This window comes from Allobosea spartocytisi, from assembly GCF_014764685.1.
Classification (GTDB): domain Bacteria; phylum Pseudomonadota; class Alphaproteobacteria; order Rhizobiales; family Beijerinckiaceae; genus Allobosea; species Allobosea spartocytisi.
Genome location: NZ_JACXWY010000002.1, coordinates 1 through 115,343, shown reverse-complemented (window position 1 = coordinate 115,343; position 115,343 = coordinate 1). Strand labels below are relative to the sequence as shown.

At 66.0% G+C, this 115,343-nt stretch carries 99 protein-coding genes, 3 tRNA genes and 3 pseudogenes; 54 read left to right on the top strand and 51 right to left on the bottom strand.

The genetic code is table 11. The annotated features are described in order from the left end of the window. Positions 1-35: 35 nt before the first annotated feature. From IED13_RS03385 to ku (IED13_RS03375), 3 genes are read left to right on the top strand one after another with little or no spacing between them, the layout of a single operon-like run. Positions 36-893, top strand: a complete 858-nt coding sequence (locus tag IED13_RS03385; RefSeq protein WP_191123381.1) for an SDR family oxidoreductase — start codon at positions 36-38, stop codon at positions 891-893. Between the two features lie 28 nt (positions 894-921). Further along, positions 922-3,543 carry a DNA ligase D gene (gene ligD / locus IED13_RS03380; RefSeq protein ID WP_191123380.1) on the top strand — a complete coding sequence of 874 codons (2,622 nt, stop codon included), beginning with the start codon at positions 922-924 and terminating at the stop codon, positions 3,541-3,543. Positions 3,544-3,601: 58 nt separating this feature from the next. Continuing rightward, positions 3,602-4,387: a non-homologous end joining protein Ku gene (ku, locus tag IED13_RS03375; RefSeq protein WP_191123379.1), complete on the top strand. Its 786-nt coding sequence runs from the start codon at positions 3,602-3,604 to the stop codon at positions 4,385-4,387. On the opposite strand, the gene ku (IED13_RS03370) is transcribed toward ku (IED13_RS03375), so the two are convergent. Then, positions 4,388-5,233: a non-homologous end joining protein Ku gene (gene ku / locus IED13_RS03370; protein WP_191123378.1), complete on the bottom strand. Its 846-nt coding sequence runs from the start codon at positions 5,231-5,233 to the stop codon at positions 4,388-4,390. Between the two features lie 284 nt (positions 5,234-5,517). Between ku (IED13_RS03370) and IED13_RS03365 the strand changes: the two genes are divergently transcribed. Next, a complete protein-coding gene (locus IED13_RS03365; RefSeq protein WP_112761810.1) occupies positions 5,518-6,738 on the top strand; it encodes an efflux RND transporter periplasmic adaptor subunit in 1,221 nt (406 codons plus the stop codon). Positions 6,739-6,740: 2 nt separating this feature from the next. Further along, the gene (locus tag IED13_RS03360) at positions 6,741-9,878 is read left to right on the top strand and encodes an efflux RND transporter permease subunit (RefSeq protein WP_113255065.1); all 3,138 of its coding nucleotides are present in this window, start codon (positions 6,741-6,743) and stop codon (positions 9,876-9,878) included. A gap of 190 nt (positions 9,879-10,068) precedes the next feature. Here IED13_RS03360 and IED13_RS03355 read toward each other — a convergent pair whose 3' ends face one another. The 5 genes from IED13_RS03355 to IED13_RS03335 form a co-directional block, all read right to left on the bottom strand. Then, on the bottom strand, positions 10,069-10,890 hold the full coding sequence (locus IED13_RS03355) for an ATP-binding cassette domain-containing protein (RefSeq protein ID WP_191123377.1): 822 nt from the start codon (positions 10,888-10,890) through the stop codon (positions 10,069-10,071). A 138-nt stretch (positions 10,891-11,028) separates the two neighbouring features. Continuing rightward, a complete protein-coding gene (locus tag IED13_RS03350) occupies positions 11,029-12,108 on the bottom strand; it encodes a siderophore-interacting protein (protein ID WP_191123376.1) in 1,080 nt (359 codons plus the stop codon). After that, a complete protein-coding gene (gene fhuB / locus IED13_RS03345; protein WP_191123375.1) occupies positions 12,101-14,086 on the bottom strand; it encodes a Fe(3+)-hydroxamate ABC transporter permease FhuB in 1,986 nt (661 codons plus the stop codon). The genes IED13_RS03350 and fhuB overlap by 8 nt, the downstream gene beginning before the upstream one ends. Next, positions 14,079-14,954: an ABC transporter substrate-binding protein gene (locus tag IED13_RS03340; RefSeq protein ID WP_191123374.1), complete on the bottom strand. Its 876-nt coding sequence runs from the start codon at positions 14,952-14,954 to the stop codon at positions 14,079-14,081. Before IED13_RS03340 ends, fhuB begins: the two co-directional genes overlap by 8 nt. A gap of 192 nt (positions 14,955-15,146) precedes the next feature. Then, positions 15,147-17,363 (bottom strand): TonB-dependent siderophore receptor, encoded by a 2,217-nt coding sequence (locus IED13_RS03335; RefSeq protein ID WP_191123588.1) that lies wholly within the window; start codon positions 17,361-17,363, stop codon positions 15,147-15,149. A 237-nt stretch (positions 17,364-17,600) separates the two neighbouring features. Here IED13_RS03335 and IED13_RS03330 point away from each other — a divergent pair, with 237 nt between their 5' ends. The 11 genes and pseudogenes from IED13_RS03330 to IED13_RS03280 all read left to right on the top strand — a co-directional run bounded on the left by IED13_RS03330 (position 17,601) and on the right by IED13_RS03280 (position 29,535). Continuing rightward, positions 17,601-18,539 carry a helix-turn-helix domain-containing protein gene (locus IED13_RS03330; protein WP_191123373.1) on the top strand — a complete coding sequence of 313 codons (939 nt, stop codon included), beginning with the start codon at positions 17,601-17,603 and terminating at the stop codon, positions 18,537-18,539. 180 nt (positions 18,540-18,719) lie between these two features. Beyond that, positions 18,720-21,803, top strand: a complete 3,084-nt coding sequence (gene fdnG, locus IED13_RS03325; protein WP_112762331.1) for a formate dehydrogenase-N subunit alpha — start codon at positions 18,720-18,722, stop codon at positions 21,801-21,803. Positions 21,804-21,816: 13 nt separating this feature from the next. Then, complete coding sequence (gene fdxH, locus IED13_RS03320; RefSeq protein WP_038368440.1) at positions 21,817-22,734, top strand: formate dehydrogenase subunit beta; 918 nt, start codon at positions 21,817-21,819, stop codon at positions 22,732-22,734. Continuing rightward, positions 22,718-23,413 carry a formate dehydrogenase subunit gamma gene (locus IED13_RS03315; RefSeq protein WP_191123372.1) on the top strand — a complete coding sequence of 232 codons (696 nt, stop codon included), beginning with the start codon at positions 22,718-22,720 and terminating at the stop codon, positions 23,411-23,413. The genes fdxH and IED13_RS03315 overlap by 17 nt, the downstream gene beginning before the upstream one ends. A gap of 70 nt (positions 23,414-23,483) precedes the next feature. Further along, on the top strand, positions 23,484-24,404 hold the full coding sequence (gene fdhE, locus IED13_RS03310; protein WP_112761801.1) for a formate dehydrogenase accessory protein FdhE: 921 nt from the start codon (positions 23,484-23,486) through the stop codon (positions 24,402-24,404). Between the two features lie 28 nt (positions 24,405-24,432). Further along, positions 24,433-25,839, top strand: a complete 1,407-nt coding sequence (selA, locus tag IED13_RS03305) for an L-seryl-tRNA(Sec) selenium transferase (RefSeq protein ID WP_191123371.1) — start codon at positions 24,433-24,435, stop codon at positions 25,837-25,839. Further along, complete coding sequence (locus IED13_RS03300) at positions 25,826-26,572, top strand: tetratricopeptide repeat protein (protein ID WP_191123370.1); 747 nt, start codon at positions 25,826-25,828, stop codon at positions 26,570-26,572. Before selA ends, IED13_RS03300 begins: the two co-directional genes overlap by 14 nt. Then, positions 26,569-28,383 (top strand): annotated as a pseudogene (gene selB / locus IED13_RS03295) (selenocysteine-specific translation elongation factor); the annotation flags it as partial. The gene IED13_RS03300 and the pseudogene selB, both read left to right, overlap by 4 nt. A 108-nt stretch (positions 28,384-28,491) precedes the next feature. Continuing rightward, positions 28,492-28,587: transfer RNA gene (locus IED13_RS03290), tRNA-Sec, on the top strand. Positions 28,588-28,700: 113 nt separating this feature from the next. Continuing rightward, positions 28,701-29,168: a hypothetical protein gene (locus IED13_RS03285; RefSeq protein WP_191123369.1), complete on the top strand. Its 468-nt coding sequence runs from the start codon at positions 28,701-28,703 to the stop codon at positions 29,166-29,168. After that, on the top strand, positions 29,155-29,535 hold the full coding sequence (locus tag IED13_RS03280) for a hypothetical protein (RefSeq protein WP_038368454.1): 381 nt from the start codon (positions 29,155-29,157) through the stop codon (positions 29,533-29,535). Before IED13_RS03285 ends, IED13_RS03280 begins: the two co-directional genes overlap by 14 nt. A gap of 6 nt (positions 29,536-29,541) precedes the next feature. Here the strand turns inward: IED13_RS03280 and selD are convergent, their stop codons facing one another. The 3 genes from selD to IED13_RS03265 are packed head-to-tail and all read right to left on the bottom strand — an operon-like array spanning position 29,542 to position 32,443. After that, positions 29,542-30,618: a selenide, water dikinase SelD gene (gene selD, locus IED13_RS03275; protein WP_191123368.1), complete on the bottom strand. Its 1,077-nt coding sequence runs from the start codon at positions 30,616-30,618 to the stop codon at positions 29,542-29,544. A 50-nt stretch (positions 30,619-30,668) separates the two neighbouring features. After that, the gene (locus IED13_RS03270) at positions 30,669-31,766 is read right to left on the bottom strand and encodes a transglutaminase-like domain-containing protein (RefSeq protein WP_191123367.1); all 1,098 of its coding nucleotides are present in this window, start codon (positions 31,764-31,766) and stop codon (positions 30,669-30,671) included. After that, a complete protein-coding gene (locus IED13_RS03265) occupies positions 31,763-32,443 on the bottom strand; it encodes a TlpA disulfide reductase family protein (protein WP_248312438.1) in 681 nt (226 codons plus the stop codon). Before IED13_RS03265 ends, IED13_RS03270 begins: the two co-directional genes overlap by 4 nt. 125 nt (positions 32,444-32,568) lie before the next feature. Here IED13_RS03265 and IED13_RS03260 point away from each other — a divergent pair, with 125 nt between their 5' ends. The 3 genes from IED13_RS03260 to IED13_RS03250 all read left to right on the top strand — a co-directional run bounded on the left by IED13_RS03260 (position 32,569) and on the right by IED13_RS03250 (position 33,603). After that, entirely contained in the window at positions 32,569-32,763 is a 195-nt protein-coding gene (locus tag IED13_RS03260) for a hypothetical protein (protein WP_191123366.1), read from the top strand. 143 nt (positions 32,764-32,906) lie between these two features. Beyond that, positions 32,907-33,224 (top strand): hypothetical protein, encoded by a 318-nt coding sequence (locus IED13_RS03255; protein ID WP_191123365.1) that lies wholly within the window; start codon positions 32,907-32,909, stop codon positions 33,222-33,224. Positions 33,225-33,527: 303 nt separating this feature from the next. Next, positions 33,528-33,603 (top strand) — tRNA-Phe (locus tag IED13_RS03250). Positions 33,604-33,846: 243 nt separating this feature from the next. Here the strand turns inward: IED13_RS03250 and IED13_RS03245 are convergent. Further along, positions 33,847-33,920: transfer RNA gene (locus tag IED13_RS03245), tRNA-Gln, on the bottom strand. 242 nt (positions 33,921-34,162) lie between these two features. Further along, positions 34,163-35,536 (bottom strand): homogentisate 1,2-dioxygenase, encoded by a 1,374-nt coding sequence (gene hmgA / locus IED13_RS03240; protein ID WP_191123364.1) that lies wholly within the window; start codon positions 35,534-35,536, stop codon positions 34,163-34,165. 157 nt (positions 35,537-35,693) lie between these two features. On the opposite strand from hmgA, the gene IED13_RS03235 reads away from it, so the two are divergent. Beyond that, positions 35,694-36,149, top strand: coding sequence for a MarR family winged helix-turn-helix transcriptional regulator (locus IED13_RS03235; RefSeq protein WP_191123363.1), 456 nt, complete (start codon positions 35,694-35,696; stop codon positions 36,147-36,149). Positions 36,150-36,348: 199 nt separating this feature from the next. Here the strand turns inward: IED13_RS03235 and glpK are convergent, their stop codons facing one another. Continuing rightward, complete coding sequence (gene glpK, locus IED13_RS03230; protein ID WP_038368467.1) at positions 36,349-37,851, bottom strand: glycerol kinase GlpK; 1,503 nt, start codon at positions 37,849-37,851, stop codon at positions 36,349-36,351. On the opposite strand from glpK, the gene IED13_RS28645 reads away from it, so the two are divergent. From IED13_RS28645 to IED13_RS03215, 4 genes are all read left to right on the top strand, one after another. Further along, on the top strand, positions 37,850-38,086 hold the full coding sequence (locus IED13_RS28645) for a hypothetical protein (RefSeq protein WP_133561409.1): 237 nt from the start codon (positions 37,850-37,852) through the stop codon (positions 38,084-38,086). The two genes, glpK and IED13_RS28645, sit on opposite strands and share 2 nt — an antisense overlap. A gap of 86 nt (positions 38,087-38,172) precedes the next feature. Further along, positions 38,173-39,291, top strand: a complete 1,119-nt coding sequence (locus tag IED13_RS03225) for a Ppx/GppA phosphatase family protein (protein WP_248312437.1) — start codon at positions 38,173-38,175, stop codon at positions 39,289-39,291. Between the two features lie 12 nt (positions 39,292-39,303). Then, on the top strand, positions 39,304-40,041 hold the full coding sequence (locus tag IED13_RS03220; RefSeq protein WP_038368472.1) for an RlmE family RNA methyltransferase: 738 nt from the start codon (positions 39,304-39,306) through the stop codon (positions 40,039-40,041). Between the two features lie 272 nt (positions 40,042-40,313). Beyond that, the gene (locus IED13_RS03215) at positions 40,314-40,784 is read left to right on the top strand and encodes a hypothetical protein (RefSeq protein WP_191123361.1); all 471 of its coding nucleotides are present in this window, start codon (positions 40,314-40,316) and stop codon (positions 40,782-40,784) included. 78 nt (positions 40,785-40,862) lie between these two features. Here IED13_RS03215 and IED13_RS03210 read toward each other — a convergent pair whose 3' ends face one another. Next, a complete protein-coding gene (locus tag IED13_RS03210; protein WP_112761785.1) occupies positions 40,863-42,302 on the bottom strand; it encodes a DHA2 family efflux MFS transporter permease subunit in 1,440 nt (479 codons plus the stop codon). A 273-nt stretch (positions 42,303-42,575) separates the two neighbouring features. Here IED13_RS03210 and IED13_RS03205 point away from each other — a divergent pair, with 273 nt between their 5' ends. The 8 genes from IED13_RS03205 to IED13_RS03170 all read left to right on the top strand — a co-directional run bounded on the left by IED13_RS03205 (position 42,576) and on the right by IED13_RS03170 (position 52,411). Next, on the top strand, positions 42,576-42,902 hold the full coding sequence (locus tag IED13_RS03205) for a hypothetical protein (RefSeq protein ID WP_038368481.1): 327 nt from the start codon (positions 42,576-42,578) through the stop codon (positions 42,900-42,902). Between the two features lie 185 nt (positions 42,903-43,087). Then, positions 43,088-44,581: an IMP dehydrogenase gene (guaB, locus tag IED13_RS03200; protein ID WP_191123360.1), complete on the top strand. Its 1,494-nt coding sequence runs from the start codon at positions 43,088-43,090 to the stop codon at positions 44,579-44,581. Positions 44,582-44,651: 70 nt separating this feature from the next. Beyond that, complete coding sequence (locus tag IED13_RS03195) at positions 44,652-45,062, top strand: MAPEG family protein (RefSeq protein ID WP_191123359.1); 411 nt, start codon at positions 44,652-44,654, stop codon at positions 45,060-45,062. Between the two features lie 153 nt (positions 45,063-45,215). Beyond that, complete coding sequence (locus tag IED13_RS03190; RefSeq protein ID WP_191123358.1) at positions 45,216-46,301, top strand: DUF2865 domain-containing protein; 1,086 nt, start codon at positions 45,216-45,218, stop codon at positions 46,299-46,301. Between the two features lie 222 nt (positions 46,302-46,523). After that, entirely contained in the window at positions 46,524-47,534 is a 1,011-nt protein-coding gene (locus tag IED13_RS03185; RefSeq protein WP_191123357.1) for an extracellular solute-binding protein, read from the top strand. Beyond that, a complete protein-coding gene (locus tag IED13_RS03180) occupies positions 47,531-49,216 on the top strand; it encodes an ABC transporter permease (RefSeq protein ID WP_248312436.1) in 1,686 nt (561 codons plus the stop codon). The genes IED13_RS03185 and IED13_RS03180 overlap by 4 nt, the downstream gene beginning before the upstream one ends. Before the next feature lie 95 nt (positions 49,217-49,311). Beyond that, positions 49,312-51,075 carry an AsmA family protein gene (locus IED13_RS03175; RefSeq protein WP_191123356.1) on the top strand — a complete coding sequence of 588 codons (1,764 nt, stop codon included), beginning with the start codon at positions 49,312-49,314 and terminating at the stop codon, positions 51,073-51,075. A 157-nt stretch (positions 51,076-51,232) separates the two neighbouring features. Further along, positions 51,233-52,411, top strand: a complete 1,179-nt coding sequence (locus IED13_RS03170) for an E22 family MetX-like putative esterase (RefSeq protein ID WP_191123355.1) — start codon at positions 51,233-51,235, stop codon at positions 52,409-52,411. 130 nt (positions 52,412-52,541) lie between these two features. Here IED13_RS03170 and IED13_RS03165 read toward each other — a convergent pair whose 3' ends face one another. The 6 genes from IED13_RS03165 to IED13_RS03140 all read right to left on the bottom strand — a co-directional run bounded on the left by IED13_RS03165 (position 52,542) and on the right by IED13_RS03140 (position 57,080). After that, on the bottom strand, positions 52,542-53,699 hold the full coding sequence (locus tag IED13_RS03165; protein ID WP_191123354.1) for an amidohydrolase: 1,158 nt from the start codon (positions 53,697-53,699) through the stop codon (positions 52,542-52,544). 116 nt (positions 53,700-53,815) lie between these two features. Further along, positions 53,816-54,439: an ATP-dependent Clp protease proteolytic subunit gene (locus IED13_RS03160; protein ID WP_112761779.1), complete on the bottom strand. Its 624-nt coding sequence runs from the start codon at positions 54,437-54,439 to the stop codon at positions 53,816-53,818. Positions 54,440-54,484: 45 nt separating this feature from the next. Next, positions 54,485-54,841 carry an SRPBCC family protein gene (locus IED13_RS03155; protein WP_191123353.1) on the bottom strand — a complete coding sequence of 119 codons (357 nt, stop codon included), beginning with the start codon at positions 54,839-54,841 and terminating at the stop codon, positions 54,485-54,487. Further along, entirely contained in the window at positions 54,838-55,152 is a 315-nt protein-coding gene (locus IED13_RS03150; protein WP_038368499.1) for an ArsR/SmtB family transcription factor, read from the bottom strand. Before IED13_RS03150 ends, IED13_RS03155 begins: the two co-directional genes overlap by 4 nt. A gap of 492 nt (positions 55,153-55,644) precedes the next feature. Next, positions 55,645-56,427 (bottom strand): GNAT family N-acetyltransferase, encoded by a 783-nt coding sequence (locus IED13_RS03145; protein WP_191123352.1) that lies wholly within the window; start codon positions 56,425-56,427, stop codon positions 55,645-55,647. Between the two features lie 23 nt (positions 56,428-56,450). Beyond that, positions 56,451-57,080, bottom strand: a complete 630-nt coding sequence (locus IED13_RS03140; RefSeq protein WP_038368502.1) for a MarC family protein — start codon at positions 57,078-57,080, stop codon at positions 56,451-56,453. Positions 57,081-57,291: 211 nt separating this feature from the next. Here IED13_RS03140 and gyrA point away from each other — a divergent pair, with 211 nt between their 5' ends. After that, positions 57,292-60,099, top strand: coding sequence for a DNA gyrase subunit A (gyrA, locus tag IED13_RS03135; protein ID WP_260368316.1), 2,808 nt, complete (start codon positions 57,292-57,294; stop codon positions 60,097-60,099). Between the two features lie 251 nt (positions 60,100-60,350). Then, on the top strand, positions 60,351-61,028 hold the full coding sequence (gene aat / locus IED13_RS03130) for a leucyl/phenylalanyl-tRNA--protein transferase (protein WP_051988531.1): 678 nt from the start codon (positions 60,351-60,353) through the stop codon (positions 61,026-61,028). Here aat and IED13_RS03125 read toward each other — a convergent pair whose 3' ends face one another. The 4 genes from IED13_RS03125 to IED13_RS03110 all read right to left on the bottom strand — a co-directional run bounded on the left by IED13_RS03125 (position 61,029) and on the right by IED13_RS03110 (position 63,777). Beyond that, positions 61,029-61,601: an FUSC family protein gene (locus IED13_RS03125; protein WP_038368508.1), complete on the bottom strand. Its 573-nt coding sequence runs from the start codon at positions 61,599-61,601 to the stop codon at positions 61,029-61,031. It abuts the gene before it with no gap. Positions 61,602-61,604: 3 nt separating this feature from the next. Continuing rightward, positions 61,605-62,213: a DUF2155 domain-containing protein gene (locus tag IED13_RS03120; RefSeq protein WP_081925681.1), complete on the bottom strand. Its 609-nt coding sequence runs from the start codon at positions 62,211-62,213 to the stop codon at positions 61,605-61,607. 219 nt (positions 62,214-62,432) lie between these two features. Beyond that, positions 62,433-62,843: an NADH:ubiquinone oxidoreductase subunit NDUFA12 gene (locus tag IED13_RS03115; protein WP_112761776.1), complete on the bottom strand. Its 411-nt coding sequence runs from the start codon at positions 62,841-62,843 to the stop codon at positions 62,433-62,435. A gap of 211 nt (positions 62,844-63,054) precedes the next feature. Next, complete coding sequence (locus IED13_RS03110; RefSeq protein WP_191123351.1) at positions 63,055-63,777, bottom strand: NIPSNAP family protein; 723 nt, start codon at positions 63,775-63,777, stop codon at positions 63,055-63,057. A 694-nt stretch (positions 63,778-64,471) separates the two neighbouring features. On the opposite strand from IED13_RS03110, the gene IED13_RS03105 reads away from it, so the two are divergent. Further along, complete coding sequence (locus IED13_RS03105; protein WP_191123350.1) at positions 64,472-68,206, top strand: vitamin B12-dependent ribonucleotide reductase; 3,735 nt, start codon at positions 64,472-64,474, stop codon at positions 68,204-68,206. A 666-nt stretch (positions 68,207-68,872) separates the two neighbouring features. Here IED13_RS03105 and IED13_RS03100 read toward each other — a convergent pair. The 9 genes and pseudogenes from IED13_RS03100 to IED13_RS03060 form a co-directional block, all read right to left on the bottom strand. Further along, positions 68,873-69,661, bottom strand: coding sequence for an anti-sigma factor family protein (locus tag IED13_RS03100; RefSeq protein ID WP_248312435.1), 789 nt, complete (start codon positions 69,659-69,661; stop codon positions 68,873-68,875). Between the two features lie 8 nt (positions 69,662-69,669). After that, positions 69,670-70,230 carry a sigma-70 family RNA polymerase sigma factor gene (locus IED13_RS03095; RefSeq protein WP_318652213.1) on the bottom strand — a complete coding sequence of 187 codons (561 nt, stop codon included), beginning with the start codon at positions 70,228-70,230 and terminating at the stop codon, positions 69,670-69,672. An 8-nt stretch (positions 70,231-70,238) separates the two neighbouring features. Then, complete coding sequence (locus tag IED13_RS03090) at positions 70,239-70,583, bottom strand: cupredoxin domain-containing protein (RefSeq protein WP_404801878.1); 345 nt, start codon at positions 70,581-70,583, stop codon at positions 70,239-70,241. Between the two features lie 29 nt (positions 70,584-70,612). Next, a complete protein-coding gene (locus IED13_RS03085) occupies positions 70,613-71,560 on the bottom strand; it encodes a metallophosphoesterase family protein (protein WP_191123348.1) in 948 nt (315 codons plus the stop codon). A gap of 367 nt (positions 71,561-71,927) precedes the next feature. Beyond that, positions 71,928-73,475: a SpoVR family protein gene (locus IED13_RS03080; protein ID WP_191123347.1), complete on the bottom strand. Its 1,548-nt coding sequence runs from the start codon at positions 73,473-73,475 to the stop codon at positions 71,928-71,930. After that, positions 73,472-74,746 (bottom strand): YeaH/YhbH family protein, encoded by a 1,275-nt coding sequence (locus tag IED13_RS03075; RefSeq protein ID WP_191123346.1) that lies wholly within the window; start codon positions 74,744-74,746, stop codon positions 73,472-73,474. The genes IED13_RS03080 and IED13_RS03075 overlap by 4 nt, the downstream gene beginning before the upstream one ends. Before the next feature lie 19 nt (positions 74,747-74,765). Beyond that, positions 74,766-76,709: a PrkA family serine protein kinase gene (locus IED13_RS03070; protein ID WP_038368617.1), complete on the bottom strand. Its 1,944-nt coding sequence runs from the start codon at positions 76,707-76,709 to the stop codon at positions 74,766-74,768. A gap of 607 nt (positions 76,710-77,316) precedes the next feature. Beyond that, positions 77,317-77,811 (bottom strand): EamA family transporter, encoded by a 495-nt coding sequence (locus IED13_RS03065; protein ID WP_191123345.1) that lies wholly within the window; start codon positions 77,809-77,811, stop codon positions 77,317-77,319. 284 nt (positions 77,812-78,095) lie between these two features. Continuing rightward, positions 78,096-78,293, bottom strand: a pseudogene (locus tag IED13_RS03060) (AtzE family amidohydrolase); the annotation flags it as partial. A 131-nt stretch (positions 78,294-78,424) separates the two neighbouring features. Here IED13_RS03060 and IED13_RS03055 point away from each other — a divergent pair. Next, positions 78,425-78,928 carry a YciE/YciF ferroxidase family protein gene (locus IED13_RS03055; RefSeq protein WP_133561464.1) on the top strand — a complete coding sequence of 168 codons (504 nt, stop codon included), beginning with the start codon at positions 78,425-78,427 and terminating at the stop codon, positions 78,926-78,928. Positions 78,929-79,116: 188 nt separating this feature from the next. Here IED13_RS03055 and IED13_RS03050 read toward each other — a convergent pair whose 3' ends face one another. Beyond that, positions 79,117-79,305 carry a hypothetical protein gene (locus IED13_RS03050; protein ID WP_191123344.1) on the bottom strand — a complete coding sequence of 63 codons (189 nt, stop codon included), beginning with the start codon at positions 79,303-79,305 and terminating at the stop codon, positions 79,117-79,119. A gap of 247 nt (positions 79,306-79,552) precedes the next feature. Here IED13_RS03050 and IED13_RS03045 point away from each other — a divergent pair, with 247 nt between their 5' ends. After that, positions 79,553-80,422 (top strand): hypothetical protein, encoded by an 870-nt coding sequence (locus IED13_RS03045; RefSeq protein WP_133561468.1) that lies wholly within the window; start codon positions 79,553-79,555, stop codon positions 80,420-80,422. 12 nt (positions 80,423-80,434) lie between these two features. Here IED13_RS03045 and IED13_RS03040 read toward each other — a convergent pair whose 3' ends face one another. Next, positions 80,435-80,686 (bottom strand): hypothetical protein, encoded by a 252-nt coding sequence (locus IED13_RS03040; protein WP_191123343.1) that lies wholly within the window; start codon positions 80,684-80,686, stop codon positions 80,435-80,437. Positions 80,687-80,732: 46 nt separating this feature from the next. Between IED13_RS03040 and IED13_RS03035 the strand changes: the two are divergent. Further along, positions 80,733-81,305, top strand: a pseudogene (locus IED13_RS03035) (UdgX family uracil-DNA binding protein); the annotation flags it as partial. On the opposite strand, the gene IED13_RS03030 reads toward IED13_RS03035, so the two are convergent. Continuing rightward, positions 81,278-81,994, bottom strand: coding sequence for a Crp/Fnr family transcriptional regulator (locus tag IED13_RS03030; RefSeq protein WP_191123341.1), 717 nt, complete (start codon positions 81,992-81,994; stop codon positions 81,278-81,280). The pseudogene IED13_RS03035 and the gene IED13_RS03030 overlap by 28 nt on opposite strands. An 87-nt stretch (positions 81,995-82,081) precedes the next feature. Further along, a complete protein-coding gene (locus tag IED13_RS03025; RefSeq protein ID WP_162720168.1) occupies positions 82,082-82,249 on the bottom strand; it encodes a hypothetical protein in 168 nt (55 codons plus the stop codon). A gap of 112 nt (positions 82,250-82,361) precedes the next feature. Here IED13_RS03025 and IED13_RS03020 point away from each other — a divergent pair, with 112 nt between their 5' ends. From IED13_RS03020 to IED13_RS03010, 3 genes are all read left to right on the top strand, one after another. Then, entirely contained in the window at positions 82,362-83,282 is a 921-nt protein-coding gene (locus IED13_RS03020; protein ID WP_191123583.1) for a DUF72 domain-containing protein, read from the top strand. A gap of 295 nt (positions 83,283-83,577) precedes the next feature. Continuing rightward, the gene (locus tag IED13_RS03015; RefSeq protein WP_142023489.1) at positions 83,578-83,880 is read left to right on the top strand and encodes a DUF1236 domain-containing protein; all 303 of its coding nucleotides are present in this window, start codon (positions 83,578-83,580) and stop codon (positions 83,878-83,880) included. Positions 83,881-84,015: 135 nt separating this feature from the next. Beyond that, positions 84,016-84,624, top strand: coding sequence for a cysteine hydrolase family protein (locus tag IED13_RS03010; RefSeq protein ID WP_191123340.1), 609 nt, complete (start codon positions 84,016-84,018; stop codon positions 84,622-84,624). Positions 84,625-84,823: 199 nt separating this feature from the next. Here IED13_RS03010 and IED13_RS03005 read toward each other — a convergent pair whose 3' ends face one another. Next, on the bottom strand, positions 84,824-86,641 hold the full coding sequence (locus tag IED13_RS03005) for an ABC transporter ATP-binding protein/permease (RefSeq protein WP_133561478.1): 1,818 nt from the start codon (positions 86,639-86,641) through the stop codon (positions 84,824-84,826). A 278-nt stretch (positions 86,642-86,919) separates the two neighbouring features. Further along, entirely contained in the window at positions 86,920-87,219 is a 300-nt protein-coding gene (locus IED13_RS03000) for a hypothetical protein (protein ID WP_133561480.1), read from the bottom strand. Between the two features lie 231 nt (positions 87,220-87,450). Between IED13_RS03000 and IED13_RS02995 the strand changes: the two genes are divergently transcribed. Then, complete coding sequence (locus IED13_RS02995; RefSeq protein WP_038362140.1) at positions 87,451-87,717, top strand: hypothetical protein; 267 nt, start codon at positions 87,451-87,453, stop codon at positions 87,715-87,717. A 639-nt stretch (positions 87,718-88,356) separates the two neighbouring features. On the opposite strand, the gene IED13_RS02990 is transcribed toward IED13_RS02995, so the two are convergent. Then, complete coding sequence (locus IED13_RS02990; protein ID WP_191123339.1) at positions 88,357-88,833, bottom strand: hypothetical protein; 477 nt, start codon at positions 88,831-88,833, stop codon at positions 88,357-88,359. A 656-nt stretch (positions 88,834-89,489) separates the two neighbouring features. Here IED13_RS02990 and IED13_RS02985 point away from each other — a divergent pair. From IED13_RS02985 to IED13_RS02970, 4 genes are all read left to right on the top strand, one after another. After that, positions 89,490-90,485 (top strand): PAS domain S-box protein, encoded by a 996-nt coding sequence (locus tag IED13_RS02985; RefSeq protein ID WP_191123338.1) that lies wholly within the window; start codon positions 89,490-89,492, stop codon positions 90,483-90,485. Positions 90,486-90,680: 195 nt separating this feature from the next. Next, complete coding sequence (locus IED13_RS02980; protein WP_038362138.1) at positions 90,681-91,559, top strand: LysR substrate-binding domain-containing protein; 879 nt, start codon at positions 90,681-90,683, stop codon at positions 91,557-91,559. A 93-nt stretch (positions 91,560-91,652) separates the two neighbouring features. Continuing rightward, a complete protein-coding gene (locus tag IED13_RS02975) occupies positions 91,653-92,837 on the top strand; it encodes a trans-sulfuration enzyme family protein (RefSeq protein ID WP_191123337.1) in 1,185 nt (394 codons plus the stop codon). 116 nt (positions 92,838-92,953) lie between these two features. Then, positions 92,954-93,976, top strand: a complete 1,023-nt coding sequence (locus IED13_RS02970; protein ID WP_113252411.1) for an amino acid ABC transporter substrate-binding protein — start codon at positions 92,954-92,956, stop codon at positions 93,974-93,976. Positions 93,977-93,985: 9 nt separating this feature from the next. On the opposite strand, the gene IED13_RS02965 is transcribed toward IED13_RS02970, so the two are convergent. The 9 genes from IED13_RS02965 to IED13_RS02925 all read right to left on the bottom strand — a co-directional run bounded on the left by IED13_RS02965 (position 93,986) and on the right by IED13_RS02925 (position 103,905). Next, on the bottom strand, positions 93,986-94,231 hold the full coding sequence (locus IED13_RS02965) for an ATP-binding cassette domain-containing protein (protein WP_191123336.1): 246 nt from the start codon (positions 94,229-94,231) through the stop codon (positions 93,986-93,988). Positions 94,232-94,479: 248 nt separating this feature from the next. Further along, complete coding sequence (locus tag IED13_RS02960) at positions 94,480-95,034, bottom strand: carboxymuconolactone decarboxylase family protein (RefSeq protein WP_191123335.1); 555 nt, start codon at positions 95,032-95,034, stop codon at positions 94,480-94,482. A 17-nt stretch (positions 95,035-95,051) separates the two neighbouring features. Continuing rightward, entirely contained in the window at positions 95,052-95,915 is an 864-nt protein-coding gene (locus IED13_RS02955) for a carbon-nitrogen hydrolase family protein (RefSeq protein ID WP_191123334.1), read from the bottom strand. Further along, positions 95,912-97,585 (bottom strand): ABC transporter ATP-binding protein, encoded by a 1,674-nt coding sequence (locus IED13_RS02950; RefSeq protein WP_191123333.1) that lies wholly within the window; start codon positions 97,583-97,585, stop codon positions 95,912-95,914. Before IED13_RS02950 ends, IED13_RS02955 begins: the two co-directional genes overlap by 4 nt. Further along, positions 97,582-98,454 carry an ABC transporter permease gene (locus IED13_RS02945; protein ID WP_038362130.1) on the bottom strand — a complete coding sequence of 291 codons (873 nt, stop codon included), beginning with the start codon at positions 98,452-98,454 and terminating at the stop codon, positions 97,582-97,584. Before IED13_RS02945 ends, IED13_RS02950 begins: the two co-directional genes overlap by 4 nt. Continuing rightward, a complete protein-coding gene (locus IED13_RS02940) occupies positions 98,451-99,395 on the bottom strand; it encodes an ABC transporter permease (RefSeq protein WP_191123332.1) in 945 nt (314 codons plus the stop codon). The genes IED13_RS02945 and IED13_RS02940 overlap by 4 nt, the downstream gene beginning before the upstream one ends. Before the next feature lie 83 nt (positions 99,396-99,478). After that, positions 99,479-101,059, bottom strand: a complete 1,581-nt coding sequence (locus tag IED13_RS02935; RefSeq protein WP_191123331.1) for an ABC transporter substrate-binding protein — start codon at positions 101,057-101,059, stop codon at positions 99,479-99,481. A 42-nt stretch (positions 101,060-101,101) separates the two neighbouring features. Further along, complete coding sequence (locus IED13_RS02930; protein WP_191123330.1) at positions 101,102-102,571, bottom strand: M81 family metallopeptidase; 1,470 nt, start codon at positions 102,569-102,571, stop codon at positions 101,102-101,104. A gap of 8 nt (positions 102,572-102,579) precedes the next feature. Beyond that, positions 102,580-103,905: an aspartate aminotransferase family protein gene (locus IED13_RS02925; protein WP_038362630.1), complete on the bottom strand. Its 1,326-nt coding sequence runs from the start codon at positions 103,903-103,905 to the stop codon at positions 102,580-102,582. A gap of 239 nt (positions 103,906-104,144) precedes the next feature. Between IED13_RS02925 and IED13_RS02920 the strand changes: the two genes are divergently transcribed. Next, entirely contained in the window at positions 104,145-105,035 is an 891-nt protein-coding gene (locus IED13_RS02920) for a MurR/RpiR family transcriptional regulator (protein WP_191123329.1), read from the top strand. 414 nt (positions 105,036-105,449) lie between these two features. On the opposite strand, the gene IED13_RS02915 is transcribed toward IED13_RS02920, so the two are convergent. Next, positions 105,450-106,490, bottom strand: coding sequence for a glycosyltransferase family 2 protein (locus IED13_RS02915; protein ID WP_191123328.1), 1,041 nt, complete (start codon positions 106,488-106,490; stop codon positions 105,450-105,452). 148 nt (positions 106,491-106,638) lie between these two features. Here IED13_RS02915 and IED13_RS02910 point away from each other — a divergent pair, with 148 nt between their 5' ends. Further along, complete coding sequence (locus IED13_RS02910; RefSeq protein WP_248312434.1) at positions 106,639-107,808, top strand: glycosyltransferase; 1,170 nt, start codon at positions 106,639-106,641, stop codon at positions 107,806-107,808. Positions 107,809-107,918: 110 nt separating this feature from the next. Here the strand turns inward: IED13_RS02910 and IED13_RS02905 are convergent, their stop codons facing one another. Further along, positions 107,919-108,683 carry a hypothetical protein gene (locus IED13_RS02905; RefSeq protein ID WP_191123326.1) on the bottom strand — a complete coding sequence of 255 codons (765 nt, stop codon included), beginning with the start codon at positions 108,681-108,683 and terminating at the stop codon, positions 107,919-107,921. A gap of 131 nt (positions 108,684-108,814) precedes the next feature. Next, on the bottom strand, positions 108,815-109,042 hold the full coding sequence (locus IED13_RS02900; RefSeq protein WP_038362113.1) for a hypothetical protein: 228 nt from the start codon (positions 109,040-109,042) through the stop codon (positions 108,815-108,817). 251 nt (positions 109,043-109,293) lie between these two features. Here IED13_RS02900 and IED13_RS02895 point away from each other — a divergent pair, with 251 nt between their 5' ends. The 6 genes from IED13_RS02895 to IED13_RS02870 form a co-directional block, all read left to right on the top strand. Continuing rightward, positions 109,294-110,571: a polysaccharide biosynthesis/export family protein gene (locus IED13_RS02895; RefSeq protein ID WP_191123325.1), complete on the top strand. Its 1,278-nt coding sequence runs from the start codon at positions 109,294-109,296 to the stop codon at positions 110,569-110,571. Between the two features lie 70 nt (positions 110,572-110,641). Then, positions 110,642-111,274, top strand: a complete 633-nt coding sequence (locus IED13_RS02890) for a LuxR C-terminal-related transcriptional regulator (RefSeq protein ID WP_191123324.1) — start codon at positions 110,642-110,644, stop codon at positions 111,272-111,274. Positions 111,275-111,559: 285 nt separating this feature from the next. Continuing rightward, a complete protein-coding gene (locus IED13_RS02885; protein WP_142020519.1) occupies positions 111,560-112,252 on the top strand; it encodes a sugar transferase in 693 nt (230 codons plus the stop codon). 71 nt (positions 112,253-112,323) lie between these two features. After that, positions 112,324-113,481, top strand: coding sequence for a glycosyltransferase (locus IED13_RS02880; RefSeq protein WP_051987807.1), 1,158 nt, complete (start codon positions 112,324-112,326; stop codon positions 113,479-113,481). A gap of 37 nt (positions 113,482-113,518) precedes the next feature. Next, on the top strand, positions 113,519-114,211 hold the full coding sequence (locus IED13_RS02875; protein WP_191123323.1) for a class I SAM-dependent methyltransferase: 693 nt from the start codon (positions 113,519-113,521) through the stop codon (positions 114,209-114,211). 64 nt (positions 114,212-114,275) lie between these two features. Then, a partial coding sequence (locus IED13_RS02870) for a hypothetical protein (protein ID WP_191123322.1) occupies positions 114,276-115,343 on the top strand: 1,068 nt, incomplete at its 3' end.

Here is a 115,343-nt window from a genome sequence, read left to right as displayed (position 1 = left end):
AGCCGAGCCGGGCTCCGCCAAGCAGGAGAGCCGTGATGACCGTCCGTTTCGAACCGCCCTTTCCAGAGCAGAAGCAACCGACGCCGGGCAGAACCGACGCGATGACGCCGCGGCCCGACCATGGCGAAACGAGCTATGTCGGCTCGGGGCGTCTCAAGGGCAAGCGGGCCATCATCACCGGCGGCGACAGCGGCATCGGCCGGGCCGTCGCCATCGCCTTCGCGCGGGAAGGAGCCGATCTCCTGATCTCCTATCTCAGCGAGGACGACGATGCGGCCGAGACCGCCCGCTGGATCGAGGAGGCCGGGCAGAAGGCGGTGCTGATGCCCGGAGATATCCAGCACCCCGCCCATTGCCGGGCCATCGTCGAGCGGGCGGCAGATGAGCTCGGCGGGCTCGACATCCTCGTCAACAACGCCGCGCATCAGGCGAGCTTCGATGCGATCGAGGAGATTTCCGACGAGGAATGGCAGCTCACCTTCGCCGTGAACATCCACGCGATGTTCTACCTGACCAAGGCCGCCGTGCCTCACATGAGGCCGGGCTCCTCGATCATCAACACGGCCTCGGTGAATGCGGACAAGCCGAATCCGAGCCTGCTCGCCTATGCGGCGACCAAGGGCGCCATCCAGAATTTCACCGGAGGCCTGGCGCAAATGCTCGCAGGGAAGGGCATCCGCGCCAATGCGGTGGCGCCGGGGCCGATCTGGACGCCGCTCATCCCCTCGACGCTGCCGGCGGAGAGCGTGAGCCAATTCGGCAAGCAGGTGCCGATGCAGCGCCCCGGCCAGCCGGCCGAACTCGCGACGGCCTATGTCATGCTGGCCGATCCGCTCTCCAGCTACGTATCGGGCGCGACCATCGCCGTGACCGGCGGCCACCCGATCATCTGAGGCACATCCGAAAGACGAGGGCGAAGCCTTGGCCGGAAAGCTGCAAGCCTATCGCGCCAAGCGCGATTTCCGGAAGACGAAGGAGCCGAGCGATGCGAGCGCGGTGGCTCCCTCCAACCGCCTGCGCTTCGTCATCCAGAAGCACGACGCGACGCGGCTTCATTACGATCTCCGGCTGGAGCTGGACGGGGTGTTCAAGTCCTGGGCGGTGACCCGGGGCCCGTCGCTCGACCCCGCCGACAAGCGCCTCGCCGTCGAGGTCGAGGATCACCCGCTCGCCTATGGCGATTTCGAGGGGACGATCCCGAAAGGGCAATATGGCGGCGGCACGGTCCAGCTCTGGGATCGCGGCTACTGGGAGCCGGAAGGCAAGCTGAGTCCGCAGCGCCAGCTCGAAAAGGGCGATCTCAAATTCACGCTCGACGGCAAGCGGCTGAAGGGCAGCTTCGTTCTGGTGCGGATGAAGCATGACCGCGATGGCGGCAAGCGTACCAACTGGTTGCTGATCAAGCACCGCGACGCACACGCGGTCGACTCCGGCGGCGACGCCGTCCTGAAGGCCGAGACCTCGGTGGCCTCGGGCCGGACGATGGATGCCATCGCGGCCGGGCGTGGACGCTCGCCCAAACCTTTCCTGCTGGCCGAACAGGCCATCGATGCGGGCGCCGTCTGGGACAGCACCGAGGGATCGGCGGCGGATGCGCGCGCGGGCAAGCCGGCACGGACCGAGCCGGCCAGCCGAACTCCAAAAGCGGGGTGCACCGCTCCGGCCGCCCTGCCCGATTTCGTTCCGCCGCAGCTCTGCCAGAGCGTCGAGCGGCCGCCGGCGGGGAGCGGCTGGATCCATGAGATCAAGTTCGACGGCTATCGCATCCAGGCGCGCGTCACCGGGGGCAAGGCCACGCTGAAGACGCGCAAGGGCCTCGACTGGACGAAGAAGTTCGGCGCCGTGGCCAAGGCCTTCAAGGACCTGCCGGATTGCATCATCGATGGCGAGGTCGTCGCGCTCGATGACCATGGCGCGCCTGATTTCGCGGCGCTCCAAGCCGCACTCTCCGAAGAGAAGACCGAGAATCTCGTTTTCTTCGCCTTTGACCTGCTCTTTCTGGATGGCGAGGATTGGCGCGAGCAGCCGCTTCTCGCCCGCAAGGAGAGGCTGGAGGCGCTGCTGCGCGACGCGGCCGACGGCGTCACCCTGCGCTATGTCGAGCATTTCGAGACCGGTGGCGACGCCGTCCTGAAATCCGCCTGCCGCCTTTCGCTCGAAGGCATCGTCTCGAAGCGGGGCGACGCGCCTTATGTCTCCGGCCGTAGCGACAGCTGGGCCAAGGCGAAATGCCGGGCCGGCCACGAGGTCGTCATCGGCGGCTGGGCGACGACGGCAGGCCAGTTCCGCTCGCTGCTCGTCGGCATCCATCGCGGTCCGCATTTCATCTATATCGGCCGGGTTGGCACCGGCTATGGCGCGGCCAAGGTCGACGCGCTGCTGCCGCGGCTGAAGGAGCACGCAGCCAAGGCCTCGCCCTTCACCGGCAAGGGCGCACCGCGACGAGCTCCGGGCGTGCATTGGGTCGAGCCGGTCCTCGTCGCCGAGATCGAATTCGCGGGCTGGACCGGCGACGGCATGGTCCGGCAGGCCGCCTTCAAGGGGCTGCGCGAGGACAAGCCGGCAGCGGAGGTCGAGACCGAATTGCCGGCGCCACCCACGGAAACCGCGCCGCCGAAGCCCGTATCGAGACGCGGCGGGCGGGTCGATATTCTCGGCGTGCCGCTGTCCAAGCCCGACAAGCCGCTCTGGCCGGATGCCGAGGACGGCAGGCCCGTCACGAAGCTCGACCTCGCCCGTTATTTCGAGGCTGTCGGCGCCTGGCTGCTGCCGCATATCCAGGGCCGGCCGTGCTCGCTGCTCAGAGCACCTGACGGGATCGAGGGCGAGGTCTTCTTCCAGCGCCATGCGGGGCTCGGCACATCGAACCTGTTCGAGCTGGTGAAGATCTTCGGCGACAAGAAATCCTATCTCCAGATCGACCGGATCGAGGCCCTGATCGCGACCGCCCAGATCGGCGGAATCGAACTGCATCCGTGGAACTGCCGGCCCGGCGAGCCGGAGGTGCCGGGGCGGCTGGTCTTCGATCTCGACCCGGGGCCGGGCGTATCCTTCGATGCGGTGATCGCGGCGGCCAGGACCATGAAGGAACGGCTCGAAGCGCTCGGCCTCGTCAGCTTCTGCAAGACCACCGGCGGCAAGGGCCTCCATGTCGTGACACCGCTGGCGAAGCCCGGCCGCGGCGGCCTGGACTGGCCGGCCGCCAAGGACTTCGCCCGCCGCCTCTGCGCGGCGATCGCTGCCGATGAGCCCGAGCGCTATGTCGTCAACATGGCCAAGCGCCTGCGCAAGGAGCGGATCTTCCTCGATTATCTCCGCAACGATCGCATGGCGACGGCGGTGGCGCCGCTCTCGCCGCGCGCAAGGCCCGGCGCCCATGTCTCGATGCCGCTGACCTGGACGCAAGTGAAGGCGGGGCTCGACCCCGCCCGCTACACGATCCGCACGGTTCCGAAGCTCCTGACCACGAGCAAGGCCTGGGACGATTACGACGAATCCGAGCGGCCTCTCGCCGAGGCGATCAGGAAGCTCGGTCGCTCCTGATGCCGGGCGGAACGGATCGGGAGACGATGCGTTTCGCGTCGGACTGGAGTGAGCAAACATGGCCCAGCGGACATTCTGGAAAGGCTATCTCAAGCTCTCGCTCGTGACCTGTCCGGTCGCGATGATGCCGGCGCATTCGGAGAGCGAGAAGGTCCGCTTTCACACGCTCAACCGCAAGACCGGGCATCGCATCCAGAGCCGCTTCGTCGACGCCGTCACCGGCAAGCCGGTCGCCGAGGACGACGAGGTCAAGGGCTATCCCAAGGGCGATGACGACTATGTCATGCTGGAGGATGACGAGCTCGACGCCGTCGCGCTGGAGAGCACGCGCACCATCGATATCGAGGTTTTCGCGCCGCGCTCTTCCGTCGGCTGGATCTGGTACGACACGCCGCATTACCTCGTGCCCGACGGCAAGATCGGCGACGAGGCCTTCTCTGTCATCCGCGAGGCGATGAAGTCGACGAAGACCGTCGGCATCTCCCGCGTCGTGCTCTATCGGCGCGAGCGGGCCGTGCTGCTGGAGCCGCGCGACAAAGGCATCGTGCTGTGGACGCTGCGCTATGGCGACGAGGTCCGCGACGAGAAGGACTATTTCGCCGATGTGAAGACAGCCAAGCCCGAGCCCGACATGCGCGCGCTCATGGAAAAGCTGATCACGTCTCGCACCAGGGACTGGTCGCCCGATCTGGTGCAGGATCCTGTCCAGGACGAATTGTTGAGCATCATCAAGGCCAAGCAGAAGGGCCGCAGGCCGGCCCGGAAAGCCACGCCGGTGGCCAGCGAGGGCAACGTCGTCAGCATCATGGATGCGCTCAAGCGCAGCCTCGAACCACGGAAGTGATCAGCTCGCCTTGCGCCGCGGCTCGGCCTTGGCGGGTTTGCGTTTCGCGGTCGATTTGACGCCGGATGTCTGGCCGGCCTTGGCGCTCTGCCGGAGGGCGTCGAGCAGATTGACGACCTTCGCCGGCTCGGGGCGCTTCGCCGGCTTGATTGTCCGCCCCTCGATCTTCGCCTTGACCAGCTCGGCCAGCGCGCTTTCGTAGCGATCGTCGAAGGCCTTGGGGTCGAAGCGACCTGCCTTGGTGCGGATGATGTGCTCGGCGAGCTCCAGCATCTCGCCCTCGATCTTCAGCTTCGGAATGTCGTCGAAGGCGCTCTGCGCCGGCCGGACCTCATAGTCGAAATGAAGGGTCGTCGCGACCATGCCGGCCTCATGCGGGCGGATGAGAATCGATCGCATGCGCCGGAAGATCACGGTGCGCGCCAGGGCGGCCGCATCCCGGCGCGCCATGGCGTCGCGGATCAGGCCGAAGGCTTCGGCGGCGACCGGCGTGCTCGGCGTCACGTAATAGGGCCGATCGAGGTACAAATCGTCGATCTCGCCGCAAGGCAGGAAGGTCGCGACGTCGAGAACCTTGTCGCTGTCGGGAATGGCCTCGGCGATCTCCTCCGGCTCCAGGACGATGTAGTCGCCGTCGCCGCGGTCATAGCCCTTGACCTGGTCTTCCTTCTCGACCGGCTTTCCCGTGACCTCGTCGACGAACTGGCGGTGGACCCTGTTCCCGGTCTTGCGGTTCAACATATGGAAGGAGATGCGCTCACTGGTCGAGGCCGCCGTGTAGAGCGCCACCGGGCAGGTGATTTCGGCGACTTTGAAGACACCCTTCCAGATTGCGCGCGGCGCCATGTCTCCAGCCTCGACATCAGAGCAATGATTGCGAGGAAGGAACGGCCCAGTCCGGGCGATGGTTCCGATGCCGGAACGAGTCGATCCATCACGATCGGCTTGCCTCGGGGCCCTTGCGCCAGCGGCACCGTGCGCGTTCTGTCGCGCTCCAGGCTCGCTTTGCATGGGGTGCTCGCCTCTCCGCAAGGTGCGGGTCGTATCGTCTCACCCGTATTCCGCCGTATTGACGCGATAGGCGCAATCGGGAATTGAACGTTATCGACCGCCTGCAAGAAGGACTGTCCATGTCGGCCCAGCGCGCCCGCTCCCCGTCGCGTTTCGCCCTGCCCGGTCTTCTGCTGTGCGCCACGGCCCTGGCCGGCTGCAATCAGGAAAAGGCGGCGGCGCCTCCGGTGCAGCCTCAGGTCCAGGTCAGCGTCGTCGTGCTGCATCCGCAGCCGGTCGCGATCACCGCGGAACTGCCCGGACGCGTCTCGGCCAATCTCGTCGCCGAGGTCAGGCCGCAGGTCAACGGCATCATCAAATCGCGCCTCTTCAAGGAGGGTAGCGAGGTCAAGACCGGGGACGTCCTCTACGAGATCGACCCTGCGCCCTACCAGGCCACCCTCGACAGCGCGGTCGCGGCCCAGCAGAAGGCGGAGGCGGCCGTCGCCAACGCCCAGATCCGGGCCAACCGCTATCAGGAGCTGTTCCAGCGCAACGCCGGCAGCCGCCAGGACATGGACGACGCCAACGCCACGCTGGCGCAGGCCCAGGCCGATGTCGCCTCCGCCAAGGCGAATGTGGAGACCGCCCGGATCAATCTCGCCTACACGAAGGTCACGGCGCCGATCGACGGACGCATCGACAAGTCGGCGCTGACGCCCGGCGCGCTCGTCACCGCAAACCAGGCCACCGCATTGACGACGATCCGGAAGCTCGAGCCGATCAATGTCGACGTCACGCAGTCGAGCACCAACCTGCTGCGCTTCCGCGACGACATCGCTTCGGGGAAGCTGCGCTTCACGGGCCTCAACGTGGCGGTGAAGCTGAAGCTCGATACCGGCACCGAATACAACCAGTCCGGCAAGCTCGAATTCGCCGAGGCCAATATCGACCCGACGACCGGGACGTTCTCGGTGCGCGCCGAGTTCCCCAATCCCGACCGCATCCTGCTGCCGGGCATGTTCGTGCGGGCCGTGATCCAGGAAGGCGTCGCCGAGAACAGCTTCCTGCTGCCGCAGCGCGGCGTGGGCCGCAACACCAAGGGCGAGGCGACGGGCAAGTTCGTCGGGCCGGACGGCAAGGTCGAGGAGCGCGTGCTGGCCACCCGCCGCAACATCGGCAACAACTGGCTGGTGGACAGCGGCGTCAAGGACGGCGAGCAGCTCATCGTCGAGGGCGGCCAGCTCGTCCGGTCCGGCCAGACCGTGACCGTCAGCGAGGTCTCCATCGACGAAGCGACGGGTGAGCTCAAATCGGCCAACCGGCGGGCGGAAGCCAGCCCCAGCACGGTCAAGAACTGACCATGTCGCGCTTCTTCATCGAGAGGCCGATCTTCGCCTGGGTCGTCGCCATCGTGATCATGCTGGCGGGCGTGCTCGCCCTGCGGACCCTGCCGGTCTCGCAATATCCGCAGATCGCGCCGACGACCGTGCAGATCAGTGCCAATTATCCGGGCGCCGACGCCCAGACCGTCGAGAACTCGGTGACCAAGGTCATCGAGCAAGGCATGACCGGCGTCGACAACCTGCAATACATGACGGCGACCTCGACCTCGACCGGCAACGCCACGATCACGCTGACCTTCACGAACGCGGCCGATCCGGACGTGGCGCAGATGCAGGTGCAGAACAAGCTCGCGCTCGTGACGCGCCAGTTGCCCCAGGTCGTGCAGAGCACCGGCGTCACCGTCGCCAAGGCCGCGACCGGCTTCCTCATGGTCGCAGCCTTCGTCTCCAGCGACGGGCGGCTCTCGACCACGGACCTCGCCGACTATGTCGACTCGACGCTCAACGACACGCTGAAGCGCGTCGAAGGCGTCGGCACGACCCAGCTCTTCGGCGCCGGCTACGCGATGCGCATCTGGCTCGACCCCGACAAGCTGCAGAAATACGCGCTGATGCCGGGCGACGTGATCAACGCGATCCAGGCCCAGAACGTGCAGATCTCGGCCGGCCAGCTCGGCGGGCTGCCGCAGGTCAAGGGCCAGCAGCTCAACGCGACCGTGACCGCGCTCAGCCGCCTGCAGACGCCGCAGCAGTTCGAGAACATCATCCTCAAGAGCGGCACCTCGGGCTCGATCGTCCGGATCAACGATGTCGCGCGCGTCGAGCTCGGCGCCAAGAGCTACGACACGGTCAGCTTCTACAACGGCAAGCCGACGACCGGCCTCGCGATCAGCCTCGCCACCGGCGCGAACGCGCTCGACACGGCGGCCAAGGTCAAGGCCACCATCGAGCGGCTGGCGCCGACGCTGCCGGAGGGGGTCGAGGTCGTCTATCCCTACGACACCACGCCCTTCGTCCAGCTCTCCATCGAGAAGGTGGTGCACACGCTGTTCGAGGCGATCCTGCTCGTCTTCGTGGTGATGTTCGTCTTCCTTCAGAGCCTGCGCGCGACGGTGATCCCGATGCTCGCCGTGCCGGTCGTCCTGCTCGGCACCTTCGGCGTGCTCGCCGTCGCCGGCTATTCGGTGAACACCCTCACCATGTTCGCCATGGTGCTGGCGATCGGCCTGCTCGTCGACGACGCGATCGTCGTGGTCGAGAATGTCGAGCGCGTGATGCACGAGGAAAAACTCGGCCCCAAGGAAGCGACGATCCGCTCGATGGGCGAGATCACCGGCGCGCTCGTCGGCATCGCCACGGTGCTCTCGGCGGTGTTCGTGCCGATGGCCTTCTTCGGCGGGTCGGTCGGCGTGATCTACCGGCAGTTCTCGGTGACGATCGTCACCGCCATGATCCTGTCGGTCCTCGTCGCCATGATCCTGACGCCGGCGCTCTGCGCCACGCTCCTCAAGGCGCCCGGCGAGCACAGCAAGACATGGGCTCCCTTCGCCTGGTTCAACCGCAATTTCGACCGCACCACCAATGGCTACCGCAACGGTGTCGGCGGGATGATCAAGCGACCGATGCGCTTCCTGCTCGTCTTCCTGCTGATCGGCGGCGGCATGGGCTATCTGTTCGCGCGGCTGCCCAGTTCCTTCCTGCCCGATGAAGACCAGGGCGTGCTGTTCACGCTCGTGCAGCTTCCGGTCGGAGCGACACAGGACCGGACGCTCAAGGTGCTCGACGAGGTGCGCGAGCACTACCTGACCAAGGAGAAGGATCTGGTCGAGGGCGTCCTGACGGTCGGCGGCTTCAGCTTCAGCGGCCAGGGGCAGAATGTCGGCCTCGCCTTCGTGCGGCTCAAGCCCTTCGAGCAGCGGCCCGGCAAGCAGGCGACGGCGCAGGCCATCGCCGGGCGCGCGATGGGCGCGTTCCGCACGCTGAAGGACGGCTTCGCCTTCGCGCTGGCACCGCCCGCCCTGCAGGGCTTCGGCAACACGTCGGGCTTCGATTTCTACCTGCAGGACGTCGCCGGCGCCGGCCATGAGCGGCTGATGCAGGTCCGCAACCAGCTCCTCGGCCTCGCCGGGCAGAGCAAGCTGCTCACCGGCACCCGGCCGAACGGGCAGGAGGACCAGCCGCAATACTCCGTCACCATCGACCAGGAGAAGGCGAGCGCGCTGACCCTGTCGCTCGCGGACGTCAACACGACGCTCTCGGCCGCCTGGGGTTCGGCCTATGTCAACGACTTCATCGATCGCGGCCGCGTGAAATCGGTCTATGTCCAGTCGGATGCGCCCTTCCGCATGCAGCCTCTGGATGTCGGGCGCTGGTATGTCCGCAACCAGGAGGGAGGCATGGTGCCGTTCTCGGCCTTCGCCTCCGGCCAGTGGAGCTATGGCTCGCCACGCCTCGAACGCTATAACGGCGCCTCGGCGGTCGAGATCCAGGGGGCGGCCGCGGCCGGCGTCAGCTCGGGCGCGGCGATGGACGAGATCGACCGGATCGCGAGCCAGCTTCCGACCGGCTTCGGGCATGAATGGACGGGGTTGTCCTATCAGGAGCGGCTGTCGGGCAGCCAGGCCGTCGCGCTCTACGCGCTGTCGATGCTCGTCGTCTTCCTGTGCCTGGCCGCGCTCTATGAGAGCTGGTCGATCCCCTTCGCGGTGATGCTGTGCGTGCCGATCGGCATCTTCGGCGCGCTCGCGGCGGCGACGCTGTTCGGCCAGAGCAACGACGTCTACTTCAAGGTCGGCCTGCTCACCACGATCGGGCTGGCGGCGAAGAACGCCATCCTGATCGTCGAGTTCGCGATCGAGCAGGAGGCGTCCGGCAAGGGGCTGATCGAGGCGACGCTCGAAGCGGCACGCCAGCGCCTGCGCCCGATCCTGATGACCTCCTTCGCCTTCATCCTCGGCGTGCTGCCGCTCGCGGTTGCGACCGGCGCCGGCTCCGGCAGCCAGAACGCGATCGGCATCGGCGTGATGGGCGGCATGATCGCGGCCACCGCCATCGGCGTCTTCTTCGTGCCGTTGCTCTATGTCGCCGTGGTCCGCCTCGTCCGGCGGATGCGCGGTCAGGGCAAGGATACCAAGGAAGCCGAGACGGCGGCCTGAGGCTCTGCCCTTGGCCGAAACCACTCCGTCATTCCGGGCGCCGCTCTCGCGGCTTGTCTGGAATGACAGCGTGCATCCTGCTCTCACTTTTTGATGAGAGACGGATTCAGATTTCAGACGGAAACACTTGTGATTCCATCTGAAATCGTCCTGCACTCACTTACGCCAGCTCGCGCCGCCGACAGCGCTCTCAGGGCGCGAAGGCGAGCGGGCGACCCGTCTGCGGATGCTGCAGCACCGTCATCCGCACGCCGTAGATCGCCTCGAGCTCGGCGGGACGCATGATCGCGTCGGGCGCTCCGCGCGCGATCATGCGCCCCGAATGCAGGGCGACGATCTCGTCGCAATAGTTCGCCGCCATGTTGACGTCGTGCAGCACGACGACCACGCCGATATTGCGCTCCTGCGAGAGGCGCCGCACCAGCGCGAGCACCTCGATCTGATGCGCGACATCGAGCGCCGAGATCGGCTCGTCGAGCAGGAGATATTCCGCATCCTGCGCCACCAGCATGGCGAGCCAGACGCGCTGGCGCTCGCCGCCCGACAAGGTGTCGACGAGCCGGTCGGCGAAACGCGCGACATCGGTCAGCGCCATCGCCTCCCTGACCTTCTCGCGGTCCCGCTCACCGAACCGGCCGAGCGCGCCGTGCCAGGGATAGCGGCCGAGCGCGACGAGCTCCTTTACCAGCATGCCGGAGGCCGGCGGCGTCTGCTGCGGCAGATAGGCGACCTTGCGGGCGAAGGCGCGGTCACCCCAATCCGGCAGCGCCCTGCCCTCGAAGCGGATGGTTCCGCCGGACACCGGCTGCTGGCGGGCCAGAAGCTTGAGCAGGGTCGATTTGCCCGAGCCGTTATGGCCGATGAGCCCGACGACGCGGTGGCCGGGCAAGGTCAGGCTCAGCGGCTCCAGCAGCACGCGGCCGGGGATCGCGAAGCTCACCGCGTCCAGCGCAAAGAGCGGCTGCGGCACGGCCGGCTGGAGCGCGGCGGAAGGAGAGGCTGTCTCGAGCATGTGCGTCATCGTTCCTTCTGGAGCATCGGCCCGAAAACTGGCATGCGGTTTCCGGAAAAATCCGATGCAAAAACAAAGATCTACGGCATCGGGCTGAATACGATATTCGGTCCGATGCCGTAGGCGGTCGAACCCGGTTCAGTCGCGCTCGCGCTCGACCGCGGCGTGGCCCCGGCGCCAATACGCCGCAACGAGGTGGCGATCCCTGGCCATGCCGCGCTCCTTGCGCAGATAGGTCCTGATCGCACGGGCGGAGGCCTGCTCGCTGCCGATCAGGGCATAATGCGCCCCGCCTTGCGGCCATTCCACCGCCCGGATGGCCCGTTCGAGCAGATCGGTCGAACCCGCTTCGGCGCCGTTGCGATGCAGCCAGCGCAGATCGAGCGTGGCGGCGGAAGCGATCGGTTGCTCCTCCCGCGCATCGGCGACCTCGATACGCAAGATCGCCTTCGCACCAGCCGGCAGGCTTTCCGCGAAACGCGCGATCACCGGAAGCGCAGTTTCGTCGCCGCCGAGCAGGTAGCAATCGGCCGGGACGATCTCGCCGCCGCCCGGCCCCATCAGGCCGACGGTGTCGCCCGGCCCGGCCGTACGCGCCCAGACGGAGCCGGGCGTGTCCTCATGCAGCACGACATCGATATCGACCTCGCCGCGGGCATGGTCGAGGCTGCGGATGGTGTAGACGCGCGTCGTCAGCTCGTCCTCGCCCTTCGGCCAGAGCACGCGGCCATCGGGCGCCAGCGACGGCCAGACGGGCGCCCTGCCCTGCGGCGGGATCAGCACCCGGACATGCAGGCCACCCGTCTCGAGCTGGCCGACATCCGCGACCGCAAGCGTGACGCGCCGCATGCGTGGGGTGACCGGGCGGCTCGCACGCACGGTCGCCTGATGGAAATACGGAATCGCGGTGAGGTCGCAGCCATCGCCGCTCCAGAGGAAAGCGGGTGCCGACCCTTCAGTGCATTCGGCGATGTGTTCGGCCAGCAAGGAGCGGGCGATGAACAGGTAATTCAGCTGATCCGACGCGGCATGCAGGTGCAGCGCCTGCGCCCCGGCCTCCATCTCGACGGCGCCCATCCGGCTCTCGAAGCGGCCGCGGGGTCCGTCCCGCGTCACGGTTCCGCGCTCCGTGAGACGCTCGCAGAGATGATCCAGCAGCGCGTGCGGATCGGGCAGCGCGATCGAGGTCGATGCGGTGAAAAGGATCGTCTCAGTCATGGCTTTCCGCTCCGCGGCTCAAGAGCCAGATCAGGTAGGGGCCGCCGATCAGGGCGGCGAAGAGCCCGACCGGGATCTGGTAGGGGTAGATGACGACGCGCGAGAGCCAGTCGGCCAGCACCATGACGCCTGCGCCCAGCGCCATCGCCGCGGCAAGCTGATGACGGCCCTGGGCGAAGCCGGAGAGCCGCGCCAGATGCGGAGCGACGAGGCCGATCAGGCTCAAGGGCCCGATCAGCAGCGAGGCGATGCCGGTAAGCGAGGCGGCGAAGGTCGCCAGCACCAGCCTTCCAACGCGGCGCGGCAGGCCGACCGCAAGGCTCACCCCCTCCCCCAGCGGCAGGATGTCGAGCCAGCGCGAGAACAGGAACAGCGGCAGGCAGAGGGCGGCGCAGCTCGCGACCGCGATCCAGGCCTCGGCGGCGCCGACCCGGTTGGTCGAGCCGGACATCCAGACCAGCAGCAGGTAGCCGCGCCTATCGCCCTGGGCGAGCACCGTCGAGACGACCGCCATCGACAGCGCTCCGAGTGCGACGCCGGCCAGCAGCAGGCGCGACGGCCCCGTCCCGGCCCGGCCGGCGATCAGCAGCATGGCGAGGAGCACGGCGAGCGAGCCGCCGCCGGCTCCGAGCGCCATCGTCCATGGCGTGACGGTGCTGCTCAGAAACAGCACCAGCGCCAGACCGACGCCGCCGCCCGCGCTGACGCCGAGCACATCCGGCCCGGCGAGCGGATTGGCGGTGAGGCGCTGCATCAGCGTGCCGGCCGCCGCCAGCATCGCGCCGGCGAAACCCGCGGCGACGATACGCGGGCCCCTGAAGGGCAAAAGATCGGTGAAGAGCGTGCCGGTCGCGAGGCTCCAGCCATTCGGACCGCGCCCGAGCACGAGCGCGCCGAGGGTAACGATGGCCGCCACGGCCATGAGGGTGGACACGGCCAGCACGGGCCGGCGGACGCGGCTCGACTCGCGCCAGCCGGATGTCATCTGCGGCGGCACGGTCGGCGGGATGCGCCCGAGCATCCAGAGCAGCAGCGGGCCACCGAGCAGCGCTGTCGCCGCGCCGGTCGGGGCGAGATCGGCCGTAGCCGAACCGAGGATCTGCACGGCGCTGTCGGTGAAGGAGACCAGGACGGCGCCGGCCAATGGCGCCGCGATCAGGCGATCGCGCAGGCGCCGCGCCCCGAGCGCCCGCGCCAGGATCGGAGCGGCGAGCCCGACGAAACCGATGATGCCGATTTGCGCGACCACCGTCGCCCCGAGCCAGACCGCGACGACGAGGACGGCCAGCCGCGCCGCCAGCAGCGCGACGCCGAGACTGCGGGCGCTGGCGTCGTCGAGCGCGAGCAGGGTCAGGGGCCGCAGCAGGGCGAAGGAAGCGGCAAAGCCGAGGAGGAGACGCGGAGCCAGCGCGAGCGGGACGTCCCAGCTCTGCTGGTTGAGCGAGCCCGCGCCCCAGATGAAGAGGGAGAAGAGATAATCGCCCTTGGCCAGCACCACGGCCGCGCCCAGCGCCGCCGCCACCAGCGAAACCACCATGCCGGAGAGGATGACGGTGACCGGGTCGAGCTTGCGCCGCCAGCTCAGCGCCAGCACGAGCGCCACGGCCGCCGCCCCGCCCGCGAAGGCCGTCGCCTCGCGCGAGAAGGCGATCAGCGCCGGCGCGAAGGCCGTGGCCATGGTGAGCGCGAGCTGGGCGCCCGCGGCGAGGCCGAGCGTCGAGGGATCGGCGATGGGGTTGCGCAGCACCTGCTGCAGGAGCAGGCCGGCAAGGCCCAGCGCCGCGCCGCAAAGCAGCGCCGTGACGAAGCGCGGCAGCAAGCTGTGCCAGAGCAGGATCTGCTCCAGCGGCGCGACGATGGCCGGATCGCCCGGCAGCGGCGCGTGGGTGGCGAGCACGGCGGCGAAGGGCAGCGCGACGAGCGCGAGCGCCGCCAGCGCGGCCGCGAAGGGCCGATGCAGGAAGAGCGGCCTAATCACGCTTCGCCGCTCCCGCCCGTTCGAGGGCCGCCGTCAGCAGGCGGGCGAAGCGACGCGCCGCCGGCAGGCCGCCATAGGGGTCGATCGAGCCCAGCGTCAGGACGCGGCCGGCCCGGACATTCGGCAAGGCGTTCCAGAAGGCGCTGCGTCCGAGCAGGCGCGAGGCATCGGCCGGCACGGGCGGGATCATCACGATCCAGGCCTCGGGCACTCGCGCCAGTTCCTCCAGCCCTACCGGCGCCATGGCGGAATAATTGGTCGGCTCGGTCCAGGCATTGGCGATGCCGATCCGGGCCAGCACCGCGCCGAACATGCTGTCGGCGCCAAAGACGCGGAAATGGCGGGCATCGCCGAGATTGATCGGGATGACCGGCAGGGCGTCGAGAGCCTGGAGCCGCTGCCGGCAGGCATCGAGCTCGGCCTGGGTCTCGGCGATATAGCGCCCGGCCCGTTCGGCGATGCCGAGACGGGCACCGATCGCACGCGTCATCGCCTCCGCCGCCGGGAATGGATCGACGCCCGGCGCATAGAGCGTGAAGCTCTCCACCGGCGCGATCAGGCGCAGGCGCGGCACTGAGGATTCATAGAAATGCGAGATGTAGATCAGCTCCGGCCGGGCGAGCTGCAGCACCTCGTAATTGACCGTGCCGCGCAGGCCGAGATCGGCAACGCTCTCCGGCACCGGCGGCTCGACCGCGACCTCGCGGAACTGGACAAGCTCGGTCGCAGCCACCGGCGGGCGGCCGAGCGCCAGCAACGTCTCCAGCACCGCCCAGTCGATCGTCGCGACACGCAGCGGCGCCTGCCCCCGCCCTGGCGATGCCAGGCCGAGCAGCGCGGGCAGAGCAAGCATCGCGCGCCGGGTCATGCCGGCGGCTCGAATGGCCTGTTCGCTGGATAGGGTCGGCGGCAAGACGATACGTGGTCCAGTGTTCGGGAACGGCGAAGAGGCCGCGGCTTTTGCCCCGGCCTCGCATCATGCGGTATTTGGTTCATTGCATCGGCTTTTTCCGAAAACCGCATTCCGCTTTTTCGGGCCGATGCTCTCGCCGCGCGCGACCTACCATTTGTAGCTGGCCGAGACCGTGACGGTGCGGGCATCGCCATAGCCGCAGCCGGAATAGCCCTGGCAGCTCTTCACATAGACCTTGTCGAGGAGATTGGTGACGTTCACCGCGAAGGACCAGTCGTCGATCTTGTAGCGGATCGCGGCATCGACCAGCGTCACGGCCGGCACCTTCAGCGTGTTCTCGTTGTCGGCCCAGGACTTGCCGACATAGCGCAGGCCGGCGCCGAGGCCGAGGCCTCTCAGCGGCCCCTCGGTGACGGTGTAGTCGAGCCAGCCCGAGGCGGTCACCTCCGGCACGATGAAGGGCGTCTTGCCGATATAGGCAGCGCGGGTGTCCTTCGTCGTCTTGAGGTCGAAGGCGGTGAAGCTCGCCAGCACCTTCCAGTTCTCGTCGAGATTGGCCTTGGCCTCGAGCTCGAAGCCGGTCGAGGTGACCTCGCCGAGCTGGGTCGAGGCGAAGGGGTTGAGCGCCGTCGGCGACGGGGTGACGACGTTCTGCTTCACCAGCCGGAAGACCGAGGCCGTGATCAGCGCGTCCATGAAGCCCGGCTTGTACTTCACGCCGGCCTCGTATTGATGGCCCTTCTCCGGCTGGAACGGCGTCGCCGGGCCGCCCGTCAGGTTGGGCACGGCATCGAAGACCGGGTTGAAGAAGGTCGCGGCACTGACATAGGGCGTCACGCCATTGGCGAACTCATAGGCCAGGCCGGCGCGGCCGGAGAAGGCCGCCTCGTTCTTGCTGTAGCTCGGCGAGAACAGCAGGCCGGGCGCGCTGACGGATTTCTTCTTGGTGTAGTCGTAGCGGCCGTTCAGCGTGACGAGCCAGCCATCGCCGAAGCGGAGCTGGTCCTGGAGGTAGAGCCCGAACTGGTGGTGGTCCAGCTCCTGGTTCAGATAGACCGAGGGCATGCCCTGCGGCGCGCCGTAGACCGGGTTGGTCACGCTGATCGGCGTCGCGCCGCCCGATGCCTGCGTCTGGTCGATGTTGAAGTATTTGTAGTCGGCGCCGAGCAGCAGCGAATGCTCGACCGGCCCGGTGCGGAAGCTCCGCTCCAGCCGGTTGTCGAGCAGGAAAGTGTTGACCTGCGTGCGTTCCTGGAAGCCGATGCGGTAGAGCTGGTAATCGGGCGCCAGCGGCTGGAAGCCGTTCCCGAACGGCGCGTCCGGCCCGGAATAACCGTAGCCATAGGGGCCGAGCTGCGAGCCGCGCATATGGCCGTAGCGGGCGTTCTGGCTGAAGGTCCAGCCATTGTCGAACTCATGCTTGAACTCCCAGCCCAGCATGGTCTGGACGCGCTTCTGGCTGTCGATATCCGGCTCGCCGAGGAAGGCCTTGCGCGGAATGCGGCCGAAGGGCGCGTTCACCACCGTGCCGACATAGGGCAGGAAGCCGCCGCCGACATGGATCTGGTCGAGCGCCGAATAATAGCCATAGGCCGTGAAGCTGGTCGCCCCGTTCGGCTTGTAGGTGATCTGCGGCAGGATGAAGCCACGGAAATCCTTGGCGACGTCGGTGTACTGGTCGCCGCCGGAGATGCGGCCCGTGAGGCGCGTGCTCCAGATCCCCTGCTTGTCGCTGACCCCAATGTCGATGTTGGTGTAGGCGTTGCCGAAATTGTTGATGCCGGTCTCGACCAGGCCGAAATTCCTGCCGTTCGGGCGCTTGCTGATCATGTTAACGATGCCGCCGGGATTGCCGCCGCCGTAGAGGACAGAGGCCGGTCCCTTCAGCACCTCCACCCGCTCGAGCATGAACGGGTCGATCTGGAAGCCGCCGAAGCCGAAGGCATAGTTCGACAGCCCGTCGAGATACATGCCGGTCTGCGTCGCCTGGAAACCGCGGATGAAGACCCAGTCGGTATCCGGGTCCGGGCCGAAGGGCTGGGCCGTGACGCCGGCGGTGTAGCGCAGGGCTTCGTCGACCTTCTGGACGTTGCGGTCCTCGAGCTCCCGCCGGCCAATCACCGAGACGGCCTGGGGGATCGCCGTGATCGGCGTATTGGTCTTCGAGCCCGTCCCCGTGCGCTGCGGCACATAGCCGTTGACCGGGCCGGTCGCGGTCTCGGCCTGGCCTTCGACCGTGATCGTGTCGAGCTGCACCGTTGCCGGCTGAGTCTGGGCCTGCCGATCTTGCCGGGCCTGGGCGAAGGCCGGGCCAGCGATCGCTAGAAGCGAAGTGGCCGATCCAAGAATAAATCTAATCTTCATACGATCAGTATAGCGCATAATTCGCTTCTACCAGAATGAGTGATGTCGCGTTCGAATATTCGATATTTAGAATAATTCAAAACGACACTTATCTCGGGACAATTTTCCCTAACACTCACACCAGCAGCCGGATTGATCGTTTCTGCTATGCATTGAACGTTTTTGTTCTGTCCCGTATCATGCGGCCACGGTGTTGCATTCTCGCCACCTTTCCATCGCCACCGACGGAAGAAGTCGATGTCGCTCCAGCCGAGCATGAATTCCGTCCGGGAAGGCATCAGCGTCATCGGCACGCTGAAATGGCGCGCCTTCAACGGCGTGATCGCCGATCTCTGGCAGGCGCGCTGCGAGAAGGGCGCGCGCGGCGAATATGTCTCGCAGCATCCGCGGCTGTTCATCGTGCTCGAGACGGAGGGCGGATCGTTCGAGACGCGGCTCTCGCCCGGCGGGCCCGGCATTGCGAGTGCACCCGGGGGATCATCGATCAGCTACATGCCGGCCGGGATGCCGGTCTGGACGCGCATCGACGAGCGGCTGCGGCTGAAGCATCTCGACCTGCATTTCGACGCGCAGGAGATCGCGGAACGGCTCGCCGAGCCGCTCGACCGGGCCATCCTCGCGCAACCCCGCATCATGTTCAGCGACGAGCGCATCATGGCGCTGGCGCGGATGATCGCAGCCGAATGCGCGGAGCCGGAGCGGCGGCACGACCTCTATGGCGACGGGCTCGTGCTCGCCCTGCTGATCGATCTCTTCCAGGTCCGGCGCCGCGAGCCGCGCCGGCGCTCGTCGCTGACCGGCGAGCAATTGCGGCGCATCACCGATTTCATCGCCGATCATTGCGGCGACAACATCCGCCTGCAGGAGCTGGCTGCGCTGGTCGATCTCTCGCAGTCGCATTTCAGCCATGCCTTCAAGGCGGCGACCGGCCTGCCGCCGCATCAATGGCAATTGCAGGCGCGCGTGCGGAAGGGCCAGGAGATGCTGGCTGCCGGCGACCGCACCCTGACGGAGATCGCGGCCGAGATCGGCTTTTCCGATCAGGCGCATTTCACCCGCGTCTTCCGCCGCATCGCCGGCGAGACGCCCGCCGCCTGGCAGCGGGCGCGGCGCAGCAGCGCGACCATCCCATCGAGCGGAGCGATGCAGCCGGCCAAACGCAGGGAATCGGCATAACGCGCCCGTCGCGACGGGCCTTCACCGCGAGCGCGAACCGCGGGCTTCGCCGGCAACGGACTACGACAAAAGTCTAGCCATGCGACGCAATGCCCAAGCAAGAGGCAGCTTGACGCCCCCTGGCCAGAGTTTCACTATTCCAAATTGAACGATACGTGATTGTTCGCCTGGGAGGTTGAGATGCTGCATGAGCTCTCGCGCCGCCAGTTCATGAAAGCCGCAGGGGCGGGGATCGGCGGATCTGCCGTCGCCGCGCTCGGATTCGGCGGGGCTGAGGAAGCCCTCGCCCAGGCCGTGCGACCTTTCAAGCTGACGGGCACGACGGAAACCCGAAACACCTGTCCGTACTGCTCCGTCGCCTGCGGCGTCATCATGTACGGCCTCGGCGACGGGTCCAAGAACGCCCATCCCGCGATCATCCATATCGAGGGCGACCCCGACCATCCGACCAATCGCGGCACGCTCTGCCCGAAGGGTTCCGCCCTTCTCGACTTCGTCCATTCCGAGACGCGCACCAAGGTCCCGCAATATCGCGGGCCCGGCGAGCGCGAATTCCGGCAGATCAGCTGGGGCGAGGCGCTCGACCGCATCGCGCGACTGATGAAGGACGATCGCGACAAGAACTTCATCAAGACCAACCAGGACGGCGTCACGGTCAATCGCTGGCTGACGACGGGCTTCCTCGCGGCATCGGCGACCACCAACGAAACGGCGTTCCTGACCTACAAGGTCGTCCGAAGTCTCGGGATATTGGCGTTCGACAACCAGGCGCGCGTTTGACACGGACCGACGGTGGCCAGTCTGGCCCCAACATTCGGTCGCGGTGCGATGACCAACTCCTGGACGGACATCAAGAACACCGACCTCATCGTCGTCATGGGCGGCAACGCCGCCGAAGCGCACCCTTGCGGCTTCAAATGGGTCACTGAGGCGAAGGCCCAGCGCGGCGCCAAGCTGATCGTCGTCGATCCGCGCTTCACGCGCACGGCCTCGGTCGCGGATTTCTACGCGCCGATCCGGCAAGGCACCGACATCGCTTTCCTGCTCGGGGTGATCAAGTACTGCATCGATAACGACAAGATCCAACACGACTATGTGCGCGCCTTCACCAACGCGCCCTATATCGTGAAGGAGGGCTTCGGCTATCAGGACGGTTTGTTCACCGGCTACGACGAGGCCAAGCGCGACTATGACCGCTCGAGCTGGGAATACGAGCTCGGGCCGGACGGCTATGTCCAGATCGACGAGACGCTGCAGCATCCGCGCTGCGTCTACCAGCTCCTGAAGAAGCATATCGCGGTCTACACGCCGGAGATGGTCGAGCGCATCTGCGGCACGCCAAAGGACAAGTACCTCACGATCTGCAAGATGATCGCGGAGACCTCGGCGCGCGACAAGGTCATGACCTCGATGTACGCGCTCGGCTGGACGCAGCACTCCAAGGGCTCGCAGAACATCCGCTCCATGGCGATGCTGCAGCTCATGCTCGGCAATATCGGTATGCGCGGCGGTGGCATGAATGCGCTGCGCGGGCACTCCAACATCCAGGGGCTCACCGACATCGGCCTGATGTCGAACCTGATCCCGGGCTATCTGACGCTCGGGACCGACAAGGAGGTCGATTTTTCGACCTATATGTCGACGCGCGGCTTCAAGCCGCTCAGGCCCAACCAGATGAGCTACTGGCAGAACTACAAGAAGTTCATGGTGAGCTTCCTGAAGTCGATGTGGGGCCCGGCGGCGACGGCGGAGAACGACTTCGCCTATCAGTGGCTGCCGAAGCTCGACGTGCCCGGCTACGACGTGCTGCGCACCTTCGAGCTGATGAGCCAGGGCAAGGTCAACGGCTATTTCTGCCAGGGCTTCAACCCGCTGCTCTCCTTCCCCAACCGGGGCAAGGTCACGGCCTCGCTGTCGAAGCTGAAATTCCTCGTGGTGATGGACCCGCTGCAGACCGAGACGGCACGGTTCTGGAAGGACGAGGGCGTCCATAACGACGTCAAGCCCGAGGACATCAAGACCGAGGTCTTCGAGCTGCCGACGAGCTGCTTCGCCGAGGACGAGGGTTCACTGGTCAATTCCGGCCGCTGGCTGCAATGGCACTGGCCGGGGGCCGAGCCTCCGGGCGAGGCCAAGCACGACAACTGGATCATGGCGCAGCTCCATATGCGCCTGCGCGCGCTCTACCAGAAGGAGGGCGGGGCCTTCCCGGACCCGATCGTCAATCTCCACTGGCCCTATCGCGACCCGGGCGAGCCCGAGCCGGACGAGATGGCCAAGGAGATGAACGGCTATGTCGTCTCGACGGTGACCGACCCGGTCGATCCGAGCAAGGTCATCCTGGAGAAGGGCAAGCAGATCGACACCTTCGGGCAATTGCGCGACGACGGCTCGACCGCCTGCGGCTGCTGGATCTATTCCGGCTGCTGGACCGAGAAGGGCAACATGATGGCCCGCCGGGACACCAGCGACCCCGGCAATACCGGCGCCTATTCGAACTGGGCCTTCTCCTGGCCGGCGAACCGCCGGATTCTCTACAACCGCGCCTCGGCCGATCTCGACGGCAAGGCCTGGGATCCGAAGCGCAAGCTGATCGAGTGGAACGGCACGGCCTGGGCGGGCTTCGACGTGCCGGATATCGCGCCCGGCGCCAAGCCGCAGGATGTCGGCCCCTTCATCATGAATCCGGAGGGAACCGCACGGCTCTTCGCCCGGGCGATGATGAAGGACGGCCCCTTCCCGGCCCATTACGAGCCCTTCGAGAGCCCGGTCGCCAACGTGCTCGCCCCGAAGATCCGCGGCAACCCGGCCGCGCGCATCTTCAAGGACGATCTCGCGGCGCTCGGAACCTCGGACAAGTTCCCCTATGCCGCGACCTCCTACCGCCTGACCGAGCATTTCCACTTCTGGACCAAGCATGTCTGGGTCAATGCGGTGCTGCAGCCGGAGTTCTTCGTCGAGATCAGCGAGCAGCTCGCCGCGGAGAAGAACATCCAGAAGGGCGGCTGGGTGAAGGTCTCGTCCAACCGCGGCTCGGTCTATGCCAAGGCGATGGTGACCAAGCGCATCAAGCCGCTGATCTGCGACGGCAAGACCGTCCATATCGTCGGCATCCCGCTCCATTGGGGCTTCACCGGTGCGGCGCGCAAGGGCTTCGGCCCGAACAGCCTCACCCCGTTCGTCGGCGACGCCAATATCGAGACGCCCGAGTTCAAGGCGTTCCTCGTGAATGTCGAGCCGTCCAACGGGCCGGCGACGAGCTAGGGAGGCGAAGACCATGGGATTGCAGAGCCAGGACTTCGCCCGCATCTCGGCGACCAATATGCGGCCGCCGGATGTCCGCCACGATTTCGAGGTGGCGAAGCTCATCGACGTCTCGAAATGCATCGGCTGCAAGGCATGCCAGTCGGCCTGCCTGGAATGGAACAATCTGCGCGAGGAGGTCGGCTTCAACACCGGCTCCTATGACAATCCGCACGATCTGACGCCGAACAGCTGGACGCTGATGCGGTTCACCGAATGGGAGAACCCGCAGAGCGGCAATCTCGAATGGCTGATCCGCAAGGATGGCTGCATGCATTGCGCCGATCCGGGCTGCCTCAAGGCCTGCCCCTCGCCCGGCGCGATCGTGCAGTACAACAACGGCATCGTCGATTTCGTCTCGGAGAACTGCATCGGCTGCGGCTATTGCGTGAAGGGCTGCCCCTTCAACATCCCGCGCATCAGCCAGACCGATCACAAGGCCTATAAGTGCACGCTCTGCTCGGATCGGGTCTCGGTCGGCCAGGCGCCGGCCTGCGCCAAGGCCTGCCCGACGGGGGCGATCACCTTCGGCACCAAGCAGGCGCAGCTCACCTTCGCGCAGACGCGTGTGGCGGATCTCAAGTCGCGCGGCTTCCAGAATGCCGGCATCTACGACCCGCCGGGCGTCGGCGGCACGCATGTGATGTATGTGCTCCACCATGCCGACCAGCCGCAGCTCTATGCCGGGCTGCCGAACAATCCGCGGATCAGCCAGGTCGTCGAATTATGGAAGGGGCTGACCAAATATGCCGGCATGGCGGCGATCGGCTTCGCCGCCGCCTTCGCCTTCGTCCATGGCATCGTGGCCCGGCGCAACGATGTCAGCCGCGCCGAGGACCGCGAGGCCGAGCATGTGATCGACGAGGAGGCAGCCCGTGGTCGTCAGGCGTGAAGAGGAGCGCACGACCGTCGACCGTTATCCCGGCCGCGTGCGCGTCAATCACTGGGTCACCGCGATCTCGCTGATCCTGCTCGCTCTCAGCGGGGCGGCGCTGTTCCACCCCTCGCTGTTCTTCCTGTCGGGCCTGTTCGGCGGCGGCGCGAACACCCGCGCCCTGCATCCCTGGATCGGCGTCGTGCTGCTGGCGAGCTTCGCCATCCTCTTCGTCCAGATGGTCAGATACAATTTCTGGCAGAAGGTCGACACACAATGGATGCGCCATATCGGCGAGGTGATGTCCGGCCATGAGGAGAACCTGCCCGAGATCGGCAAGTACAACGGCGCCCAGAAGATCGTCTTCTGGCTGATGACGCTGCTGATCCTCGTCCTGTTCGGCACGGGGATCATGATCTGGTACGAATATTTCGGCGCGAGCTTCACCATCGAGCAGCAGCGCTTCGGCCATATCCTGCATGCGCTGGCGGCGATCGCGATGCTGCTGGTCGTCATCGTCCATATCTATGCCGGCTTCTATGTGCGCGGCACGATGAACGCGATGACGGAGGGTAAGGTGACGGGCGGCTGGGCTTTCCGCCACCATCGGCTCTGGCTGCGCCAGGAGGCGCGCGAGGGCGTGATCGACGAACGCCAGACACCACCGCGCCGCCACACTGTCGGCCCGGCCGAGTAGCAATATCCTTGCATGCGGGGCGGCCGGGCCGCTCCGCCTCCCGTGACCCGTGCGGTTCGAGAGGACCAGAATGAGTGATGCTCCGGGCTTCGCGCCCTTCGAGGAAGTCGGCATCGCCGAGCGCGACAAGCCGCCCTTCATCCGCCTGCCCTTGCCGGAGACGCTGTTCGGGCTGCGCGCCATGCGCTTCGCAGCGCTCGCGCCCGGCCACCAGCTCGAGCCCTATCTGAGCTTCCTGGCCGCGCTGTCGAAGGCGCAGGACGAGCTCGCGCGCACCTTGCCGCCCCCTGCCCTGCCCGCCTTGGGCGAGCTTCGGATGCGGGCCGCCAATGCCATGCCGCTCCTGCCCCGCGAAGATCTTGCCGACGATCCGGCCGCCTCGGCCGCGCTCGACGGGCTGGCGAAGCTGCTGGCAGGCGTCGCCATGCCGGACCTTGCCCGCGCGGCCCTCGAACGGGCCATGGCGGTCGATGACGAAGGCCGCCGCGCGATGTTCGCCGCGGTGCTGGCCGATGCGATCCCGGTCGAGGCGGTAGCCGAGCACATCTTCGCCGCCGCGGCCTTGCAGGTCGTCGCGGCCCGCTGCGTGGCGCAGCTCGACCCGCTCCTGCCGCAGCCGGTCGCGGATGGCGTCTGCCCTTGTTGCGGCGGGCCGCCGGTAACGAGTTCGATCGTCGCCGACGTCAATGTCGAGGGTGTGCGCTATGTCCAGTGCTCGCTCTGCGCGGCGCAATGGAACCACGTCCGGGTGAAGTGCGTCACTTGCGGCTCGACCAAGGGCATCGCCTATCAGGCGATCGAGGGCATCGCCGACACGATCAAGGCCGAGACCTGCGACGAATGCCGGACCTATGTGAAGATCCTGAACCGCCGCAAGGATACGGAGCTGGAACCCGTCGCCGACGATATCGCGAGCCTCGGCCTCGATCTGCTGGTGACGGAGGCCGGCTGGAAACGGGCGGGGGTGAACCCGTTCCTGCTCGGCTATTGACGATCATGCGTCTCCCGGAGGGAGCCTGATGAACAGACCCGAACGCTTCCGCCCGCCATCGGTCGACGAGATCCTGCGCAGCGGCGAAGGCGCCCTCGCCATCACCCGCCATGGCCGCAGCGAGACGACGCAAGCAGTGCGGCAGGTGCTGGAGCGGATGCGGCAGAGCGAGACCTCTCACGCCGCCTCGGCCCATGCCATCGCGCGCATGGCGCTCGATGTGCTGGAGGAGCGCGGGCGGCCGTCGCAGCGCCCGGTGATCAACCTCACCGGCACGGTGCTGCACACCAATCTCGGCCGCGCCCTGCTGGCCGAGGAGGCGGTTCAAGCCGTCGTCACCGCGATGCGCGCACCGACCAATCTCGAATATGAGATCGAGGCCGGGCAGCGCGGCGAGCGCGACGCGCATGTGCGCGGCCTGATCCGGGAATTGACCGGCGCCGAGGATGCGGTGCTGGTCAACAACAATGCCTCGGCGGTTCTGCTCGTGCTCAACACCCTCGCCCGGGATCGCGAGGCCATCGTCTCGCGCGGCGAACTGATCGAGATCGGCGGCGCCTTCCGCATGCCGGATATCATGGGCCGCGCCGGCGCGATCCTGCGCGAGGTCGGCACCACCAATCGCACGCATCTCAAGGACTATGCCGAGGCCATCGGCCCTGAGACCGGATTGCTGCTGAAGGTCCACACCTCGAACTATGTCGTGCAGGGCTTCACGGCGGAGGTCGAGCCGGCAGAGCTGGCGAAGCTCGCCCGCACGCACGACCTGCCTTTCGTCGACGATCTCGGCTCGGGCACGCTGATCGACCTCGCCCGCTGGGGGCTGCGGCACGAAAAGACCGTGCAGGACGCGCTGAAGGGCGGCGCCGATCTCGTCACCTTCTCCGGCGACAAGCTGCTCGGGGGCCCGCAGGCCGGCATCGTCGCCGGGCGGAAGGATCTGATCGCCAGGCTCGCCAAGAATCCGCTGAAGCGCGCGCTCCGGCTCGACAAGCTCCGCCTCGCGGCGCTGGAGGCGACGCTCCGGCTCTATCGCGATCCCGACCGGCTGGCCGAGCGCCTGCCGACGCTGCGCCTGTTCACACGCAAGGCCGCGGAGTTGCGCGCGCTGGCCGAGCGGTTGCAGCCGCAAATGGCGGCCGCGCTCGGTGCCGGCTGGACCGTCGAGACGATCGACTGCGCCAGCCAGATCGGCTCCGGCGCGTTGCCGCTGGAGACGCTGCCGAGCGCGGGGCTGGCGATCGCGCCGGCCGGCAAGGCCAGCGGCGGCGCCGTCGAGGCCTTGGCCGCCGCCTTCCGGGCCGTACCGGTGCCGGTGATCGGGCGCATCGCACAAGGCGCGCTCGTCCTCGACCTGCGTTGCCTCGAAGACGAGGCGCTCTTCGCCGCGCAGCTCGCGAGGCTGAAGCCCGGAGGCGGCGATGGGCTGGCTTGACCGGCTGCGCCGCAAGGACAACTCCGGCGCAGAGGATGTGGCTGCCGTCATGACGCGCGCCACTGATGCCGTCGAGCGCGGCGACCATCGCGCCGCGCTGGCGCTCTGGGGGCCGCTCGCCCATGCCGGCATCGCGCGGGCCCAGAACAATATCGGCGCCTGTTTCGCCGAAGGGCTCGGGGTGGAGCGCGATCTCACGCTTGCCCTGCGCTGGCTGACGCTGGCCGCGAATAGCGGTGATCCGGTCGGGCAGCGCAATCTCGCAGCGCTCCATTTCAGGGGCGACGGCGTCGCGCAGAGCGATGACGAGGCGATGCGGCTCTACCGGCTGGCGGCAGAACAGGACGATGCCCCGGCGCAGGACATGCTGTCCTGGATGCTGCTCGAAAGCGGCCTGCCCGAGGCGCGGGCGGAAGCCCTGCGCTGGGCGAAAGCCGCCGCCGAGGCCGGCATCGCGACCAGCATGACCCGGCTCGGCATGATGTTCCATGACGCTCTTGGCGTGGAGCGCGATCCCGCCGTGGCGGCCGAATGGTGGCAGCGCGGCATGGCGGCCGACGATCCCGATTCCGAGGCCATGCTCGGCGCCGCGACCCTGCTCGGCCAGGGCGTGGCTCAGGATTCCGCGCGCGCGCTTTCCCTGCTGCTCTCGGCCGAGGCCAAGGGCAGCCGTCTCGCCGCGCCCTTCATCAAGGCCGCGCGCGCCGCCTCCCCGATCGAGGCCGCGCCATGATCATCGGCACGGCCGGCCATATCGACCATGGCAAGACCTCGCTGGTGAAGCGCCTCACCGGCGTCGATACCGACCGGCTGAAGGAGGAGAAGGCGCGCGGCATCTCGATCGCGCTCGGCTTCGCCTATTGGCCGCAGGCCGATGGCTCCGTGATCGGCTTCATCGACGTTCCCGGCCATGAGAAGCTGGTCCATACGATGCTGGCCGGCGCTTCCGGCATCGACCTCATCCTGCTCGTCGTCGCGGCCGATGACGGGGTGATGCCGCAGACGCGCGAGCATGTCGCCATCGCCCGCCTGCTCGGCATCCGCGACGCCGTGGTCGCGCTCACCAAGACCGATCTCGTCGGTGCGGAGCGGATCGCCACCGTGCGCAACGAGGTCGCCAACCTGCTCGCGGACACGCCCTTCGCCGACGCACCGATGCTGCCGGTCTCGACCGTGATCGGCGACGGGCTCCCGGAATTGAGCGAATTGCTCGCGGCCAAGGCGCGTCAGGCGCAAGGCAGGCGGGGTGACGGCGCTTTCCGCCTCGCTGTCGATCGCTGCTTCACCTTGCAGGGCACCGGCACGGTGGTGACAGGCACGGTGCTGTCGGGCTCCGTCCACGTCGGCGACAGCGTCATCGTCTCGCCGGCCGGCCTGCCGGCGCGCATCCGCTCGATCCATGCCCAGAACCGTCCGGCCGAGACCGGCCATGCCGGCGACCGCTGCGCGCTCAACCTTGCCGGACCCGGCATCGCGAAGGAGGCGATCCGGCATGGCGACATGGTGCTGGTGCCGACCCTGCACGCACCGGCAAGCCGGATCGACGCCGAGATCACGCTGCTCGCCTCCGAAACCAGGCCCCTCGCCATGTGGCAGCCGGTGCGGCTCCATCACGCCGCGGCGGAAGTCGGCGCCCGCATCGTGCTGCTGGGCGAGGAGATCGCGCCGGGCGCGACCGCCCCGGTCCAGCTCGTTCTCGACAGCCCGCTTGCCGCGGCTGCGCTTGACCGCTTCGTGCTGCGCGACATCTCGGCCTCGCGCAGCATCGGCGGCGGCCGCTTCCTCGACCTGCGCGCTCCGGAGCGCAGGCGCCGCAGCCCGGAGCGGCTGGCGCAGCTTGCCGCCCTCGGCCTCGCCGATCCGGCCGAGGCTTTGCGTGCGCTGCTGGGGGTCGCGCCCTACCATGTCGAGATCGACAGCTTCGTCCGCGACCGCGCGCTGGGCGCTGACGCCGCGGAGCAACTGACCGCACGGCTCCACCTCGTCAGGATCGGCGCCCTTGCGATGCTGCCCGAGCATTGGCAGGCGCTGGCTAAAGCCGTGGCCGACACGCTCGACGCCTATCACGCTGAACATCCCGACCTGCCCGGCATGGGGCTGGAGCGTTTGCGGCTCGCTGTGGCGCCGCGCCAGCCGGCGCCCTTGTTCCGCCAGGCGCTGGCGCGGCTCACGGAGGACGGCGTGGTCGCCGCCTCCGGCTCCTGGATCAGGCGGCCCGGTCATGAAGTCCGGCTCTCGCCGGAGGACGAGACCCTGTGGGGCCGCATCGCACCGCTGATCGGCGGCGATGAGCGCTTCCGCCCGCCGCGCGTGCGCGACATCGGCCAGATGCTCGGCCGTCGCGAGGAGGAAATCCGTCGGCTGTTCCGGCTGATCGGACGGCGCGGCGACGTGCACGAAATCGCGCTCGATCACTTTTTCCTGCGCCAGACGGTGGTCGAGATGGTCGGCATCGCGAGCGCGCTTGCCGCACAACATCCGGCCGGCTTCAACGCCGCGCAATTCCGCGACAGGCTCGACAACGGCCGAAAGGTCGCTATCCAGATTCTCGAATTCTTCGACCGCCACGGCGTCACCATCCGCCGCGGCGATCTCCGGCGCATCAACCGGCAGCGGCTCGACCTGTTCGGGCCGCTGCCGGTGGCACCCGATGGAGGAGAAACGTCCCCGGTGGGGCGTCCGGACTTCAAATCCGGGAGGGGCCGTCAGACGGTCTCTGGTGGGTTCGACTCCCATTCTCTTCCGCCAGTTTCTACGGCATCGAACTGAGCTTCTGATTCAAACCGATGCCGCAATGATTTGTTTTTATTAGATTTTCTGAGTATCGAACGTCATTGTCCGGGCAAAGCTCGAGAGGCCGCATGACCGACAGCGAAGCCCCCGCCCTCGATCTGATCGCCGGCTTCGAGCACGCCGCCGAAGCCGCTGGGGAGGCCGAGGACGCCTATCGCAAGGAGGCGGCGGCACGGATCGCCGCGCTCGCTCTCGAACGCGCCACGGCCTTCCGGCGGCTCAATCTCGTGCGCGGTGCCGTCAGGGCCATCAGCGAAGCCGACGAGCCCGAGAAAGCCGTTGCACGCGCCCGCTTCGTCATCGCGCAAACGCTCGGCTGGGAGGAGATCGGGCCCCGGCAGGAGCTCGTCCTCGATCGATTGACGCCCTTCCTCGAGGCGCTACGGACCGAATTGTCGACGGAAGCCGCCTCCACCACCGAAAGCGCCGCGGAGGCGCTGCGCGGCTTCGAGGATTGGTATCGCGCCGAGATCGGCAGCGACTTCTACGCGCTGTTCGAGCGCTACATGCCGGAGACGCCGCGTGTCGACTTCTAGAGGGCTCGGCACCGATTTCGATCGCTGGCTCGGCAAGCTCTTCCGCAAGGGCCCGTTCACGGCGCTGATCGTGCTGGTCAGGATCGCCCCGCCGAAGGTGGAGCCGCTGCGCTCGACCTTCGTCCATGTCGTCGGCGACGAGATCGACTGGGGCGACATCGTGCTGATGCTGCGCGGCGCGGGCACGAGCTGGGACGGCGCCGCCTTCTTCCCCACCCGCGACGCGGATGGCGGACTCGTGCCCGACGAAACCGCCCGCGCCCGGCTGCGGGAGCTGGAAGGCGCGCTCAGGGAGAACCGGCTGGTGCTGAACGAAGGCGCCTTCTTCGACGTCTGGGGCCGTAACCTCAAGGTCGAGGCGGCGTGAGGCCCGTCAAACCACCACGACGCGACCCGCTCCTGCCTCCACGGCGCCGATGATCCGCGCGGCCGGGCACCCCGCCGCCTTGATCTGCGCGAGCACATCTCCTGCCCGTTCCGCCTTGCAGGAGACCAGCAACCCGCCGGAGGTCTGCGGATCGGTGAGCAGGTGCCGGCGCCACTCCGGCAACCCGGCCGGCAGAACGACGCCCTCGCCATAGCTCGCCCAGTTGCGATGCGAGGCTCCGGTCACCCGGCCTGCCTGCACCAGCCTTTCCGCCTGCGACAGCAACGGCAGATCGGCAAGGCGAAGCTTCAGCGTCGCGCCAGAGCCGCGCGCCATCTCCAGCCCATGGCCGAGGATGCCGAAGCCGGTGACGTCGGTGATGGCGTGCACGTCCTCGTCCTTCGCCAATTCGGCGCCGACGCGGTTGAGCAGCGTCACCGAGGCAATCATCTCGTCATAGGCGGCCGGCGAAAGCTCGCCCTTCTTGAAGGCGGCCGAATAGATGCCGACGCCGAGCGCCTTGGTCAGGATCAGTGCGTCGCCCGGCCGCGCGCCGCTGTTGCGCCGCAGGGTCTTCGGATTGAGCAGGCCGATGACGGCAAGCCCATAGATCGGCTCGGGCGCGTCGATGGAATGGCCGCCGGCGACGGGAATGCCGGCCTCCGCACAGATCGAGGCGCCGCCCTTCAGGATCTCGCGGGTCATCTCCACCGGCAGCTTGTCGAGCGGCATGCCGAGGATGGCGAGCGCCATGATCGGCTTGCCCCCCATGGCGTAGACGTCGGAGATCGCGTTGGTCGCGGCGATGCGGCCGAAATCACGGGGATCATCGACCATCGGCATGAAGAAATCGGTCGTGGCGACGACGCAGGTCTCATCGTCGATCTGCCAGACGGCGGCGTCGTCGCCGGTTTCGGTTCCCACCAGCAATTGTTTGTACGGCCCCGCCGCCGGGTGCTCGGCCAGCAATTGCTGGAGCACCGAAGGGGCAAGCTTGCAGCCGCAGCCGCCGCCATGGGCGAGGCTGGTCAGGCGCGGAGCGGCCGCCCGCGCCGGGGCCTCGCGCTCGATTGTCTCGCTCATCGTCTCATCTCCGGAAAGCGGCGGCCGGGCTCCCTGCCCGGCCATCTGGATCAGGCCGTGATCTCGGCAGACCTGATCATGTATCGGAACGTGTCCGGGTCGAGGCAGTCGAGCAGCGCGCCGGCGACCTCGGCCTGCGGATACATCAGGAAGCCGACCTTGTGCCGCGAGCCCGACAATTCGAGGTCATGCGCCATGTTGTAGCCGAGCCAGTTGCCTTCCCAGGCGCCGAACAGCGTCTCGCGCGCTGCGACCACCTTGGGGTTGTCGATGGCGTTGTTGCCGGGCGGCTCCTCCAGCACGACCTTGCGGACATCGGCAGGGTCGGTCGCGACCCAGCCATGGCCTTCGAGCCAGACCTCCGCGCGGCAATGCTGCGACTTGGTGATCGTCGCCGAGCCGGCGCCGAGGCTGGCATAGCCGAATTGCGAGGGCGCCACGCGGATGCCGTAGATGTCGCGGGCGGGAATGCCGATGGAGCGCACCAGCGCGACATAGAGGGCATTGAGATCGGCGCATTTGCCGCCGAGATTGCCGGTGCGCAGCATCGAGGCGACATCGCCCGTGCCGCAGCCCCGCGTCTTCGCATCGCGGAAGGTGTTGGCCACCACCCATTCATAGATGGCGCGAGCCTTCTCGACGTCGCCGGTCTTGCCGGCGGCCGCCTTCTCGGCGGTCTCCCGGACGATGCCATCGGTCGGCATCAACTCGGTCGCCTCGAGATAGAGCTTGCGCTCGGCCTCACTGAGGGCGGGCTTGCCGCCCGCCGCGAAATCCTCCGCCCGATCGCGCAACGAAAAGCGGCTGCGGAGCTCGACCGAAGGCGCGGCCTCACCCTCCTTGAAGACGACATGCAGCATCTGCGCGCCGTATTTCGGATCCCGCACCACCTCCACTGAGGCGGCATTGGTCGTCCAGTCGCTCTTGCCGGGCCTGATCCATTCCGGCTGATCCACGGAAGGCAGCGGAATCCAGGCCTGCGCCTTACCCTGCCCGGCCAGGTCAAGCCGCGTCACCACTTCGAAATCCCGCCATTTGCCGGGCCTCGGCGCGAAGGCCGGAGCCTGCGCGAAAGCCTGATGCGGCATCAGCAGGGCCGCGCCGGCAGCGGCGGCCCCTGTCTTGAGCATGTCGCGGCGATTGATCATCGGATGGCTCCTCCCTCGTTTTTATCAGCGATTGTCCTGGACAGGTCTTGCTTGGGTCTTTCTTCCTCGGGGCGTTCTTCCGAAGGGTTCTCTCCACCCGGTTTCGCGACGGCGGCGAGGGCGCGCAGAACGGCCGGGCTCGTCCAGTCGAGCGGCTCCTCCGTCTTGAACGCCGGGCGCAGTTGCCCGTCGAGCACGAAGCTCGTCGGCAGGCCGAGCACCTGCCAGCGCTTCATCGCCGCACGGTCCTCGTCGAGCAGCACCGGGAAATCGACGGGACGCGCCTTGAAGAAGCTGCGCAGCCGCGCCGGAACCTCGCCGACATTGACCGCGAGGATCGCGACGGCCGGGTCGCGACGCTGCGCCAGCGCGTTCAGCGAGGCCATCTCCTCGATGCAGGGGCCGCACCAGGTCGCGAAGAAGTGGACGATGACGGGCTCGCCGCGCATATCGGCAAGATCGAGCGCTGCCGCATCGAGGCGCGTGAGCGCCAGCTCCGGCGGAGCGGGGCTGGACCAGGGCTGGAGGTCACCGGCCTTGCCAGCGCCGGGCAGGAGAGCGAGGACCAGCCCGACCGCCAGCGCCCGAAGACGACGCTTCGGCCCCCGAACCGATCCTGATGCGCCCCGAAACTCGGGAGCAACCATGGCGAGCACGTCCGCATCCTTTCCCGCCATCCTCCTGCCGTCAATGCGCGTTTTTGTGAGCAACACGCAGCCGGCCAGGAAAGCCGGCGATGAAAGATCAGCCGCATCAGCAGCCGACCCTTGCCGAAAGCGCCCGTCGGCGTCAGCATCGCGGCATGAAGCTGCTGCTCGTCCTGGGGATCGCCATCAGCTGCGGCCTGGCGATCTGGATGGCGCTGGATGGCAATGCCGTCATGGCCTTGCCGCTGGTCGTGGTCGTCGCGGCTTTGGTCAGGACCTTGGTGCGTTCTCTCAGTGGCCGGCAATTCCGGCCTGTCGATACACCGATCGAGCAGGATATGGAGGAGTGAGAACCGCCACCTTCCGCTGAGACATGCAGCACTCCGTCACGTAGACGCCTGCGTAACCACGATGCGATGACCATGCTGCCTTCGATCCTGTTCGGAGATAGTCTTTCTCAGATCGGAGACCTCGCCTCGCTCCCGAGAAGAACATGGTTGAATCGGTAGAATTCCGGCCTTTCGACGACATCGAAACGCTGCGAAGCGACGTCCTGAAGGCCGGCGTGCTGAACGCCAAGGCGCTGCAGGCAAGCGCCGAGAACCATGTCGCGAATCTCGGCTGCGTCCTGCCGCCCTCGCCGGAGCTCGACGAGGCCTCGTTTCAGACGCTCACCAGCATCATCGCCTTCGCGCGGTCGCTCTATGGCCAGGCCCCGATCGCCGAATTGGAAGCGGCCCGGCGGCAGGCCCTGGCAAGCATCGACCGGCTGGCGCAGCTCCTCGCCCGGGCGAGGCCGGAGCACGCCTGACCCGATCAGGTCGAATCAGCCGGATCGCACCTGCCTCTCCAGCATCGGCCCGACAGCGGAATCCCCTCTTCGAAACCCTCCGATGCGATGCGACATCCATCGATCACCATCGTCGCGTCCGGCAGGACGGTGGCGATCGAGCGATGGCAGCGGCGCCAAAGGCCCTTAAACTCGCCTCTTGGCGGTCTATCGCGGAGCTTGGCAAGGCGAGTTGTAGAAAGCCGGCTGAAGTGACTGGACAGGCTTGGCGCCAGCCTCTATATCGCCCCGACCAACACGGAAGGCGCCGCGCGCCACCGGGGCGCCCAGGTAGCTCAGTTGGTAGAGCATGCGACTGAAAATCGCAGTGTCGGTGGTTCGATTCCGCCCCTGGGCACCATTCTTCCGCTAAGCGGTCGATCAGCCAGAGAAATCAGCAAGATCAAAGGCCTGAAGATTACCGTACGATGCGACGGGTAATCCGAATGGTCTTTCGATGACGCGTCCGTTCAAGCATCCCAAGACAGGCGCTCATCGGTTTCCTTCCGGACGGATGGATACCAAAACGCGCCACTGCGAGGCTAAGGGAGCGACCTCTACTCTCTGTCGATGATTGAGCTTGTTTTGCGGCGCCACCAAGGAGTGGCTGGGGGACTAGGATTCGAACCTAGACAACCAGAGTCAGAGTCTGGGGTCCTACCGTTAGACGATCCCCCAACGGCGCGGCCTGTGCGTTCGCGTTGGTGAGCGGCGGTCTAATCAATGCTTCTCGCCTTGGCAAGAGCAGAAATGCGCAAGAGCGGTGGAAGCTCTCATGATGTGATGACGCCGCGATGTCGCGGCGCCATCGTCCAGCTCCCCCTTGCGCGCTCGGACGCAACGCCCTCGCCACGCCCGCCGCCCGCATATCGCGCGAGCCCCCCTTGAACCCGCAAGCAGCAGGAACTGGCCGCGAGAGATCAGGGCCTGGTCGGATCGAAGTGCTTCGTCAGCTTGTGGCCATAGCCGCCATAGTCGCTCTGCAGCGCCTCCGTCCGCGCGGCGAAGGCCGTGACGGCTTGAGGAAAGCGCGTCTCGAACATGAAGGCGAGCGTGCCCTCGAGCTTGTGCGGCTTCAGCTCGACAGTGGAGGCCCGCTCGAAAGCGTCGACATCGGGGCCGTGCGGCAGCATCGAATTATGCAGCGAGATGCCGCCAGGCACGAAGCCGCCACCCGTCTTGGCGTCGTAGACGCCATAGACCAGCCCCATGAACTCGCTCATCACGTTCATGTGGTACCACGGGGGACGGAAGGTGTTCTCCGCCACCAGCCAGCGATCGGAGAAGACGACGAAATCGACATTGGCGGTGCCGGGCGTCTCCGAAGGCGAGGTCAGCACCGTGAAGATCGAGGGGTCGGCGTGGTCGTAGAGGACCGGGCCGACCGGCGAGAAGCGCCTGAGGTCGTATTTGTAGGGCGCGTAATTGCCGTGCCAGGCGACGACGTCGAGCGGCGAATGCGCGATATCGGCGACCCAGAGGTTGCCGCCCCATTTCACATACATCTTCGAGGGCGCGTCGCGGTCCTCATAGGCCGCGACGGGGGTGAGGAAATCGCGGGGATTGGCGAGGCAGTTCGCGCCGATCGGCCCGCGCTCCGGCAAGGTGAAGGCGCCGCCATAGTTCTCGCAGATATAGCCGCGGGCCGGGCCGTCGCGGAGCTCGACGCGGATCTTCACGCCGCGCGGGATCACCGCGATCTCGCCCGGCTCGATGTCGATGATCCCGAACTCGGTCCAGAGCCTGAGGCTGCCCTGCTGCGGCACGAACAGCATCTCGCCATCGGCATTGTAGAAATACGCGTCCACCATCGAGCGCGTGATCAGATAGACATGCGCGCCCATGCCGCCCAGGCTGCCGGCATCGCCGGCCGTGGTCATGCTGCGGATGCCCTCGATGAAGGAGAGAGGCTCCGCCGGAATCGGGAGCGGGCTCCAGCGCAGCGGCGCGATCGGCATGTCGACCTCGCGGGCCGGCGCCGTGCGCCAGAACCCGGCATCGACCTTCCGGAACGTATTCCAATGCGCCACGGTCGGCCGAATGCGGTAGAGCCAGGAGCGCTCATTGGTGGTGCGCGGCGCGGTGAAGGGCGAGCCGGAGAGCTGCTCGGCATAGAGGCCATAGGCGCATTTCTGCGGCGAATTGCGCCCGAGCGGCAGCGCGCCGGGCAGCGCCTCGGTCTCGAAGCCGTTGCCGAAGCCGGACATGTAACCGGCCGCGATCGCGCTCCGGAGCTTGCCGTCATTCGTCTTGCCGTCGTCTGTCTTGGCGCCGCCCGGTTTCTGAACGTTCATGATCTGGAGCCTTTCCGCGGCCGCGCCCGGCCCGCGCCGGCCGCACACCAAACTGCCCTGCCCCCGCAAGCCGGCCGAAACGCGCGGCGCGCCAGGGGACGCGGACGCGCCACAGGATAGTTGCTTTGGTAACTGTCCATTTTGTAACTAACAAGGCATGGCCACTCTCGCCCTCGAAAGCTTCCTGCCCTATCGGCTCAACCGGCTCGCTTCGGTGGTTTCGCTGAAATTCCGTGCGGTCTACGGCCCGCATCACGATCTGACCGTGCCGGAATGGCGCGTGCTGGCGACGCTCGCGCAATTCGGGACGATGACCGCGAAGGCCATCGGCGCCCATTCGGCCATGCACAAGACCAAGGTCAGCCGGGCCGTGCGGGCGCTGGAGGAGCGGCGCTGGCTGGTGCGTAGCCGGAGCGAACTCGACCGGCGGGAAGAGGGCCTCACGCTCACGGCCGCGGGCCTGCGCAGCTATGCCGAGATCGTGCCGCGCGCACTCGCCTTCGAAGCTGTTCTTCTGGCCGAGCTCGGCCCGCATGCCGCGCCCCTGCTCGCGGCTCTCGAACGGATGGAGGCCGGTCTCGTCGATGACACGCCACGTCCCGAGCGACGGTGACAGCGGCGCGCTTGCCTTCCGAAGCCCCATGGAAGGCTCTTCGAGAGCTTGCTGCATTTCCACGGAAACGCAGGTCATCCCGGACGCGGCGAAGCGAAGATCCGGGGTTCATGCCTGAGCCTGCATCGGAAGCGCTCTGGCATGGATCCCGGGTCAGGCCCGGGATGACCGAGGTGGAGCCGTGCGAAATCGGCAGGCTCTATGCGTCGCTCAGCGTCCGCCGCACGGCGTCGCGCCAGCCGGCGACCTTGCGCGTGCGCTGGCTTGCCGCCATCGCCGGCAGGAAGCGCCGCTCCAGCCGCCAGAGATCGGCGAAGCGATCTGGCTCGGGCAGCAGCCCGGCATCGAGCCCGGCGAGATAGGCCGCGCCCAGCGCCGTCGTCTCCAGCACGGTCGGACGGTCGACGGGCAGGTCGAGAATGTCGGCGAGACGCTGCATCGTCCAGTCGGAGGCGACCATGCCGCCATCGACGCGCAGGACCGAGCGGCCGCCCTGCCCGGCTTCGGGCCAGTCGGCATGCATGGCCTCGATCAGGTCGAGCGTCTGGTAGCAGACGCTTTCCAGCGTGGCGCGGGCGAATTCGCGCGGGCCCGTGCCGCGCGTCAGCCCGAACAGGGCGCCGCGCGCATTGGCATCCCAATGCGGGGCGCCGAGCCCGACGAAGGCCGGCACGAGATAGACGTCCTGCGCCGGATCGGCCGCTTCCGCGAGCGGGCCGGTATCGCTCGCCTTCTCGATGATGCCGAGACCGTCGCGCAGCCATTGCACCGCGGCGCCCGCGATGAAGATCGAGCCTTCCAGCGCGTAGGAGCGCTTGCCGCCAAGCTGATAAGCGATGGTGCCGAGCAGCCGGTTCCTGGAGCGGACCGGCGTGTCGCCGGTGTTGAGCAGCGCGAAGCAGCCCGTGCCGTAGGTCGACTTGACCATGCCCGGATCGAAGCAGGCCTGCCCGATCGTCGCGGCCTGCTGGTCGCCGGCGATGCCGCGCACCGCAATCGGGCCGCCGAACAGCTCCGGCGCGGTGTCGCCGAAATGGGCTGCGCAATCGCGGACCTCCGGCAGGATCGCCTCGGGAATGTCGAGCAGCGCGAGTAGGTCCTTGTCCCAGACGCCACGGCCGATATCGAACAGCATGGTGCGCGCCGCATTGGTCGCGTCGGTCGCATGCACCGCACCGCCCGTCAGCCGCCAGAGCAGGAAGGAATCGACGGTGCCGAAGGCGAGCTCGCCCGCTTCCGCACGGCGGCGGGCACCGGGAACATTATCGAGCAGCCAGGCGATCTTGGTGCCGGAGAAATAGGGGTCGATGCGCAGGCCGGTGCGGCTGGCGACGAGCTCCTCATGGCCGGCAGCGACGAGCTGCGCGCAGGCCTCGGCGGTGCGCCTGTCCTGCCAGACGATGGCGCGGTGGATCGCCCTGCCCGTCTGGCGGTCCCAGATCAGCGTGGTCTCGCGCTGGTTGGTGATGCCGATTCCGGCGATATCCCGCGCGCCGAGCCCCGCCTTGGCGAGAGCCTCGCGCGCCGTCTCAAGCACGGTGTCCCAGATATCCTCCGGCTCGTGCTCGACCCAGCCCGAGGCGGGAAAATGCTGCGGGAACTCCCTTTGGGCACTGGCCACCGGAGCGAGCGAAGCATCGAACAGGATCGCCCGCGAAGAGGTCGTACCCTGGTCGATCGCGAGGAGATGTCTGGCGGCCATGCTCTGCTTCCTGCCCTGTCCCATGAGCATCGGACCGAAAAGCGAAATCCCCTTTCCGGAAGAAGCCGATGCGATAACCCATCCCGCGCTCTGCGGCGCAGCGGGCGGAGACTTGCCGAAGCCGCGGCTTCCGCGCAAGGGCATGGTCCGGATTTCGGTTCCCGGCCTGCCGCGCGAGGGCCTGTTTGCCTGTCCCCATGGCAAGGTTCTGCTTGGCACGCGGCTTGCGCTGTAGTTAGCTTGCTGACGAAGCAAATGGCTGCGCCTTGCGCGGCCCCTGCCGGATCGCTTCATGCGGGTGCGGCAGGTCGGGGGATTGGAATGGCGGCGGTCGAGGACCGGCAGCAGGGAGGCGTCGCATCCGCGGCGCCGCCACATCGACATGACGCCGATCCGCTCAGGGCCGGCGGCGCCGCCGTTGGTGCCACGGCCCGTTCCCATAACGGACATCGGCTCTTCCCCGCGCCCGCGACCTATGCGGCCCTCGATCTCGGCACGAACAATTGCCGGCTGCTGATCGCCCGCCCGGCCCAGCACGGTTTCCGGGTCGTCGATGCCTTCTCGCGGATCGTGCGCCTGGGCGAAGGGCTGGCGGCGAGCAGCCGCCTCGGCGATGCCGCCATGGACCGGGCCGTCGAGGCGCTGAAGATCTGCCGGGGCAAGATGGCGAATCGCGGCGTCACCCGCGCCCGGCTCGTCACCACGGAAGCCTGCCGCGCCGCCACGAACGGGCTCGACTTCGTCCGACGCGTCGCGGCCGAGGCCGAATTGGCGCTGGAGATCATCGACCAGCGTACCGAGGCCTCCCTGGCCGTCTCGGGCTGCGCCGCGCTGGCGGACCCGGCGGCCGAAGGGGTCATCGTCTTCGACATCGGCGGCGGCTCCACAGAGATCGTCTGGCTCGGCAATCGCAGCGAGGCGCGCGACCCCGCCGCCCGGATCCGCGAATGGGCCTCGCTGCCGATCGGCGTCGTCACGGTGGCGGAACGCTATGGCGGCGTCGAGGTCAGCCGCGAGCTGTTCGAGCGCATGGTCGATGATTGCGCGCAGGCGCTCGAGCCCTTCGTGAAGCGGGCCGCGCCCGCCCGTCAGGCGCGCGCCTTCCATCTGCTCGGCACCTCCGGCACGGTCACCACCGTCGCCGGCATCCATCTCGGCCTGCTCCGATACGACCGCCGCGAGGTCGACGGGCTGTGGATGCGCCAGGACGATATCCTCGCGGTCATCGACCGGCTGATCGCGATGGACTATGCCGCACGAGCAGCGAATGCCTGCATCGGCCGCGAGCGCGCCGATCTCGTGCTGGCCGGCTGCGCGATCTTCGAGGCGATCCGCCGCGCCTTTCCGAGCGAGCGGGTCCGGATCGCCGATCGCGGCCTGCGCGAAGGCATCCTGCTGCGGATGATGCATGAGGATCGCGCCTGGTGGCGGCGCAGATAGGCTTGGACGGCGATGAGCAGCGGAAAATCGGGAGGCGGCGCCGGTGGCAAGGCGTCGGCAGGCGCGCGCGACATGCGCGTCAAGGTCAAGAAGGCCGGCAAGCTCAAGCATTCCTCGCAGCTCTGGCTCGAGCGCCAGCTCAACGACCCCTATGTGAAGCGGGCGAGAGAGCTGGGCTATCGCTCACGCGCGGCCTTCAAGCTCGAGGAGATGGACGACCGCTACAAATTCCTCAAGACAGGCCAGCGCCTGGTCGATCTCGGCTGCGCGCCGGGCGGCTGGTGCCAGATCGCGGCCAAGCGCATCGGGCTGGAACAGGGCAAGGGCTATATCGTCGGCATCGACCTGCTGCCGGTCGACCCGATCCCGGCCGTCGACCTGATCCAGATGGATTTCATGGCCGAGGAGGCCCCGGCCCTGCTGACCGAACGGCTCGGCGGCCGGGCCGACGGCGTGATGTCGGACATGGCAGCCAACACCACCGGCCACAAGAAGACCGACCACCTCAAGATCATCGCGCTGGCCGAGGCTGCGCTCGAATTCGCGCATGACGTGCTGGCACCGGGCGGCTTCTTCCTCGCCAAGCTGTTCCAGGGTGGCGACAGCGCCGAACTGCTCGCGGGCCTGAAGCGCGACTTCACGCTCGTGCGCAACGTCAAGCCGGCGGCCAGCCGCGCCGATTCCTCGGAGCTCTACGTGCTGGCGACGGGGTACAGGCGCAAGCCGGATGCGGCCGAGACGGCCGTTTGAGAATCGGCAGAGATGTCCCTGGCCGCAACCCAGCATCGCCGCATCCGAGCGCCGAGATCTCCGAGATGACCAAGACGCGTCTGGTTTCGATTCTTTCAACCCTTGCCGTTCTCGTCCTCGGATCCTTGCCTGCACAGGCCTCCGACCGGACACCCGAGCAAGTGGCGGAGCTCTATTACCGCGCCTGGCTCAACTACGACCGCGCCGCTGCCGTTCAGCTCAACACGGCGCTGCGCCCGGAAACCGGCGGACGGGATCTCGTCGATCTCGGGATGATCGCCGATCCCGTCGCATGGCAACTCAGGCGAATCGCAAGCTTGAGCGCTCGGGGAGACCCGTCGGCCCCCGAGATCAGACGGCTGATGGCGAAATTCATCATCGCCGGAAGCAAACGCGTTCGCTGCCGGGCCCTCGGTCACGAAATCAGCGCCCAGCCGACGGGCGAGCGCTTTCGCGCGACCATCAAGCTTGAATGCGCCGTGCCGGATGCCGTGGCGGGTTTGCGCCAGACGAAGGAGCACGAGCAAGGGCGGTCGAATATGGTCAATCCCTCCCCGCGCCTGCTGAAGGGCGTCATAGAGGCCTTCGAGAGAGCTCCGCTGACACGCCGGGTTTCGACGGAGATGGATGTGACCGCGGGGTCGGCGAAACAACGCTGGATGCCGGATACGAGCCGCAGCGGCATGGATCAGGTGACCGGCGCCATCGCGCGCCAGATCGGGGAAGCCGGCCTCGGCCCGTAGACCGCACGTCCCGAGCCGGCCTCGCGCCCGCCCCCCCAAGACGGGATATGATCGCGGCTTTGCCGAGATCGCAGCCGCTCAATCCAGCGGCTTCTGCTCGGCGATCGCCTCGGCCGTCAGCTTGCGCTTGCTGACCGGCGCGTGGCCGGAGACCTCGGCGCCGGCATCGGGCGCGAGCTGCGCCATCCAGAGCGCCGAGGAGGCCGAAATCAGCCCGACGATGACGAAGGCTGGCCAGAAGTCGCCGGCCGCGAGCGCCTTGCCGCCGTTGAAGGCGTTGGCCGCCTCCAGCGCGAAAGCGCCGATCGTCACGCCCATGCTGAGCGACAATTGCTGCGCGACGCTGGACAGGCTGGTCGCGCTCGACATCTCGCGGTTGGAGACGTCGGAATAGCTCAGCGCGTTGATGCCGGTGAACTGCAGCGAGCGGAAGCAGCCGCCGATCAGCAGGACCGACAGCATGATCGCGTGCGGCGTCGTCGGGGTGAAGAGGCCGGAGGCCGCGAGGAAGGCGGAGCCGACGAGCGCGTTGAAGATCAGCACGCGCCGGAAGCCGTATTGCGCCAGGATGGTCCGCGCCAGCGTCTTCATGATCATCGCGCCGGCGGCCGAGGCGAAGGTGATCAGGCCCGATTGCAACGGATCGAGCCCGAATCCGAGCTGCAGCATCAGCGGCAGCAGGAAGGGGATTGCGCCGATGCCGGTGCGGAAGATCGAGCCACCGACGACGCCGATGCGGAAGGTCGGGATGCGGAAGAGCGCGAGATCGAGGACCGGATAAGGCACGCGGCGCGCATGGAACCAGTAGGCGACGAGCGCCGCCGCCCCGCCCAGCACGCAGCCATAGGAGATATATTCCGGCACCATGTGCCGACCGCCGGTCGCCAGCCCGAGCATCAGCGCGGCGAAGCCGAAAGCCGAGAGGACGAAGCCGCGCACATCGAGCGGCGCCACGTCCTCCTCCCGGATGTCCTCGAAGAAGATGCTCGACAGCACGATGCCGATGAGGCCGATCGGGATGTTGATGAAGAAGATCCAGCGCCAATCGAAATAGGTGGTGATGAAGCCGCCGAGCGGCGGGCCGACCACGGGCCCGACCAGCGCCGGGACGGTGAGATAGGCGAGCGCGCTGACCATCTCGGCCTTGCTGACGCTGCGCAGGATGACGAGGCGCCCGACCGGCACCATCATCGCCCCGCCCATGCCCTGGATGAAGCGCGCGCCGACGAAGGCGGCGAGCGAATTCGACACCGCGCAGAGCACCGAGCCGAGCATGAAGATGCAGAGCGCCGCGCGGAACACGCTGCGGGCGCCGAACTTGTCCGCCATCCAGCCGGAGATCGGGATGAAGACCGCGAGACTGACGAGATAGGAGGTCAGCGCCAGCTTCAGCGCGATCGGATCCTCCCCCAGCGACTTCGCGATCATCGGCAGCGAGGTGGCGATGACGGTGGAGTCGGTGTTCTCCATGAACAGGGCGCAGGCGACGATCAGGGGAAGCAGTTTGGCGCGTTGCAAGGTCCGAACCTCCGCGCCGGCACGAAACCGGCGCGCTTGAAATCATAAGCTCGGCTATTAACGCGACAATTCGCCCGTGACGAGGTCGAAATCACGGTTTTGGTCGCCCCTTGCGCGCCTCCGCTATGCCCTGAGATTATAACCCGGCACCGAACACAATGCCGCCATGCGTTTTTCGCCCTGCAACAAGACCCGGCACCGCCCCACCTCAAGATTCGTTCGGCTAAGCCGAACCGTCGCGAGGGGCGCGCGTCGCTGACCTTGGAGGCTGACATGTTCGATATTTCAAGAATTTCCCCCGTTCTCCGTCGTAACCGCTCGAGCCTGCGCCTTGCGGCTCTCGGCGCGCTGGCAGGCCTGGCCTATGGCATGGCGGTGCCCGCGCCCGCTTCCGCAGCCCCCTCGGACTGGCGCGGCGGCTGCCAGGACAAGGCTGCGCCGCAGGGCTATGGCGAGATGATCCGGTATAACAACTGCGTGAGGCAGAGGGACTGCCAGCAACTCGCCAATGCGACGGGCACCACGGTCTTCGCGGCCGGTTGTTTCTGGGTCTCGCCCGAGGCGCCGGTGGCGTCCGATTTCCGCCGGCCGGCACGCTGAATCCGGCCCCGGCAAACGGCAAAGCGGCACGGCCATGCGCCGGGGCCGCTTCTGCACTGCAAAATAAATTGGCACGCGCTCTAGCGGACCAGCCGGACGCGTGCTAACGGGCCTCGTCAACTCGGCCATGGGCGCATCTGCCCGGCCCCTTAGAAAAGCCGGCTCGGCCGGCGTCGGAGTTGACGATGACGCTTTCCCTCGACGGTCTGATTCGTGACGGCCTCACCTTCGACGACGTGCTCCTGGAGCCGGGTCCGTCGGAGGTCATGCCGGCCGATGTCGACATCCGCACGCAGCTCACCCGCTCGATCTCGCTGAACCTGCCGATCATCGCCTCGGCGATGGACACGGTCACCGAGGCCCGCATGGCGATCGCCATGGCGCAGGCCGGCGGGCTTGGCGTCATCCATCGCAATCTCGAGGCCGATCAGCAGGCCGCGCAGGTCCGCCTCGTCAAGAAGTTCGAATCGGGCATGATCGCGAACCCGATCACGATCCATCCCGACGAGACGCTGGCCGATGCGCTGTCACTGATGAAGCAGAACGGCATCTCCGGCATCCCGGTCGTCGAGCGCGGGCCGCAAGGCCACAAGGGCAAGCTCGTCGGCATCCTGACCAACCGCGACGTCCGCTTCGCCGCCAACCCGGACCAGCCGGTTTCCGAGCTGATGACCAAGGAGCGGCTCATCACCGTCCGCGAAGGCGTGAACCAGGAAGAGGCGCGCCGCCTGCTCCACCAGTTCCGCATCGAGAAGCTGCTCGTCGTCGACGATCACTTTCGCTGCATCGGCCTGATCACCGTCAAGGACATGGAGAAGCAGGTCGCCCATCCCCACGCCGCGAAGGATTCGCAGGGCCGCCTGCTCGTCGCCGCCGCGACCACGACCGGCGAGCAGGGCTTCGAGCGCTCGGAGATGCTGATCGACGCCGGCGTCGACCTCATCGTCGTCGACACCGCCCACGGCCATTCGGCCAAGGTGCTCGACGCGGTCAGCCGCGTGAAGAAGCTCTCCAACGCCGTGCAGGTCATCGCCGGCAACGTCGCCACCGCCGGCGGCGCCCAGGCGCTGATCGACGCCGGCGCCGACGCGATCAAGGTCGGCATCGGGCCGGGCTCGATCTGCACCACCCGCATCGTCGCGGGCGTCGGCGTGCCCCAGCTCACCGCGATCATGGACGCGGCCTCGGCAGGCGCGAAGGCCGGCGTTCCGATCATCGCCGATGGCGGCATCAAATATTCGGGCGACCTCGCCAAGGCGCTCGCGGCCGGCGCCTCCTGCGCCATGGTCGGCTCGCTGCTCGCCGGCACCGACGAGACGCCGGGCGACACCTTCCTCTACCAGGGCCGCTCCTACAAATCCTATCGCGGCATGGGCTCGGTCGGCGCCATGGCGCGCGGCTCGGCGGATCGCTACTTCCAGCAGGACATCAAGGATTCGCTGAAGCTGGTGCCCGAGGGCATCGAGGGCCAGGTCGCCTATAAGGGCCCGGTCTCGGGCGTTCTGCATCAGCTCGCCGGGGGCCTGCGCGCCGCGATGGGCTATGTCGGCGGCAAGGATCTGTCGGATTACCAGGCCAAGGCGCGCTTCATCCGCATCACCAGCGCCGGCCTGCGCGAGAGCCATGTCCACGACGTGACGATCGTGCGCGAGAGCCCGAACTACCCGACCCGCTCTTGAGCCTTTCGCGCCTTCGTGCAGTCTGGCTCGCCCGGACGAGCCGGACTGCGACGAAGGCGGAGAGCAACACATGGCCCTGAAGCTGGTCTACCCGGCGCTCGCGATGATCTTCTGGATCTTCGTGGTCGGCGTCATCCTGTGCGTTCGCCGCAAGAACGCCTTCACCTCGGGCGAGGTGCGGCCCGACGAGGTCTCGGTTTCGACCGAGCGCTACCCCGTCCCGGCCCGCCTCGCCTCGGCAAACTTCTCGAACCAGTTCGAGCTGCCGGTCGTCTTCTTCGCGCTGATCATGCTGGCGATTCAGGTCGCGGCGACGAGCTATGTCATGGCGGCGCTGGCCTGGCTGTTCGTCGCCTCCCGCGTCGTCCACACCCTCATCCATATCGGCCCGAACCAGCTGCCGCTGCGCGGCGCGGTCTATGGCGTGGGCGCCATCGCGCTGCTGTGCATGTGGGCCGGCGTGCTGGTGGCGGTGCTCTGAGAGGCGGCGCCCGGCCGTGCTGTCGCGGCCGATCCGTTAAGCATTCCCGCCATTTACCATGAATTCTTCAGACGGCGACGTTGAGTCTTAACAAAAGGTAAACTACACAAATCGCGCGGCGGACGGTGAAACAAGCGTGGTTTGGAGTGGCGCATGTTGCGTGTCCGTGATGGGTTCGAGCAGGCTTCCGCCTGCGGCGGGCAAGCTGTTGTCGCGGCATTCCGCCAGTCGCATCCCGCCGCCCCCCTGCCCGCGCGCAAGCCGTCGCGGAGCCGGCGTCTCATCGCGATGACCGCCGCCGGCCTCGCGCTCGGCGCCGGCGGCGCGATCCTGACGGCGTCCCTGGTCCAGGCCGAGGACGATGCCGGCATCCGCTCTTTCTTCATCGAGGAAGCCGCCCGCAAGGCCCAGCGCCAGGCCGATGCCTCGCCGCAGGCGAACGCCTATGCGCCGACCGGCAATGGCTGGCGCCTGCCCCTGTTCCGGAGTGGCGCGGATGGACGGCTCGCGCAGCCCGTGCTCGACCTCAATCCGTTTCGCCGCAATGCCCGCAAGGTCGCGCAGCGGCCGAACAAACCCGCCCCCAAAATCACCCGGACCGACACGCTGTCGGCCACGGCGAGGACCGCCCAGACGATCTGCGTCCGGCTTTGCGACGGCTTCCACGCGCCGATCGGCCATCTGCGCGCCTCCTCCGACCTGAAGGCGCATCAGGCTCTCTGCGAGGCGATGAACCCCGGCCTGCCGGTCAAGGTCTTCACCGTCGCTGCCGGGGCCGCCTCCATCGACAATGCCGTCGCGGCCGATGGTCAGCGCTACGGCGCCCTGCCGACTGCCTACAGGCACGAGACATCCGCCAACCCCGCCTGCCGCCCCGCGATCGTGCAGGCTGGCGAGCAGCGCGTCTCGCTGCTGCGCGATATCACCTTGCGGCCCGGCGACAGTGTCGTGCTGGACGGCAAGGTCTCGACCTTCACGGGCGGATCGAGCTGGCCCTATAGCCGCCGCGACTTCCGCGATTTCCGCTCGGCGTCGGAGCTCACCAAGGCCCAGCGCCGCCAGATCGACGAGCAGGTCGGCATCTCGCGGATGGAGGCGGAGGCGCGCACCCTGCGCCGGCAGATGCGGGTTCGCGAAGCCAGCCTCGAGGGCGACACGGTGATGAGCGACGCCGTCCTGCGCGGATCGCTCGATTCCGGCACGCGCGGCGCGGTGCGGATCATTCCAAGTTCACGATAACGGCAGCGCGGCCCATTCGACGAAAGCCGTACGACTAGCAGCGCCGGAAATTCGCGAAGCTTTTCCGTGTGATGCTCGCCTTCTTAGAACCAGTCAAAATAAGAACCACTCTAGAAACCGTATAAGACATTGATTTTAAAAGGCTATCCTGTTGACGGAGACGTCGCGGGGCCTTTATCCCTCGCCCAACGCATCGACTTGCCCAACCGAGGGAACACAAGAATGATCGGAAAGAAGCATCTTGGCCTGCTGGCCCTGTCGTCCTGCCTGCTCGGGGCGCCGGCCTTCGCCCAGAGCGTCAATCTCTACACGACGCGCGAGCCCGCCCTCCTCAACCCGGTGCTGGAAGCCTTCACCGCCGACACCGGCATCAAGGTCAATGCGGTCTTCCTGAAGGACGGCTTGCAGGAGCGCATCCGCGCCGAGGGCGCCAACAGCCCGGCCGATCTGATGCTCCTCGTCGATGTCGGCGAGATCAACGCCGCCGTCGAGGCCGGCATCACCCAGCCGCTCAAGTCGGCCACCATCGACAAGGTCGTGCCGGCGCAGCTTCGCCCCGACGACAACTGGGTCACACTGACCAAGCGCGCGCGCATCGTCGTGGCCTCGAAGGAGCGCGTGGCGCAGGACGCCATCACCTATGAGGAGCTGGCGGATCCGAAGTGGAAGGGCAAGTTCTGCATCCGCGCCGGCCAGCACCCTTACAACAACGCCTTCTTCGCCGCCTATGTCGCCCATAACGGCCCGGACAAGGCCGAGGGCTATCTGAAGGCCCTGCGCGCCAACGCGGCCCGCAAGCCCGGCGGCGGCGACCGCGACGTCGCCCGCGACATCCAGTCCGGCCTCTGCGACGTGGCCATCATCAACACCTACTATATCGGCCTGATGAGCCAGGCGAAGAACGAGCAGAAGGGCTGGTTCGACGCGATCAAGCCGCTCAAGACCACCTTCGCCAATGGCGGCACGCATGTGAACGTCTCGGCCGTCGCGCTGGCGAAGAACGCGCCGAACAAGGACAACGCCGTGAAGCTCGTCGACTACATGCTCGGCGAGAAGGCCCAGGCCCTCTATGCCAACGGCAATTTCGAGTTCCCGGTCAACGCCGCCGTCACCGACAGTGCCGCCGTGAAGCTGCTCGGCCCGGTCACGCCGGACAAGTTGCCGCTCTCGGAGGTCGCCAAGCAGCGCAAATCCGCGGCCGATCTCGTCGACAAGGTCGGTTTCGACAGTTGAGCCCGGGCACGACGCTCGCGCTTTCGCGACGGCCGCCATTCGCTTGGCGGCCGTCGACGCGTTTTGCCTTCGTCTCGCTTCTCGGCGCGGCGCTCGTGCTGATGCCGCTGGCGGCGCTGGTCGCGACCGCCCTGTCCTCGCGCGAGGCGGCGGAGATCTGGCCGCATCTCGCCGCCAATGTGCTGCCGGCCGCGCTCGGCCAGACCGCGCTGCTGCTCGCCGGCGTCGGGATCCTGTGCGCCGTGATCGGCACGGGCACCGCCTGGCTGGTGACCCAGTACGAGTTCCCCGGCCGGCGCTCGCTCGAATGGCTGCTCGCCTTGCCGCTGGCGCTGCCGACCTACATCACCGCCTATATCTACGTCGAATTCCTCGGCTTCAACGGCCCGCTGCAGGCCGCGCTGCGCGCCCTGACGGGCTGGCGCTCGCTGCGCGACTACTGGTTTCCGGACCCGCGCAACCTGGCCGGCGCGGTCGTCATCATGGCGCTCGTGCTCTACCCTTATGTCTATCTGAGCACCCGCGCGCTCTTCGGCATCCAGGGCGCCTCCATCGTCGAGGCGGCCCGCACGCTCGGCGCCGGCCGGGCCCGGCTGTTCTGGCGCATCGGCCTGCCGCTTGCGCGGCCGGCGCTGGCGGCCGGGCTCACCCTCGTCCTGCTCGAGACGCTGAACGACATCGGCGCGACCGAATATCTCGGCGTCCGCTCGCTGACGCTCTCGATCTACACGACCTGGCTCAATCGCGGCTCGCTGGCGGGCGCCGCCCAGATCGCCTGCGTCATGCTGCTCGTCGTCTTCGCCCTGATCGCCGTCGAGGCGAAACTGCGCGGCCAGCGTCGCTTCGCCCTTTCCGCGCGCCAGCCGCGCGCGCTTGCCCGCAAGCGGCTGCATGGCCGCGACGCCCTGTTCGCCGTGCTGGCCTGCGCGCTGCCGGTGCTGTTCGGCGCGGCGCTGCCGATCGGATATCTGCTGGTCGAGGTGCTGCAGCGTGACCTGTCGAGCCAGCTCGACATCGGCCTCCTGCGCCTGCTCGGCAACGCGCTGCTGCTTGCGGGCACCGCGGCGCTGCTGGTCGTCGGGCTCGGGATCGGGATCGTCACGGCGGGGCGGCGTGGCCGCGAAGCCTGGCTGAAGCCGCTCGCGCGCCTTGCCGCCCTCGGCTACGCGGTTCCGGGCACGGTGCTGGCGCTCGGCCTGCTGGTGCCGCTCGCCGGCTTCGACAATGCCGTCGCCAACGCGTCGCGGCAGTTTCTCGGGCTGAATCCCGGGCTGATCCTGATCGGCTCGGGCGCGGCGCTCGTCATCGCCTATGTCGTGCGCTTCCTCGCCATCGGCATCTCCGGCGTGGAGAGCGGGCTCGCCCGCGTCTCGCCGCGCATCGACGATGCGGCGCGCGGACTCGGTGCCGGCGGCGCGGAAATCCTGCAGCGCCTGCACTGGCCCCTCGCCCGCCCCGCCATTGCCGCGGCCGCCCTGCTCGTCTTCGTCGACGGGCTCAAGGAACTCCCCGCGACGCTGCTGCTGCGGCCGCTCAACCTCGACACGCTGGCGACGGTCGTCTATGGGCACGCCTCCCGCGGCGTCTTCGAGGAAGGCGCGCTCGCGGCTTTGCTCATCATCCTCGCCGGCCTCTATCCCGCCATGATTCTGGCGAGAACCGGTGCAAGTCAAAGGGGATAGCCGGTTCTGCCGGCTCGACAAGCGGCATGGATCGGCCTAAACCCTGTGCCGCCAGGGGGCTGGCTGACTTTCGGCCCGTACCGATTCGGAAGTCCATGACCAGACGCGCCGCGTTTCTCGCCTTCAGCCTCGTTGTCGCGATCGGCCTGCTCGGAGTGCAGTCCTGGAACCTCGCGCTCGGCCGGGTCGAGCGGCGCGCCATCGTGGCGATCGAGGAGCGGACCGGCTTCGTCGTCAGGTCGCTCGAGCGCGCCGAGATCGCCTTCCTGCCGCTGCCGCGCATCAGCCTGTCCAAAGTGGTCTTCTCACAGCGTGATGGCACCGTCGCCGGCGAGGCCCTCCGGGTCAGGGGCTATCTGCGCCTGCTGCCGCTGCTCACGGGCCGGCTCAGCTTCGACCGCGTCGATCTCCTCGCGCCGCAGATCGACGTCGCCGTCTCGGCCGAGAGCGACGGGCTGACCGACTGGCTGGCCCCGCCTTTGGCCGAGCTGGAGAAGCTGCGGAGCCAGGGCCGCATCGTCATCCGCTCCGGCTCCGTGTTCCTGCGCAGCGGCACCGCGATCCAGAGCATCGTGCGCGACGTCAACCTGGTCATCGACGAGCGCGAGCAGAACGAGCCCTTCAGCCTCGCCGGCTCGTTCAAATGGCGGGGGGTGCCGACCGATGTCAGCCTTCTCTGGCCGGTCGTCGGCGGCAGCGCCAAGGCCGCCCTCTCCGCCGCCTCGCCCCTGCTGAAGCTGCGCTTCGAGGGCACGCGCTCCGGCCCCGGCGAGCCGGTCGTGACGGGCATGCTCGCCCTCTCCACGCCTTCCGTCCCCGGCCTGCTCGACTGGTTCGGCGAGAAGTCGCGGCTGTCGGCCGCGCTCGGCGCCCTGACGCTCAATGCCGACCTTCAATTGAAACCGCGGGAAGCCTCGTTCAACAATGCCGTGGCAAGCCTCGACGGCGACCGCCTCGACGGCGTCGTGAAGCTGACGGATGTCGACGGCCGCTTCGCGCTGTCGGGCACGCTGGCCGGCGCCAGCCTCGACCTCGGGCGTCTGATCGACCGGCTGCCGCTGCCTGCGATCGATGCCCGCGACACCAGCCCGTTCAATCTCGACGGCTGGACGGGGCGCGATATCGACCTGCGGATCTCGGTCGATGCCGCCCGGCTGAACGGCGCCCGCCTTGCCGATGTCGCGACCTATGTCCTGGTCAAGAAGGGCCGCTTCGAGACCGGCCTCCTGCGCGCCTCGGCCTATGGCGGCACGGTCAAGGGCCGCCTTCTCGCGGTGAGCGCACCGACCGGCGTGGATGTGAAGGTCCAGGCGGGGGTCGACAAGGTCGATTTCGGCCGCGCCGCGGCGGATGTGCCCCGGCTGGCGCGGCTCACCGGCACCGGCGGCTTCCAGCTCGCTCTGGACGGCGCAGGCCGGACCTTCGACGAGTTGCTCGGCGCGATGACCGGGCGCGCCGGCATCAACCTGAAGCAGGGCGAGATCGGCGGCGTCGCCCTCTCCGAGCTCCTGCGCCGGGCGGAGCGAAACCCGTCGCTTCTCCTGCGCGACTGGCGCCAGGGCAAGACGCCTTTCGACACGCTGGCCGCCAATGCCGGCATCGCCAACGGGCTGCTCGTGCTGACCGATGCGCAGGTGAGCGGATCGAATTATCGGCTCAATCTCTCCGGCAATGCCTCGCTGCGCTCGCGCCTGCTCGACATGCGCGCCTCGCTCGCCTCCCTCAACGGCTCGCTCAGGCTGCCGCTCCTCCTCACCGGCCCCATCGACGCCCCCGACCTCGATCTGGAGAGCGAGGCCTTCCTCAGCCCGACCGGCAGCACCGGCACCGCGGCGGTTCCGGCCTTGCTCGGGCGCTGATCGTTTCGGGGCCTCGCGCCATTCCGCCTCGCGTCGCATCGTCTTCACGCGAACAGGTATCCGCTTCGCCCGAAAAGGCTCTCACTTTCCCCTCCCGCGAAAATCCGGTCTGATGCCGCGTGGCCTCACGAAGGCCGCGGGAGGTGGAGGGAACGACATGCGGATAGGGATCACGGGCGCGCTTGCGCTCGCAGCGATGATGGTGACGGGAATGGCCGGGGCGCAGGAGACGATCGTCGAGAAGAAGGTCTTCGAGCTGCCGAGCTTCACGACCCAATCGGGACGCACGCTGAAGCAGGTCCGCGTCGGCTGGGAGAGCTACGGCACGCTCAATGCCGACAAATCCAACGCCGTGCTGATCTGCCACTTCTTCTCCGGCAATTCGCACGCCGCCGGCAAATACGACGCCGCGGACGCCGCGCCGGGCTATTGGGACGCGATCATCGGCCCCGGCAAGGCGATCGACACCAACACATATTTCGTCATCGCCTCCGACACGCTGGTCAACCTCAACACCGGCGACCCGAAGACGACGACCACCGGCCCGGCCTCCATCGATCCGGATACCGGCAAGCCTTACGGCCTCGATTTCCCGATCGTCGGCGTCCGCGACTTCGTCGAGGTCCAGAAAGCGCTGGTCGAAAGCCTCGGCATCAAGAAGCTCGCGCTGGTCGCCGGCCCCTCGATGGGGTCGCTCCAGACCTTCGAATGGGCGGCGAGCCATCCCGAGATGGTCGCCAAGGCGATGCCGGTGATCGGCGCGGCCGAGGCCGACGCGATACTGATCGGCTGGCTCGACGTCTGGGCGGCGCCGATCCTGGCCGATGCCAACTGGAACAATGGCGATTATTACGGCAAGGCCCCGCCGCTCGCCGGGCTCGCCAAGGCGCTGACGGCGGTGACGCTCCATGCCAACCATCAGGACTGGGCCAACGCCACCTTCGGCCGCCGCCCGGCCAAGGAAAGCGAGAATCCGGGCAAGACCCTCACCGACAAGTTCCAGGTCCAGAGCGTGCTCGACAATGCCGGCATGGCCCGCGCCAAGCTCTCCGACGCCAACCACTTCCTCTATCTGGTCAAGGCGAACCAGCTCTTCACCACCGGCGGCACTTCGCTGGCCGACGGCATGGCCAAGATCAGGGCGCCGATGCTCTACATCACCCAGCCGAAGGACCTCGTCTTCACGCCGGATGCGGTGGAGCGCACCCTGAAGGCCGCGAAGGATGCCGGGCGCGACATCACCCATGTCACCATCGACGGCGTTCGCGGCCATCTCGACGGCGTCATCTCGATGAAGCAGGCGGAGGGCGCGATCCGGGCCTTCCTGGAGAAGTAGGTTCGCTTGACGCGAAACACGTCATTCCGGGCTTGACCCGGAATCCATCGGAGAGCGCTCAAGCCCCATGATGGATTCCGGATCGGCGCCGCCAAGGCGGCTTGTCCGGAATGACCACTCGCCTCCGGGCTCAGGCGGCCGGCAAACGCTTGCGCGCGATCCCGGCGTGGAAGCGCGCGCCATGGAGCAATCCCGCATCGTCGAAATCGTAATGCGGGTTGTGAAGCGGCGCGCTGTCGCCATTGCCGAGGAAGACGAAGCAGCCCGGCACATGGTCGAGAAAGCGGGCGAAATCCTCCGATCCGGTGAAGGGCTCGGACACGACCGAGGCATTCTCCGTGCCGAGCAGGCTCCTCGCCACGCCGAGGGCTTCCTCCGTCAGCGCCGGATCGTTCAGGAGCGGCACGAATTCGCGCGTATAGGTCACCGCGTGCTCGACATTGTAGGCCCGCGAAATCCCGTCCGCGATCACGCGCATCTGCGCCTCGATATCGGCGCTGACGGCGGGGCTGAAGCTGCGGGCATCGCCGAGGATGCGCGCTTCCCCCGGCAAGGCGTTGCGCGTTCCGTCGGTGATCAGCTCCGTCACCGAGACCACGGCGATATCCGTCGGGCTCAGGCGTCGCGAAACGATGGTCTGCAGGCTCGTGACGAGGGCGCAGGCGGCGACGAGCGTCTCATTGCCGGCATGGGGACGCGCGGCGTGGCCGCCGACGCCGCGCAGGACGATCTCGAAATTATCCTCCGCCGACATGATCGCGCCGGGGCGGGTCTGGAAGCGGCCGATGCCCAGGCCCGGCGCATTGTGCAGCCCGTAGATCTCGGTGAAGGGAAAGCGCTTCATCACGCCGTCATCGAGCATGGCCAGCGCTCCGCGCCCCCATTCCTCGGCCGGCTGGAAGATGAAGCGCACCGTGCCGTCGAAGCCGCCTTCCGCCGCCAGCAGCTTCGCGGCGCCGAGCAGCATCGCGGTATGGCCGTCATGGCCGCAGGCATGCATGACGCCGGGATTGCGCGAGCGATACGGCGCCTCGCTCTGCTCGGGGATGCGCAAGGCGTCCATATCGGCCCGGAGCGCGATCGCCCGGTTGCCGCTGCCGCGCTTCAGGGTTCCGACGACCCCCGTGCCGCCGACGCCGGCAACGACCTCGTCGAGGCCGAACTCGCGCAGTTTGGCGGCGACGAAGGCACCGGTGCGCTGCTCCTCGAAACCGAATTCCGGGTGAGCGTGCAGGTCGCGCCGCCAGGCGGTCATCTCCTGCACCAGATGGTCGAGATCGATCGTCACGGCTTGTCCCTCGCTCCAGGCGGTGCGCTTCGGTCGCGCGCCGGGACGATAGCCCAGCGCCCGCGAGAGAGGCGCTGCAATTGCCCCTTCGATCTGCAAGGTTTTTTCTCGGCCGGTTATGGTTGCATGGTCGCGTCCGGCCGCTCATCCATCCGGTGGACGATCCGGTCGATCAGCCCCCATTCCAGCCCCTCCTCGGCGGTCATGAAGCGGTCGCGGTCGAGCGTGCGCTCCACCTCCTCGTAGCTGCGCCCGCAATGCTCGGCATAGAGGCGCGTGAGGCGGCGCTTGGTCTGCTGGATCTCCTCGGCATGGATCAGGAAATCCGAGGCCTGCCCCTGGAAGCCGCCGAGCGGCTGGTGGACATGCAGGCTGGCATTGGGCAAGGCGGCGCGCTCGCCGGGCTCGCCGGCCATCAGCAGGAAGGAGCCCATCGAGCGGGCCGTGCCCATGCACAGCGTATGCACGGGCGCGCGGATGTAGCGCATCGTATCGTACATCGCGAAGCCGCTGGTGACGACGCCGCCCGGCGAGTTGATGTAGAGATGGATCGGCCGCTTCGGATTTTCCGCCTCCAGGAACAGGAGTTGCGCACAGACCAGCGCGCTCATGGCATCGTTGACCTCGCCGTTGACGAAGACGATCCGCTCGCGCAGCAGCCTTGAATAGATGTCGAAAGAGCGCTCCCCGCGGCTCGATTGCTCGACGACCATAGGGACGAGTTGCATCGCTTCGCGCATCGGCGAACTCCAAAGGCTCGAAGTTGGATCGGAGGGTGGCGGGCGTCAGGCCGCGTGCAGCATCGGCGGCGCGTTGCCGTTGGCCGCCCGCGGGATCTGGCAGGTGCCGCGCTCCGCAAGCTCGTGAATCACATGCAGGCGGGTTCCGCCGGCCGCGTCGAAGGCGACCCGGAACGTGACGACGCTTTCCAGAAAGGGCGGCTCGTCCTCGCGCATGCGATAGGAGATCGCCTCCCCCGGCGCGAGCACGGTCGGCTGCGGATCGGCCAGCGCCGCGCCCGGAAGCCAGGCTTCCCGGAGGGCCGGGATGCTGATCGCACGCCAGACCTTTTCCGGCGGCTCGTCGAGCCGATATTCCAGGACGAGAGCGCCGGAGGGCTCTTCCAGATCACCTGCGCTCATTGGTCCATCTCCTTGAGCAAGCCCTTGAGAGCCTCGATGCGCTGCGGCCAGTAGGCGCGATACTTCGCCAGCCATTGCGCGATCAGCGCAAGACCCTCGGGATCGACCTCGTAGTTGACGAAGCGGCCCTGCCGCTCCTCGCGAACGAGGCCGGCCCCCCGCAGGACCGAAAGATGCTGCGACATCGCCGGCTGGCTGATGGCGATGCCCTCGCGCAAGGCGCTGGCGTTCATGCCGCCCGCCGCCAGCTTCTCGAAGATCGCCCGCCGCGTCGGGTCGGCCAGCGCCTTGAAGATCTCGTTCTCGATCATGCCATCACATAAGCACGTACTTATATGATTCGCAACGGGTCATGGAGAACGCCCGCGCCGAAAGCCCCGTCCAGGCTCGGCCTGCGGGGTTTTCCGTCTGGCTCCCGAGGGGATGCGCGGGGTCCGGGCGGCGCGCGGCTTTGACCGCGTGCCGAATGTCGATGTCGAATGTCGAAGTCGATGCGGCGCCTGCCGGCTCCGCCCGAACCCCGCGCGCGGTTCTCTTTGGTTTTCCCCGCCTCAAGCGCTCACCGGGCCTGCCTGTTCGGCCCGGCGGCGAGGGGAACCTCCGGGCCCGGCCATCCGCATGATGGCGCAAGCCCGAACACCGCATCCCACCCGGCCGCACGATGCCTCGCGACAGCCCCCTTGGTCGGGCGGGATGGCTGGGAGGATAGGCGTGCGGCGGGTGGCGGGGATAAGTCCGGGCGGCCTAAGGGTGGCGGGTGCTTGGCTATGGGTCGGAAGCATACGAGGCGCGCCGACAAATACCTATTGCTGAGATGGATCGTAGAGGTGGTGCTCAAGCGTAAGGATATGCTTGAGGCCTGTTTTTCGGGCCACTGAGAGCGACGCATGGTTGTCGGCATTGACTTGGTATCGCGCGATCAGCCCTCGTTCGCTCAGCACCGCCAGCGCGGTGCGCACAACCCGCCCAGCGAAACCACGGCCGCGAAATGGTTCCGGAGTCACGACGCCTCCAACCTCCCAAACACGGCCATAGCTTTCAAAGGCTATGCATACGGAGGCCAGCTTGCCGGCGACGTCGGCGCTGCAGACAAATGCCTTGCCGGAGCGGAGCAACGGCAGCAGCCAGTCGCGGGAATGTCCTTGGGTTTCCAGCAATCCGATCGCCGTATCACCCGGATCATTGCCGATTTGGACAGTCTCGTCGCGCCCGAACTTCGAACCTGCGGTGTAGGAATGGAAGACGGCCTTGAGTTCGATGAGAAATCGCGACGCGACCGTCTCACGGTCAGCGGCGCTCATGAGCTTAAAGACTATTCCGCGATCCCGTGACATGAAGCCGATCACCCGAGCGGTCATTGCAGGGTCGTTGCTACTCAGCAGCGCAACACTGGTTGCAGCGGGATATGTCTCCCGATCGTAGGTGCTCGCCTGTGCATCCAGGACGACGAGATGGGCCGCTGCTCCAGTGTGATCCGCGGCCCGATATCCGGTGACGTGATCAGGGAAAGCCGCGAGGTGTTTCAGCAGGACGACGTTGCGCAACGGCTCTCGTGAGAGATCATCGATCAACTCAGTCAGAGCCAAAGTGCCTTCCATATCCGCCGCCCCTACCCCGCCATCGCCGCCTTCACGCCGTCGATCACGAACTGCACGGCCAGCGCCGCCAGGATCACGCCAAGCAGGCGCGTCAGCACGACATTGCCGGTGATGCCGAGCAGCTTCGAGATCGAACTGGCCGCGAGGAACACCGCCAGGCAGCACAGGATCACCAGCCCGCAGATCACCGCCAGGGTAATCAGCAGCACCGCGTCGCCATGAGCCCGGCCCGCCAGCAGGATCGTTGCGGTCAGCGCGCCCGGCCCGGCCATCAGCGGGATCGCCAGCGGGAAGGCCGCGACGTTGCGGATATGGTCCTTGGTGATCGCCGTATCGGCCGTCTGCTGCTTGCGCTCGGTGCGGCGCTCGAACACCATCTCGAAGGCGATCCAGAACAGCAGCAAACCGCCGGCGATGCGGAAGGCCGGCAGCGACACGCCGAGCGCCTTGAGCACGACGTCCCCCGCCACTCCGAAGAAGCCGATGATGCAGAAGGCGATGATCGAGGCGCGCACCGCCACCTGGCGCCGCTCCGCCGCCGACATGCCGCGCGTCAGCGACAGGAAGATCGGGGCGAGACCCGGCGGATCGAGCGTCACCAGCATGGTGACGAGCGCGGCGGTAGCGAATTCGGTGAACATGGCGGCGACTTGACCACGAGTTTCGGCCCGCGTCATCCGTGAACAAAGGCGGGATTGTGGCGGGGCGCGCCGGACGCCCGAAAAACAAGCCATAACAATATGAAATCATTCATGAAATTTTTGCTTGGACAGCGTCGGCTTTTGCTGGCGCCAAGGCGCGGAATCGGGTAGCCAGAAGCCTGAAAACGACTGGAAATCGGGATATTCCCTCTTGAGCGACGACAACGACGACAAGCGCGACGACGCCCCGGGTTTCGGCGGCGACATCAAGCCGATCGCGATCACCGACGAGATGAAAAAGAGCTATCTCGATTACGCCATGAGCGTGATCGTGAGCCGCGCTCTGCCCGATGTCCGCGACGGCCTGAAGCCTGTTCATCGCCGCATCCTGTTCTCGATGCACGAGAACAAGAACCTGCCGGACCGCCCCTACACCAAATGCGCCCGCATCGTCGGCGACACGATGGGTAAATACCATCCGCACGGCAACCTCGCGGTCTATGACGCGCTGGTGCGCATGGCGCAGGACTTCTCGCTGCGCCTGCCGCTGATCGACGGCCAGGGCAATTTCGGCTCGATGGACGGCGACAGCCCGGCCGCCGACCGTTACACCGAGGCGCGCCTCGACAAGGCGGCGATGCCGCTGCTGGAAGACCTCGACCTCGACACCGTCAGCTTCCAGCCGAACTATGACGGCAAGGAACATGAGCCGACCGTCCTGCCGGCGCGCTATCCCAACCTGCTCGTCAACGGTGCCGGCGGCATCGCGGTCGGCATGGCGACCAACATCCCGCCGCATAACCTCGGCGAGGTCATCGACGCCTGCGTCGCCTATATCAACGACCCCGAGATCTCGATCGACGACCTGATCGAGATCGTTCCCGGCCCGGACTTCCCGACCGGCGCCTCGATCATGGGCCGCAGCGGCATCCATTCCGCCTACCACACCGGGCGCGGCTCGATCGTGATGCGCTCGAAGACGCATATCGAGGAGCTGCGCAAGGAGCGCGAGGCGATCATCGTCACCGAGATTCCCTATCAGGTGAACAAGGCGACGATGGTCGAGAAGATCGCCGATCTCGTGCGCGAGAAGCGCATCGAGGGCATCTCGGACCTGCGCGACGAGTCGAGCCGCGAGGGCGTGCGCGTCGTCATCGAGGTCAAGCGCGACGCGGTCGCCGACGTGGTGCTGAACCAGCTCTACCGCTTCACCCCGCTGCAGACCTCCTTCGGCGCCAATATGGTGGCGCTGAACGGTGGCCGCCCCGAGGTGCTCAACCTCAAGGACTTCATCTCGGCCTTCGTCGAGTTCCGCGAGGAGGTCGTCTCCCGGCGCACGCGCTATTTGCTCAACAAGGCCCGCGAGCGTGCCCATGTGCTCTGCGGCCTCGCCACCGCCGTCGCGAACATCGACGAGGTCATCCGCCTGATCCGCACCGCGCCGACCCCGGCCGCAGCGCATGAATCGCTGATGGCGCGCGACTGGCCGGCCGAAGACATCGCGCCGCTGATCGCGCTGGTCGACGATCCCCGCCACCCGATGAACCCGGATGGCACCTATCGCCTCTCCGACGCGCAGGCCAAGGCGATCCTCGAATTGCGCCTCGCACGCCTGACCGCCCTGGGTCGTGACGAGATCGGCGACGAGCTGGAAAAGCTCGCCAAGGAGATCGCGGATTATCTCGACATCCTGCGCTCGCGCGCCCGCATCCAGGAGATCGTCAAGACCGAGCTCGCCGAGGTGAGGGCCGCCTTCGCCACGCCGCGGCGCACCACCATCGAGGATTGGGGCTCCGACCTCGACGACGAGGACCTGATCGCCCGCGAGGACATGGTCGTCACCGTCTCGCATGGCGGCTACATCAAGCGCGTGCCGCTCTCGACCTACCGGGCGCAGCGGCGCGGCGGCAAGGGCCGCTCCGGCATGGCGACCAAGGACGAGGATTTCGTCGCGCGGCTGTTCGTCGCCAACACCCATACGCCGGTGCTGTTCTTCTCCTCCGAAGGCCAGGTCTACAAGGAGAAGGTCTGGCGGCTGCCGCTCTCGGCGCCGAACGCCCGCGGCAAGGCGCTGGTCAACATGCTGCCGATCGAGGCCGGCGAGCGCATCACCACGATCATGCCGCTCCCGGAGGACGAGGCGAGCTGGGAGACGCTCGATGTGATGTTCGCCACCGCCTCGGGCGGGGTGCGCCGCAACAAGCTCTCCGACTTCGTCAACGTCAATCGCGCCGGCAAGATCGCGATGAAGCTCGACGAGGGCGACCACATCGTCGACGTGCAGATCTGCACCGAGAATGACGACGTGCTGCTGACCACGGCCAACGGCCAGTGCATCCGCTTCGCGGTGCCGGAGGTGCGCGTCTTCAAGGGTCGCGACTCGACCGGCGTGCGCGGCATCAACCTGGCCAAGGACGACGAGGTCATCTCGCTGGCGATCCTGCGCCATCTCGACGCCACCCCGGACGAGCGCGCCGCCTATCTCAAGCGCGCCGCAGCCAACCGCCGTGCTCTCAACGGCGAGGCCGACGAGGCGACGGAGGCCGTTCCTGTAGCCGAGGCCGATGCCGAGGAGAGCGCCTCGGGCGATATCGAGCTCGGGCAGGAGAAATACGCCGCCATGGGCGCGGCCGAGCAGTTCATCCTGACGATCTCGGAGAGGGGCTACGGCAAGCGCACCTCCTCCTTCGAGTACCGGGTGACCGGGCGCGGCGGCAAGGGCATCGTCGCCATGGTCGTCAACGACCGCAACGGCAAGCTCGTCGCCTCCTTCCCGGCGGTGGACTCAGACCAGCTCATGCTCGTCACCGATGGCGGCCAGCTCATCCGCGTGCCGGTCGATGCCGGCCCGGACAACCGCATCCGCATCGCCGGCCGTTCGACGCAGGGCGTGACCGTGTTCAACACCGCCAAGGACGAGAAGGTCGTCTCGGTCGAGTGCATCAACGACGATGGCGAGAGCGAAGGCGACGAGGAAACCGGCGACGAAATGCCGGGTGCGGAGCCGACGGAAGGCTGAGAGATCAGCCTTCTATGGAAACATCTGCAAGTGCTGTCTGATGTTTCCATCTCTCGCGCATGTTATCCTGGGCGACCGAAGGGAGACCCGGGATCCATGCCCGAACGTTCTTCGGCACCGCTCCGGCATGGATCCCGGGTCGGCGCGGCTGCGCCGCTTGTCCGGGATGACGCGCCCCCGCCGGCAGCTCCATACCGAGCAGAGCCGCGAACGCGTTTGACTCGCCGAGCGCCCCGCGCTCCCATCCCTGGATGAAAGCCCGTTCCGTCCCCGTGCGCACGCCCGCCATCACGCCGGACATCATGCTGCGCGCCTATGCGGCCGGCATCTTCCCGATGGCCGAGACCGCCGACGATCCAGGCCTGTTCTGGGTCGAGCCGGAATGGCGTGGCGTCATCCCGCTCGACGGCTTCCACCTCTCCGCGCGGCTTGCGCGCACAGTGCGCTCCGACCGCTTCGAGATCCGTGTCGACAGCGATTTCGCGGCGGTGATCGCCGCCTGCGCCGAGGCATTGCCGGACCGGCCGGAGACCTGGATCAACGGGCGCATCCGCGAGATCTTCGGCGCGCTCTTCGCTCTCGGCCATGCCCACACGGTCGAGTGCTGGCGCGAGGGCCGGCTCGTCGGCGGGCTTTACGGGCTGTCGATCGGTGCCGCCTTCTTCGGCGAGAGCATGTTCCACCGCGAGACCGACGCCTCCAAGGTGGCGCTCGTCCATCTCGTCGCGCGGCTGCGCCATGGCGGCTACCGCTTGCTCGACACCCAGTTCCAGACCGGCCATCTCGCCCAGTTCGGCACCATCGAGATTCCGCGCGATGCCTATCGCCTGAGGCTCGAAGAGGCCCTGCAGCAGCGCGGCAACTGGTTCGCCTGGCCGGCTGCGGCGCAGATCAGGGGAGCGGACGCGCTGGCCGTGCTGCGCGGCTGATCAGTCCGGCCGGCGCGGATCGAGCCGCTCCGCCAGCCAGACGATGACGATGGCGACGCTGACGCCCCAGCCGACCTCGAAGACGCGCGACAGCATCATCACCTGCGCGGTCGTGCCGGGATGCGGAACCAGCAGGATGATGGTGGCCGTGATGCCGGCGAGGCGTGCCGCCGTCGCGACATTGAGCAGCCAAGCCGCCAGCACCGAAAGCCCCGCCGCAATGGCATAGCTGACGATGTGCTGCCCGGTCGTCAGGACCACCGCGACGCCGATCACGCCACCGATGGCCGCGCCGACGAACTGGTCGCGGGCTGTCGTGCGCGTCGCGCCAAACTCGGTCTGGACGACAGCCATGGCGGTGATCGCGGCCCAGAAGCCTTCGCGCAGCCCCAGCGCCTGCGTCGGCAGATAGGCCGCGAGCGCCGCGACCGTCGACATCAGCGCGTGCTCGAGACCGTCCGCGAGGCGCCGCCTGACCGGGAGGCGCTTGCGCAGCTCGGCCAGATATCCGCGCAGGCGCCGGATGCGCCTGCTCTCGCGCCCCGCTCCCTTGTCGGCAGGCGCGGGCTCCACGCCTCAGCCGCCGCCGGTGGGATCGCGGCCGGGGACGGGATTGGTCGGGAAGAAGCGCTGGCTCGGCCGCTGCGGCTGCACGGGCACGCCGCGCGGCGGCTCGACATCGATGCGGCCGCCGCCCGGCGGCGGCTGGTTGACGTCGCGCGGCGGGGTCGTGCGCGGCTTGCGCTGGTCGTCCGTCGGCGGAGGCGGCTCGGGCTCCTTCGGATCGACGATCACCTCGGTCCCGCCTTTGCAGTCCGTCAGCCACACGTCGTAGATCGCGTGCTCGACGCCGTGCAGGCCGGGGCTGTCGGCGAACATCCAGCCGGAGAAGATGCGGCGATATTCGTTGTTGAAGGTGACTTCATCGACCTCGACGAAGGCATCGGTGCGCGGCGCCTCGGTCGGCGGGCGCGTCCAGCAGACGCGCGGCGTGATCTGGAGGGCGCCGAACTGCACCGTCTCGTTGATCGAGACCTCGAAGGAGATGATGCGGCCGGTGATCTTGTCGAGGCCGGCGAAAATCGCCGTCGGGTTCTTGATGCGGTCGGCCAGCGCCGGGCCGGCGGCAACCGTCATCGTCAGAGCGCTCGCGGCGAGACCAGCCAGAATCGGGAAACGGGACAAGGACGGCATGCTGGCGCGAATCTCTCCGGCATCGCGGACATGGCGCGACGAGGCGCAGTAACACGGCGAAGGCAGCGGAAAAAGGGCGTTGCATCGGAAACCGCGCCGCCGCCCCACGCCGCCGCGCAGAAGAACCATCATGCGCGCCGGGAAGGAAGCATGCGCCCATCAAAAAGGCCGCCCCGGCAGGAGCGGCCCGATAGCGGGAGCCTCAGCGCCTCAGCGACCCGGCGTCCAGGCCTCGTAATCCCCGGTCGCGGCCGGGCGCTCGCCCTCGGCCAGCGTCGAGCCCTGGGGCCGATAGGCCAGCGCCGTGCCGGTCCAGTTCTGCTGATGCGGCTCTTGCCACTCGCGCGGCTGGTAGCTCTCCTCGGAGGGAGCGACATCGACCGTGTGATGCAGCCAGCCATTCCAGCCGGCGGGGATGTTCGACGCCTCGATCGGGCCGTTATAGACCACCCAGCGGCGCTGGAAGCCGAGCGCCTTGTCCTTCACCCCACCCTTGGTGCGGTAATAGACATTGCCGAATTCGTCCTCGCCCACCCTCTCGCCGAAGCGCCAGGTGTGGAAGCGCGTGCCGATCGTCTGGCCGTTCCACCAGGTGAAGATCTGCAGCAGCCAGTTCTTCATCGTCCTCAGTCCATGCACTCGCGCGCTCGCAAATGCGTGCGCGTCTGTCGCGGACTTATGGCGGCAGCGCCCGCCCCTGTCCAGTCCGCAGCGACGTGGCCGCCCCGCGTGACAGCATCGAACCGAATATCGTATTCAGCCCGATGCCGCAGAGCCTTGTTTTCGCATCGGCTTTTCCCGAAAACCGCATGCCACTTTTCGGGCCGATGCTCTAGCGAAGGCGCGAGCGGCTCGTCGGCTGCAATGCCGCAATCTCGACGGAGGATGCAGCGGAGGAGGCATCCGGCCCTGCCAGCACGGCAGAGACGGCCGCCCCCTGGCCCTGCGGCAGGCGAGCGACAGTCACCACCACATTCGCCTCCGTCCGCACCGGCAATCGCGAAAACCCGTTCGGGCTGTGGTCGCTGACCAGGCTCGCCAGGACCGTCGCACCGGCAGCGCCGGCCGCGCCCGCGATGCGCGCCGCCTCCTGCCGCAATCCATCCTCGGCGAAATCTGCCGGAAAATGATGTGTCGCGACGATGATCGGACCGCCCGCATCGGCAAAGGCGCCCACTGGCCGCTCCGGCCGATGGGCGAAGGCGCGCCCTGCCCCCGCCGGCTTCAGCATCAGCACATCGTCGGAATCGATCATGGTGGCATTGGCGGCGGGCCCATGCGCGGCCCAGACCGGGCCGCCATAGAAGCGCGGCAGCGCCGTCGTCCGTGCCGCCTGATCGGCGAAGCCGCGGAGCCAGACGAAATGCTCCGGCTGCGCCGGATCGCGGAATTGGCCGACGACGCTCATGCCGACCGCCTCCTGCGTCTCGACGAATTCGGCATCGAAGAGCGCGATCAGCGTCTCGCGCTGGCCCAGCTTCAGCGTGTAGCGCCTAAGCTCGAAAACGGTGTCGACGGCAGAATCGGCGCCAGCGTTCGGGATCGGTCGGTTCATTGAAGGCCAGCCTGGGAAGACAGTGGTGGGCGCAATCTGTGCAAGCCGGCACCTGATTCTGTCAGCAGCCCTCGAAACCACCTTGCCGGATTTTCGCCTTGATTCGACTCAGTCAGCGCCACAATCGGGCAGCCGAAATGCCCCGACTTCAAGCACTTGCGACGGTCCACGCAACCGGCATCTGCAAGACCGCTCGGACGAACGCGCATTTACGCCTCGTCAACCATGAATAGCGGGGATTTTAGGGACTGCGCTTCATGCGGCGCTGTGGCAATCTTGCCGCGCGGCGGTGATTCTTCCCGCCATTTCCAAGGCTTAGCCAGCGCCTTGAAACTTATCCCCACAACTCACACATTCATACCAGATGTCGTGTCCACAAGGATCGACCCGCACTATTCCTTGACGAGAGGGGTGTGACGGGACTAGATTTTGACTATCGCATGACGGCTGGCGGCGACGCCTCTGGAAACGGCGAGACCATAGTTTCCCAGAGTTGTCCGGGCCTGCCGCCGCATCCGCGAGAGATCGTGGAAGCGAACGGATATGCGCGGACGGCTCTGGCCGCGACCGGGCCCACAGGCGGGACGACACCGCCAGGACCCACGGGGCATCAAACCGAGTTGGCCGACATCAGGAGCCGGTGATCAACCGGCCGCGCGGGCATCCACCCGCGGCAGATCAAGGGACGAAGATCATGCGCATCGAGCGCCGCTATACCACCGCCGGACAGTCGCCCTATGCCGCGATCCCGTTCCGATCGGCCGTCAGCGAGATCAAGAACCCGGACGGCTCCGTCGTCTTCCGGCTGGAAGGCATCGAGGTCCCCGAGACCTGGTCGCAAGTGGCGAGCGACGTGCTCGCGCAGAAATATTTCCGCAAGGCCGGCGTGCCGGCGCGCCTGAAGAAGTTCGAGGAGAACGACGTTCCCTCCTTCCTCTGGCGCTCAGTCGCCGACGAGGCCGCTCTCGCCGAATTGCCCGAGGGCGAGCGTTACGGCTCCGAAATCTCCTCCAAGCAGGTCTTCGACCGTCTCGCCGGCTGCTGGACCTATTGGGGCTGGAAGGGCGGCTATTTCTCCTCCGAGGAGGATGCCGCGGCCTTCCATGACGAGCTGCGCTTCATGCTCGCGACCCAGCGCGTCGCGCCGAACTCGCCGCAATGGTTCAACACCGGCCTGCATTGGGCCTATGGCATCGACGGCCCCAGCCAGGGCCATTTCTACGTCGACTTCAAGACCGGCAAGCTGGTGAAGTCGAAGTCGAGCTACGAGCATCCGCAGCCGCATGCCTGCTTCATCCAGGGCGTGCAGGACGACCTCGTCAACGAGGGCGGCATCATGGATCTCTGGGTCCGTGAAGCCCGCCTGTTCAAATACGGCTCCGGCACCGGCTCGAACTTCTCGATGCTGCGCGGCGAAGGCGAGAAGCTCGCCGGCGGCGGCAAGTCCTCCGGCCTGATGTCCTTCCTCAAGATCGGCGACCGCGCCGCCGGCGCGATCAAGTCGGGCGGCACCACCCGCCGCGCCGCCAAGATGGTCGTGGTCGATGCCGACCATCCGGATATCGAGGCCTATATCGACTGGAAGGTGAAGGAGGAGCAGAAGGTCGCCGCCCTCGTCACCGGCTCCAAGACCGTCAAGAAGCATATGAAGGCCGTGCTCAAGGCCTGCGTGAACTGCGAAGGCGACGGCGACAGCTGCTTCGATCCCGAGCAGAACCCGGCCCTGAAGCGCGAGATCAAGCTCGCCCGCAAGGCGCTGGTGCCGGACAACTACATCAAGCGCGTCATCCAGTTCGCCAAGCAGGGCTACAAGGACATCTCCTTCGACACCTATGACACCGATTGGGATTCCGACGCCTATCTCACCGTCTCCGGCCAGAACTCGAACAACTCGGTCTCGCTGACCGACGACTTCCTGCGCGCCGTCGAGAACGACAATGACTGGAACCTGACCGCCCGTACCACCGGCAAGGTCCACAAGACGCTGAAGGCGCGCGACCTCTGGGAGAAGATCGGCTACGCCGCCTGGGCCTCGGCCGATCCCGGCCTGCACTTCAACTCGACGATGAACGACTGGCACACCTGCCCGGCTTCCGGCCGGATCCGGGCGTCCAATCCGTGCTCCGAGTACATGTTCCTCGACGACACCGCCTGCAACCTGGCCTCGGCCAACCTGCTGCAGTTCTACGATACGCAAACCAAGGCCTTCGACGTCGCGGCCTATGAGCATCTCTGCCGGCTCTGGACCGTCGTGCTCGAAATCTCGGTGACGATGGCGCAGTTCCCGAGCCGCGAGATCGCCGAGCTCTCCTACGAGTACCGCACGCTCGGCCTCGGCTACGCCAATATCGGCGGCCTGCTGATGACCATGGGCCTCGGCTACGACTCGGACGAGGGCCGCGCTCTCGCCGGTGCGCTCACCGCGATCATGACCGGCGTCGCCTATGCGACCTCGGCCGAGATGGCGGGCGAGCTCGGCCCCTTCCCCGGCTACAAGAAGAACGCCAGCCACATGCTGCGCGTCATCCGCAACCACCGCACGGCGGCCCACGGCCTGGCCGACGGCTATGAGGGCCTGAGCGTCACTCCCGTCCCGCTCGACCACGCGACCCTCGCCCGTCTCGGCGGCTCGGCCGTCACCATGGCGGAGCGCTCGCGCATCGTCTGGGACGAAGCGCTGGAGCAGGGCAAGCGCTACGGCTACCGCAACGCCCAGGCGACCGTGATCGCGCCGACCGGCACGATCGGCCTCGTCATGGATTGCGACACCACTGGCATCGAGCCCGACTTCGCCCTGGTGAAGTTCAAGAAGCTCGCCGGCGGCGGCTACTTCAAGATCATCAACCGCGCCGTTCCGGATGCACTGCGCGCGCTCGGCTACCGCGAGGCCGATATCGCCGAGATCGAGGCCTATGCTGTCGGCCACGGCTCGATGAAGCAGGCGCCGGGCGTCAACCCCTCGACGCTGCGCAGCAAGGGCTTCACCGACGAGAAGATCGAGGCGGTCGAGAAGGGCTTGAAGAGCGCCTTCGACATCAAGTTCGTCTTCAACAAGTGGACGCTGGGCGAGGATTTCCTCACCGGCACGCTCAAGGTCCCGGCCGAGAAGCTGAACGACATGTCGTTCGAGCTCCTGCCCTTCCTCGGCTTCACCAAGGCCGAGATCGAGGCCGCCAACGTCCATGTCTGCGGCGCGATGACCCTGGAAGGCGCCCCGCATCTCAAGACCGAGCACTACAACGTCTTCGATTGCGCCAACCCCTGCGGGCGCATCGGCAAGCGCTATCTCTCGGTCGAGAGCCATATCCGCATGATGGCGGCGGCCCAGCCCTTCATCTCGGGCGCGATCTCCAAGACCATCAACATGCCGAACGAGGCCACGGTCGAGGACTGCAAGAGCGCCTATATGCTCTCGTGGAAGCTGGCGCTGAAGGCGAACGCCCTCTACCGCGACGGTTCCAAGCTCTCGCAGCCGCTGAACTCGGCGCTGATCTCGGACGATGACGACGAGGCCGATGACGCCGTCGAGACGCTGGTCGCGGCGCCGATGGCGGCGCGCGCCACCCAGATCTCGGAGAAGATCGTCGAGCGCATCGTCGAGCGGATCGAGCGCAAGCGCGAGCGCGAGAAGCTGCCCGACCGCCGCACCGGCTACATCCAGAAGGCCACCGTCGGCGGCCACAAGGTCTATGTCCATACCGGCGAGTATTCGGACGGGCGCCTCGGCGAGATCTTCATCGACATGCACAAGGAGGGCGCGGCCTTCCGGGCGATGATGAACAACTTCGCCATCGCGGTCTCGCTCGGCCTGCAATACGGCGTGCCGCTGGAGGAGTATGTCGAGGCCTTCACCTTCACCCGCTTCGAGCCCTCGGGCTTCGTCGCCGGCAACCAGTCGATCAAGAACGCGACCTCGATCCTCGACTATGTCTTCCGGGAGCTCGCGATCTCCTATCTCGGCCGCAACGACCTCGCCCATGTCGACCCGAGCGAGATCGGCCATGACGTGATGGGCGGCGGCGTCGGCCAGGACAAGGCGCCGGACGCGGCTCCGATCACCTCGACCCCCCTCGCCTCGACCGGCTTCCGCCGCGGCAAGCCGATGAACCTGCTCGCCATCCAGGGCGGCGGCCAGGGAAGCCATGCTGCGAACGACGCGGTCGCCCGCTCGGTTGCCTCCACGACCGGCCTCGCCACCGCCGGCGCCACGGCTCTGAAGGAGGAGCCGGAAACCTATGGCGAGGCGGAAATGGCCAAGCTCGGCTTCGCCGCTCCGGCAGCCCAGCCGACGGCCTCCGAGCGGCGCGCCGAAGCGATCATGAAGGGTTATGTCGGCGACTCGTGCGGCGAATGCGGCAACTTCACCCTGGTCCGCAACGGCACCTGCCTGAAGTGCAACACGTGCGGGAGCACGACCGGCTGTAGCTAGTTACTCCGTGTATTGATTGTGAAGAGAGAGGCATAACCTTGCCTCGATTTTAGAAAAAGTTCCGCAATCAGATTTGCGCCGCCCGGCCATCAAGCCGGGCGGCGCTTTGCTTTTCAGCCGATCAGAATGGGCACTCGGCGTCGCTGGCTTCCAACGGCCGGAACGCGGCGCGCCGGCCGGCCGGCATCCGTCAGGCCTGAGCTAAATGTGAGGTCGAAGACGACGAGCTTCATCACTGACTCTTCGAAGAAGCTAAGGCTGAGTTAGCCCGATCCGAACGCAGGGGGGATCGTTCGTGACTTTCGATGACATCGCAATCGCCGAAGCATACCGTTCTCATGTCGATACACAGGCACGAGAGGCCAAAATGTCTGCTTCCGGCGCTCCACGAAGGCCGACAGCCGGATAGCCGGAACTGGCCCTTACCGGACTCTGCCAACGTCAGGTTTCGGGCGTTCTAGCTCAGAGACCGGGCCGCGCTGTCGGATATGAATCGGTGGTGACGTTATTCATCGCCGTCTCGACACAAGTCATATGAATCCCAAGGTTTGAGAGCAGGCCGCTAGTTGGGACTGAGAGTCGCAGCGCGACATAATTTGGGGGAAGATTCAGTAATCGCCGCGCCGATTTCCGCCCGCCTCTGGCGACAATCCTCAGGGTCGGAAGTCAGCCCGCCGCGGCAGCTTCCCGGAAGCGGTTGACGAAATCTTCAAGAGTGGCGCGATCCGTGTCCGAGATCGCCCAATAAGTGAATGCCCCGTCGGCCCAGCGGATCAGGGAAAAGCCGCCGGCGGCCCGCTCGGCCCCAGCCGGTATGGAGGCGGTTCTGCCGTCCTGTGGTGCGGCCACGAGGGTGATCAGATGCTCACGGTGCTTATAGACGAGAGCCGGAACCGGCTTGTCCGTGATCACCTCGACACGGCCGCCCAGGAGCGAAAAGCCATCCTTTGCGAGGTCGGGCGCCGCGGGCGACAGGCCGATGCGGGCGTCGAGCCAAGGCTTGACCGTATGTCGGTCCGACGAGGCGACATCCACCGGGCTTGCGGCCAGCAGGCTGCGGCGATGGCTGCTGGCGACGGCGGCAGCGAAGCTGTCCGGCGCGTTGCGTGTCATCGCCCATTGGGTCAGCCCGCTCGTCAGAACAGCGGTGACGAGGATCGAGGCCGCCATGGCGCGCCAGCCAAGCCAAGCGGAGTGGGCAGATGCTGGCCGTGCCGCCGCTTGGGGGGCAACGCCCAGCGCAGCGATGCGGGCCTGGAACGCATCGCTGACGCCGGGGCGAGGCAGGTTGCGAACGGCAGTTTGCAGGGCGGCAATGCGAGCGTGCTCGGCCGCGAGCGCCGGATCATCCACCAGTCGTCGCTCCAGAGCCAAGGTCGTGGCGGCGTCGAGCTCGCCATCGACCAGGGCATGAAGCAGCAACTGAAGGTCCGCAGGATCCGACGGCAATTCCATATTTTTTCTCATCGGCTCCCCCCGAGCTGCGCCGCGAGCAGTGCGCGCGCCCGCGACAGCCGCGACATCACGGTGCCCAGCGGCACATGGAGCATCGCCGCGATCTCCCGGTAGCCGAGGCCGTTGACGTCCCGCAGCACGAGAACCTCGCGAAACGGGTGCGGCAGCAGCGTGATCGCAGTTTCAAACGCGGCCGCGTCCGCCTTGGCGATCAAGGCCGCCTCCGGCGTGCCGGCATCCGTGTCGGCGTTGGCGGCCAATGCGTCGAGATCGGCGAGGTCGCCGACGGCGACGATGCGGCGCGGGTGATTTCGCGCGAGCCAGGCATAGGAGGCATTGCGCACGATCGTCAGCAGCCAGGCACGCGCATTACCGCCCGCATAGGTCGCCAGTCCCTTATAGGCCTTCAGGCAAGCCTCCTGAACCACGTCCTCAGCGTCATCGGCATTGCCGGTCAACCAGCGGGCAAGCGCCAGCGCATCGGAGAGATGGGGAAGAACCACCTCGCTGAAGCGTTCCGCCGAGGTCTTGCCGGTCAACACCGCGACATCATCCGCTTCTCCGGGCACAACGCATCTCACGGAGTGACGGTGATGGTACCTTGCATATGCGGATGAAGCGCGCAGAAATACGGAAAATCACCCGGTTTCGTGAAGGTAAAGACGTAGGAATCCCCGGTGTCGAGCGCCTTGGACCGGAACGAGCCGTCATTCGCCACGACGACATGGGGAATGTCGTCGTCGTTCTGGAAGGTCACAGTCGCCCCGGCCTTCACCGTGAGCACCTTAGGGGCAAAGGTGAAGTTGTCGATCTTGACGCGCGCGGCATCCGCGGCCCGCAGAGGGGCCTGCGCCATAACGACGATGCCGAGACAGACAAGGGCTAGGGCAAGCGGTCGGGGGCTGACGTTTATGCGGATCATGGGAGGCATCCTTCTATGCGCCGCGCGGTTCAGGGGCCTGAGAGGGTGCTGTCGATGATCGCGAGCTCCTCCTTACCTCGCTTCACCGCGACCTGGGTGATGCCGAGAAGAGAGCGCAGCTGGCCAGCCGGCACGGTCATCGGTCCCGGTGATGGCGCGGTGCCGGGTGCAGGCTGCGGGAAAGCGGTCGAAAGGGCCGTGTGGAAAGTAACGTTGCCCTCCACCTTCTGCATGATCTGGTGAATGTGGCCGTTGAGCACGGTGACCGAGCCGAAGCGCTTGAGCAGAGCCAACGCCTGCGCCGCATCGTCGGTGCCCCAGCCCCATTCCGGGTAGACCGCCCAGAGCGGGATATGGGCGAAGACGACGATCGGCGTCGAGGCGCCGACGGCTTTGAGGTCGTCGGCCAGCCAAGCGAGCTGGTCTGCCCCGAGATTGCCGAGGCCCCCGGCCTTGAGATTGACGACATTGACCAAGCCGATGAAATGCACGCCGTTCTGGTCGAAGGAATACCAGCCCGCGCCCTTGGTACCCGCGCCGTAGCGATCGAGATAGGCGCGCCCGTTGTTCTCGTCGATGATATCGTGCTCTCCGGGCACATAGTGCACGTCGTATCCGGCGCCGCCGATGATCTGCCCGGCTGTGTCGAACTGCGCAGCCGTAGACAGATGGGTGATGTCGCCGGTGTGGATCATGAAGGAGGGCTTTTCGGGCAAGGCTCGAACCTTGCCGACGGCTTCCTTCAACGTGTCGATGGCGTGCGGGTTGGCTGCCTTGTCGAAACCGATATGGCTGTCCGAGATCTGCAGGAACGTGAACCCCGTCGCCGCCTCGGCTGCGCTGGCCTCGCCGAGCAGACCGAGCGACACGGGCACGCCGCCCGAAACCTTCCAGAGGACGCCGGTACCCGCCCAGATCATGCACTCGAGGGCGTGCCGGCGGCCGATACGCTCGTCATCGTTACCGTGCTGGGTCATGTCGATCTCCTGCGTCGCCGCCAGTGGCAGATGCTGAGGAGATCGGCAGAGCGGCGGGTTTATTCCCGTCCGTGCCGCATCACATGTTCACAGGGGCGTGATGAGGTCAGCTTGCTCTCGGTCGTGTCGTTGCGGCGTTCCGGAGGTCCGTTCCTGGGCACAGCGCCGGTTTCCGCGTTTGAAAACAATGAACTTGGCGCTGGGCTGAATGATCGAGCCTCAGAGCCAGAGCTGCCTCTCGAAGAAATTCTTCTGGCATTTGCGCGCTGCCGCGGTTGGCCCCGGCCGCCTGCGTCTGCATTGACATAGTCCGCGCGAGCATCGACATTAGACTTCTGGTCTCTCAAGAATTCGGCATGCGAATTCGTCAAGCTGCACGGACCATCGCGCGCGGGCTGGCCACATGCTCTTTGAGCACCGTTTCCAAGGAATCGACCTCCTGAAGCCGCACATCGTAGCTCCACAGATCCGCGATAGACTGTAGCACCTGCGCAGCGGCCTTGTCCTGGAGCAGGCAGCCGTTCACGACGCTGTGGCGCAGGAGCAGGCGCCGATCGCCGGCGAGGTCGACATCGACGATCTCAATATTGGGATCGGTCCAGCTGACATCGTATTCGCGGGCGAGCTGGCGCCGAATGCGGCGATAGCCGCGCTCGTCATGGATCGCCGAGATCACCACGCCCTCGGTTTGAGCCGGGTCGTCGCAGAGGCTGAACACCCGCATCTGCCGCATTAAATGCGGGCTGAGGAACTGGCTGATGAAGCTCTCGTCGCGGTAATTTGCCCAGACGTCGCGCAGGACGGCCATCGCGTCGCCGTTCCCGGCAATCTCCGGAAACCACTCGCGATCCTCCTGCTCGGGCGCGGTGACGATCCTCTCGATGTCCTGCATCATCGCGAAGCCGAGCGCGTAGGGGTTGAAGCCCGGGAATCTCGGATCGTCATAGGCCGGCTGGAACACGACGTTGGAATGCGACCTGAGGAACTCGAGGAAGTTCCCGTCGCTGATTGCCCCGAGCTCATGGAGCCGCGTCATGATGCGGTAGTGGACATAGGTCGCGGTGCCCTCGTTCATCACCTTGGTTTGGCGCTGAGGGTGAAAATACTGCGCGATTTGGCGAACGATCCGCAGGATTTCGCGCTGCCAAGCATGCAGCCGCGGAGCCGATTTTTCTAGGAAGTACAGAAGGTTATCCTGCGGCAGGCCGAGCGCGGTGCGCCGTCGCTCGAGACTGATATTGGAGATGCTCTTGCTCGGGCCCGCCGGCACGGTACGCCAGAGGTCGTTGAAGATCTGCTCCTCATGGGCGCGGCGGTCCCGCTCGCGCTGTTCCTCTTGGCGCAGGTCGAGCTTGCTCTTGCCGGGATGGCGGTGGACGCCGTGGGACATCAGGGCATGGGCCGCGTCCAGCGTCCGCTCGACGGCGACCTGACCGTAGCGCTCCTCGCAACGCGCGATATAGCCTTTGGCGAAGTCGAGATAGTCGAGAATGCCCTCGGCATCGGTCCAGGTCTTGAACAGGTAGTTGTTCTTGAAGAAGTGGTTATGGCCGAAGGCGGCATGCGCGATGACGAGCGTCTGCATCGTCGCCGTGTTCTCCTCCATCAGGTAGGAGACGCAGGGCGAACTGTTGATAACGATCTCGTAGGCGAGATCCCTCAGTCCCTTGCGGTACAACGCCTCGTGATGGGCGAAATGTTTGCCGAACGACCAGTGCTTGTAGAACAGCGGCATGCCGGTCGACGAATAGGCGTCGAGCATCTGCTCGGCCGTAATCACCTCGATCTGGTTGGGGTAGACGTCGAGGCCGAGCTCGCCGAGCGCGATCTGCTCGCAGGCGTCGTGGATGCGCTGCAGCGTGGCGAAGTTCCAGTCCGCCCCGTCGAAGAGCCGCTCCATCGGGGCAACGCTCATGACGCGACCCTTTCGCGTCCCTGACCGCGTTGAAAGAGCTCGCGAAAGACCGGGAAGATCTCGCCGCGATGGCCGACCCTGCGGATCGAGAGCGGCGCGCCCTCCGTGCGCAGCTTGTCGTAGAGCTTCCACAACGCAGATTGGGACGAAGACCCGCGATCGGCGTCGCCGACCTCCAGATAGGCGAAATACTGGCTGACCGGCAGGATCGCCTCCGTCAGCAAGCGCTCGGTGGCCGCCTCGTCTGAATAGGAATTGTCGCCGTCCGAGGCCTGGGCGGCGTAGATGTTCCAGTCCTCCGGCGAATAGCGCTTCGCGATGACCGAGCGCATCGCCTCGAGCGCGCTCGAGACCAGCGTCCCGCCCGTCGCGGGGCTGTGGAAGAAGGTCTCCTCATCCACCTCCTCGGCCCGGTCCGTGTGACGGATGAAGACAAGGTCGACATGGCGGTAGCGCTGCGACAGGAAGATGTAGAGCAGCATGTAGAACCGCTTGGCGAGGTCCTTCATGTGCTCCGTCATGGAGCTGGACACATCCATCAGGCAAAACATCACGGCCTGCGCGACCGGCTTCGGCTCGTTCTCGTAGCGGCGGTAGCGGACATCGACGGGGTCGATATAGGGAATGCGCCGCACCTTGGCTTCGAGCGCCTTGACCTTGTCTTCGAGCACCAGGCGCAACCCGTCCTCTTCACAGGCGGCGATCTCCGCCTCCAGCCGCGCGATCGCCTCGGGGTTCGGGCGGCGAAGCGCCATCCGGCGCATCATCGCAAGCCGCGTCGTGCGGTTGACCGCGATATTGGCCGGCGAGCCCGAGACCGAGTAGCCGGCGCGAACGGGGCTTTCATGCTCGGTCTCGGTGAGCCGCCGCTTGGCGAGATCGGGCAGCTCCAGGTCGTCGAGGAAGACGTTGAGAAACTCCTCGCGGGTCAGGACGAAGCGGAAGGCGTCCTCGCCTGTTCCCTCGCCGGCCTTGTCGGGCTTGCCGCTGCCGCCTCCTCCCGAGCGCGGCAGCACATCGCCTTCGATGAAGGTCTTGTTGCCGGGCAGCACACGGTCATGCGTGCCCCCGCTCCCCCGACGAAGGCTTGGCTCCTCCATCCCGTCCAGCGGGATGCTGACTTCTCCGCCGTCCAGCACGTCCCGGATATTGCGGCTCTGCAGCGACTGCTTCACCGCCTGTTGTACGACGCCCTTGGCCCGGCGCAGAAAACGCTGACGATTCTCGAGAGCCTTGCCGCGTGGGTTCAGGCGTCGGTCGACAATGTTCATGATGGCTCCCGCGCCTGGCTCAGCCAGCCTGCTTCACGCGCATGTACCATTCGATCAAACGCCGGACCTGGCGTTCGGTATAACCACGCTCCACCATGCGCGAGACGAACTCGCCATGTTTCTTCTCGCTCTCGCCGTCCTTCTTCGAGCCGAAGGAGATGACTGGCAGCAGGTCCTCGACCTGTGAGAACATCCGCTTCTCGATGACTTCGCGGATCTTCTCATAGCCGGTCCAGGATGGATTCTTGCCGCCATTGCTCGCCCGCGAGCGCAGGCAGAACTTGACGATCTCGTTGCGGAAATCCTTCGGATTGGCGATTCCCGCCGGCTTCTCGATCTTGGTCAGCTCCTGGTTGAGGAGTTCGCGGTCGAGCAACTGGCCGGTGTCGGAATCCTTGAAGTCGACATCCTCGATCCAGGCGTCGGCATAGTCGACATAGCGGTCGAACAGGTTCTGCCCGTAATCCGCATAGGATTCGAGATAGGCTTTCTGAACCTCGTGCCCGATGAACTCCGCATAGCGCGGAGCAAGCTCGGCCTTGATGAATTCGAGATAGCGCTTCTCGGTCTCGTCGGGCAGCTGCTCGCGGCGGATGGCCTGTTCCAGCACATACATCAGATGCACCGGGTCGGCGCCGAGCTCGATCGTGTCGTGGTTGAAGGTTGCCGCCAGGACCTTGAAGGCAAAGCGCGTCGAGATGCCGTCCATGCCTTCGTCCATGCCGGCGGCGTCACGATATTCCTGGACGCTGCGGGCTTTCGGGTCGGTCTCCCGCAGGCTCTCGCCGTCATAGGCGCGCATCTTGGCGAACAAGGTCGAGTTCTCGTGGTTGCGCAGCCGCGAGAGAACCGAGAACCGCGCGAGCATCGACAGAGTTCCTGGCGCGCAAGGCGCTTTGCTGAGCGCCGAGCCCTCGATCAGCTTCTCATAGATCTTCTGCTCTTCGGTTGGCCGCAGACAGTAGGGCACCTTGATGACGCAGATTCGGTCGATGAAGGCCTCGTTGTTCTTGTTGCTCTTGAAGCTCTGCCACTCCGCCTCGTTGGAGTGCGCGAGGATGACGCCGGAGAAGGGAATGGCGCCGATGTTCTCGGTGCCGATGTAGTTGCCCTCCTGCGTCGCCGTCAGCAGCGGATGCAGCATCTTGATCGGCGCCTTGAACATCTCGACGAATTCGAGGACGCCCTGATTGGCGCGGTTGAGGCCGCCCGAATAGCTGTAGGCGTCGGGGTCGTTCTGGGAGAAGTTCTCGAGCTTGCGGATGTCGACCTTGCCGACGAGCGACGAGATGTCCTGGTTGTTCTCGTCGCCGGGCTCGGTCTTGGCGATGGCGATCTGGCGCAGGCGCGAGGGCTGCAGCTTGACGACCTGGAAGCGGGAAATATCGCCGCCGAACGTCTCGAGCCGCTTGAGGCACCAGGGGCTCATCAGGCCCGTCAATCGCCGCTGCGGGATGCCATAGCGCTGTTCGAGGATGGGCCCCATCGTCCCGGGGTCGAAGAGGTTCAGGGGACTTTCGAAGACCGGGCTGATCTCGTCGCCGGCCTTCAGCACATAGATGGGATGGACCTCCATCAATGATTTGAGCCGTTCGGCGAGGGACGACTTGCCGCCGCCGACCGGGCCGAGCAGGTAGAGAATCTGCTTGCGTTCCTCCAGGCCCTGCGCGGCGTGACGGAAGAAGGAGACGATACGCTCGATCGTCTCTTCCATGCCGTAGAAGCCGGCAAAGGCCGGATAGGTCCGGATGGTTCGGTTCAAAAAAATACGGCCAAGGCGAGGATCCTTGGCCGTGTCGATCATCTGAGGCTCGCCAATGGCCGCCAGCAGGCGTTCCGCTGCGTTAGCGTATAGCATCGGATCGCCTCTGCAGGCTTCCAAGTAGTCGGCGATCGGCATGTCCGTTTCGCGGCGCGCCTCGTAGGAGCGAGCGAAGGCGTTGAACAAAGAGTCGTTGTACATGAGCCCTCTGCATATGGTTATGCCGTGGCTCGACGCAGGCATCAGAGAATCGGCTACGCCCATCGTCGAAACACGGCGCACGTCAACTGCGAATCAGCATCTGCTATTGATCGACAGGATGCGCTCAAGCGCGGCTCTCGCAATGTGCAAAAGTGGGCACTCACCGTTTTGTGCGGCGCATCTGCGAACAAATTGTGCTGAACGTCCAAGTGGCGTGGGTGCCTTCGCAGCACAGCCAAGGCGCCAGCCGTGTGTATTCGTGCGGTGTCCGTCAATGGGATGGAGCGCACCGGACGCCTTCAATTTGTGCTGGCCGTAATGTCGGCCGGGCTGTAGCCCTCCATTCAAATGGTCGAATGGCTACGACATTTTTCGTGACCTCACGCTGCCGGAGGTGGGGCGCCTAAGCTTACGACATGGCCGTTCGGCGTTTGTCGTGACAGGAGCGGTGACCATCCGCTCGCACGCGGAAGGCGCGGTGAGCGCCTATACTTATCGGTCCGCACACGCTTGAGCGACGCGTTCAGCAGTCGGGACGTAGCGCATCCCGTCCTTGCCATCGGTGTGGTTGCGGGGAGATCTCACGATCGGGTGCAATAAATGCTATTCAGACCGCATAGCCGAAGCCTGCCAGCAAGCCGACGAGATAGGTCCATTCCCATGTCTCGGGCGACGGCCGGATCGCAATGATGATGCCGGCGAAGCCCGCCGCGATGGCAAGCCACTGGGCCGCGTCCACCTCTTCCTTGAAAAGGAACCGCGCCATCAGCGTGAGCAGGAAGGGAGCAACGAACCACAAGGTCAGCGCCGCGGTCAACGGCATGAAATGGATCGCGACATAGAAGAGGCCGACGGCGACGAAGAGCGACGCGCTGCGTGCCAGGAGACGTGTCGAGACCGTGGGCCGGAGCGTTTCAGGACCGTAACGCCATGCGGCATAAGCGCCGGTTGCGAGACAATGAAAGAAAAACCGGGCCCAGACCACCTGCAGCAGCGGAAGGGACGCGGACATGGACTTCGCCAATGCGTCCGAGACAGGCAGGATCTGAAGCGCCAGGACGAGGAGGAGGAGGATCGCGGACGTCTGCTGGCGGCTCATCATTCATGCCCTCTTTTTCGTGAGGGATGATCCCAAAGGCCCATTGCCAAGCGAAATTCATAATCCCGATGCTGAGATCATCCGCACTTATGCTGGAGGTCCGCTTTTCGGCAGAGAGCGAGAGTCTGCTATTGGCGCAACTCGCCCGGACGAGCGACCGACGATTTTGGCCGGTTGCGGACATTGCGAACGTCCGCTTCGCGGCGGCAAGCTCGACGATCCGCGGTGCGACCCAAAGTATCCGTTGCAAAATCCGCTGCCGTCAGATCATCCCTTGCGCAGGCGATTCAGTCATGGTCCAGCCGCGGAGGCTGGGCGGAAGCGACCTGGGCGCGGGCGACGGCATAGGCTGCGCGCAGGCAAATATCCTCGCGCCAGGGCGCCGCGATGAGCTGAACGCCGATCGGCAATAAGCCCCCGAAGACGGGCACGGCCGCCACCGGCAGCCCGACGCAGGAGATCGGCTGCGTGAACAATCCGATATTGCGGTCCCAATCTCGGTTTCGCTGGCCTTTTGCACTCTCTGTACGGCATCGAACAATCGATGGGAGCGCAGGAACGCGCGCTGCGCAGCCCGGTTGGGCGGAGACACGCAACGCCAGATCAGGAGATGATGATGGGTTGGTTTTCCAAGGACATCGCCACGATGGACGATCTCTTCGTCCATACGCTTCGGGACGTCTACTATGCCGAAAATCAGATCAGGAAGTCGCTTCCCGACATGATCGAGAAGGCGACAAGCCCAGAGCTGAAAAGCGGGTTCGAGATGCATCTTCGCCAGACCGACGGCCATATCGATCGTCTGAAGCAGGTCTTCCGGCTGCACGGCGTCGAGGAGAAGGGCATCACCTGCCCCGCAATCGACGGCATCCTCGAGGAGGCGAGCGATATCGCCGGCGACGTGGCCGACAAGCAGGTACTGGATGCCGCGCTGATCGCCGCTGCCCAAGCCGTCGAGCACTACGAGATCACGCGCTACGGCACCCTCGTCGCCTGGGCCAAGCAACTCGGCCGCGACGATTGTGCTTCCCTGCTGCAGCAGACCCTCGAGGAGGAGGATGCAACCGACCAGAAGCTGTCGAAACTTGCGCTCAGTGGGATCAATCGAAAAGCGGCCTGAGGGATCCTGCTGCAATGACGCCACTGTACGGTCCGTACAGTGGCGGAACGACTTGAGCGCTCGATCGTTTTGAGGCTGACGTCGGAAAGGCATGAATTTTTCTTGCGGAAGCTCAGCCTTGGTATCGAGCTGTCGCCGGAGGACAGGGCAGTGCTCGCCGGGCTTTGCGAGACGCTCGGTAAGACCAGCTATTCGCCGGCGCCCGCCGCCGGCTTGTCGTCCGGCTTCACACGCGGTTTGTCGGCATCGCCAGTATCTTTTTCGGGATCGGGATTGATCGAGACCTTCGCGGTCGCCTCCGTCCCCGGATCGCCCTGGATCGATTTCACGCGCTGCTGTTCTTCAAGGCTGAGCTTGTTGCCTTGGCCGTCTCGCATGGGTGCCTCCTGTCTGGAATGCCCCCAAAGGAGAACGGGCCTCCATCACGGGAGTTCCGGCCCGCTCACGACTCGACGCGGGATGGCCGGGTACGCCCGTCAGGAACCAATCCGCTGCGACGGCTGTTTGCCTGTCACTTTCGCTCATCAGCAGGAGGGGCTCATGGACAGTATCATTTATCTCGTCGGTCTCGTGGTGGTCATCATGGCCATCCTGTCGTTCCTCGGCCTTCGATAGGAGTTCGCCATGTCCATGTCTGGAACGGACGTCGTCGTCGCTCCCGTGACCGTCAACAAGGAGAACCGCTCCTATGTGCAATGGGGACCGATCATCGGCGGCGCGGTGATCGCGACCGCCATCTCAACCATCATGACGGTCTTCGGCTCGGCGATCGGCCTGTCGATGGTCTCAGCCGATTTCGAAAGGAGCTCCAGCGCCACGGCGCTGGCAATCGCCGGCGCCCTCTGGGCGCTCTGGGTCATGGCCTCCGCCACGATGGCCGGCGGCTATCTTGCAGGCCGCATGCGCCAGCCGAGCTTCGATGCCAATGGCGAGGAGCGCAGGGTGCGCGATGCAATCCATGGCCTCCTCGTCTGGGCGACCGGAGCGCTCCTGATCACCATCGTCGCGACGTCATCGCTGTTCGGCGCCGCGAAGACGGCGGCCAACGGTGTCGCGAACGCCGGCTCGGGCGTGGCGTCGCTGGTGTCGCAGAATGCCGACCCGCTCGCGATGGCGCTCGACAACGTCATGCGCGCCAACGGCCAGCAGCCGCCCACCGCCCAGGAACGCGACGAGGCGTCCCGGATCTTCGTCAGCGCCCTCGCGAACGGCAAGATCGAACAGGGCGATCGGGATTATCTCGCCTCGCGGCTGGCCGCGCGTTCCGGCATCAGCGAACAGGATGCGCAGAAGCGCATCGATGACGCCTATGCCCGGCTGTCGCAAGCCAAGGAAACCGCCAAGCAAGCGGCCGAGCGCGCACGCAAGATCGCGGTTCTGACGGCGTTCCTGACGGCCGCCGCATTGCTCGTCGGAGCTGCAGCCGCCTCGTGGGCCGCCACATTGGGCGGGGAACATCGGGACGAGAACCTTCGGATCGAGCCGACGCCGTGATCGGCCCCTGGATCATGGAATTTCTCTTGTTCGGCCCGCCTCGGCGGGCCGAAGCTTTTTCACCTCACCCTGATCGCAGCAGGTCAGCGTTGCTCCGGACGGCCCCACGCTCTCAAGACCCTCCCGAATTTGTTCGATGAACATCATGACGATCTCCTTTGGTGGAATCGCGACCCGTCCATCGCGGCTCGGCCCCGAGTGATCGAGGACGACGATCCTTTTCGCTCCCGGCGCGTTTCCCTCACGATGCAGGAGATCGCCCATGCCCCCTACCGATGAAGCAATCTCCGAAACCATCCGGAACGTTACGAGTCTGGAAGAACTCAACGCTGCCATCACGGCGTCCGGCCCGCTCGTTCCCGGCGCAACCCGGGCCGTCCTCGGAGAAGGCCTCCAGGGCGCGGCCATCGCCTTCGTCGGCGAGCCGCCCGGCGATCAGGAGGACCGGCAGGGCCGCCCTTTCGTCGGCCCTGCCGGCCAACTGCTCGACCGGGCCCTCAACGAAGCCGGTATCGACCGGCGCTCCAGCTACCTGACCAATGCCGTCAAGCACTTCAAGTTCGAGCAGCGCGGCAAGCGGCGGATACACCAGCGGCCGACAACCGGCGAGGTCAGGCACTATCGCTGGTGGCTCGAGCGGGAGCTGGATTTCGTGAACCCGCATCTCGTCGTCGCCTTGGGTGCAACCGCCGTCCTGGCCTTGGCCGGGAAGGCCTTGCCGATCTCGCGCAATCGCGGCGCGACCCATTTCGGGGAGCGGCTGGGCTTCATCACGGTTCACCCCTCCTCCCTGTTGCGACTGCCGCAAGAAAAGGATCGAACACAGGCTTACGACGCATTTGTCGCTGATCTCCGTCAGATCCGAAAACTCGCATCCGCTTGAAATCCGCCATTTGCCGAATGGTGCCGGTCAGGAGAGCGTGACTGTGAAAAGGCGGCAAGCCCCCTGCTGTCGATGATCTGGATGCGCGCTCGCGACAAGCGGATCAGGCGCTCACCCTCGATGACATGGAGCGCGACCGTCACACCGGACCGGCGCACGCCCAGCGTATGGGCGAGATCGTGATGAGTGATCGGAATGATGTCGCTGGCCAGGGTCTCGCCGCAGCGGTTGATCCAATGCGCCACGCGCCGCTCCAGCGACAGCGCCACCGTGCGAGCCGCTTCGTCGAGGTAACGGCCAGCGGCGCGCAGGGCATGAAACATCAACCGTGCGCGTAACCCGCCATCCTCGCGCAGGAGACGCCGCAAGGTCTGGGGAGCCACACAGATGAAGTTGCCGGATTTCAGGACCTTCGCGGACATATCCGCGAACTCCGGAACGAACAGCCTCTGGATGCCGATAGCATCGCCGCGGCTGCCGAAGCCGATCTGAAATCTCGTCTGCCCGCGCTGAAGCATCAGGGTCGTGATGCCGTCGATCGGGAAATAGACGGCATCGTCGAGCGGAAGCTCAGCACCGGCCTCGAAGCGGACACGTCGCGCCACCGGCGCCAGCAGAACATCCAGGCTTCGTTGCCGCGTCTCATCGATCTCGGCGCTTCGGGAGCTTTCCCGATCGCGGGCATTCATAGGCGCCTCCGTTGGGAAGCGGCAGCGTCACCGGAACGAGACCCGGTGGCACTCACATGGGTTAGGTAGCAAAACCGGTTCGGCCGCTCATCCCGGCGGCTTCGCGATGCAGAATAAACGCAGCGCGAAACGAATAGGTTCAATCGTCCGGTCGAAGCTTTCGGATAGGTCCAGGCGAAGCGCATAGACAGTCTTTCCGTGCGGGTTGCGGACCGAGACGCCGATCGGCCGGCTGCCGCCATCATCCCGGATCATGTCGCGAACCGCCCGTCTTCACAGGGTGCCGGAATCCAGTCCCTGATTGGCCGCGAACGAAACCGTCGCCGCGACGTTGGCTGGAAACCAGCACCAGCGGGAGCAGCGTTCGATGCGGAAGAAGGACCGGCAGGAGAAGAATATCCGGATCGGACTGTCCGGCTGGACCTATGCTCCCTGGCGCGGGCATTTCTATCCGAAGGGACTGGTGCAGAAGCGGGAGCTGTCCTTCGCGGCCGATCGGTTTCCGGCGCTGGAGGTCAACGGCACCTTCTACGGTCTGCAGAAGCCTGAGGTGTTCGAGCGTTGGGCGCAGGCCGTACCGGACGATTTCCTGTTCGCGATCAAAGGCTCACGCTACATCACCCATGTCCTGCGCCTGAGACAGATCGCAACGCCGCTGAGCAACTTCATGGCATCCGGCCTGCTTCGTCTCGGCCCCAAACTCGGGCCGCTACTCTGGCAATTCCCGCCAAGCTTTGGTTTCGACGCCGCAGTCATGGAGGATTTCCTGAAGCTGCTCCCGAAGAACACACAGGAAGCAGCCGCGCTCGCCCGTCGGCACGACACGCATCTCGATGGCCGAGCCTGGGTCGAAACCGATGCGAAACGTCCGCTGCGACATGCGATCGAGATCAGGCATGACAGCTTTCGCGATCCCGTCTTCGTCGATCTGTTGCGCCGCTACGGGGTTGCGCTGGTCTGCGCGGACACGGCCGACTGGCCGCGCCTCATGGATCTGACCGCTGATTTCGTCTATTGCCGGCTGCACGGCTCCAAGGAACTCTATCGATCCCGTTACGACGAACCTGACCTCGAGCGCTGGGCTGCGCGCATTCGGGCCTGGCGTTCAGGGCAAGCGATGCGAGACGGCGATTTCGCGGGCGATCCGAAAAACGCCACCGATCAGCCGCGCGACGTCTTTCTGTTCTTCGACAACACCGACAAACGTCATGCGCCGCAGGACGCCGCCACTTTGATGCACATGCTGAAGCTCAACCGGCCGGAAGGGGCAAAACGCGATGCGGCGTGACAGCGATGAGCTGCCCGCCGCTTATAGAATCGCAGCACTCTCGACGCGGCTACCGCCTTGGACGGAATATGCTCTGGCAACCAGATCGACGATGTTGCCGAGCTGGCGGTTACTCCGAGGGGTTTCCTGCCGCGGCACACCGGATTCGCAGATTCGATCGCGACCTTCCCAACGCGCAGCGCGGCGATCCGTACGGGTGAATTCCCGACCTGGCCAAGCCCGTCACAGCGAGCCGGAACAAGTGAGACGCAGCGAGGTTAGCGGACCAGCGGGGGGACCAAAGGGGAGAACCTCAATGCGCACTCTTATCGCAACATCGCTCGCTGCATGCCTCGTCTGCTCAACGGCAATTGCGCAGACGTCGACCACCACCATCACGACGGACCAGCAGAGCAAAGTGAAGACCTACGTGATGAAGGAAAAGCCGGCTTCGGTGAAAGTGACTGAAACTGTCGCCGTCGGCGCGGCTCTGCCGTCATCGGTGACGTTGCATACGCTCCCGGCAGATGTCGGCGTCCAGTACCGCTATGCCATCGTCAACGACAAGACGGTCCTGGTGGAGCCGACTTCGCGCAAGATCATCCAAGTGATCGAGTGAGCCTGCCAAAGCGCCCGATCTCCTCTGAGGGAATCGGGCGCTACGGAAAACAGGACGGTGGACGATCGACGCGGCGGAATGATCCGTTCGATCCACAAGACCTGATCGCTGGAGATTTTCTTGAAGGGATGAGTAATGGCGGCCCATGGGCTGGTGCATGGCGAGCTCGGCCTGAACTGCATTCACCTTTGCGTCGACATGCAGCGACTTTTCGGCCCGGGTTACCCTTGGGCCTTCCCTTGGCTCCAGAAGGTTCTGCCGGCGGTCGAGGAATTATGCGGATCTCACCCGGAACGGACTCTCTTCACCCGCTTCATCCCGGCCGAGCGCGAGGGTGACGGGCGCGGCACATGGCAGCGCTATTATCGGAGATGGCCGGAGGTCACCTTGGAAAGGGCCGGCGTCGAAGCCGTCCAGCTCCTGCCCTCTCTGGAGCGGTTCGTTCCGCCCGCGCATGTGCTGGACAAGAAGGTCTACTCACCCTGGAGCGAAGGCCGCCTCGATCACTTCATGGCGGAGCGTGAAATCGATACGGTCATCGTCACCGGCGGCGAGACCGATGTCTGCGTTCTCGCGACCGTGCTCGGAGCCGTCGATCGAGGCCTGCGGGTCGTGCTGGTCACCGACGCCTTGTGCAGCTCATCTGACGCAACGCACGACGCACTGATGGAACTGTACCTTTCCCGCTTCAGCCAGCAAATCGAGGCCGCCACCACCAGCGAGGTCCTGGCACAGTGGCGGTAGCGGGTGGTTCGACGCGGGACCAGATCGGCCATTCACCCGCCGCCATGACCGATACTCGGGCCACCTCGCCAACCGCCTGGAGCAAGAGCGGCTCGACGACGCGCCATTCGAAGTCGGTCAGATCATATCGGCTCGTCTCAATGCTGCGCGCGCCGGCTGACAACTTCGACCTTGCCAGCGATCATGAAGACCAAGCGATTTAGTTTGGATCCGTGGTCGAAGTCCGATCGTCATTGCCAGCTTTTCGGCCACGCAACAGTCGCCACAGGGATTTCGATATGCGGCGCGTCGTCACGCGGGCGCCGGCCTCCCGTCGCTCGAGCAGCACCTTGCGATCGTGAAATTCCTCGAGCTCTGCGCGATGGCCCACGCTGATGATGGTGGCATAAGCAAGTTCGCTCTCGAAAAGCGCGAGTAGCGAGTCCTGGCTCTCATCGTCGAGCGCGGACGTGGCTTCATCCATCACGATGATGTCCGGCTTCTGGATCAGAAGGCGCGCGAAGGCTATCCGCTGGCGTTCGCCGCCGGACAGGATCCGGTCCCAGTCTTCGACCGCTCCAAGCCTGCGAGCGAGATGTGGCAAGCCGCAGCGTTCGAGCGCTGCCAGGATGACATTGTCCTCGATCGACGCGTCGGCGGCGGGATAGAGCAGGACCGACCGCAATGAGCCCTTCGGCAGATATGGCTTCTGCGGCAGAAACGCGATCGACTTGTCGGGAGGCACCGCGATCGAGCCAGCGCCCCACGGCCACAGCCCTGCCAGCGCCCGGATGAGGGTGCTCTTCCCGGATCCGCTTTCGCCGGCGATGAGCACCTTGTCGCCCGGGGCGATGGCGACTGTTGCATCAGCGATGACGATCCGCCCATTGCTATGCGCTACCGACAGATTTTCGATGTGAATGCTGTCATCGCCACTTTCGGTGATGGAGATGTGCTTTCCATCCTCCATTTCCGCCCCGACATCGAGGCCCTGCAACTCCTCGACCAGTTCGTCCACCCGCGTCACGGAGGCAAACCATTCGGCGAGTCGCACGATGTTGTCGACGAACCAGATGAGCGCCGCCTGAACCGCGCTGAACGCGGCAACGACCTGCACGACGGCCCCCAGCGACACTGAACCAGAGAGGTATTTCGGTGCGATCAACAGCAGGGGAACGACTGGAAAAAGCGCGCTGTTCGTATTCAGCACCAGCGCGATCAGCCCCTGCTGCCTCACGATCCTCAGCCAGGTTCGGACGACCCGCCCATAGCCCTTGTGAATTGCCGTCAGCTCGTCGGCATCTCCGCCGATCAAGGCGATACTTTCGGCATTCTCGCGAAGCCGCGTCATATCGGCCCGAAAGCGGGCTTCCATCTCGTTCTTTGCCGCAACCCGCCGCACCAGAGGGTGGCCCGCGACATAGGCTGCGAGCGTTGCAAGCCCCGCATAGAGGATTGCAGCCAGGGCCATGTAGAACGGCACGAAAACGGTATGGCCCATGATCGTCAATTCGGCAGAGCCCGCGACTTGCCAGAGCACGGTTGCAAAAGTGGCGGCGGTGACGAATGCCGTGAGCAAACCGATCGTCATCTCGACGAGTGGCTCTATCGCGAGGCGCACATCCTCGGCGATCCGGTATTCCGGCGCGGATTTGATCTGGCTGAGGAGGCTGAGCCGATAATAGCGCTGGTCGGCGATCCACCAGCCTGAAATGAGCCGCGTCAGATGCTCGCGCCACCGGACCTGAAGCAACATGCGACTGACGACCAGCGCTGACATCGACAGGGACGTCGCGGCAAGAAGCACGGGCAGCCAGGCTGCGGTGCTCCACACCAGCGCGACGTCGCGCTGGCCCAGCGCGTCGAAGAACCAACGATTCCACAGGTTCATCGCGAACGCTGCAGCCGTCTGCGCTGCCACGAACGCTAACACGGCTATGGTCAGTATCCATGCCCGCCCGCGGGTCTCGCCGGTCCAGAACCGGAACGCGACGGAGAAGAACTCCCTGAAACGGGATCTCACGGGCACATCGGCCATAATCTGGGAACTCTCCCCCTCGCGCCCCAAGATCCTGCCCAAGGCATGGCTGAAACGACCAGGCTCGATTTACGTTCCAAGGGGCAGGACCGGGGCGCGCTCGCAAGCTGGCGAGAAAGGTCCCTGCGGAAGTGATGCCGGGATGTCGACCCCGAAGGCGGACGTCGCCGCCTGGTAAAATCGCCAGCAAGGCAGGCGTGATTGGCAGCTCTCACATGCTGCCCGGTGAAAAGCGCGTCGGTCGAGAGACTTGCCTTGGTGATACTAGGCTTTTTGTTTCAGGCGACGTCGTGGCAGTGCCGCGCCAGCTCCTCGACATATTGCCGGCGCATCTCGGCGGTGTTGGGAAGGGATCGCTCTTCGAGCCAGGCGAGAAAATCATCGGGTCGAATGGTGACGATCTCCAGAGCCCTGCCGCGAGCCAGCCAGGCATTCATCACGGCAACAGCATTGCGGTGCCATTCCTCGTAATCGGCCGGCATTTGATCGCGGTCATGTGCCAAGTCCCAGAGGCGATGGAAGTCCTCTCGCTCATACCAGGGCAATGCAACCGTGTAGGCCTCAAATGTCGGTTTCATGTCCCCTCCAAGCTCCGGGATCGGTCTCCGCGTGACTCACGTGCAGGAAGTCAATGCCAGCAGGCTACCCCGCCCGTCGGGCGTGATCCAGGAAAAACGAGATTAATCAGCATGTTAACCCGCTCAATTGGCGCTGTTCGAGACAGGGCCGCGAAACAAGGTCTTTGAAACAAAATGGCAGGTTGTGCATTTTACCCATATCGCGACGGTTGAGGTGAATGAGTAACCGCCATGACGGAGACCACGAGCAAGGGCAATGAACTGACGCGCGGCGAGCGCCTTCAGATCATGATCGATCAAGAAGAGCTGCAGGCTCTGGAGGATTTCCGCTTTGACAATCGGATGCCCAGCCGTGCCGCGGCGATCAGGGAGCTCCTGCGCCGGGGTTTGGCCGCGACGGGCTACGACCTCGATGGCAAGCGAAGAGCTTCGAGCGAATATGGCGTGACCCGCAGCTCCTCGAAAAGCCAAGGCGAGGCCGGCCAGCCCGAGGATTGAAGCCCGCAGCTGTCGAAAGGCACATCAACCGACATCGATAGGAGGTCGAGACGCCGGGACGATTGCCGGTGTCATGGCGGCATAGGCTGCCAAAATGACCACAATTCCGATGACGGCAAGCCATATCCAGAACTCGAGAGGGGGGCGACGGCGGCGCTGCATGTCCTGGTAATCTGTCTTCAGCTCGATTGTTCCGCGCCTTCTAAGCCCCAGCCTTCAGCGCAGCGTACCGATCGATCTGAGCGCGCAGGCGTGCCGGCCGGAGGACGGAACAGGTTTTGAAGCGCTCGCGTTGCCTGTCCATTCGATCCACGCGATGCGAGGCCAAGATGAAACTCCCGCTTCTCGCCCTTGGCGTGTTTGCGATCCTTGGGCCGGGACCGCTCGAGGCTGACGCGCAAACCCGCCCGAGCCCGCCGAAAGAAGAGCCAGGCCCGGGATCCGTCACGCAAGAAGGCACGGGGTCCAGCCCGACAGGTCGCTCCCCCTCAATAGACCAAAACAGATCGGTGCCATCGACGACTGAGAGCCAGGACAACAAGAGCTATGGACGGGAAACCGATGCAGCGGGACAAGCTTTGGAACAGGGCAAACCCCGTCCGTCGCCCTAAGGCGTCTTATCCAAATGCGGCGACAGATTTAGCGGCGCCGTCCGATCGCGTCCTTCAAGAGGCTCTGCACAGCGTCGGCGTTGGCTTTTGGTCCCTTCATTCCAACGGCGATATAGTCGTTCCCTACTATCGCTCCGGCTTGCCACTCGCCGCCCATCTTCCTCCCCATGATCTCCATGACAGGTGAGCGAGCGACATAGGCCTTAGCACCGATTCCGGGGACCGATCGAAATCCTTCCCAGCTTTCGAAGCCCCAGGCCTTTAGCTGGAGGGCGTTACCCGCCGGGAAAACACTGACGCTCATCTTGTTATCAGCGTCTTCATTGGACCAAGAACAGCCAGAAGCACCGGGAATGAGGCTGCTTTCGCCCTCCCCTACAGTTGCGCCCACGTAAGCCGAGGCCTCTTTCTGTGTGAACAATTTGCAGAGAGGGTTCTCCGCCGCTTGCGCCGGAGCGACCGCAGCAGAGGCAATCAGCAATGCGAAAAGGGCGAGCCAGCGCATGATTGAGCCTCCCAATCCTCTGCGATCGAGGCTAGCGCCTTCGCCTTGTCGCGTCTTACTGCATATGGAGGATGGCGCGGTCCTTCATGCTGCGATCCCCTCGCAGCGCCCTGCGGTGACAACAATCAGCCGGCTGACAAGCGTCGCATCAGGAACCGCCGCCGACTTTCAGCGTTCGTAGTCGTCCGATTTGGAAAACGATAATGGCGCAAGAATTGACTGTGCTTCGTATCGACGCGGAGTGGGGCTTTCGCGATGTAACGGTCAGGCTTACGGCCTCTAGGCCGGCATTGAAGAGGTCGTCGAGATGGCGCGACGTATGGCACGCCGCATCGGTAGCCAGCTTGTCCTTGGCAGAGAGGCCGAAGAGCATTTGAGGGCGGCATCGGCTGCGCCATCGCTTGACTTGCCACAGCAGAACAGACCCAATCGGCGGAGCAGCCTTCGCGCCTCAGTGGCGCGCTTGGCGCGCGCGGGGGACAGGATATAGAGCCAAAGGCTACGCACTCTGCGAAGCAGATGGCGGTTTGAGAGAGGCTGAGCGCATGGCCGGCTTGGGCGAGCTTCAAAAATGCGGCGCTGGAACTTCACCTTCGTCGACAACTGAAAGAAACCCGGAAGATAGGCCCAGGTCAGAAGCGAGCCGGACACACCTGATGCAGGGGATGCCCGACATCGCAAATGCGCCGGATCCTCGCGATTGGCTCGCGGCCATCATCGACGGTTCCGAAGACGCTATCGTCAGCAAGAATCTCAATGGGATCATCCAGAGCTGGAACCCGGGCGCAACACGGCTCTTCGGCTATGCCGCCGACGAGGTCATCGGCAAGTCGATCACGATTCTGATCCCGCAGGATCGCCTCGATGAGGAGCCGTTGATCCTTGCTAAAATCCAGAGCGGCAAGCGCGTGGAGCATTTCGAGACCAGGCGCCGCCGGAAGGATGGCTCGCTGGTGGACATTTCGCTGACCATCTCGCCCATTCGCAACGAGAACGGCGTCATCGTCGGCGCATCCAAAATTGCGCGCGACATCACCGAGAAGCGCGCGGCACAGGAGCAGCAGCAGCTTCTGATGGGCGAGATGCGCCATCGGGTGAAGAACCTGTTCGCACTGGCCAAGGCCATTGTTGCGATCAGCGCGAAGACGTCGGCGAACCAGGGCGACATCATCGCGGACGTGCAAGCCAGATTGTCCTCGTTAGCGCGCGCGCATGATCTGATCATGTCGGACCGATTGCTCGGTCCGGAAAACGAGCAGCATGTGGGGCTGCTGACACTCGTCCGGACGATCCTCGAACCCTATGCCACGGACGACCGCATCAGCGTTCGCGGCGACGATTGCGATGTCGACGGAAAGTCAGTCACCAATCTGGCGTTGCTGCTGCACGAGTTGGCGACGAACGCTGCCAAGCACGGATCGCTTTCAACCGAGACGGGGCGGCTTGAGGTTGAGGTCTCCGCCGACGATGATCGGACACGCATCCTTTGGCGAGAAACAGGTGGTCCCCTGCCCGCGCCTGGCAGGGCCGGATTCGGCAGTCGCCTCGAAGGAGGACTTGCCAGCGCACTGAACGCGACGGTGGAGCGTGATTGGCAACCGACAGGGCTGGTAGCGTCAATTGCCATCTCTCGGGCTGCGATGAGCGCCTGACCCGGAAAGTCGGTTTTGCCATCCAGAGGCGCCCGCATGATTATTCTCGGGTGACGCGCCAGGCTTGCTGTTCGCTTATGGCGCAACGCACCCAGACCGGCCTCCGGCGCTTGCCACCCCGGTCGTCATTTTGAGTGTCCGCTTGAGGAAGCTATGCAGTAGCAGCGACGCATCGGAGCGCGGGGCGAACCCAACTTGAACAGCCGTCAAATCGAAGTGTTCGCCGCTGTCATGAAAGCTGGAACGGTTTCTCGGGCGGCAGAAATCCTTGGGGTGACGCAGCCTGGCGTCAGCCGCCTGATCGCGGAGCTCGAACGATCCCTCGGCTTCGCCTTGTTCGACCGGGTGCGCAATCGCATCGTCCCCACGCCTGAAGGACGAACGTTTTTCGCGGAGGTTGAGGCCAATTTCCGGGGGATGGATCGCCTGCGTGCCAGCGCGGCCCGGATTCGCGACTATGGTGCCGGCCAGCTCCGGGTCGCCACGCTGTCGGCGCTGAGCTCCTCGATCGTTCCCAATGCCGTGCTGCGGTTCCGCAACCTGCGCCCCGACGCGACGGTAACCCTTATGGTGCTGCCGTCACGCGATGTCCGGGATGGAGTAGCGTCCGGGATCTACGACATCGGCCTGGCCGCCGACGAGATCGATGTCACTGGCGTGGTCCACCAGGTGTTCGTGCAACCGCGAGCGTTGTGCGCTATGCCGCTCGGCCATCCGCTGGCGACGCGCGAAACGATCGGCCCACACGACCTCTCGGGCGTGGATTTCGTCGCCTATGTGCCGGAGGATCGCGCGCGACAACGTTTCGACATGATCCTGTCCGAGGCCGGCGCGGCCCCGCCGCGCGTGGTGGTCGAAACGATCTATGCCGCAACGGTCTGCGCACTGGTGGCCCAGGGCGTCGGCGTCGGGCTGATCAGCCCTTATGCGATTGCCGGCCACGATCAGAGCCAGCTTGTGCTGCGCCCCTTCGAGCCCGCCGTTCAGAGCCGCAGCCTGCTGATCCTGCCGCCGGACAAGCCGAAGTCGCAGCTGGTACGCGACTTCATCGACTGCCTGATGGCAGCACGCTGAGAGGCATAACGATGAGGCATCGTTCCATGCCCGCTGCATGATTGCCTGCCTCGCCGCCCGTCCCGACTATGACGGCAGCAAGGAAAAACGACCATGCACGACCTCACGCTCTGCGTTCATCATCCGGCGGTCAATGAGGAGGGTTACGCCTCGCTCGCCGTGCCGACACACCGCGCTTCCACCATCGTCTATCCCGATGGGGCGAGCTTCATGGCCCGCAAATATCGCGGTTTCGACGGCTATACCTACGGGCTGCACGGCACGCCGACGACCCGCACGCTGGAAGCGCAACTGACACAGTTGCACGACGGGATTCGCACAGTGCTCGTCCCCTCCGGCCAGGCCGCCGTCACCGTCGTCATGCTGTCGGTGCTGATGCCGGGCGACAAGGTCTTGGTCCCGGATCATGTCTATCCCCCTGTGCGAAGCTTCTGCGCCGAGTATCTGGCGCCGCGCGGCATCGCTTATGACGTCTACGACCCGCTCATCGGTGCCGGCATCGCTGATCTCATCGACGAGACCGTCAAGCTGGTCTGGGTCGAGTCGCCCGGCTCGAACACGATGGAGGTGCAGGATGTGCCCGCCATCGTCGCCGCCGCCAAGGCCAAGGGCACACTGGTCGGCTGCGACAACACCTGGGCGACCCCGCTGATCTTCAAGCCGCTTGAGCACGGCGCTGATTTCGCCTGCGAGGCGCTGACCAAATATGTCGGCGGACATTCCGATCTGCTGCTCGGCTCCATTACCGTCAAGGACATGGCACTGCGCCAGAAGATGAAGGAGATCCTGCGCGGCTTCGGCATCGGCGTCTCACCGGACGAGTGCCAGCTCGCCTTGCGCGGCATCGAGACCATGGGCCTGCGCGTCACCCATATGGGCAAGGTCTCGGAGGACTTCGCCCGCCGACTGATGGGTCATCCGATGGTCGAGCGCGTGCTGCATCCGGCTTTGCCCTCCTGCCCGGGGCACGACATCTGGAAGCGCGACATGGGACGCTCCTCGGGCCTGTTCAGCCTCGTGCTGAAACCGGTCGACGACGAGGCCATGAGCGCCGCGCTGAGCGCGCTGCGCGTCTTCGCGATCGGTGCTTCCTGGGGCGGCACGCGCAGCCTCGTCGCGCCGCAAGCGGTCGGGCCGGACAGGACCGCGACGGCATGGACCGCGAAAGGCCCCCTCCTGCGGGTCAGCATCGGCCTCGAAGAGCCTGATGAGTTGTGGACCGATCTGAGCCGGCTGCTTTCGGTGCTCGGACAGGCCCCCGCGAACAGGGCGGCCTGACAGGAGGCAGCATCAAGACTGCGATGACACGAACACGGCGCGAGCCTCGCGCCGTGATGGGGAGGCTTTGCCCGAAGACGGCCTATCAAACACCAAAAAGGAAGGGGAAATCGATGATGAAACTGCTCCAGGCGGCAACGGTGCTGGCTCTTCTGGCTCCGTTCTGCGGACCCGCTACAGCTCAGTCCAGCCAAACCCTGGCGAAGATCCGGGAGCGTGGCGAATTGATCTGCGGCAGCAGTCCCGGTGTCGCCGGCTTTTCGATCCAGGATGGCAACGGACGATGGAACGGCTTCGACACCGACATCTGTCGTGCGCTCGCAGTTGCCATCTTCAACGACCAGAACAAGGTCAAATTCATTCCGCTGAGTTCCAAGGATCGATTGATCGCGCTGCAAGCGGGCGAGATCGACGTGTTGCCGCGCACCACGACCTGGACCTTGTCGCGCAACCTTAGTCAGGGCGTCACCTTCACCACCGTCAACTACTATGACGGGCAAGGCTTCATGGTCGCGAAGAAGCTCGGTGTCACCAGCGCCAGCAAGCTGGACGGCGCTTCGATCTGCGTAGCACAGGGCACGACGAGCGAACTCAATCTCGCGGACTATTTCCGGCGCAACAAGATGAAATACGAGGTTGCCGCCTTCGGGACCTCGGAGGAAGCGCTGAAGGCCTACGAGTCAGGTCGCTGTGACGCCTACACCACTGACATCTCGGCCCTCTCCGCGGTCCGGCTCAAATTGCAGGACATGGACAATCACGTCATCCTGCCCGAGGTGATTTCGAAAGAGCCGCTCGGCCCATGGGTTCGAACGGGAGACGAAGGCTGGTTCAACCTGGTGCGCTTCACCGTCTTCGCTTTGATCAATGCCGAAGAACTCGGTGTGACGAAGGCCAACGTCAAGGAAATGCTCAAATCCGACAACCCTGAGATCAAGCGCTTCCTCGGCCTGGAAGGAAAGTTTGGCGAAGGGCTGGGCCTCACCAATGATTGGACCGTGCGCATGATTACAACGGTCGGCAATTACGGCGAGAGCTTCGAGCGCCATCTCGGCAAGGGATCGCAGCTCAAGCTGGAGCGTGGCCCCAATGCCCTCTGGACGAATGGCGGCCTACAGTATTCGCCGCCCTTCCGGTGAAGCACACTGTCAGACCGCCCTCGGCGGCGTAACCGTGGCCGAGCCGTCCGGCGCCGAGGCTAACGCGGCCTCGACGCCGAAAACATCCGCGCTCATGTCAGTCCTGATCACCACGTCCGGCCCACCGTGGCAGATCAGTCGGCCGCCGCGCTTTACCGCGATCCTGTCGGAAAAGCGGGTGGCGATGTTCAGATCGTGGAGGACGACGACGGTGGTCAGCGCGCGCTCGCGCGTTGGGCGGCGAACGATCTGCATGCCCCCCAGTTGATGCCGGACGTCCAGGGCACTGATCGGCTCGTCGAGGCCCCGAGGGGATCGCGGAACGGATCGTGGCATGGGCCAAGTAGCGGATCAGTCGTCGAGGACGAAGTCAGACTTGGGTTGAGAAGGACCTCCGCTTTGTGGTCTGGCAAAAGTCCGCTTCGCGGCGATGGTCCAATGTCCGCTGCTGGCGCTTCTCGGCGGAACGAATCCCGCTTGCATTAAGCGGCAATCTTCTGCGTTTAGCGGTCGGCAGTGGCGGCCAGCGGCTTTTCGGACATCTCGGTCGTGATCCCCTCATCGATCGGCGTCTCATAGGTCATCAGCATGTAGCCGAGCACCGAATAGAAGCCGACCGTCGCGATCAGGTCGAACACCGCCTCGCGTCCGATCGCAGCAGCCAATTCAGCTTCAAGCGCGAGTGACAGACGCTTGTCGTCGAAGAGCGCATCGACCGCGCGTACGATCAGCCCGTCCTCGCCTTCCGGCTGGCCCCGCAGCGCCGCGATGCGGGCATCGCTCATGCCGAGCGCCCGCGCCCTGCTGACATGATGCGCCCATTCATAGGGCGAGCCCATGCGATGCGCCGCGCGCAGGATCACCACCTCCGAACGCACCGGCCCGAGCGCGCTGTCCTTGACGATATGCTGGCGCAAGGGCGCCCAGGCCTTCAGCAAGGCCGGATGATGCGCCATCGTCCGATAGACGTTGAGCGCGCCGGCAAAGCCGATCTTCATCTCGGCGATCGTCTCGGGCCAGTCGGCATCGCTGATCGGCGGACAAGGAGAGATCGTCATCGGCTATCTCGCGGAGGTCAAGCGTTGAGGTATTTGGCGTAGAGGGCCGGCACGCGATCAGCCCAGATACCGGTGAAGCTGCGATAGCGCGCGACCTCGGCGAGGTCGACCTCGACCCGCAGCACGTCCTCGCGATCATGATCGAGCGCGCCGAGCACGCGGCCATCCGGCGCCACCGCGCAGGAGCGGCCGAAGAAGCGCTGCCCGCCGCGGCTGCCGCTGCGGTTGCAGCTCAGGAAGAAGACGCCGTTCTCGGTCGCCCGCGTATAGGCGCGGTGGATGAAGAGCCCCTCGTCGGTCACCGGCGCATTCTCCCCCCCGAACGAAGCCCAGACCGAGGTCACGATGCTCGCACCCTGAAGCGCGAGGATGCGGGTGATCTCGGGGAAGCGGATATCGTAGCAGACCTGCATGCCGAGCCGCGTGCCGAAGACGGGATAAGTGTCGATGCTGTCCCCGCCGCTGAAGAACAGCTTCTCGTTCTGCCATTGGTGGATCTTGGTGTAGTCGCCGAGCACGCCCTCCGGGCCGATCAACAGCGAGGCATTGCGCATCACGCCGGCGCGCAGGCGATCGCGCAGGCCGAGGCCGATGACGATATGTACGCGGTGCCGCGCGGCGAGTGCGACGAGCGCCCTCACCTCCTCGCCATCCGGCGCGGCGCAGGCCTCGTAGAGCGCCGCTCCGAAATGAGGGACGTCGCTGACGAGCGCCCCGCCCGGCACCAGTGGCTCGACATAGCCGGTGTTGGCGAGTTCGGGGAACAGGATGAGCTGGGCGCCTTTCGCCGCCTCGGCCGCGACGAAGTCGTGGATGCGGCGGAAGTTCTCGGCCGGCGCCAAAGACTGGACGTCGAGCTGGACGAGGCTGGCGGCAATCATGCGTCGGCTCCGGCGATGCGGCGCCCGGTGGCGAAATCCCAGTCTCGCCCCGGCGCCGCGTTGATCAAGGCCCGTGTATACTCATGGCGCGGCCGCGCCAGCACTTCGGCGGCCGGCCCGTCCTCGACGACGCGGCCGCGCTGCATCACCATCACCTCGTCGCAGATCTGCGCGGCGACGCGCAGATCATGGGTGATGAACAGCACGGCGAGATTGCGCCGCTCCTGGATCTCCGCCAGCAGCGCGAGCACCTGCGCCTGCACGGAGACGTCGAGGGCAGAGACGGCCTCGTCCGCGACGATCACCTCGGGCTCCATCATCAGGGCGCGCGCGATGGCGATGCGCTGGCGTTGGCCGCCGGAGAACTGATGGGGAAAGCGTTCGAGGCTTGTGCTGGGCAGGCCGACCACCTCGAGCAATTCGCCCGCGCGCTTCAGCGCAGAGCCGCGCTCCTCGCCGAGATTGAGCGGCCCCTCGATCAGGCTCTCACCGATGCGCAGGCGCGGATTGAGCGAGCGATTGGGATCCTGGAACACCATCTGCACGCGCCGCCGCGCCGGGGCCAGCGCCTTCTGGCCCTGGAGCGGGGCGATGTCCTGGCCGTTGACCCGGATCTCGCCGCCGGTCGGATGTTCCAGGCGCATCAGGCAGCGCGCGACCGTCGACTTGCCCGAGCCGCTTTCGCCGACGATGCCGAGCGTGCGCCCACGCTCCAGCCTGAAGCTGACATCGTTCACGGCACGGACAGTGCGGATGTCGCGCCCCATCAGCTTCCCAAGCAAAGAACCGAAGCTGAAGGTCTTTTCGAGATTGCGGATCTCGACCACGGCCTCGGCCGCTTTCGGTGCAATACGTGGAGCACGCGGCACCAGCGACGGCACGGCCCGCAGCAGGTCGCGCGTGTAATCCTCGCGCGGCCGGCTCAGCACCTGCTCGACGGGACCGGTCTCGACGATCTCGCCGCGACGCATCACGCAGACCCGGTCGGCGATGTCGACGACGACGCCCATGTCATGGGTGATGAACAGGACGGCGGTGTTCTGCTTGTCCTGCAACTCGCGGATCAGGCTGAGGATCTGCTTCTGCGTGGTGACGTCGAGCGCGGTGGTCGGCTCATCGGCGATCAGGAGCTTCGGCTTCAAGGCAAGCGCCATCGCGATCATCACGCGCTGGCGCTGTCCGCCCGAGAGCTGGTGCGGATAGCTGTCATAAATCCGCGCCGGATCGGGCAGATGCACGGCCTCGAAGGCGGCGAGCGCGGCTTCCTTGCGTTCCTTAGGACGCATTGTCGTGTGCGCCCAATAGACTTCGTCCATCTGGAGGCCGATGGTCAGCACCGGATTCAGCGCGGTCATCGGCTCCTGGAAGATCATCGCCATCTCGGCGCCGCGCAGCGCCTTTGTGCGGGACGGCGTCGCGGTCAGAATGTCCTCGCCGTTAAGCAGCACCGCGCCGCCCGTGGCCCGCAACTCGTCGCGCGGCAGCAGGTCCATCGTCACCAGCGAGGTCACCGACTTGCCGGAGCCGGATTCGCCGACGAGGCAAAGCGTCTCGCCCGGCATGATGTCGAAGCTGATGCCCTTCAGAATCTCGCTGGGCTCGCGGCCGCGCGTCGCGACCTTGAGGTCGCGGATCGAGAGCACCGGCTGGCTGGAGGATGTCGTCGTCACGGGGCTCTCCCCTGCATCTTCGGGTCGAGCCGGTCGCGCAGCGCGTCGCCCAGCAGGTTGATCGACAGGATGCAGGCCGACAGCACGATCGCCGGCCAGAACACCAGCCAGTGGTTGATCGCGAAATAGAGCCGCCCCTCAGCCATGATGTTGCCCCAGCTCGGGATCTCCGTGCCGATGCCGACGCCGAGGAAGGACAAAGCCGCCTCCGTCAGGATGGCGGAGGCATACATATAGGTCCCCTGCACGATCAGCGGGGCGATCGTCGTCGGCAGCAGATGCTTCCAGATCAGCTTGGCAGGCGGCGTGCCGAGCAGCATCGCCGCATCGACATAGGTCTCCTCGCGGGCGGCGATGACGCGCGCGCGGACCAGCCGGACGACCTGCGGAATCGCCGGGATCATGATCGCGATGATGACGGTGGTGAGCCCGCCGCGGACCAGCGCGACGATGGCGATGGCGAGCAGGATGCCAGGGATCGCCATCAGCCCGTCCATCATCCGCATCAGCACGCCGTCGACGCTGCGGTACCAGCCAGCGATCAGACCGAGCGGAAGGCCGATCACGATGGCGCCGATGGCGACGCCGGCCCCCACCAGCAGCGAGACCCGCGCGCCATAGACCACGCGCGAAAAGAGGTCGCGGCCGAAGCTGTCGGTGCCCAGCCAGTAGAGGTTCGAGGAAGGCTTGAGCCGCATCGCCGCGTTGAGCTTGGTCGGCTCGAAATTCGCGATGAACGGCGCGAAGACAGCCATCGCAACGACGATGATGAGGACGAGAATGGCGAGCACCGTCGTCCAGTGCGGCGGGTTTCTGAGCAGGCGGCGGCGCGGGAGGCCGCCTTGCGCGGGGTTCGATGCAGCGCTCATTGGTAGCGGATCCTCGGGTCGCTCAGCGCGTAGGAGAGATCGATCAGCAGGTTGATCAGCACATAGGTTCCGGCCGTCAGCAGGATGATCGCCTGGATCAGCGGGTAGTCGCGGGCGAGCACGCCGTCGACGACCAGCCGTCCGAGACCGGGGATGTTGAAGACCGTCTCGGTGACGACGACGCCGGAGACCATCATGGCAAAGCCGGTTCCGACCACGGTGAGGATCGGGATTGCGGCGTTGCGCAGGGCGTGGCGGAACAGGACGATGCGCTCGCCCAACCCTTTCGCCCGCGCCGTGCGGACATAATCCTCGCGCAGCACTTCCAGCATCGAGGCTCGCGTCATCCGCGAGACCAGCGCGATGTAGAAGAAGGAAAGTGCCAGCCCCGGCAGCAGGATGCGGTGGAGGAACTGGCCGAAGCCCTCGGCGAGCGGCTTGTAGCCCTGCACCGGGAACCATTTCAGGTCCACCGCGAAGACCGCGATCAGCACATAGCCGATCACGAAGATCGGGACGGAGAAGCCGACGACCGAGAGCGCCATGACGAAGCGGTCGACCATGCCGCCATGGCGCCAGGCGGCGAGCACGCCGAGCGGCAGCGAGATGACGACCGTGAAGATCATCGCCATCACCGCGAGCGCCAGCGTCGGGCCGATGCGCTGGCCGATCATCTCCAGAACCGGGCGTTGCGAGATCAGCGAATGCCCGAAATCGCCCTGCGCCATGCCGCCAAGCCAGGTGGCGAACTGGCCGGCGAGCGGCTTGTCGAGGCCGAGATTCTCACGGATCGCGGCAAGCTGGGCCGGCGTCGCCTGATCGCCGGCAATGGCCTGGGCCGGATCGCCCGGCGTCAGGCGCAGCAACAGGAAGACGAACAGCGCCACGAAGAACATGACGGGGATCGCCATCAGCAGCCTGCGCAGGAAGTAGGAAGCCATGTGGTGCTCCGCGCCTGGGCGCTGGCCGGACAGCCAGTGCTCGGTCAAGCCAGCCGGGCGGCAATGCCGCCCGGTTCGCGAGGTTACTTGCTCACGCCCCAGAACAGGGTGAGCGGGCCGGGCTGGAGGTTCTTCAGCTTGGCGGTCCAGGCGGCGACGGACTGGAACTCGCCGGCATTGAAATAGAAGCCCTCGTCATAGGCGATCTGCTGGATCTCGCGGGCGATTGTCTTCTGTTCGTCGAGCGTCGGCGCGGTGAGGAAGGCAGCGCGCAGTTCCTCGACGCGGGCGCTTTTCGGCCAGCCCGACCACGCCGTCTCCGCGCCCGAGCCGTCGAGCAGGGCATGCACGGTCGGGTTCCAGATGCCGGAGACGCCCCAATAGGTGAACAGCATGTTCCAGCCGCCCTGTGCCACGGGTTGCGTGCTGTTCTTGCGCGACTGCAGCGTCGCCCAATCCATCGCGGCGACATCGACCTTGAAACCGGCCTCGCGCAGGCGCTCGGCCGCGACGATCGGCTGGGTCGAGAGGATCGTCAGGTCCGTCGGCTGCATCATCAGCACCGGCGTGCCGTCATAGCCGGAGGCCTTCAGCAGCTCCTTCGCCTTGGCCATGCGCTCCTTGGCGCTGCCTTTGAGATATTCCGAGCCGGCATCCGAGGCGAGCGGCACGTCGCAGCCATAGACCGAGGCGCAGAGCTTGTAATACTGGCTGTCGCCGATCGCGGTCTGCATCAGCTGCTCTTGGTCGAGCGCATACATCGCCGCCTGGCGGACCTTGGGATTGTCGAAGGGCGGCAGGCGATGATTGAAGCGGCCGGTGACCTGGCTGCCGAGCGCGTTGATGGCGCCCGTCTTGATCTCGTCATTGGCCTTGAGCAGCGGCAGCAGGTCGATCGTCACCTGCTCGATCAGGTCGACATCGCCGGACTGCAATGCATTGATCGAGGTCTGCATGTCCGGCATCGCCTTCCACACGACCTTGTCGACATTCACGGTCTTGCCGCCGGCGGTCCAGCTCATCGGCTCGGCGCGCGGCTTGTAGTCGGTGTTCTTGACATAGACGGCCTGATCGCCGGGACGATACTGGGCCGCGACGAACTTGAACGGGCCGGAGCCGACCATCTCCGTCACCTGCTGGCCGGCGGGCGTCTCGGCGAGACGCTTCGGCATCATGAAGGGCGGCACCGGCGAGGGCTTCGCCAGCAGTTCCAGCACCTGGCCGAAAGGCTTCGCCAGCTTGACGACGAGCACCTTGTCAGAGGTCGCCTCGATCGAGGCGACCGAGCCCATCATCGTGCGCCCGGCGCCGTCATTGGCGGCCCAGCGCTTCAGCGAGGCGACGCAATCGGCCGCGGTCACCGGCGTGCCGTCATGCCATTTCAAGCCGTCGCGCAAGGTGAAGGTATAGGTCATCTTGTCGGCTGAGACGGCGTAGTCGGCCATCTGCGGCTGCGGGTTGTACTTGGCATCCATGCCGAGCAGCGTGTCGAACACCATGAAGCCATGCGTGCGCACGATCTGGGCGGTGCTCAGGATCGGATCGAGCGACCTGAGCGGCGCCTGCATGACGACATTGAGCGTCGTCTCGGCAAAAGCCGGCAATGCGTGAAGAGAGCCGGCGAGCAGCGCCGCAGCCCCGAAAGTCCTGAACCGAAACGTCATTGTTATCCCCTCGTTTTTGGTTGCTTGGATTGGCGCGTGTCGTCAGGCGGGAGCGTCGCTCCACGGATAGGCGCGTGCCGTGTCGAGCTGGCGGTACGGGATCAGCCTGACATTGGCAGGGCCCAGATCGGGCGTGTCGACCACGAGGATGCGGTCGGCCAGCGGCTCGTAGTAGTCGCGGAAATGCGTCTTCGAGCGCAGCAGGATGACGTCGTAATCTTCTGGTCGCTCGCCAAAGATGAAGAACGGGTCGCCATCGACGGCGAAGGCGAAATGCGAGACCACGGAGATCCGGACCGCGCCAATCTGGAGCAGTGCCGTCAGCCCGAGATCGACGAAGGAACCGCGCTGGTAGCGGCCGGAGACGTTGAAGGATTTCGGCCCCGACCAGAGGACGCGTGCCACTGCCTCGACCGGCCCACCAGTCTCCGGCGCCGTCTTGCCGGCGAGCGCGACCGGGATCTCGGCGCCCTCGCCCGCTGCATTGGCCTGCGCGGCCGTCTCGGGGTCGAGCAGGAAAGGCACGTTGACCCTCCCGACATCGCGGCCGAGCAAAGCCCGCAGCAGATGGGTGGAATCGTTCATCCGGTCGGCATGCTCGAGCAGCACGATCGGCCGGCCCGTCGCGGGACTGCGCTCGATATCGGCCAGGGCGTCCTCGACGCTCAGGATCGGGATGGCGTTGGCGATGGCCTTGCGCGCCGAGCGCAACCGGCCTGAGAAGGCCTGCGCCTTGGCCTCGGCCGCCTCCTGCCCGTCCCAGTCCAGGCAGATCACCGACATGCCGGTATTGGCACTGTCGGCATAGGAGAAGCCGGCCATGATCGAGATGTCGCAATCGCCGTCCTGCTCGGCGGCCCGCGCCTCGGCGATGATCGAGGCCAGCGGTGCCAGCGCCGTCGCCGACATGATCGAGGGGATGACGACATCCGGCCGCGCCACCGCGAGACCCGGCCGACGGCCCTCGCGCAGGAACCTGAGCAGCGCGCGGGTCGCCCGCTCGCCGGTCTCGCCCATGTCGATATGCGGGGAATGGCGATAGGCGACGGCGATATCGGCGCCGCGCAGCGTCTCGCGGTCGATATTGCCGTGATAGTCGAGCGCGACGGCGATCGGCAGCGCCGGAAAGGCCGCGCGCACCGCATCGATGACGTGCCGCTCGACATCGGCATAGCCGGGCGCCCAGCAGGCACCGTGCAGGAACAGGATGGCGCCGTCGAGCGGGCCATTCTTGCGGAGGCCCTCGGCGATCTCGCCGGTGTAGTGCGCAACCGCCTCAACCGCAGTCGGCCCGAGCGCGCCGAGCAGCGTGTGGAACAGCGGCACGAACTCCGCGGCTTCGGCCTCGCAGATCTTCAGGCAGCCGCCGGGTACAGTGTTGGTACCGCGGAACCGTTCCGTCAGCTCAGCCCCGCGCACGCAGACGCGCTCGAACTCCGCCAGCTCCACGATCTGCGGAACGGCCGTGACCGATTCGAGATTGAAGCCGGCGAAGGCGATGCGGAACGCCATGGCAGCGGTCAGACCCTGACCGCCGCGTCGATCGCGCCGCCGATCCGTTCGACGATCAGATCGATTTCCTCGGGCGTGATGATATAGGGCGGCGCCAGCAGGACATGATCGCCGATCCGCCCGTCGATGGTGCCGCCCATCGGGTAGCTCATCAGGCCGCGCGCCATCGCCTCCTTCTTGATCCGGGCATGCACCTTCAGCGCCGGGGCGAAGGGCGTCTTGGTCTCCTTGTCAGCAACGATCTCGATGCCTCGGAACAGGCCGCGGCCGCGGATATCGCCGACATGGGGCGACTGGCCGAGGCGAGCGTCGAGCCCGGCCTGAAGGCGCTCGCCCATCAGGCGGACGTTTTCCAGCATCTCCGGCTGCGAGATCAGCTCGACGACCTTGTTGGCCGCCGCCGCCGCCATCGGATGGCAGATATAGGTGTGGCCGTGCTGGAACAGGCCGGAACCTTCGGCGAAGGCGCGGTAGATCCTGTCCGAGAGCAGCACCGCGCCGATCGGCTGGTAGCCGCCCCCCAGCCCCTTGGCGATGGTGACGAGATCGGGCGAGATGCCCTCCTGCTCGCAGGCGAACATCGTGCCGGTGCGGCCCATGCCGCACATCACCTCGTCAAGGATCAGCAGGACGCCATATTTGTCGCAGATGCGGCGGATGCGGGCGAAGTAGTCCGCGACCGGCCCGACAGCGCCGAGCGTCGCGCCAACCACCGGCTCGGCGATGAAGGCGATGACCTCTTCCGCGCCGAGCTCGAGGATCTTGGCCTCCAGCTCGTCGGCAAGACGGGCGGCATACGCCTCGGGCGTCTCGCCGGCCTTCTGGCCACGATAGGCGTAGCAGGGCGAGACATGGTGTGTCTGCGGCAGGATCGGCTGGAACTGCGCCCGCCGCCAGGCATTGCCGCCGGCGGCCAGCGCGCCCAGCGTATTGCCGTGGTAGCTCTGCCGGCGCGCGATGAAATGGCGGCGCTGCGGCTGGCCGATCTCGACGAAATACTGCCGCGCCATCTTCATGGCGGCCTCGACGGCCTCGGAGCCGCCGGAGACGAGATAGACGTAATCGAGCCCCTCCGGCGCCAGCCCGACCAGGCGCTCGGCCAGCTCCTCGGCGACATCGGTGGTGAAGAAGGAGGTGTGGGCGTAGGCGATGCGGTCCATCTGCGCGCGCATCGCCGCCATGACCTCGGGATGGCCGTGGCCAAGACAGGAGACGGCGGCGCCGCCCGATCCGTCGATATAGCTGCGGCCATCCGCGTCGGTGATCGTGACGCCCTGCCCCGCAACCGCTTGCGGCAACCGGCCGCCGATCGAGCGATGGAGAATCCTGGTCATCTCAAGCTTCCCGGATTGGCGCGGACAGGCCGCCGCGACGCGCAGCCTCATGACACGCCTCATCGAGTGATGCAACATTTGTTTTATATGATACAAATCGGAAACGATTGACGCTAAAACCGTCGCGACGGAACAGTCCAGCGCAACGCCCTCAAAGGCTGAGGGAAAGCCGAGAAACCGTTTGAAATCCGACCGGCGCGCGGGAATGGTCGCGACGGGGCAAAGAGGGTGCGATTCAAATGTTGCAGGCGGATCCCTTGCGCGAGCGCATCGTCAGCCTCTTCGACGGCATGTCCCCGCAATTGCAGCAGGCGGCGCGTTACATCATCGAGCATCCGCAGGAGGTGGCGCTGGTCTCGATGCGCGAGCTGGCGCGCAATGCCGGTGTGCAGCCCTCGACGATGACGCGGCTCGCGAAGTTCCTGGGCCTCGCCGGCTATGACGATATCCGCGCCCATCATGCCGAGGCGATCCGCTTCCGCGTCGACGGCTTCGCGGCACGCGCGATGAAGACCGACGAGAGCGAGCAGGACATGGCCGCCGCGCAATTGTCGCGGCGCATGCTGCAAGGGCTCGCCGCCCAGATCGCGCGCCTGTCGGAACCGGCCTCGCTGGAACGTCTCTCGGCGGCGGCCGACCGGCTGGCGCAGGCGCGCCGGATCTATGTGCTGGGCCTGCGCTCCTGCCATTCGGTCGCCTGGCATTTCCACTATGTGATGGCGCTGCTCGGGGAGAAGACGATCCATCTCGACGGGCCGGCCGACACGGTGGGCGACGGGTTGATCCGCGCCGGCGCCGAGGACGTGCTGCTCGCCATCTCGATCAATCCTTACGCGCGCCACAGCCTGGAGCTCGCCGAGCTCGCTCGCGAAAAGGGGCTCGGCATCATCGCGATCACCGACAGCGAGGTCTCGCCGCTGGTCGGCGTCGCCGATCAGGCCATCCTCTGCTCCACCGAGAGCCAGAGCTTCTTTCACACGCTGGCGCCGGCGCTGGCGATCTCCGAGGTGCTCTGCGGATTACTGGCCAACAAGGATCGCAATGCGGCGCTCGCCGCGCTCCATCGCGCCGACCGCCACCTGCTCTCGCTGAACACCTATGCGACCGCCATTCCTCGCAGAAAAATCTAGTCTTTTGGGGCGAGCGCGCCGCTAAATCTTGAAACAATCTGGCAAGATCGGTTCGAGAGCCGGAAAGAGGACCTCTGCCACGAACCTTCCCAGGGCAACGCGGCTCATCCTCAAGCCTTCATTGTTACCGATTGGTGATGTCCGCTTCCGGGCAAAGCGCCAACTTCCGCTATTGGCGCATTTCGTCCGGACGAACGTCTGACGTTTGTGACCCCTAGCCGACGTCTGGAACGTCTGCTTCAGGGCAGCCTGCTGAGGCTGGCAGTCGAGCAGCCAAGGGTGGCCCATCCCGGACGCTGGCAACGTCCGCATTCTGGGAGGCTGATCGAAAGCGGCATGATGGCTGGCCGCGGGGCTTCGTTGAGCTGCGGTATCCAATAGCTGTTCCACGACGCAAGGGCCGTCGATCGCAGGTCACAGCGACCGGGGCCGAACATCGCTCCCGTTACCGATCAGCGCCTTGGCCAGCGCGATCGGCGTGCGTTGCTCGGACCGATAACGGAACTCGATGAGACGGCGCGATATCCCGACCGGCAGGAAGGCGATCAGGATATGGAACAGCGAAAGGGCGAGCTTCCGCTTCGCTGAAAAATAGTCCCCGCTGATGACCCTGATCAGCATGGGAAGTTGCCGAAAGCGATCCATGCGCCTGTCGATCGACGCAAGGACCGACTTCTTCTCGAGGTAGAAGAAGGTCTGTTCGGCATCGAGCTGCGGCCTCGCGCTCCCCGCCGGCATGACCCGATTGAGATGGCCTATGAGGTTTCGGAAGCGCTGCATGTGCTGCTCGATCCTGGCGCCGTCGATGGCTCGACCGACACCGGAGATGTTGCGATCGTGAACGCGATAGAGCCCGAGCTCCTGTGGCAGGGAGACGACCTCGCCAAAGAAGGGGGCCGCGAGGACGATGATCCCGTCGACCGCGTCGTCATAATCGGCGTCGCGCAGCAATTCGCAGAGGTCGCGCCTGAACACGTTCCCGGAGGTCGGCGGGCTGACATAGACGCCGGTCCGGCGGACACGCTCGCTCAGATCGCTCGTCATGCGAATCTGGTCGGGCTCGGGAACGGCCGAGCCCAGCCTGTTGCCGTCGCGGTCGATGCGGCTGAGGCAGAATTGCAGCTTGGCGACCGACGGATCGAGCCGCGGGATGATCACATCGAGTGCGCCGGGGGCGAGCTCGTCGTCGGCATCGAGGAACAGCACGAAGGGCGCCGTGGTCCGGTCGAGGCCGAAGATGCAGGCACGGCGCTGGCCGCCGTTCTCGGTCCGGTGGGCCGTTACTCCCGTCCTGCCGATGACGTCCCAGGAGGCGTCGGTCGAGCCGTCGTCGACGACAATCAATTCACAGTCGTCGCGGCCCTGTGCGAGCACGCTGCGGATCGCGCGCTCGACATATTCCGCATAGTTGAAGCAGTTGATGATTACCGCGAGCCTGGGAGTCGAACCGGTCATGCGCCGCTCCGCTGAAATCTAAAGCCTGCGGCGCATCCACCATGGCGCAGGGCCCGCGCCAGCGGCGACGAAGCGCCCCATTTGGCGCGGACATTGCAAGAGCCGTACCGGGCCGATCGGCGGCTCCGGAGCGATGGTCGAGCGCGCGATGCCGGACGGGAAGACCAGGGTCCTCTACATCGTGCCGCCGACGCGGTCGTTTGCCGGCATCGAGCGCGTCACCGATTCGATCTGCTCGGCGCTGGCGAGCGAGTACAGAGGCGATCTCGAGATCTCCGTCCTCTACACGTCGCCCTTCGAGCAGATCGTCGGCCAGCCGCGGCCATACGACGTCCTTCTCAGCTTCTCGAACGGGCGGCTGGACCTGCTGCGGCGGGTTCGGAAGACGATTGCCGACGGCCGGTTCGACCTCGTCGTGGTGCCGCAGGTCGAGCCGACGGCGGTGTTCTGGCTCGCCTGCCTCGGCATCAGGCGCCGCTTCATCCTCTACCTTCACGGCAATCCCAGGCTCGAGCGGCGCTCATTCAAGGCAACCGTCCTGTTCGAGGCCATGCGGTTTCTGGTCCTGCCGCGGCTGGCGCGCGTCTTCGGGACGTCGCCGCGCCAGCTCGACGCCTTCCGACACGATTATCCCAGCAAGGTCGAACATGTCTGGGTGCCAAATCCCGTGCGCTCCTTCGATACAGCCGTGCCTATGCCGGCGCCCGCGATCGACCGTCCGATCCGCTTCGTCACGGTGGGTCGGTTCGCCTATCAGAAGGGCTACGACGTCCTTCTGCGCGCCTTTGCCGCCTTCTGCGAGACGCGCAGGGGTGCCGAGCTTGCGCTCGTCGGCTATGGCGAGGAGGAGGCGGCGATCCGCGCCCTGATCGACGAACTCGGCCTCGCCGACCGGGTCAGGATCGAGCACTATCCTGACAGCCCGGCCATTCCGTTGTCGAACAGCGACGTCTACCTGTCGGGCGCACGCTGGGAAGGCTGGTCTCTGGCCATCTGCGAGGCGCTGCGCTTCGGCCTGCCGGTGATCGCCTTCGATTGCGAATTCGGACCCAGCGACATCCTTGTCGACAACCGGCTCGGCCGGCTCGTGCCGCTGGGCGACATGGCCGGTTTCGTCGAGGCGATGGTGCATTATCACGACCATGTCGTGTCGCAGCGCCGCGATGCGCAATACCGCATCGACTACATCGATCGTTTCAGCCTCGACAAGGTCGTGCATGCCCATGCACAGGCCCTGCTCGCCGCCGATGGGCGCGCCCAGCCACGGTCAGCCGTCGCCGGAGGCAGCCTGACAGCCGCGCCAGCCGGCGCATCCTGAGCCCATGGCGGCCGCGCTCATGCCCGGCGATCAACGTTTTCGTAGCGGACGGTGTCATCCTCGCCCGGATGGGAGCCGGATCGTCGAAGCCCGTGTCGTCGGGGCGATCTTCACCAGCTCCTCGCCGCTGGTTTGAGCCGCTCCACGCCCCATACCAGCGCAAAACCCAGCCCAAGGCCGGCGGCCTTGATCCAGACGTCGTGGATGGTGCCGTGCCGCGTCGGCGACCAGTTCTGGGCGAGTTCGAGCGAGATCACCGCGGCAAGGCCAGCGGCGAAGATGAGAAGGCGCTGCCGAGGATAGCCGATCGCGAAGGCGGCGGCCGCGGCGAGGAAAGCGAGGCCTCGCTCGAAATCCGGCATCAGCCAGGCGACGGATGGCCGCTGCTCGATGCCGGACAATGTCGCGTGGACGATCACGAGCATCAGCGCCCAGCCGGAGAAGCGGGCGAGGCGGCGGATGGCGGCCATCCGCGCCCGCACCCAGCGCAGGAGGCGGGCGGCCCAACGGTTCGATCTGGGCCCGCTGCGCAGCATGCGCCCGAGATCGGTGTCGTCGATCTCCGTGCGCCAGGCGGCGATCATCGATTGCTGCTCCCGCAACTGTTCGAGCCGGCGGAAGGCCGCCATCATCTGCGCTTCCGCCTCGACCAGCCTGGCCTCGTCGGTCGGCTCGCGCTCGAAATAGATGCCGTCCTCATTGCCGAGCAGCGCTGCCGCGCGGGTGCGAGCCTCGTCGAGCCGGCGCGACAGCCCGGAACTTTCGCGCTCGATCGCGGCGAGCGCCTGCTCGAGCTGCCCGTAGAGCGGTCCCAGCCTGTCGAGATCCGTGTCGCGGTCTCGATCCGAACTCCGAAACCGGACAGGCAACGTCATCGCCCCCTCTCCCATCGCAATGGCAGGCCGCGGCAAGAGGCGCGATCGCGCAAGCCGCTGTTGCGGGGATCATCAGCAATTCATGTGCCAGAAGAGCAATTCATGTGCCAGAAGGCCCGCGGCGCAAGCGCTCAGCGAGGCTGGCGCGGCCCGAGGAGATCGAGGACGCCACGCGGACGCGGTTCATCACCGGTCGCGCTGCGCGACCTGAGGACGGCGACGAGCACGGCGCAAACGGCGACGATCGCACTGGCGACCACGGCGGTGGCGATGAACGCGACCAGCAGGCCATGCGGCCACATCAACCAGAGGGTCAGCGCACCGCTGGCGATGGCAGCCAGGAAGAAGACGATCAGCATCGCTCGTGCTTTCGCGGCTCGCTATCGGCCAGTGACTATAGCTTTGCTCGCCGTCCCGAGAAAGGCTTCGGGCGCGCGTGGGATTTCCACCAGCCTGGACCCTCATGGTTAAGGGCACGCTAACGGCCCTCGAGGGACTGGCAACGGATTTGCTTGGGGGTTTGCCAGAGTGGTCTGCCGTGGAGTGTTTTGTGAGATACCTCACTCTCTCTGCCTGCCTTGTCCCGCAATGCGCCTGGGCCGCGGTCCGCATGCTTGCGCTGCTTGTCGCGGCGCTGACAACGGTCCTTGCCGACGGCACGCGAGCGGGCGCAAACGAGTTCGAATACCGTGTCGCCGCGCAGGATCGGCTGAAGATCAAGGTATCGGAATGGCGGCCGAACTCGCGCGAGCTCTTCGAATGGTCGGCTCTCAGCGGCGAGTTCGCCGTCAGCTCCACCGGCATGCTCTCGCTGCCGGTGGTCGGCACCTTCTCGGTCGACGGCAAGGCGCCGGCCGAGATCGCGGCGCTGATTTCGGAGCGGCTGAAGGAGACCGCCGGGCTGGTCAATGCGCCGGCTGCGGCCGTCGAGATCGCGCAGTATCGGCCGATCTACGTGGTCGGCGCCGTCGAAAAACCCGGCGAATATGCCTTCCGGCCGACGATGACCACCTTGCAGGCGGTCGCGATCGCAGGCGGGTTCCAGCGCATGGAGCTGGCGCTGGGCCGTTTCGAGCGCGAGACGATCGTCGCCGAGGGCGAGATTCGTGTTCAGCAGACGCAGTTGCTGGCCCTGCAGATGCGTCGCGACAGGTTGCTGGCCGAAACGCGACAGGCAGAAACGATCATGTTCTCCGAGGATGTGCGCGGGAACCTCGATGAGGGAGCCGCCCAGGCGATGCGCGAGGAGAGCGCATTGTTCGCCTCGCGTCGCAATGCCATCCGCTCGCAACTCGACCTCCTGCAGCAATCGCGCGGCCTGATCGAGGAGGAGCTGCGTACGCTCGGCGCCAAGGCGGTGACCCAGCAGCGCCAGCAGGATCTGATCCGCCGCGAACTCGACAACATCAACAGCTTGATGAGCAAAGGGCTGGCCGTGAGTCCGCGCCAGCTCGCGGTCGAGCAAAACCTGGCGCAATCCGAGAGCCAGGGACTCGATCTGATGCTGGCGACGGCGCGTGCGAAACAGGAGATCAGCCGCATCGACCGCATGCGCGCTGATGTGCAGAACCAGCGCGAGATCGATATCGGGCGCGAGTTGCGCGAGACCCAGCTCTCGCTCAAGCAGTCGGAAGACCGGATCGCGTCGCTGCGCGCGCTCATCCATGAATCGACCGCGCTCGCGCCAAGGCTGCAGAGCCAGCAGGAAAAGCAGCTCGCCCGCATGCGCTTCAGCGTCCAGAGGCGCCAGGGCGACACGGTCAACGAGATCGCGGTCGAGGAGACCTCGCCAATCCTGCCCGGGGATATCGTCAGGGTCGAGCGAGCCTCGTTGCAATCGATCATCTCGGCGCTGCCCCCTGCCGGACCGGCCGGGGCGCAGAACTAGCTATCGCTGGCACATCCGAGCCGATTTGCGATCGGCTCAACCAGGCTCCCGTCCATGCGGAGGCAAGCCTATGCTGTCATCCGAGCGCCCCGCTCGCATTTTCCTCGCAGACGAACACCCGATCTTCCTGGCGGGACTGCGGTTCTGCCTGGCCGAGCAACCGAACATCGCTGTTGTCGGCGAGGCCCATTCCTCCGCCGACCTCGCGAAAGTCATCGAGAAGGCAGCTCCAGACGTCGCGGTCGTCGGCGATGATTTCAACGGGATTTCAGTCGTCGAAAGCCTGCTGAACGATCTGCCATCGCAGCGGATCCTCGTCGTGGCCGAGGAACTCGACAATGCCCGCGCCCACCGCCTGCTCGCTTTCGGCGTGCGCGGCTACGTCCTCAAGCAGTCGCCCGTTTCAGTCGTGTGCAAGGCGATCACCACGGTCCTCCGCGGCGGCTCCTTCCTCGATTCCCCCCACCCCCTTCTGACGGTCGGGGGAACGCGGCGCGGCTCGGTCCTGACCGAGAGGGAGAAAGAAATCCTCCGCCTGATCGCTCTCGGATTCAGTATTCGCGAGGCGGCCGCGCGGATCGGGATTACCAAGAAATCGGCGGAAACCTACAAGGCGCGCGCCAGCAGCAAGCTGAGCATCGAGAGCCGCCAGCAGATCGTGCAATACGCGATTACCCAGGGATGGTTTCAGTCCCACGACTAAAGAATTTAGACTGCCGTCGAGCGAACCCGACATCGATGGCGCTGCCTTCCAGCTGCGTCACCGCCGCCCAGCGAAGGCTCGCATGCCATGACGGCCGGCTCGCCGTTGGCGCAGAAAGCGGCGGAATTGCATCAAATCTGTCAGGCATTTTACTGACAACGTTCAGTTTGTAGCCAGCCCGCAATCGGCCTGAGCAAATATGCTGCAACGCACAAAATCCTATTGCGATGTATTCGATGCTCGTTAATAATCTGTTAATATGCAGATTATGAGTAGGGTGCTGCAATGAGCCGCTTTCCGGACTCGCAAAATTTGCCGGCGTCCTTAGCTTTGCACATGCGTGCATCGCGAAGCGAATACAGCTCGATGCGGAGCATAGTAAAAAGAGCCATCGACATTGCGGCAGGTGTTGCTCTCGTTCTCCTGCTTGCGCCGCTGATGCTGCTCATCGCCGCCTTGATCCGGGCGGGCGACGGCGGCCCGGCCCTCTTCAAGCAGCCGAGGATCGGCCGCAGCGGTAAGGGTTTCCGCTGCTTGAAGTTCCGCACCATGGCCATCAATGCCGATGAGGCGCTGCAGCATCTGCTGGCCTCCGATGCGGTCGCCGCGCAGGAATGGGCCGAAAGCCAGAAACTCACATACGATCCACGGATTACACCGGTCGGCGCCTTCCTCCGGCGCTCGAGCCTGGACGAGCTGCCGCAGCTCTTCAACATCATAGCCGGCGAGATGAGCTTCGTCGGGCCGCGCCCGATCGTGGCAGCCGAGCGCGAACGCTATGGCGAAGCCTTCAGCCACTGTTTCTCGGTTCCGCCCGGGCTGACAGGCCTCTGGCAGATCAGCGGCCGCAGCGATTGCTCCTATGCCACCCGCGTCTCGCTCGACAGCCAGTACGCCTCGGAATGGCACCTCCTGCTCGACGCCAAGATCCTGGTGAAGACAGTGCCGGCGGTGCTGATGCAGCGCGGCAGCCGATAAGGCAGCCGCAGGACGACGGTGCCGGACGTGCCACGCCCGGACCACGAGAGTTCCATGGAGTTCCTCGGCCCATGAAAATAGCGATCGTCCACTACTGGCTCGTCGGCATGCGCGGCGGCGAGAAGGTCATCGAGGCGCTGTGCCGGATGTATCCCGACGCGGATGTCTTCACCCATGTCTATGTGCCCGACGCGGTCTCCGACGAGATCCGCCGCCACAAGGTCACGACGAGTTTCGTCGGCAGGCTGCCGCGCGCTGCGAAGTTCTACCAGCGCTATCTGCCGCTGATGCCGCTGGCGCTCGAACAGCTCGACTTGCGCGGCTATGACCTGGTCATCTCCAGCGAGTCCGGGCCGGCCAAGGGGATCGTGCCGCCGCCCGGCGCGATGCACATCTGCTATTGCCATTCGCCGATGCGCTATATCTGGAACATGTTCCACGAATACAGGGAACGTGCCGGGCCGATCACGCGCCTGATGATGCCGGCCTTGGCCCATTACATCCGCAACTGGGACAGCGTCACGGCCAATCGCGTCGATCACTTCGTCGCCAACTCCGAGACGGTCGCCACGCGGCTGCACCGCTATTATCGCCGCGCCTCGACGGTGATCCATCCGCCGGTCGATGTCGACGCTTTCGAGGTGCTGCCGAACGATCTCGTCGAGGATTACTGCCTGATGGTCGGCGAGCTCGTCGGCTACAAACGGCCCGAGCTCGCCGTCGAAGCCTTCAATCGCACCGGCCGACGCCTGGTCGTGATCGGCGGGGGCGAAATGCTCGCCGAGTTGCGCCGGATCGCCAAGCCGAACGTCCAGGTGCTCGGGCCGCAGCCCTTCAGCGCCCTGCGCCATCATTACTCGCGCTGCCGCGCCCTGATCTTCCCGGGCGAGGAGGATTTCGGGATCGTGCCCGTCGAGGCCATGGCGAGCGGGCGGCCGGTGATCGCGTTCCGCCGCGGCGGTGCGACCGAGACCGTGATCGACGGCATGAGCGGCGTCTTCTTCGACGAGCAGAGCGTCGATGCGCTCATCGCCGCCGAGGAGCGGGCCAGGGCGATCACCTGGCAGCCGCGCGAGATCGCGGCCTATGCCCGCAATTTCTCGACCGCCGTCTTCGAGAAGCAGATGGCCCTCCACATCAACCAGCTGCTCAAGCCGCTCGCCGGGACATTCTCGATGGCCATGCCGCCGGCTCAGCCACGCCCGGCCCTGGTCCAGAGCCTGGCCTGAACGAGGCCGGCCCTTCGCGATATCGAGGAAGAACCTGATGCAGACGATCTACCAGAGCGAAGTCTATGCCGATTTGAACCCGACCTGGCATGAGGAGGATTCGCCCTGGAAGGCGCGGCAGGTCGAGGCCATCCTGCGCAAGAACGCGATCGTCTTCGACAAGGCCTGCGAGGTCGGCTGCGGCACCGGCGAGATCCTGTTCAACCTGGCGAAGGCGTTCCCGGCGGCGCGCTTCCATGGCTACGAGATCTCGCCGCACGCCTATCAGCGCGCCAAGTACAAGGAGACCGACACGGTCACGTTCTCGCTCGGCGATTTCACGACCGAGGGCCCGTCGGACTATGAACTGCTCGTCATCGCCGACGTGATCGAGCATGTCGAGGACTACATCGCCTTCATCAAGGCGCTGCGCGGCAAGGGCCGCTACAAGGTCTTCCACATCCCGCTCGATCTTTCCGTCCAGTCGCTGCTGCGCGGCTGGCCGATCACCAAGCTGCGCGAGAATGTCGGCCACCTGCATTATTTCTTCAAGGAGACGGCACTCGCGACCCTGGCGGATTGCGGCTACCGGGTCATCGATCACGCCTACACCGCGAGTCGGCTGGAGCTGCCCAACCAGGCGCTGAGCAGCCGGCTGATGCGCCTGCCGCGCCGGCTCTGCTTCTCGCTCAATCCGGACCTGGCGGTCCGGGTGCTGGGCGGCTACTCGCTGATGGTGCTGGCCGAATGACCATGGCGTGCGGGCACGATCAGGCTGGAGGCGCGCCGTCGCCATCGCGGAAGGCTCGGCTGCGATGAGCATCGAGCCGATCGGCGTGCTGACGATCCTGATCGGCCTGGTCTGCCTGATGCTCGGCACGGGCGCGCTCGTCCATGGGCTCGCGATCATGGCGGTCCTCGGAGCGGCCGCGGCCATGCTGATCGGCGCCGCCAACATCCAGCCCGGGCATGTGATGCTGGTTTTCCTGGTCTGCGGCGTGCTGAGCCGCCGCCGCGAGGCCGCGGCCGCCATTCGGACCCTGCATCCGGACGAGCCCGCATTCTGGTTCACCTGCCTCGTCGTCTATGGCATCGCCAGCGCCTTCCTGATGCCGCGCGTGTTCGCGGGCCTCACCGAGATCATCCCGCTCGGGACCACGGCCTTCGATGATACCGGCTCGACGGTGCCGCTGGCGCCGGTCTCGAGCAATGTCACGCAGAGCCTCTATCTTTCGACCACCCTGCTCTGCCTGATCACGCTGACCGCCATTGCCGCGACGCGCGAGGGCTTCTCGGCCGTCTTCAACGGGCTGCTCGCCTGCTGCATCGCCAACACCGTCTTCGCCATCCTCGACATCGCGACCTACTCCACCGGCACGCAGGAGCTGCTCGGCTTCATCCGCAATGCCCGCTACACGCTGCACACCGACTCCGAGATCGCCGGGATGAAGCGGATCGTCGGCTCGTATACGGAGGCTTCGGTCTTCGCGCGCTCGACGCTCGGCGTCCTCGGCTTCACCGGCACCTTGTGGCTCTGCGGCGTGCGCCCGCGGCTCACCGGCATCCTCGCCGGGCTCTCGCTCGTCCTGATCGTGCTGTCGACGTCCTCGACCGGATTGGTCGGCGCGCCGGTGATGCTCCTCCTGCTCTATGCCTTCGCCATCGCCCGGCTCGTGCTGGGCAATGGGGTGCAGCTGACAGCCATCTTCGCACTCGGCGCGCCGGTCGTCGGGCTGGCGGTCGTCCTGCTTCTCCTGCTCGATCCCGACGCGGTGGCGAAAATCTACGGCTATGTCGACCTCGTCGTGCTCAACAAGGCGAGTTCCGATTCCGGGGTCGAACGCAGCTCCTGGAACGTCATCTCATTCCAGAACTTCCTCGAC

Bases quoted from the DNA above. Each gene is read 5' to 3' on its own strand.
- IED13_RS03385 (WP_191123381.1), top strand. From the start codon at position 36: ATGACCGTCCGTTTCGAACCGCCCTTTCCAGAGCAGAAGCAACCGACG.
- ku (WP_191123379.1), top strand. From the start codon at position 3,602: ATGGCCCAGCGGACATTCTGGAAAGGCTATCTCAAGCTCTCGCTCGTG.
- ku (WP_191123378.1), bottom strand. From the start codon at position 5,233: ATGGCGCCGCGCGCAATCTGGAAGGGTGTCTTCAAAGTCGCCGAAATC.
- IED13_RS03365 (WP_112761810.1), top strand. From the start codon at position 5,518: ATGTCGGCCCAGCGCGCCCGCTCCCCGTCGCGTTTCGCCCTGCCCGGT.
- IED13_RS03360 (WP_113255065.1), top strand. From the start codon at position 6,741: ATGTCGCGCTTCTTCATCGAGAGGCCGATCTTCGCCTGGGTCGTCGCC.
- IED13_RS03355 (WP_191123377.1), bottom strand. From the start codon at position 10,890: ATGCTCGAGACAGCCTCTCCTTCCGCCGCGCTCCAGCCGGCCGTGCCG.
- IED13_RS03350 (WP_191123376.1), bottom strand. From the start codon at position 12,108: ATGACTGAGACGATCCTTTTCACCGCATCGACCTCGATCGCGCTGCCC.
- IED13_RS03340 (WP_191123374.1), bottom strand. From the start codon at position 14,954: ATGACCCGGCGCGCGATGCTTGCTCTGCCCGCGCTGCTCGGCCTGGCA.
- IED13_RS03335 (WP_191123588.1), bottom strand. From the start codon at position 17,363: ATGAAGATTAGATTTATTCTTGGATCGGCCACTTCGCTTCTAGCGATC.
- IED13_RS03330 (WP_191123373.1), top strand. From the start codon at position 17,601: ATGTCGCTCCAGCCGAGCATGAATTCCGTCCGGGAAGGCATCAGCGTC.
- fdxH (WP_038368440.1), top strand. From the start codon at position 21,817: ATGGGATTGCAGAGCCAGGACTTCGCCCGCATCTCGGCGACCAATATG.
- fdhE (WP_112761801.1), top strand. From the start codon at position 23,484: ATGAGTGATGCTCCGGGCTTCGCGCCCTTCGAGGAAGTCGGCATCGCC.
- selA (WP_191123371.1), top strand. From the start codon at position 24,433: ATGAACAGACCCGAACGCTTCCGCCCGCCATCGGTCGACGAGATCCTG.
- IED13_RS03300 (WP_191123370.1), top strand. From the start codon at position 25,826: ATGGGCTGGCTTGACCGGCTGCGCCGCAAGGACAACTCCGGCGCAGAG.
- IED13_RS03285 (WP_191123369.1), top strand. From the start codon at position 28,701: ATGACCGACAGCGAAGCCCCCGCCCTCGATCTGATCGCCGGCTTCGAG.
- selD (WP_191123368.1), bottom strand. From the start codon at position 30,618: ATGAGCGAGACAATCGAGCGCGAGGCCCCGGCGCGGGCGGCCGCTCCG.
- IED13_RS03270 (WP_191123367.1), bottom strand. From the start codon at position 31,766: ATGATCAATCGCCGCGACATGCTCAAGACAGGGGCCGCCGCTGCCGGC.
- IED13_RS03265 (WP_248312438.1), bottom strand. From the start codon at position 32,443: ATGGCGGGAAAGGATGCGGACGTGCTCGCCATGGTTGCTCCCGAGTTT.
- IED13_RS03260 (WP_191123366.1), top strand. From the start codon at position 32,569: ATGAAGCTGCTGCTCGTCCTGGGGATCGCCATCAGCTGCGGCCTGGCG.
- IED13_RS03255 (WP_191123365.1), top strand. From the start codon at position 32,907: ATGGTTGAATCGGTAGAATTCCGGCCTTTCGACGACATCGAAACGCTG.
- hmgA (WP_191123364.1), bottom strand. From the start codon at position 35,536: ATGAACGTTCAGAAACCGGGCGGCGCCAAGACAGACGACGGCAAGACG.
- IED13_RS03235 (WP_191123363.1), top strand. From the start codon at position 35,694: ATGGCCACTCTCGCCCTCGAAAGCTTCCTGCCCTATCGGCTCAACCGG.
- IED13_RS28645 (WP_133561409.1), top strand. From the start codon at position 37,850: ATGCTCTGCTTCCTGCCCTGTCCCATGAGCATCGGACCGAAAAGCGAA.
- glpK (WP_038368467.1), bottom strand. From the start codon at position 37,851: ATGGCCGCCAGACATCTCCTCGCGATCGACCAGGGTACGACCTCTTCG.
- IED13_RS03225 (WP_248312437.1), top strand. From the start codon at position 38,173: ATGGCGGCGGTCGAGGACCGGCAGCAGGGAGGCGTCGCATCCGCGGCG.
- IED13_RS03220 (WP_038368472.1), top strand. From the start codon at position 39,304: ATGAGCAGCGGAAAATCGGGAGGCGGCGCCGGTGGCAAGGCGTCGGCA.
- IED13_RS03215 (WP_191123361.1), top strand. From the start codon at position 40,314: ATGATCGCCGATCCCGTCGCATGGCAACTCAGGCGAATCGCAAGCTTG.
- IED13_RS03205 (WP_038368481.1), top strand. From the start codon at position 42,576: ATGTTCGATATTTCAAGAATTTCCCCCGTTCTCCGTCGTAACCGCTCG.
- guaB (WP_191123360.1), top strand. From the start codon at position 43,088: ATGACGCTTTCCCTCGACGGTCTGATTCGTGACGGCCTCACCTTCGAC.
- IED13_RS03195 (WP_191123359.1), top strand. From the start codon at position 44,652: ATGGCCCTGAAGCTGGTCTACCCGGCGCTCGCGATGATCTTCTGGATC.
- IED13_RS03190 (WP_191123358.1), top strand. From the start codon at position 45,216: ATGTTGCGTGTCCGTGATGGGTTCGAGCAGGCTTCCGCCTGCGGCGGG.
- IED13_RS03185 (WP_191123357.1), top strand. From the start codon at position 46,524: ATGATCGGAAAGAAGCATCTTGGCCTGCTGGCCCTGTCGTCCTGCCTG.
- IED13_RS03175 (WP_191123356.1), top strand. From the start codon at position 49,312: ATGACCAGACGCGCCGCGTTTCTCGCCTTCAGCCTCGTTGTCGCGATC.
- IED13_RS03170 (WP_191123355.1), top strand. From the start codon at position 51,233: ATGCGGATAGGGATCACGGGCGCGCTTGCGCTCGCAGCGATGATGGTG.
- IED13_RS03160 (WP_112761779.1), bottom strand. From the start codon at position 54,439: ATGCGCGAAGCGATGCAACTCGTCCCTATGGTCGTCGAGCAATCGAGC.
- IED13_RS03155 (WP_191123353.1), bottom strand. From the start codon at position 54,841: ATGAGCGCAGGTGATCTGGAAGAGCCCTCCGGCGCTCTCGTCCTGGAA.
- IED13_RS03150 (WP_038368499.1), bottom strand. From the start codon at position 55,152: ATGATCGAGAACGAGATCTTCAAGGCGCTGGCCGACCCGACGCGGCGG.
- IED13_RS03140 (WP_038368502.1), bottom strand. From the start codon at position 57,080: ATGTTCACCGAATTCGCTACCGCCGCGCTCGTCACCATGCTGGTGACG.
- aat (WP_051988531.1), top strand. From the start codon at position 60,351: ATGAAAGCCCGTTCCGTCCCCGTGCGCACGCCCGCCATCACGCCGGAC.
- IED13_RS03115 (WP_112761776.1), bottom strand. From the start codon at position 62,843: ATGAAGAACTGGCTGCTGCAGATCTTCACCTGGTGGAACGGCCAGACG.
- IED13_RS03110 (WP_191123351.1), bottom strand. From the start codon at position 63,777: ATGAACCGACCGATCCCGAACGCTGGCGCCGATTCTGCCGTCGACACC.
- IED13_RS03105 (WP_191123350.1), top strand. From the start codon at position 64,472: ATGCGCATCGAGCGCCGCTATACCACCGCCGGACAGTCGCCCTATGCC.
- IED13_RS03100 (WP_248312435.1), bottom strand. From the start codon at position 69,661: ATGGAATTGCCGTCGGATCCTGCGGACCTTCAGTTGCTGCTTCATGCC.
- IED13_RS03090 (WP_404801878.1), bottom strand. From the start codon at position 70,583: ATGATCCGCATAAACGTCAGCCCCCGACCGCTTGCCCTAGCCCTTGTC.
- IED13_RS03085 (WP_191123348.1), bottom strand. From the start codon at position 71,560: ATGACCCAGCACGGTAACGATGACGAGCGTATCGGCCGCCGGCACGCC.
- IED13_RS03080 (WP_191123347.1), bottom strand. From the start codon at position 73,475: ATGAGCGTTGCCCCGATGGAGCGGCTCTTCGACGGGGCGGACTGGAAC.
- IED13_RS03075 (WP_191123346.1), bottom strand. From the start codon at position 74,746: ATGAACATTGTCGACCGACGCCTGAACCCACGCGGCAAGGCTCTCGAG.
- IED13_RS03070 (WP_038368617.1), bottom strand. From the start codon at position 76,709: ATGTACAACGACTCTTTGTTCAACGCCTTCGCTCGCTCCTACGAGGCG.
- IED13_RS03065 (WP_191123345.1), bottom strand. From the start codon at position 77,811: ATGATGAGCCGCCAGCAGACGTCCGCGATCCTCCTCCTCCTCGTCCTG.
- IED13_RS03055 (WP_133561464.1), top strand. From the start codon at position 78,425: ATGGGTTGGTTTTCCAAGGACATCGCCACGATGGACGATCTCTTCGTC.
- IED13_RS03050 (WP_191123344.1), bottom strand. From the start codon at position 79,305: ATGCGAGACGGCCAAGGCAACAAGCTCAGCCTTGAAGAACAGCAGCGC.
- IED13_RS03045 (WP_133561468.1), top strand. From the start codon at position 79,553: ATGTCCATGTCTGGAACGGACGTCGTCGTCGCTCCCGTGACCGTCAAC.
- IED13_RS03040 (WP_191123343.1), bottom strand. From the start codon at position 80,686: ATGGGCGATCTCCTGCATCGTGAGGGAAACGCGCCGGGAGCGAAAAGG.
- IED13_RS03030 (WP_191123341.1), bottom strand. From the start codon at position 81,994: ATGAATGCCCGCGATCGGGAAAGCTCCCGAAGCGCCGAGATCGATGAG.
- IED13_RS03025 (WP_162720168.1), bottom strand. From the start codon at position 82,249: ATGATCCGGGATGATGGCGGCAGCCGGCCGATCGGCGTCTCGGTCCGC.
- IED13_RS03020 (WP_191123583.1), top strand. From the start codon at position 82,362: ATGCGGAAGAAGGACCGGCAGGAGAAGAATATCCGGATCGGACTGTCC.
- IED13_RS03015 (WP_142023489.1), top strand. From the start codon at position 83,578: ATGCGCACTCTTATCGCAACATCGCTCGCTGCATGCCTCGTCTGCTCA.
- IED13_RS03010 (WP_191123340.1), top strand. From the start codon at position 84,016: ATGGCGGCCCATGGGCTGGTGCATGGCGAGCTCGGCCTGAACTGCATT.
- IED13_RS03005 (WP_133561478.1), bottom strand. From the start codon at position 86,641: ATGGCCGATGTGCCCGTGAGATCCCGTTTCAGGGAGTTCTTCTCCGTC.
- IED13_RS03000 (WP_133561480.1), bottom strand. From the start codon at position 87,219: ATGAAACCGACATTTGAGGCCTACACGGTTGCATTGCCCTGGTATGAG.
- IED13_RS02995 (WP_038362140.1), top strand. From the start codon at position 87,451: ATGACGGAGACCACGAGCAAGGGCAATGAACTGACGCGCGGCGAGCGC.
- IED13_RS02990 (WP_191123339.1), bottom strand. From the start codon at position 88,833: ATGCGCTGGCTCGCCCTTTTCGCATTGCTGATTGCCTCTGCTGCGGTC.
- IED13_RS02985 (WP_191123338.1), top strand. From the start codon at position 89,490: ATGCAGGGGATGCCCGACATCGCAAATGCGCCGGATCCTCGCGATTGG.
- IED13_RS02975 (WP_191123337.1), top strand. From the start codon at position 91,653: ATGCACGACCTCACGCTCTGCGTTCATCATCCGGCGGTCAATGAGGAG.
- IED13_RS02970 (WP_113252411.1), top strand. From the start codon at position 92,954: ATGAAACTGCTCCAGGCGGCAACGGTGCTGGCTCTTCTGGCTCCGTTC.
- IED13_RS02965 (WP_191123336.1), bottom strand. From the start codon at position 94,231: ATGCAGATCGTTCGCCGCCCAACGCGCGAGCGCGCGCTGACCACCGTC.
- IED13_RS02960 (WP_191123335.1), bottom strand. From the start codon at position 95,034: ATGACGATCTCTCCTTGTCCGCCGATCAGCGATGCCGACTGGCCCGAG.
- IED13_RS02955 (WP_191123334.1), bottom strand. From the start codon at position 95,915: ATGATTGCCGCCAGCCTCGTCCAGCTCGACGTCCAGTCTTTGGCGCCG.
- IED13_RS02945 (WP_038362130.1), bottom strand. From the start codon at position 98,454: ATGAGCGCTGCATCGAACCCCGCGCAAGGCGGCCTCCCGCGCCGCCGC.
- IED13_RS02940 (WP_191123332.1), bottom strand. From the start codon at position 99,395: ATGGCTTCCTACTTCCTGCGCAGGCTGCTGATGGCGATCCCCGTCATG.
- IED13_RS02935 (WP_191123331.1), bottom strand. From the start codon at position 101,059: ATGACGTTTCGGTTCAGGACTTTCGGGGCTGCGGCGCTGCTCGCCGGC.
- IED13_RS02930 (WP_191123330.1), bottom strand. From the start codon at position 102,571: ATGGCGTTCCGCATCGCCTTCGCCGGCTTCAATCTCGAATCGGTCACG.
- IED13_RS02925 (WP_038362630.1), bottom strand. From the start codon at position 103,905: ATGACCAGGATTCTCCATCGCTCGATCGGCGGCCGGTTGCCGCAAGCG.
- IED13_RS02920 (WP_191123329.1), top strand. From the start codon at position 104,145: ATGTTGCAGGCGGATCCCTTGCGCGAGCGCATCGTCAGCCTCTTCGAC.
- IED13_RS02915 (WP_191123328.1), bottom strand. From the start codon at position 106,490: ATGACCGGTTCGACTCCCAGGCTCGCGGTAATCATCAACTGCTTCAAC.
- IED13_RS02910 (WP_248312434.1), top strand. From the start codon at position 106,639: ATGCCGGACGGGAAGACCAGGGTCCTCTACATCGTGCCGCCGACGCGG.
- IED13_RS02905 (WP_191123326.1), bottom strand. From the start codon at position 108,683: ATGACGTTGCCTGTCCGGTTTCGGAGTTCGGATCGAGACCGCGACACG.
- IED13_RS02900 (WP_038362113.1), bottom strand. From the start codon at position 109,042: ATGCTGATCGTCTTCTTCCTGGCTGCCATCGCCAGCGGTGCGCTGACC.
- IED13_RS02895 (WP_191123325.1), top strand. From the start codon at position 109,294: ATGCTTGCGCTGCTTGTCGCGGCGCTGACAACGGTCCTTGCCGACGGC.
- IED13_RS02890 (WP_191123324.1), top strand. From the start codon at position 110,642: ATGCTGTCATCCGAGCGCCCCGCTCGCATTTTCCTCGCAGACGAACAC.
- IED13_RS02885 (WP_142020519.1), top strand. From the start codon at position 111,560: ATGAGCCGCTTTCCGGACTCGCAAAATTTGCCGGCGTCCTTAGCTTTG.
- IED13_RS02880 (WP_051987807.1), top strand. From the start codon at position 112,324: ATGAAAATAGCGATCGTCCACTACTGGCTCGTCGGCATGCGCGGCGGC.
- IED13_RS02875 (WP_191123323.1), top strand. From the start codon at position 113,519: ATGCAGACGATCTACCAGAGCGAAGTCTATGCCGATTTGAACCCGACC.